Annotated in this window: 93 protein-coding genes, 1 other RNA gene and 1 CRISPR repeat array; of the genes, 50 read left to right on the forward strand and 44 right to left on the reverse strand. The window is 52.7% G+C overall.

The features are described from left to right. From V2P20_RS19795 to hypF, 19 genes are all read left to right on the forward strand, one after another. The coding region (locus tag V2P20_RS19795; protein ID WP_331821428.1) for a hypothetical protein at positions 1 to 241 on the forward strand (241 nt) is incomplete at its 5' end. Positions 242 to 367: 126 nt separating this feature from the next. Then, positions 368 to 676 carry a hypothetical protein gene (locus V2P20_RS19800; RefSeq protein ID WP_331821430.1) on the forward strand — a complete coding sequence of 103 codons (309 nt, stop codon included), beginning with the start codon at positions 368 to 370 and terminating at the stop codon, positions 674 to 676. 420 nt (positions 677 to 1,096) lie between these two features. Then, the gene (locus V2P20_RS19805) at positions 1,097 to 2,176 is read left to right on the forward strand and encodes a hydrogenase small subunit (protein WP_331821432.1); all 1,080 of its coding nucleotides are present in this window, start codon (positions 1,097 to 1,099) and stop codon (positions 2,174 to 2,176) included. Continuing rightward, complete coding sequence (locus tag V2P20_RS19810) at positions 2,173 to 3,969, forward strand: nickel-dependent hydrogenase large subunit (RefSeq protein WP_331821434.1); 1,797 nt, start codon at positions 2,173 to 2,175, stop codon at positions 3,967 to 3,969. The genes V2P20_RS19805 and V2P20_RS19810 overlap by 4 nt, the downstream gene beginning before the upstream one ends. Before the next feature lie 9 nt (positions 3,970 to 3,978). After that, positions 3,979 to 4,707 (forward strand): HupE/UreJ family protein, encoded by a 729-nt coding sequence (locus V2P20_RS19815; protein WP_331821436.1) that lies wholly within the window; start codon positions 3,979 to 3,981, stop codon positions 4,705 to 4,707. Positions 4,708 to 4,716: 9 nt separating this feature from the next. Further along, complete coding sequence (gene cybH, locus V2P20_RS19820) at positions 4,717 to 5,421, forward strand: Ni/Fe-hydrogenase, b-type cytochrome subunit (protein ID WP_331821438.1); 705 nt, start codon at positions 4,717 to 4,719, stop codon at positions 5,419 to 5,421. A 2-nt stretch (positions 5,422 to 5,423) separates the two neighbouring features. Further along, complete coding sequence (locus V2P20_RS19825; protein WP_331821439.1) at positions 5,424 to 6,095, forward strand: HyaD/HybD family hydrogenase maturation endopeptidase; 672 nt, start codon at positions 5,424 to 5,426, stop codon at positions 6,093 to 6,095. Then, positions 6,095 to 6,391, forward strand: coding sequence for a HypC/HybG/HupF family hydrogenase formation chaperone (locus V2P20_RS19830; protein ID WP_331821441.1), 297 nt, complete (start codon positions 6,095 to 6,097; stop codon positions 6,389 to 6,391). The genes V2P20_RS19825 and V2P20_RS19830 overlap by 1 nt, the downstream gene beginning before the upstream one ends. Further along, entirely contained in the window at positions 6,388 to 6,810 is a 423-nt protein-coding gene (locus V2P20_RS19835) for a hydrogenase (protein WP_331821443.1), read from the forward strand. The genes V2P20_RS19830 and V2P20_RS19835 overlap by 4 nt, the downstream gene beginning before the upstream one ends. 96 nt (positions 6,811 to 6,906) lie before the next feature. Further along, positions 6,907 to 7,755, forward strand: a complete 849-nt coding sequence (locus V2P20_RS19840) for a hydrogenase expression/formation protein (RefSeq protein WP_331821445.1) — start codon at positions 6,907 to 6,909, stop codon at positions 7,753 to 7,755. Continuing rightward, a complete protein-coding gene (locus V2P20_RS19845; RefSeq protein WP_194969986.1) occupies positions 7,752 to 7,973 on the forward strand; it encodes a rubredoxin in 222 nt (73 codons plus the stop codon). Before V2P20_RS19840 ends, V2P20_RS19845 begins: the two co-directional genes overlap by 4 nt. 2 nt (positions 7,974 to 7,975) lie before the next feature. Next, entirely contained in the window at positions 7,976 to 8,440 is a 465-nt protein-coding gene (hybE, locus tag V2P20_RS19850) for a [NiFe]-hydrogenase assembly chaperone HybE (RefSeq protein WP_331821448.1), read from the forward strand. Continuing rightward, positions 8,437 to 9,630, forward strand: coding sequence for a Ni,Fe-hydrogenase I large subunit (locus V2P20_RS19855; RefSeq protein ID WP_331821450.1), 1,194 nt, complete (start codon positions 8,437 to 8,439; stop codon positions 9,628 to 9,630). Before hybE ends, V2P20_RS19855 begins: the two co-directional genes overlap by 4 nt. 119 nt (positions 9,631 to 9,749) lie before the next feature. After that, complete coding sequence (hypA, locus tag V2P20_RS19860) at positions 9,750 to 10,091, forward strand: hydrogenase maturation nickel metallochaperone HypA (protein ID WP_331821595.1); 342 nt, start codon at positions 9,750 to 9,752, stop codon at positions 10,089 to 10,091. After that, positions 10,091 to 10,891 carry a hydrogenase nickel incorporation protein HypB gene (hypB, locus tag V2P20_RS19865; RefSeq protein WP_331821452.1) on the forward strand — a complete coding sequence of 267 codons (801 nt, stop codon included), beginning with the start codon at positions 10,091 to 10,093 and terminating at the stop codon, positions 10,889 to 10,891. The genes hypA and hypB overlap by 1 nt, the downstream gene beginning before the upstream one ends. Positions 10,892 to 11,015: 124 nt before the next feature. Continuing rightward, on the forward strand, positions 11,016 to 11,246 hold the full coding sequence (locus V2P20_RS19870; protein ID WP_194969981.1) for a HypC/HybG/HupF family hydrogenase formation chaperone: 231 nt from the start codon (positions 11,016 to 11,018) through the stop codon (positions 11,244 to 11,246). Next, complete coding sequence (gene hypD, locus V2P20_RS19875) at positions 11,243 to 12,358, forward strand: hydrogenase formation protein HypD (protein WP_331821455.1); 1,116 nt, start codon at positions 11,243 to 11,245, stop codon at positions 12,356 to 12,358. Before V2P20_RS19870 ends, hypD begins: the two co-directional genes overlap by 4 nt. Before the next feature lie 131 nt (positions 12,359 to 12,489). Next, positions 12,490 to 13,533 carry a hydrogenase expression/formation protein HypE gene (hypE, locus tag V2P20_RS19880; protein WP_331821457.1) on the forward strand — a complete coding sequence of 348 codons (1,044 nt, stop codon included), beginning with the start codon at positions 12,490 to 12,492 and terminating at the stop codon, positions 13,531 to 13,533. After that, on the forward strand, positions 13,533 to 15,857 hold the full coding sequence (hypF, locus tag V2P20_RS19885) for a carbamoyltransferase HypF (RefSeq protein ID WP_331821459.1): 2,325 nt from the start codon (positions 13,533 to 13,535) through the stop codon (positions 15,855 to 15,857). The genes hypE and hypF overlap by 1 nt, the downstream gene beginning before the upstream one ends. 214 nt (positions 15,858 to 16,071) lie before the next feature. Here the strand turns inward: hypF and V2P20_RS19890 are convergent, their stop codons facing one another. After that, positions 16,072 to 16,938 (reverse strand): helix-hairpin-helix domain-containing protein, encoded by an 867-nt coding sequence (locus V2P20_RS19890; RefSeq protein ID WP_331821461.1) that lies wholly within the window; start codon positions 16,936 to 16,938, stop codon positions 16,072 to 16,074. A 208-nt stretch (positions 16,939 to 17,146) separates the two neighbouring features. Between V2P20_RS19890 and V2P20_RS19895 the strand changes: the two genes are divergently transcribed. Beyond that, positions 17,147 to 17,836, forward strand: a complete 690-nt coding sequence (locus tag V2P20_RS19895) for an O-methyltransferase (protein WP_331821463.1) — start codon at positions 17,147 to 17,149, stop codon at positions 17,834 to 17,836. A 25-nt stretch (positions 17,837 to 17,861) separates the two neighbouring features. Here V2P20_RS19895 and V2P20_RS19900 read toward each other — a convergent pair whose 3' ends face one another. Continuing rightward, entirely contained in the window at positions 17,862 to 18,092 is a 231-nt protein-coding gene (locus tag V2P20_RS19900; protein WP_331821465.1) for a hypothetical protein, read from the reverse strand. 172 nt (positions 18,093 to 18,264) lie between these two features. Between V2P20_RS19900 and V2P20_RS19905 the strand changes: the two genes are divergently transcribed. Beyond that, positions 18,265 to 19,179: a DMT family transporter gene (locus V2P20_RS19905; RefSeq protein WP_331821467.1), complete on the forward strand. Its 915-nt coding sequence runs from the start codon at positions 18,265 to 18,267 to the stop codon at positions 19,177 to 19,179. Between the two features lie 92 nt (positions 19,180 to 19,271). Then, positions 19,272 to 19,784, forward strand: coding sequence for a formaldehyde-activating enzyme (gene fae / locus V2P20_RS19910; protein WP_331821597.1), 513 nt, complete (start codon positions 19,272 to 19,274; stop codon positions 19,782 to 19,784). A gap of 119 nt (positions 19,785 to 19,903) precedes the next feature. Here the strand turns inward: fae (V2P20_RS19910) and V2P20_RS19915 are convergent, their stop codons facing one another. Both V2P20_RS19915 and rnd read right to left on the reverse strand, forming a co-directional pair. After that, a complete protein-coding gene (locus V2P20_RS19915; protein WP_331821469.1) occupies positions 19,904 to 21,292 on the reverse strand; it encodes an OFA family MFS transporter in 1,389 nt (462 codons plus the stop codon). A 377-nt stretch (positions 21,293 to 21,669) separates the two neighbouring features. After that, complete coding sequence (gene rnd / locus V2P20_RS19920; RefSeq protein WP_331821471.1) at positions 21,670 to 22,848, reverse strand: ribonuclease D; 1,179 nt, start codon at positions 22,846 to 22,848, stop codon at positions 21,670 to 21,672. Positions 22,849 to 22,964: 116 nt separating this feature from the next. On the opposite strand from rnd, the gene V2P20_RS19925 reads away from it, so the two are divergent. After that, positions 22,965 to 23,597, forward strand: coding sequence for an MBL fold metallo-hydrolase (locus tag V2P20_RS19925; RefSeq protein ID WP_194969972.1), 633 nt, complete (start codon positions 22,965 to 22,967; stop codon positions 23,595 to 23,597). On the opposite strand, the gene V2P20_RS19930 is transcribed toward V2P20_RS19925, so the two are convergent. Genes V2P20_RS19930 through lptD form a run of 3 tightly spaced genes read right to left on the reverse strand, consistent with a single transcriptional unit; the run spans position 23,594 to position 28,489 of the window. Then, on the reverse strand, positions 23,594 to 24,202 hold the full coding sequence (locus V2P20_RS19930) for a DbpA RNA binding domain-containing protein (protein ID WP_331821473.1): 609 nt from the start codon (positions 24,200 to 24,202) through the stop codon (positions 23,594 to 23,596). The genes V2P20_RS19925 and V2P20_RS19930 overlap by 4 nt on opposite strands. Positions 24,203 to 24,238: 36 nt before the next feature. Next, entirely contained in the window at positions 24,239 to 25,528 is a 1,290-nt protein-coding gene (locus tag V2P20_RS19935) for a peptidylprolyl isomerase (RefSeq protein WP_331821475.1), read from the reverse strand. Positions 25,529 to 25,540: 12 nt separating this feature from the next. Beyond that, on the reverse strand, positions 25,541 to 28,489 hold the full coding sequence (gene lptD, locus V2P20_RS19940) for an LPS assembly protein LptD (RefSeq protein ID WP_331821477.1): 2,949 nt from the start codon (positions 28,487 to 28,489) through the stop codon (positions 25,541 to 25,543). A 138-nt stretch (positions 28,490 to 28,627) separates the two neighbouring features. Here lptD and V2P20_RS19945 point away from each other — a divergent pair, with 138 nt between their 5' ends. The 17 genes from V2P20_RS19945 (at position 28,628) to V2P20_RS20025 (ending at position 51,022) form a co-directional block, all read left to right on the forward strand. After that, a complete protein-coding gene (locus V2P20_RS19945; RefSeq protein ID WP_331821479.1) occupies positions 28,628 to 29,581 on the forward strand; it encodes a phosphotransferase in 954 nt (317 codons plus the stop codon). Next, positions 29,578 to 30,261: an N-acetylmuramate alpha-1-phosphate uridylyltransferase MurU gene (gene murU, locus V2P20_RS19950; RefSeq protein ID WP_331821481.1), complete on the forward strand. Its 684-nt coding sequence runs from the start codon at positions 29,578 to 29,580 to the stop codon at positions 30,259 to 30,261. The genes V2P20_RS19945 and murU overlap by 4 nt, the downstream gene beginning before the upstream one ends. Then, positions 30,254 to 30,463: a dodecin gene (locus V2P20_RS19955; RefSeq protein WP_331821483.1), complete on the forward strand. Its 210-nt coding sequence runs from the start codon at positions 30,254 to 30,256 to the stop codon at positions 30,461 to 30,463. Before murU ends, V2P20_RS19955 begins: the two co-directional genes overlap by 8 nt. Before the next feature lie 1,081 nt (positions 30,464 to 31,544). After that, positions 31,545 to 32,183 carry a DUF4255 domain-containing protein gene (locus V2P20_RS19960; protein ID WP_331821485.1) on the forward strand — a complete coding sequence of 213 codons (639 nt, stop codon included), beginning with the start codon at positions 31,545 to 31,547 and terminating at the stop codon, positions 32,181 to 32,183. After that, positions 32,180 to 32,422: a hypothetical protein gene (locus tag V2P20_RS19965; RefSeq protein WP_331821487.1), complete on the forward strand. Its 243-nt coding sequence runs from the start codon at positions 32,180 to 32,182 to the stop codon at positions 32,420 to 32,422. Before V2P20_RS19960 ends, V2P20_RS19965 begins: the two co-directional genes overlap by 4 nt. 23 nt (positions 32,423 to 32,445) lie before the next feature. Then, positions 32,446 to 34,407 (forward strand): phage tail sheath C-terminal domain-containing protein, encoded by a 1,962-nt coding sequence (locus tag V2P20_RS19970; RefSeq protein ID WP_331821489.1) that lies wholly within the window; start codon positions 32,446 to 32,448, stop codon positions 34,405 to 34,407. Between the two features lie 52 nt (positions 34,408 to 34,459). Continuing rightward, the gene (locus V2P20_RS19975) at positions 34,460 to 34,897 is read left to right on the forward strand and encodes a phage tail protein (protein ID WP_331821491.1); all 438 of its coding nucleotides are present in this window, start codon (positions 34,460 to 34,462) and stop codon (positions 34,895 to 34,897) included. 12 nt (positions 34,898 to 34,909) lie between these two features. Beyond that, entirely contained in the window at positions 34,910 to 35,347 is a 438-nt protein-coding gene (locus tag V2P20_RS19980) for a phage tail protein (RefSeq protein WP_331821493.1), read from the forward strand. A gap of 20 nt (positions 35,348 to 35,367) precedes the next feature. Then, positions 35,368 to 35,553, forward strand: a complete 186-nt coding sequence (locus tag V2P20_RS19985; RefSeq protein WP_331821495.1) for a DUF5908 family protein — start codon at positions 35,368 to 35,370, stop codon at positions 35,551 to 35,553. Further along, a complete protein-coding gene (locus V2P20_RS19990; RefSeq protein ID WP_331821497.1) occupies positions 35,553 to 36,248 on the forward strand; it encodes a LysM peptidoglycan-binding domain-containing protein in 696 nt (231 codons plus the stop codon). Before V2P20_RS19985 ends, V2P20_RS19990 begins: the two co-directional genes overlap by 1 nt. Continuing rightward, positions 36,245 to 38,011 carry a type VI secretion system tip protein VgrG gene (gene vgrG / locus V2P20_RS19995; protein ID WP_331821499.1) on the forward strand — a complete coding sequence of 589 codons (1,767 nt, stop codon included), beginning with the start codon at positions 36,245 to 36,247 and terminating at the stop codon, positions 38,009 to 38,011. The genes V2P20_RS19990 and vgrG overlap by 4 nt, the downstream gene beginning before the upstream one ends. 9 nt (positions 38,012 to 38,020) lie before the next feature. Next, positions 38,021 to 38,290, forward strand: coding sequence for a PAAR domain-containing protein (locus tag V2P20_RS20000; protein ID WP_331821501.1), 270 nt, complete (start codon positions 38,021 to 38,023; stop codon positions 38,288 to 38,290). A gap of 4 nt (positions 38,291 to 38,294) precedes the next feature. Further along, a complete protein-coding gene (locus tag V2P20_RS20005) occupies positions 38,295 to 38,738 on the forward strand; it encodes a GPW/gp25 family protein (RefSeq protein WP_331821503.1) in 444 nt (147 codons plus the stop codon). Continuing rightward, a complete protein-coding gene (locus V2P20_RS20010) occupies positions 38,738 to 42,556 on the forward strand; it encodes a baseplate J/gp47 family protein (RefSeq protein WP_331821505.1) in 3,819 nt (1,272 codons plus the stop codon). The genes V2P20_RS20005 and V2P20_RS20010 overlap by 1 nt, the downstream gene beginning before the upstream one ends. Continuing rightward, the gene (locus tag V2P20_RS20015; protein ID WP_331821507.1) at positions 42,553 to 46,251 is read left to right on the forward strand and encodes a hypothetical protein; all 3,699 of its coding nucleotides are present in this window, start codon (positions 42,553 to 42,555) and stop codon (positions 46,249 to 46,251) included. The genes V2P20_RS20010 and V2P20_RS20015 overlap by 4 nt, the downstream gene beginning before the upstream one ends. 40 nt (positions 46,252 to 46,291) lie before the next feature. Next, positions 46,292 to 48,826, forward strand: a complete 2,535-nt coding sequence (locus tag V2P20_RS20020) for a hypothetical protein (protein WP_331821509.1) — start codon at positions 46,292 to 46,294, stop codon at positions 48,824 to 48,826. Positions 48,827 to 48,961: 135 nt separating this feature from the next. Further along, positions 48,962 to 51,022: a contractile injection system tape measure protein gene (locus V2P20_RS20025; RefSeq protein ID WP_331821511.1), complete on the forward strand. Its 2,061-nt coding sequence runs from the start codon at positions 48,962 to 48,964 to the stop codon at positions 51,020 to 51,022. Between the two features lie 2 nt (positions 51,023 to 51,024). On the opposite strand, the gene V2P20_RS20030 is transcribed toward V2P20_RS20025, so the two are convergent. Continuing rightward, on the reverse strand, positions 51,025 to 51,255 hold the full coding sequence (locus tag V2P20_RS20030; RefSeq protein WP_331821513.1) for a hypothetical protein: 231 nt from the start codon (positions 51,253 to 51,255) through the stop codon (positions 51,025 to 51,027). Between V2P20_RS20030 and V2P20_RS20035 the strand changes: the two genes are divergently transcribed. From V2P20_RS20035 to V2P20_RS20045, 3 genes are all read left to right on the forward strand, one after another. After that, positions 51,239 to 54,466, forward strand: a complete 3,228-nt coding sequence (locus V2P20_RS20035) for a DUF4157 domain-containing protein (RefSeq protein WP_331821515.1) — start codon at positions 51,239 to 51,241, stop codon at positions 54,464 to 54,466. The genes V2P20_RS20030 and V2P20_RS20035 overlap by 17 nt on opposite strands. Before the next feature lies 1 nt (position 54,467). After that, positions 54,468 to 55,076 carry a hypothetical protein gene (locus V2P20_RS20040; protein WP_331821518.1) on the forward strand — a complete coding sequence of 203 codons (609 nt, stop codon included), beginning with the start codon at positions 54,468 to 54,470 and terminating at the stop codon, positions 55,074 to 55,076. A 464-nt stretch (positions 55,077 to 55,540) separates the two neighbouring features. After that, a complete protein-coding gene (locus V2P20_RS20045) occupies positions 55,541 to 56,866 on the forward strand; it encodes an ATP-binding protein (protein WP_331821520.1) in 1,326 nt (441 codons plus the stop codon). Between the two features lie 432 nt (positions 56,867 to 57,298). Here V2P20_RS20045 and ssrA read toward each other — a convergent pair. The 3 genes from ssrA to V2P20_RS20060 all read right to left on the reverse strand — a co-directional run bounded on the left by ssrA (position 57,299) and on the right by V2P20_RS20060 (position 61,118). Beyond that, positions 57,299 to 57,675: a transfer-messenger RNA gene (gene ssrA / locus V2P20_RS20050) on the reverse strand. Positions 57,676 to 57,775: 100 nt separating this feature from the next. Further along, positions 57,776 to 59,398 (reverse strand): GTPase, encoded by a 1,623-nt coding sequence (locus tag V2P20_RS20055; RefSeq protein ID WP_331821522.1) that lies wholly within the window; start codon positions 59,396 to 59,398, stop codon positions 57,776 to 57,778. Next, positions 59,379 to 61,118: a GTPase gene (locus tag V2P20_RS20060; RefSeq protein ID WP_331821523.1), complete on the reverse strand. Its 1,740-nt coding sequence runs from the start codon at positions 61,116 to 61,118 to the stop codon at positions 59,379 to 59,381. The genes V2P20_RS20055 and V2P20_RS20060 overlap by 20 nt, the downstream gene beginning before the upstream one ends. A gap of 116 nt (positions 61,119 to 61,234) precedes the next feature. Between V2P20_RS20060 and V2P20_RS20065 the strand changes: the two genes are divergently transcribed. Continuing rightward, the gene (locus V2P20_RS20065) at positions 61,235 to 61,657 is read left to right on the forward strand and encodes a hypothetical protein (protein ID WP_331821525.1); all 423 of its coding nucleotides are present in this window, start codon (positions 61,235 to 61,237) and stop codon (positions 61,655 to 61,657) included. 30 nt (positions 61,658 to 61,687) lie between these two features. On the opposite strand, the gene V2P20_RS20070 is transcribed toward V2P20_RS20065, so the two are convergent. The 5 genes from V2P20_RS20070 to V2P20_RS20090 form a co-directional block, all read right to left on the reverse strand. Then, on the reverse strand, positions 61,688 to 62,380 hold the full coding sequence (locus V2P20_RS20070; RefSeq protein WP_331821527.1) for a DUF2959 domain-containing protein: 693 nt from the start codon (positions 62,378 to 62,380) through the stop codon (positions 61,688 to 61,690). Next, complete coding sequence (locus tag V2P20_RS20075; RefSeq protein WP_331821529.1) at positions 62,341 to 62,931, reverse strand: uridylate kinase; 591 nt, start codon at positions 62,929 to 62,931, stop codon at positions 62,341 to 62,343. The genes V2P20_RS20070 and V2P20_RS20075 overlap by 40 nt, the downstream gene beginning before the upstream one ends. After that, entirely contained in the window at positions 62,928 to 64,304 is a 1,377-nt protein-coding gene (gene pabB, locus V2P20_RS20080; RefSeq protein WP_331821531.1) for an aminodeoxychorismate synthase component I, read from the reverse strand. The genes V2P20_RS20075 and pabB overlap by 4 nt, the downstream gene beginning before the upstream one ends. Before the next feature lie 131 nt (positions 64,305 to 64,435). Next, a complete protein-coding gene (locus V2P20_RS20085) occupies positions 64,436 to 65,482 on the reverse strand; it encodes a hydantoinase/oxoprolinase family protein (protein ID WP_331821533.1) in 1,047 nt (348 codons plus the stop codon). Next, positions 65,472 to 66,467, reverse strand: a complete 996-nt coding sequence (locus V2P20_RS20090) for an ATP-grasp domain-containing protein (protein WP_331821535.1) — start codon at positions 66,465 to 66,467, stop codon at positions 65,472 to 65,474. The genes V2P20_RS20085 and V2P20_RS20090 overlap by 11 nt, the downstream gene beginning before the upstream one ends. Positions 66,468 to 66,569: 102 nt before the next feature. Between V2P20_RS20090 and V2P20_RS20095 the strand changes: the two genes are divergently transcribed. Then, the gene (locus V2P20_RS20095; protein WP_331821537.1) at positions 66,570 to 67,292 is read left to right on the forward strand and encodes a HisA/HisF-related TIM barrel protein; all 723 of its coding nucleotides are present in this window, start codon (positions 66,570 to 66,572) and stop codon (positions 67,290 to 67,292) included. Between the two features lie 23 nt (positions 67,293 to 67,315). Here V2P20_RS20095 and fae (V2P20_RS20100) read toward each other — a convergent pair whose 3' ends face one another. The 8 genes from fae (V2P20_RS20100) to V2P20_RS20135 form a co-directional block, all read right to left on the reverse strand. Further along, complete coding sequence (gene fae, locus V2P20_RS20100) at positions 67,316 to 67,825, reverse strand: formaldehyde-activating enzyme (RefSeq protein ID WP_027157908.1); 510 nt, start codon at positions 67,823 to 67,825, stop codon at positions 67,316 to 67,318. Positions 67,826 to 67,944: 119 nt separating this feature from the next. Continuing rightward, entirely contained in the window at positions 67,945 to 68,799 is an 855-nt protein-coding gene (locus V2P20_RS20105) for a triphosphoribosyl-dephospho-CoA synthase (RefSeq protein ID WP_331821539.1), read from the reverse strand. Next, entirely contained in the window at positions 68,796 to 69,716 is a 921-nt protein-coding gene (locus V2P20_RS20110) for a RimK family alpha-L-glutamate ligase (protein ID WP_331821541.1), read from the reverse strand. The genes V2P20_RS20105 and V2P20_RS20110 overlap by 4 nt, the downstream gene beginning before the upstream one ends. 89 nt (positions 69,717 to 69,805) lie before the next feature. Beyond that, positions 69,806 to 70,789 carry a methenyltetrahydromethanopterin cyclohydrolase gene (gene mch / locus V2P20_RS20115; RefSeq protein WP_331821543.1) on the reverse strand — a complete coding sequence of 328 codons (984 nt, stop codon included), beginning with the start codon at positions 70,787 to 70,789 and terminating at the stop codon, positions 69,806 to 69,808. 13 nt (positions 70,790 to 70,802) lie between these two features. Beyond that, positions 70,803 to 71,903, reverse strand: a complete 1,101-nt coding sequence (locus tag V2P20_RS20120; protein WP_331821545.1) for an ATP-grasp domain-containing protein — start codon at positions 71,901 to 71,903, stop codon at positions 70,803 to 70,805. A gap of 17 nt (positions 71,904 to 71,920) precedes the next feature. Further along, positions 71,921 to 72,856, reverse strand: a complete 936-nt coding sequence (locus V2P20_RS20125; protein WP_331821601.1) for a beta-ribofuranosylaminobenzene 5'-phosphate synthase family protein — start codon at positions 72,854 to 72,856, stop codon at positions 71,921 to 71,923. 106 nt (positions 72,857 to 72,962) lie between these two features. Further along, on the reverse strand, positions 72,963 to 73,664 hold the full coding sequence (locus V2P20_RS20130) for an HAD family phosphatase (RefSeq protein WP_331821547.1): 702 nt from the start codon (positions 73,662 to 73,664) through the stop codon (positions 72,963 to 72,965). Next, entirely contained in the window at positions 73,657 to 74,595 is a 939-nt protein-coding gene (locus V2P20_RS20135; RefSeq protein WP_331821548.1) for a nucleotidyltransferase domain-containing protein, read from the reverse strand. The genes V2P20_RS20130 and V2P20_RS20135 overlap by 8 nt, the downstream gene beginning before the upstream one ends. Positions 74,596 to 75,359: 764 nt before the next feature. Here V2P20_RS20135 and V2P20_RS20140 point away from each other — a divergent pair. Both V2P20_RS20140 and V2P20_RS20145 read left to right on the forward strand, forming a co-directional pair. Then, on the forward strand, positions 75,360 to 75,617 hold the full coding sequence (locus V2P20_RS20140) for an AbrB/MazE/SpoVT family DNA-binding domain-containing protein (RefSeq protein WP_331821550.1): 258 nt from the start codon (positions 75,360 to 75,362) through the stop codon (positions 75,615 to 75,617). Next, positions 75,617 to 75,949 carry a type II toxin-antitoxin system PemK/MazF family toxin gene (locus V2P20_RS20145; protein ID WP_331821552.1) on the forward strand — a complete coding sequence of 111 codons (333 nt, stop codon included), beginning with the start codon at positions 75,617 to 75,619 and terminating at the stop codon, positions 75,947 to 75,949. The genes V2P20_RS20140 and V2P20_RS20145 overlap by 1 nt, the downstream gene beginning before the upstream one ends. Before the next feature lie 143 nt (positions 75,950 to 76,092). Beyond that, positions 76,093 to 78,196: a CRISPR direct-repeat array (repeat unit 29 nt; unit sequence CGGTTCATCCCCGCGCTCGCGGGGAACAG). Positions 78,197 to 78,281: 85 nt separating this feature from the next. On the opposite strand, the gene cas2e is transcribed toward V2P20_RS20145, so the two are convergent. The 8 genes from cas2e to cas3 form a co-directional block, all read right to left on the reverse strand. Further along, positions 78,282 to 78,587 (reverse strand): type I-E CRISPR-associated endoribonuclease Cas2e, encoded by a 306-nt coding sequence (cas2e, locus tag V2P20_RS20150; protein WP_331821554.1) that lies wholly within the window; start codon positions 78,585 to 78,587, stop codon positions 78,282 to 78,284. Next, complete coding sequence (cas1e, locus tag V2P20_RS20155) at positions 78,568 to 79,479, reverse strand: type I-E CRISPR-associated endonuclease Cas1e (RefSeq protein ID WP_331821556.1); 912 nt, start codon at positions 79,477 to 79,479, stop codon at positions 78,568 to 78,570. The genes cas2e and cas1e overlap by 20 nt, the downstream gene beginning before the upstream one ends. Positions 79,480 to 79,743: 264 nt before the next feature. Beyond that, complete coding sequence (gene cas6e / locus V2P20_RS20160) at positions 79,744 to 80,610, reverse strand: type I-E CRISPR-associated protein Cas6/Cse3/CasE (protein WP_331821557.1); 867 nt, start codon at positions 80,608 to 80,610, stop codon at positions 79,744 to 79,746. After that, positions 80,610 to 81,413 carry a type I-E CRISPR-associated protein Cas5/CasD gene (cas5e, locus tag V2P20_RS20165; RefSeq protein ID WP_331821559.1) on the reverse strand — a complete coding sequence of 268 codons (804 nt, stop codon included), beginning with the start codon at positions 81,411 to 81,413 and terminating at the stop codon, positions 80,610 to 80,612. Before cas5e ends, cas6e begins: the two co-directional genes overlap by 1 nt. Positions 81,414 to 81,427: 14 nt before the next feature. Next, complete coding sequence (gene cas7e / locus V2P20_RS20170) at positions 81,428 to 82,615, reverse strand: type I-E CRISPR-associated protein Cas7/Cse4/CasC (RefSeq protein ID WP_331821561.1); 1,188 nt, start codon at positions 82,613 to 82,615, stop codon at positions 81,428 to 81,430. Between the two features lie 12 nt (positions 82,616 to 82,627). Continuing rightward, the gene (gene casB, locus V2P20_RS20175; protein WP_331821563.1) at positions 82,628 to 83,194 is read right to left on the reverse strand and encodes a type I-E CRISPR-associated protein Cse2/CasB; all 567 of its coding nucleotides are present in this window, start codon (positions 83,192 to 83,194) and stop codon (positions 82,628 to 82,630) included. Beyond that, positions 83,184 to 84,872 carry a type I-E CRISPR-associated protein Cse1/CasA gene (gene casA, locus V2P20_RS20180; RefSeq protein ID WP_331821565.1) on the reverse strand — a complete coding sequence of 563 codons (1,689 nt, stop codon included), beginning with the start codon at positions 84,870 to 84,872 and terminating at the stop codon, positions 83,184 to 83,186. The genes casB and casA overlap by 11 nt, the downstream gene beginning before the upstream one ends. Further along, positions 84,869 to 87,574: a CRISPR-associated helicase Cas3' gene (gene cas3, locus V2P20_RS20185; RefSeq protein ID WP_331821567.1), complete on the reverse strand. Its 2,706-nt coding sequence runs from the start codon at positions 87,572 to 87,574 to the stop codon at positions 84,869 to 84,871. Before cas3 ends, casA begins: the two co-directional genes overlap by 4 nt. A gap of 338 nt (positions 87,575 to 87,912) precedes the next feature. Here cas3 and V2P20_RS20190 point away from each other — a divergent pair, with 338 nt between their 5' ends. Further along, positions 87,913 to 88,218 carry a hypothetical protein gene (locus V2P20_RS20190; protein ID WP_331821569.1) on the forward strand — a complete coding sequence of 102 codons (306 nt, stop codon included), beginning with the start codon at positions 87,913 to 87,915 and terminating at the stop codon, positions 88,216 to 88,218. A gap of 296 nt (positions 88,219 to 88,514) precedes the next feature. On the opposite strand, the gene V2P20_RS20195 is transcribed toward V2P20_RS20190, so the two are convergent. From V2P20_RS20195 to V2P20_RS20250, 12 genes are all read right to left on the reverse strand, one after another. After that, positions 88,515 to 89,330: an SDR family oxidoreductase gene (locus V2P20_RS20195; protein ID WP_331821571.1), complete on the reverse strand. Its 816-nt coding sequence runs from the start codon at positions 89,328 to 89,330 to the stop codon at positions 88,515 to 88,517. Between the two features lie 43 nt (positions 89,331 to 89,373). Beyond that, the gene (locus tag V2P20_RS20200; RefSeq protein WP_331821572.1) at positions 89,374 to 90,219 is read right to left on the reverse strand and encodes an SMP-30/gluconolactonase/LRE family protein; all 846 of its coding nucleotides are present in this window, start codon (positions 90,217 to 90,219) and stop codon (positions 89,374 to 89,376) included. Between the two features lie 128 nt (positions 90,220 to 90,347). Beyond that, positions 90,348 to 90,893 carry a gluconokinase, GntK/IdnK-type gene (locus V2P20_RS20205; protein ID WP_331821574.1) on the reverse strand — a complete coding sequence of 182 codons (546 nt, stop codon included), beginning with the start codon at positions 90,891 to 90,893 and terminating at the stop codon, positions 90,348 to 90,350. Between the two features lie 83 nt (positions 90,894 to 90,976). Continuing rightward, positions 90,977 to 91,270, reverse strand: coding sequence for an ATP synthase subunit I (locus V2P20_RS20210; RefSeq protein WP_331821576.1), 294 nt, complete (start codon positions 91,268 to 91,270; stop codon positions 90,977 to 90,979). Positions 91,271 to 91,343: 73 nt separating this feature from the next. After that, a complete protein-coding gene (locus V2P20_RS20215; RefSeq protein WP_331821578.1) occupies positions 91,344 to 91,526 on the reverse strand; it encodes a hypothetical protein in 183 nt (60 codons plus the stop codon). A gap of 272 nt (positions 91,527 to 91,798) precedes the next feature. Further along, positions 91,799 to 92,239, reverse strand: coding sequence for a BON domain-containing protein (locus V2P20_RS20220; RefSeq protein WP_331821580.1), 441 nt, complete (start codon positions 92,237 to 92,239; stop codon positions 91,799 to 91,801). 103 nt (positions 92,240 to 92,342) lie between these two features. Further along, positions 92,343 to 92,501, reverse strand: coding sequence for a DUF3309 family protein (locus V2P20_RS20225; protein WP_331821582.1), 159 nt, complete (start codon positions 92,499 to 92,501; stop codon positions 92,343 to 92,345). 68 nt (positions 92,502 to 92,569) lie between these two features. Continuing rightward, on the reverse strand, positions 92,570 to 92,695 hold the full coding sequence (locus V2P20_RS20230) for a DUF3096 domain-containing protein (protein ID WP_268120802.1): 126 nt from the start codon (positions 92,693 to 92,695) through the stop codon (positions 92,570 to 92,572). 636 nt (positions 92,696 to 93,331) lie between these two features. Then, positions 93,332 to 93,781 carry a hypothetical protein gene (locus tag V2P20_RS20235; RefSeq protein WP_331821584.1) on the reverse strand — a complete coding sequence of 150 codons (450 nt, stop codon included), beginning with the start codon at positions 93,779 to 93,781 and terminating at the stop codon, positions 93,332 to 93,334. 390 nt (positions 93,782 to 94,171) lie between these two features. Further along, positions 94,172 to 94,438, reverse strand: a complete 267-nt coding sequence (locus V2P20_RS20240) for a four-helix bundle copper-binding protein (RefSeq protein ID WP_331821586.1) — start codon at positions 94,436 to 94,438, stop codon at positions 94,172 to 94,174. Between the two features lie 438 nt (positions 94,439 to 94,876). Beyond that, complete coding sequence (locus V2P20_RS20245; protein WP_331821588.1) at positions 94,877 to 95,425, reverse strand: hemerythrin domain-containing protein; 549 nt, start codon at positions 95,423 to 95,425, stop codon at positions 94,877 to 94,879. A gap of 76 nt (positions 95,426 to 95,501) precedes the next feature. Continuing rightward, positions 95,502 to 96,371 carry a hypothetical protein gene (locus V2P20_RS20250; RefSeq protein ID WP_331821589.1) on the reverse strand — a complete coding sequence of 290 codons (870 nt, stop codon included), beginning with the start codon at positions 96,369 to 96,371 and terminating at the stop codon, positions 95,502 to 95,504. 341 nt (positions 96,372 to 96,712) lie between these two features. On the opposite strand from V2P20_RS20250, the gene V2P20_RS20255 reads away from it, so the two are divergent. Both V2P20_RS20255 and smbP read left to right on the forward strand, forming a co-directional pair. After that, positions 96,713 to 97,198: a PRC-barrel domain-containing protein gene (locus V2P20_RS20255; RefSeq protein ID WP_331821591.1), complete on the forward strand. Its 486-nt coding sequence runs from the start codon at positions 96,713 to 96,715 to the stop codon at positions 97,196 to 97,198. A gap of 95 nt (positions 97,199 to 97,293) precedes the next feature. Then, positions 97,294 to 97,602: a small metal-binding protein SmbP gene (gene smbP / locus V2P20_RS20260; RefSeq protein WP_331821593.1), complete on the forward strand. Its 309-nt coding sequence runs from the start codon at positions 97,294 to 97,296 to the stop codon at positions 97,600 to 97,602. Positions 97,603 to 98,243: the final 641 nt, after the last annotated feature.

Here is a 98,243-nt window from a genome sequence, read left to right on the forward strand (position 1 = left end):
TTCGACCCGTGGGTCTTCCAGCGTTGAAAAAACTTCCTGTAAACTCAAGGCCACTGTTTGCTCTCCAAAATGCTCAGTATCTCTGATTTTTATGACAATTTATATGCGCTTGCCCTGTATATCCGGCCTGCAATTGGATTTTTCGGACGCCGCAGCCCGTTCCAGTTGCCGTGTTGATGGATTGCTGACAAATTGTTCAAAAACCCACCAGACCTTGCCCATCGCAGCCCTAAATTCATAATAAAAAATCAGTATTAACGATAAAAAACAGCATGGCATCTTAATTGCTAAATAGAGAATTGCCGGGTTGCCGATCTCCATCCGATATGTGTGCCCGGACCATTTCCAACAGTAGCGAGGTATTGATATGTTCGAAGTCATTCTGCTTGTTATCGTCATGTTTGTAATGGCGACATGCGCTTTTTTTCCATTAGGTTACAGCATGGCGTATTTTTCGAAATCCTCCCAACAATCCACAGCCGCCAATCAAGTGGAATCGACGGCCGATTATGAGTTGAGAATCCTCGAGGAATCAAATCGTCTTCTGACTCATCTGATAAGTGAAATCGAGGCTTCCTTCGGGCCGCGCCCTAGCGATTCTGTCTTGCGGCGCCATTACGATACCCTGGTTGCTGCCGAACTGGAGAATCGTCTGGCAGCAACAATGGCCGAGTAAATTAAAAGCATCTTTGTCGGGTTATACCACACTTTTATGCACTAACCCGACCTGCGGCTTCGTGAGCTTTACGCCATCCCAATTTATTCCTCTACCGCTGATTCAAATTGCATGGAACCCAGGCTTATATATGCTCTCTTCTTCCGATGTGTGTCCCATTCCCTACAATTGTCCGGTTTCTTTGTCGCATTTGTCGCATAACCGACATTGACTAATTTTTTTCAAAGCATCTTGACATTATTTACCTTAATATTTATAAGGTTTTTTAGGCTGACATCAATCCGGTACGGATGTTGCAAAGGCCATGCGGAGCAGTGTCGCCGATCACTGCGTTGATAAAAAAAGGCGCTGAAGAACGCTCGGGAGCATCTGGGCCTTGCGTTCATCAAGTAGCCGGATAATAACGCCAGGAGTTCCTGAATGAATGAAACCTTTTACGATGTCATGCGCAGGCAGGGCATCACGCGCCGCAGTTTTCTCAAGTTCTGCAGCTTAACCGCTGCCTCATTAGGTCTTTCTCCCGCTTTCGCCCCCAAAATCGCGCATGCGATGGAGACCAAACCGCGCATTCCGGTGCTATGGCTGCATGGTCTGGAGTGTACCTGTTGTTCGGAATCCTTCATCCGTTCCGGGCATCCTTTGGCCAAGGATGTCATTTTGTCGATGCTGTCGCTGGATTACGACGATACCATTATGGCGGCGGCCGGGCATAACGCCGAAGCCATCATCGACGAGATCGTCGAAAAATACAAAGGCAACTACATCCTGGCCGTGGAAGGCAATCCGCCGCTGGCCGAGGACGGCATGTACTGCATCATCGGCGGCAAGCCCTTCGTCGAACAGCTCAAATACGCGGCGGAAAGCTGCAAAGCCATCATCTCCTGGGGCTCCTGCGCATCATGGGGCTGCGTCCAGGCCGCCAAGCCCAATCCGACCCGGGCGACGCCGGTGCATAAGGTACCGGGTCTGGCCGACAAACCTATCATCAAAGTCCCCGGCTGCCCGCCGATTGCCGAAGTCATGACTGCCGTGGTCGCCTATCTGCTGACCTTCGACAGACTGCCGACACTGGACAAGCAAGGCCGTCCGCAGATGTTCTACAGTCAGCGCATTCACGACAAATGCTACAGAAGGCCGCATTTCGACGCCGGCCAGTTCGTCGAGCACTGGGACGACGAAGCCGCCCGCCAGGGCCACTGCCTGTACAAAATGGGCTGCAAGGGGCCGACCACCTATAACGCCTGCTCGACGGTACGCTGGAACGAAGGCGTATCGTTTCCGATTCAGGCCGGCCACGGCTGCATCGGCTGTTCTGAAGACGGTTTCTGGGATAAAGGCAGCTTCTACGAGCGCCTCACCGATATTAATCAATTCGGCATCGAAGCCAACGCCGACGCCGTCGGCGGCACCGCGGCGGCCGTGGTCGGCGCCGGCATTGCCGCCCATGCCGGCCTTACGGCACTGAAACGGGCTAAACAATCAGGAGCAGAAAAACAATGACAGTCAGCAACACTCCCAACGGCTTCCATCTGAACGATGCCGGCCGCCGCGTCGTGGTCGATCCGGTCACGCGCATCGAAGGCCACATGCGCTGCGAAGTCAATATCGACGACGACAACATCATCCGCAACGCCGTCTCCAGCGGCACCATGTGGCGCGGCCTGGAAGTGATCCTGAAAGGCCGCGACCCGCGCGATGCATGGGCTTTCGTGCAGCGCATCTGCGGCGTCTGCACCGGCACCCATGCCTTGACCTCGGTGCGCGCGGTCGAAGATGCCCTGAAGATCAAAATTCCGGAAAACGCCAACTCGATCCGCAACCTGATGCAATTAAGCCTGCAGACGCAGGATCACCTAGTCCATTTTTATCATCTGCATGCGCTGGACTGGGTCAATCCGGTCAATGCGCTGAAAGCCGATCCGGCCGCAACCTCGGCGCTGCAGCAATCGATTTCGCCGCACAATCCCAAATCCTCGCCGGGCTATTTCCGCGACACGCAAAACCGCCTGAAGAAGTTCGTCGAATCCGGCCAGTTGGGTCCGTTCAAAAACGGCTATTGGACCAATCCCGCCTATCTGCTGCCGCCGGAAGCCGATCTGATGGCGGTGACGCATTATCTGGAAGCCCTGGACTTTCAAAAAGACATCATGAAAATCCGCACTATCTTCGGCGGCAAGGACCCGCATCCGAACTGGCTGGTCGGCGGCGTGCCGTGCGCGATCAACATCGACGGCGTCGGCGCCAGCGGAGCGATCAACATGGAGCGGCTGAATCTGGTGTCATCGATCATCGATCGCACCATCGCTTTTATCGATCAGGTCTATATCCCCGATTTGCTGTCCATCGCCCAGTTTTACAAAAGCTGGCTGTACGGCGGCGGCATTTCCGGGCAAAGCCTGCTGTCCTACGGCGACATCCCCGACAACGCCAACGACTACTCGGCGGCCAACCTGCTGATGCCGCGCGGCGCGATCATCAACGGCGATCTGTCGAAAGTCCATGAAGTGGATCTGACCGATCCCGAGCAGATCAAGGAATTCGTGCCGCACTCCTGGTACAAATATCCGGACGAATCGCTGGGCCTGCATCCGTGGGACGGCGTTACCGAACCCAACTACCGCATAGGACCGAAAACCAAAGGCAACCGCACCCACATCGAGGAACTGGACGAGTCCGCCAAATACTCCTGGATCAAGGCCCCGCGCTGGCGCGGCCATGCGATGGAAGTCGGTCCCCTGGCGCGCTATGTGATCGGCTATGCGCAAGGCAACAAGGAAATCACCGAGCAGATCGATTTCGTCCTGAAAACCCTGGACGTGCCGGTCACGGCCCTGTTCTCGACCCTGGGCAGAACCGCGGCCCGCGGCCTGGAAGCGCAATGGGCGGCCGGCAAGATGCGCTATTTCATGGACAAAATGATCGCCAACATCAAGGCCGGCGACCTGGCCACCGCCAACGTCGAGCGCTGGGACCCGGAAACCTGGCCAAGCAGCGTCAAAGGCGTCGGGTTTACCGAAGCGCCGCGCGGCGCGCTGGGGCATTGGCTGCATATCGAAAATACCAAAATCGCCAACTACCAATGCGTGGTGCCGACCACCTGGAACGGTTCGCCGCGCGACGAACAAGGCAATATCGGCGCGTTCGAAGCGGCCTTGCTGAATACCAAAGTGGAACGTCCCGAAGAACCCGTGGAAATCCTGCGCACCCTGCACAGCTTCGATCCCTGCCTGGCCTGTTCCACGCATATCATCAGCCCGGACGGTGCCGAATTAACCCAAGTCAAAGTACGCTGAGGAAAATGTATGAACAGTTTGAACAGAATTAAATTGCAATGCTTATCGTTAGCCGGTCTGGCCGCATTTTCCCATGCTGCATCAGCGCATACCGGCCTGTTGCCTACAGACGGTTTCAGCGACGGTTTCCAGCATCCGTTTTTGGGCCTGGACCATTTTCTGGTGATGTTGGGTTTGGGATTATGGGCGAGCAGCCAAAGCCGTTTGCTTAGCAAGCAAGCAATAGGATTGTTTTTATTATTCATGGCGATAGGGGCGCTACTGGGTTTAAGCGGGATTGGTTTCGCTTATGTCGAAACGGCTATTTTGGTCTCGCTATTGCCGGTCGGCATAGCGCTGAGTTTTCCAATAGTTCCCACGCTCCGGCGTGAAAATTCAGTCTGCAACGCTCCCGCGTTGCGGGTGCGGGACGCTGGAGCGTCTGTCACAGCGTTCCCACGCCGGAGCGTGGGAACGATAAAACATGGCTCACAGAAACCAGGAAGATTCAGTCAGGCAATCATCTTAACGTCGATTGCAATCTTTGCCGCCATGCACGGACTGGCGCACGGCAGCGAAATGCCGGCTGCCGCATCGGCCTATTCCTATATCGCCGGGATTGTCTCAGGCACGGCGGTTTTACATTTTTCCGGATCAGCTTTGGGCTTGCTCTTCAGGCGCATCAATGCGGCCGGCTTGATCCGCGTCTATGGCACCCTGACCGGCCTGACCGGCGTCTGGCTGCTGTTCGCAGCCTAAGGAACGACCATGACTGAGCCGACTTCAACATCTCAACCCGTTTATGTCTACGAAAAACCGGTACGGCTATGGCACGGCCTGAACGCCCTGCTCATTGTCGCCTTGATCATCACCGGCTACCTGATCGCTGATCCACTCGCGTCAGTGGGCGGCGAAGCGTCCGATCACTTTCTGATGGGCTACCTCAGGTTCGTGCATTTCGCCGCCGGTTACCTGTTGGCAATCGGCCTGCTGTTCCGGCTGTACTGGGCCTATGCCGGCAATGAGCATGCACGGGAAATCTTCCTGCCGCCGCTCTTGTCTCGCGATTTCTGGCAAGGCGTCGGCCATGAAATCTTGTGGTACGCCTTCCTGGTCAAGACGCCGCACAAGTATGTCGGCCATAATCCCCTGGCTGTGCTGTCCATGCATTTCATCTTTGTTTGGGGCACGCTGTTCATGATCGTGACCGGCTTTGCACTATACGGCGAAAGCACTGGACAAGACAGCTGGCAATACGTGCTGTTCAGCAGTTGGGTGCTGCCGGTTTTCGGCGACAGCCAAAGCCTGCACAGCTGGCATCATCTGGTCATGTGGCTGATCATATGCTTCGTGCTGATCCATATTTACGTCGCCGTGCGCGAGGATAAACTGTCCCGGCAGAGCATTTTGTCGACAATGGTCACCGGTTGGCGCACTTTCAAGGATGATAAACCGCTGGACGGCAGCCATTGACCATGAACATTCTGCTATTAGGCATAGGCAATGTGCTGTGGGCCGACGAAGGCTTCGGCGTTCGCGTGATCGAGCACCTGCAAAAACGCTACCGCTTTCCCGACCAGGTCAAAGTCATGGACGGCGGTACGCAAGGCGTTTATCTGGTCGAACATGTGCAAGCCGCCGATGTCCTGGTCGTATTCGACGCGATCGATTACGGTTTGCCGCCCGGCACGCTGAAACGGATCGAAAATGATGACGTGCCGCATTTTCTCGGCGCCAAGAAAATGAGTCTGCATCAAACCGGCTTTCAGGAAGTGCTGGCGATGGCGCAAATGCTGGGCAGTTATCCCCGGCACTTGCTGCTGGTCGGCGTACAGCCTGAGGAACTCGACGACTACGGCGGCAGCTTGCGGCCATCGGTCAAGGCGCAAATCCAGCCGGCGATCGACATGGCGCTTGGCTTTCTGAAGGCTTTTGGCATTACGGCTGAAACCGCCGGCACGGAAAACGATCTGGCCGACCCGGTGCTGAACATGCAGCGCTACGAACAGGAACGCCCTACGGCTGACCAGGCCTGCCGCATCGGCGACGAGCGCATCCTGCTGTCCGACGCGTTTGAAGTGCGCTCGCCGCAGCCTACGGACGAAAACACTTTGCAGGTCGATATCGATTACCGGGGCAAATACTGATGTGCATCGGCATCCCCATGCAAATTATCGAGCCTCGCGGCGAATCGGCGCTTTGTATCTACCGCGGCCAGGAAAGCTTGATCGACATGATGCTGGTCGGCCCGCAGCCGGTAGGCACCTGGCTGCTGGTTTTTCTCGACACTGCCCGGGAAGTGCTCAGCGAACAAAAAGCCCAACAGATCGCCGATGCGCTGGAAGCCCTGCATCTGGCGATGCAGGGCGACAACCAAATAAATCATTTATTTGCCGACCTGGTCGACAGAGAACCCCAATTGCCGGAGTTTTTAAAACCATGACATCGCCACTGATTGCCCAATTGCAAACCCGACACGGCTATCCTCTTCTGGATGCGGACAGTTACGATCATTTCGTTTATGGTCACGAAACTGTCGTGCTGTTTTTCTGCAACGACCCGCTGCATTTTCCGGAAAGCAATGATGTCGCGGTAATTTTGCCGGAATTGATCAAAGCCTTCAGCGGCCGACTGCAGGCTGCAGTCATCGCCAGCCCCATAGAGCGGGAACTGCAGGCGCGCTTTCGGTTTACCGGTTGGCCATCGCTGGTGTTTTTGCGCAATGGCGAGTATTTAGGCGCTATCAGCGGCATCAAGGACTGGCAGGAATACAGGCAGGAAACCGCGCGGATTCTGGCCGCCACACCCGGCGAGCCGCCGGTTTTCGATCTGGACAAAGTCTGCAGCAAGATAACTTTGTAGGGTACTCATCGCGTACCTTCCAAGCTAATAAAATTTGAAAAGGTACGCAGTGCGTACCCTACGTTTAGAAGCAACCGAATATCGGCAAACATTAAAATGACTTCACTATCTCTCCCAATTTTCGGCCCACGCAGCCAGCCTGCGGAAGAAGACGGCATCGAGCTGGACTACCTGCAAATGCCGCAGGAAATGGCGACCTACAGCATGCCCAGTCTCTCAATGGATTTAAACCCGGCGGATCTGGCGCAGGCAAAAAACATATTGCAGCAACTGGAACAGGATCTGGCTGCGTTCCCTTCGGTGTCCGAGCCTATTGACCTGACAACGCTGGATCAGCCCAACCGGCAATTCATCAACGAACTGCTAGGCGAAGGCGAAGTCAGCCTGATTTGCACCGGCGAACGAAACAGCCGCATTCAGGAGTCGGCGCTGGCAGGCGTCTGGCGCTTGCAGCAACTGGATACCCGGCAGCAGATCATCGCCGATACGGTGGAAGTCGGCATTATTCCGCGCCCAATAATTCAATCGGCTTTCAATGGCGCGGCCAGCCGAATCGACACCGGCTGGACAGCGTTGCCGCCGGGCGTGATGAACGCGCCGCCGCTGCTGGCCGAACTCAACGCCAAAATCGCCGAATACCGGCCGGGCGACGAGGCGCATATCATCAATTTGAGCCTGCTGCCGCAAACCGAGCAGGATTTGGCGTTTCTGGAACAGCGCCTGGGCCGGGGCTCAGTGACGATACTGTCCCGAGGCTACGGCAATTGCCGGATTACCGCAACCGGCACCCGCTTCGTCTGGTGGGTGCAATATTTCAATTCACAGGACACCCTGATCCTCAATACCCTGGAAGTCAGCGACGTGCCCAGCGTCGCCTGCGCCTCGCCGGAAGACATAGAAGACAGCCGTGAGCGGCTGCAGGAAATACTGAAGGTGTATTTATGAGCACCGCCTTTTTCGCCGGCCCCTTTGGCGGCGATGCCTCGGGATTGCCGACAGAAACGCGGTTGGAATGCAAAATCTGCTGGCATGTCTACGATCCGGCAGACGGCGATGAGGTCTGGCAAATACAGCCCGGCACGGCTTTTTCACAGTTGCCCGTACACTGGAGCTGCCCGCAGTGCGGCGCTCCGAAGCAGGATTTTCTGGTGCTGGACGACTGAGCATGCAGTGGCAGGATAGCGAACAAATCAGCCGCACGCTGGAAACGGTATTCAACGGTATTCTGGCAACGCGCCTGCGCGAGGTGCCTATTGTTAACCCCGCGCTCTCTGTGCAGGCCGTCGGCTTTACTCGCTTTAACGAAGACTGGCTGGGCGTGTTGATCACGCCCTGGTTCATGAATCTGCTGTTGTTGCCGGGACCGGACAGCGACTGGCGCAAGCAGCTTCCCGGCAGCAAACTCGTGCGGCGCTATCCCTACGGCGCCTTCGAATTCACTTTGGCCAGCGAAGCGCAGCTGGGCCCATACGCACAGTGTTCCTTGTTCTCGCCAATGTTTCAATTCGAGGATCAGGGTATGGCGCTCACGGCGGCACAAGCCGCCTTGCAGGGCTTGCTGACTACTCCTAGTCCGCGCACTGTCAGCCGCCGGGATCTGCTGCGCGGCGCTCTCGGAGGCCATAAATGACGCCGGACGGAACTGTCCACATCGAATTGTATCACCGCGCCGGCCAGGCTAGCGGAGCGCGAATCGCATCCACCCGGCCTGACATAGCGCCCCTGGTATTGCTCGGCAAAACGCCGGAACAGATCCTCGACATCGTACCGCTGCTGTTTACGCTGTGCGGCAATGCCCAAGCCTGTGTCGCCCTGCTGACCTGCCGCGCCGCGCTGGGCATGACAGCCGAGCCTGAGTCCGATGCGGCCCGCGACCTGCTGGTGCAACTGGAGACTCTGCGCGAACACGCCTGGCGGATTCTGCTGGATTGGCCGGGCCTAATCGGACTGCCCCCGGATAAAAAAGCCCTGGCGGCATTGCTTAAATTCGATGCGCTTTTCAAGCGGCATTTGTTCCGGCACGGCGAGGCATACAAGCTCGACAGTTGCCTCGACATCGATGCCGTGCAATTGACGCAACTGACAGCCGAATTGGAAGCGCTCATTGATGCCGCGATTTTTAACGGCCGGCTTGCCGATTTTCGGACGCTGGCTTGCGAAACGCAGCTCTGCGACTGGCTGAGCCAAAACGAGGCGCTGCCGGCCTGCCTGCTGAACGATTTGTATAACCGGAACTGGACGGCAATCGGACAAAACGAGGTCGACTGTCTGCCCGAGCTCGAGGCGGATGCCTTGAACCGGCAGATGCAGCAGGAAGATTTGGCGGCGTTCTGCCGGGCGCCGCACTGGCAAGGCCGCTGCTTTGAAACGACGCCATTGACGCGGCAACGTTCGCATCCGCTCATCGCCGGCTTGCAACACCATTACGGCAACGGCCTGATGGTGCGCTTCGTGGCCCGTTTGCTGGAAGTGGCGGCGATACCGCTGCGGTTAAGCCGTGGGATAGAGCAAAAGCCTGCCCCTGCAATCGTCTCGAGCACCGGCGGCATTGGTCTGGCCCAGCTTCAGGCGGCGCGCGGCCTATTGATTCATCGTCTGGAACTGCGGCATGGGCGGGTGTATGATTACCGAATCGCCGCGCCTACCGAATGGAATTTCCATCCCGAAGGCGTCGTCGCCCAAGGCTTGAAACACTTGAAGGCCGAAGGCCCGAACGACCTGCGGCGGCAGGCGGAACTTCTGATCAACTCAGTAGACCCCTGCGTACTTTACAATTTAAAGCTGACGGACAGCGATAATAAGGCAGAAGCCCATGCATAACAAATCTGTTTGGAACAAGTTTGCACCAGCCCAAAGTGAAATAGCAAGGATTGCCATGCATGACAAATCCGCCGGGAGCGGATTTGCATTTACCCGAAGGGTGCATGGCAGGGATTGCCATGCATGAATTGTCGCTTTGCGAAAGCGTTTTACAAATACTGGAGCAACAGGCGGAAGCCCAGCAATACCGGAAAGTCAAGACGGTCTGGCTGGAAATTGGAGCGCTTGCCGGCGTCGAGATCGAGGCGTTGCGTTTCAGTTTCGATATTGTCGTACAAGGTTCGCTGGCCGACCAGGCCTGCCTTGAAATTATCGAAGTGCCGGGCCAGGCCTGGTGTTTGCCGTGCGGGCGCAATGTGGCCGTGCAGCAGTTATACGATCAATGCCCGCACTGCGGCAGTCATCAATTGCAGGTCAATGGCGGCGATCAAATGCGAATCAAAGAACTGGAGGTAGAATAATGTGCGGCGTATGCGGCTGCGGCGAGGGCCATTCCCACTCGCACGATCATGGCCATTCCCATGATCACCATCATCACGACCATGACCACGAACACGGTGCGACACATGCCCATGCGCCGGGTTTGAGCCGGCTGCGCATGGTGCAGATCGAACAGGATATTCTGGCCAAGAATAACCGTTATGCCGCCGAAAACCGCCGCTACTTCAATGAACGCGGCATGCTGGCGTTGAATCTGGTCTCCAGCCCCGGCTCCGGCAAGACCACGCTGTTGACCGAAACCATTGCCCGGCTGCAGGGCGACGCCGACATCGCCGTGATCGAAGGGGACCAACAAACCGCCCGCGACGCCGAGCGCATCCGCGCCACCGGCGTGCAGGCGGTGCAAATCAATACCGGCAAAGGCTGCCATCTCGATGCGCACCGCGTCGGGCATGCGCTAGCAAGCCTGCAGCCGAGCGACCATAGCCTGCTGTTCATCGAAAACGTCGGCAATCTGGTCTGCCCTTCGTCGTTCGATCTGGGCGAAGCGCACAAAGTGGTGATCCTGTCGGTCACCGAGGGCGAGGACAAGCCGATCAAATACCCCGACATGTTCCATGCCGCCGACCTGATGATTTTGAACAAGACCGACCTGCTGCCGTACCTGGATTTCGACAGCGAGCAATGCATACAGTATGCGAAACAGGTCAATCCTCGCATCAAGGTCCTGTCATTGTCGGCCAAGACCGGCGAAGGCATGGACAACTGGCTGCGCTGGCTCAAGGCCGAATTGGAATTGCAGCGCATTGGATATGCTTAATGCTCGCTACCGTAGGGTACGCATCGCGTACCTTTTGGCTTTGCCTTGGCATCGCGGAAACTTTTAATGGGCAATTTGAAAATGGTACGCAATGCGTACCCTACATTTTAGGAAACCGAAATTCATGTGTCTGGCTTTACCCGCCCAAATCATCGCCCTCGACCCCGTCACTAACATAGCGACCGCATCGGTCGACAATGTCAGGGTGGAAGTGTCGCTGGCCCTCGTCGATGATGTTGCTGTCGGCGACTACGTACTGGTGCACGTCGGTTACGCGTTGAATAAAATCGACGAGGACGAAGCCCTGAAAACCCTGGCCTTGTTCGCCGAAGCCGGATTGACGCTCAACCCATGAAATACATCAGCGAGTTCCGACAGCAAGACCTGGCCCGGCAACTGGCCCGGGCCATCGCGCAAACTGTCGATCCCGACCGGCACTACCGATTGATGGAATTCTGCGGCGGCCATACCCATGCCATTTTCCGTTACGGCGTGCAGGACCTGATGCCGGCCAATGTCGAATTCATCCACGGCCCCGGTTGCCCGGTCTGCGTATTGCCGACCGGCCGCATCGACAATGCGATCCAGCTGGCCGAACGGCATGACGTGATACTCTGCACCTATGCCGACCTGATGCGGGTGCCGGCCACTGGGCGCAATAGCCTGTTGAAAGCCAAGGCCGGCGGCTGCGACATCCGCATGGTTTATTCCACGCAGGACGTCCTGAAAATCGCCCGCGAAAATCCGGGTCGGCCCGTGGTGTTTTTCGCCATCGGTTTTGAAACCACGACGCCGCCGACTGCCGTCGCGATACAGCAGGCGCAGGCTGAACGCTTGACCAATTTCTCGGTGTTCTGCAACCACGTGCTGACGCCCGCTGCCATGCGGGCAATCCTGGACGCGCCGCAGCCGGTCGCGATTGATGCCTTTCTCGGGCCTTCCCACGTCAGCACGGTCATCGGCAGCCAGGCCTATGAGCCGTTTGCCGAACGCTATGCCAAACCCGTCGTCATTGCCGGTTTCGAACCTCTGGACGTCATGCAGTCGGCGCTGATGCTGATACGCCAGCTCAACGAAGGCCGGCATGAGGTCGAAAACGAGTACAGCCGCGCCGTCACCCGGCAAGGCAACCTGAAAGCGCAAGCGCTGATGCGGGAAATATTCAAGTTGCGGCCGCAATTCGAATGGCGCGGACTGGGCCTGATCGCCGACAGCGCATTGAGACTGAAAACCGACTACGCCGACTTCGACGCCGAGCAGCGCTTCAGCCTGCCCGCGATCCAGGCCGCCGACGTCAAAGGCTGCGAATGCCCAGCCATCCTGCGCGGCGCGAAAAAGCCGCAGGATTGCAAGTTGCTGGGCACGGTTTGCACGCCGGAAAATCCGATGGGCTCTTGTATGGTGTCGTCGGAAGGGGCTTGTGCGGCATATTGGTCATATGGGCGGTTGAGCCGTAGGTCGGGTTAGCGTAGCGTAACCCGACATTTGCCGCTCCGATGTGTCGGGTTACGCTACGCTAACCCGACCTACGTGTCTCCAAATTCGGGGAATTTTAATCCGTCGCGATAGCGGCTTTTGTAATATGGGAATCTATTCCAGTGCCTAAACCCTACACCTCCCCCCTAAACCTGACAACCGGCAAAGTCGACCTAAGCCACGGCGGTGGCGGGCGGGCGATGGCTCAGCTGATCGACGAGCTGTTCGTCAGGCATTTCGACAACGACCTGCTGCGGCAGCGCAACGATCAGGCGCTATTTAACGTACCGGCGGGACGGCTGGTGATCAGCACTGATGGCCATGTGATATCGCCGCTGTTTTTTCCGGGCGGCGATATCGGCTCGCTGGCGGTGCACGGCACCGTCAATGATGTGGCAATGTCCGGCGCTCGGCCGCTGTATCTGGCGGCCGGATTCATCCTGGAAGAAGGCTTGCCGCTGGCTGATCTGGAAAAAATCGTCGTCAGCATGGCCGCCGCGGCGCAACGGGCCGGCACGCCTGTCGTCACCGGCGATACCAAAGTCGTGGAGCGCGGCAAGGGCGACGGCGTGTTCATTACCACGACCGGCGTCGGCATCGTGCCGGAAGGCGTTACTATTTCCGGCGACCGCGCACGGCCGGGCTGCGCGATTCTGGTCAGCGGCTCAATCGGCGATCACGGCGTCGCCATTATGGCCGGACGGGAAAACCTGCAATTCGGCACCAGCATCGTCTCCGACTCCGCCGCGCTGAACGGTCTGGTCGCCGAGATGGTGTCGGCCGCGCCGGACGCTATTCATTGCCTGCGCGACCCGACCCGCGGAGGCCTGGCAACGGCCTTGAACGAACTGGCCCAGCAATCCGGAGTCGGCATGGTCATCGACGAGACGCGAATTCCTGTAAAGGCGGAAGTCAAAGCCGCCTGCGAAATCCTCGGCCTGGACCCGCTCTATGTCGCCAACGAAGGCAAGCTGGTCTGCATCTGCGCCCCCGATGCCGCCGAGCGCCTGCTGGCGGTAATGCAACGGCACCCGCTGGGCCGCGAAGCCGCGATCATCGGCGAAGTGATCGCCGACGAGCACGGCTTCGTACAGATGGCCACGGCCTTCGGCGGGCGGCGCATCGTCGACTGGCCGGTCGGCGAGCAATTGCCGCGCATCTGCTGATGCCCGGCAAGGCAATCCGGGCGCGCGGCGTGGTGCAGGGCGTAGGCTTTCGGCCGGCGATCTGGCATCTGGCCCGGCTATGCGGGCTGACCGGCTCGGTGTGGAACGACGCCGAGGGCGTGATGATCCACGCCTTCGGCAGTGAGGCGGATCTGCACGACTTCGTCCGCCGGATTCCGCTGCAACTGCCGCCGCTGGCCCGGCTCGACAGCCTCGAAGTGCAGGATTTAAATGGAATGGCGGATGACGAGTTCCGTATCGTTGCCAGCCGCGAAGACTACCGCGCCCAAACGCCGATCGCCGCCGATGCCGCCACCTGTCCCGACTGTCTGGCAGAAATCGCCGACCCCGCCAATCGCCGCTACCGCTATCCGTTTACCAATTGCACGCATTGCGGCCCGCGGCTGTCTATCATCCGGGGTGTGCCTTATGACCGCTGCCGCACCAGCATGGCGGAGTTTGTGATGTGCCCGCGCTGCCGGCAGGAATATGACGACCCCAACGACCGCCGCTTCCACGCCCAGGCTAACTGCTGCCCCGACTGCGGCCCCAGGCTGTGGCTGGAGGATCGCAGCCGGCAAACGCTGGATGGCATCGACCCGTTGATGCGCACGGCCGAACTGATCCGCCAGGGGTTCATCGTCGCGATCAAGGGCCTGGGCGGTTTTCATCTGGCCTGCAATGCTGCCGATCCGAAAGCCGTTGCGCGGCTGCGGCAACGCAAGCGGCGCTATGCCAAACCGTTTGCATTAATGGCCCGCGATGCGGAAACGATAGCCTGCCATGCCCGGCTGAACGAACAGGCAATGCGGGCTCTGCATGACAAAGCCGCGCCGATCGTATTGCTGGCCGCACATGGCATGGCGCTGGCGCCCGGCATCGCGCCGGATGACGATAAGCGGGGCTTCATGCTGCCTTACACGCCTTTGCATAGTCTGCTGATGCAGGAACTGGACATGCCCATCGTACTGACCTCCGGCAATATCAGCGACGAGCCGCAATGCACGGATAACGACGAAGCGCGGGCAGAGCTGGCCGGCATCGCCGATTATTGGCTGCTGCACGACCGGGCCATCGTCAACCGGCTGGACGATTCGGTGGTTCGGATCATGGACGGCGACATCCGGTTGCTGCGGCGGGCGCGAGGGTACAGCCCGGAAGCGCTGGCCTTGCCGGCCGGTTTCGAAGCGGCCGATAACATTCTGGCCATGGGCGCAGAATTGAAAAACAGTTTCTGTCTGCTGAAGAACGGTCAGGCGGTTGTTTCCCAGCATATCGGAGATCTCGAAAACGCTGCCGTGCAGCACGATTACCGTCATGCCGTCGCGCTGTACCGGCAGTTATTCGGTTTTAACCCCAAGCGCATCGCTGTCGATCTGCATCCTGATTATCTATCCACGCAATACGGACGATCCTTGGCGGCAACCGAGCAGGCGCAGTTGGTCGCCGTGCAGCATCATCATGCCCATCTGGCCGCCTGTCTGGCCGAGCATGGCGTGCCCCTGGACACGCGCCCGGTGTTGGGCGCGATCTTCGATGGCTTAGGTCTGGGCGATGACGGTACGTTATGGGGCGGCGAATTTTTGCTGGCCGATTACCGGAACTGCACCCGTCTCGGCCATTTCCAGCCCATTGCCCTGCCCGGCGGCGTCCAGGCCATGCGCGAACCTTGGCGCAACGCTTATGCGCAACTGCGGCATTATTTCGACTGGCCGTTGCTGCGCCAGGAATTCGCCGAACTGAATATCATCAAATTGCTGGCCGGCAAACCGCTAGGCACGCTGGCGACGATGATTGCCAGAAATCTCAACTCGCCGCCCAGCAGTTCCTGCGGCCGCTGGTTCGACGCCTTTGCCGCCGCGCTGGATCTGCACGGCGAACAGGTTCATTACGAAGGCCAGGCCGCGATTGCGCTGGAAACACTGGCAGCGCCGCTGTTTGCCGACGAACAGCCCTACCCGCAAGCCTGGGCTACCGATAACGGCGGCGGCCTGTTGGTGTTAAGCTGGCAAGGCTTGTGGCAAGCCGTTCTGACCGATCTCGACTGCGGCACGGATAAAGCCCGCATCGCCGCCCGCATTCATCATAGCCTGATCGCTGCGACCGTCGAACTGCTGAACCGGCTCTGCCGCCAGGCTGGCACGGACCGTATTGTGCTCAGCGGCGGCGTATTCCAGAACCGGCTGCTGCTGGAAGCGGTATCTCAGCAATTACGGCAGAACGGCAAAACCGTCCTGTCGCCGCAACGCTATCCGCTGAACGATGGCGGCCTGGCATTGGGGCAAGCCGTGATTGCCGCTGCGCGAAGCATTGCGGGGAGGTGAAGAACTGATGTTACGCATGGGCTGTTTTTTATCCTGTTTGCCGTTCTGGCGACAGATTCTTCATTCAACTCGCAGCACCTTGTCCTGAATAGTGATGCGCACGCGTAGGTGCGAATTCCTTCGCACTTAACCAAATAGCTGTGCTTCGGGTCGAATGAATTCGACCCTACAGTTGCTCATCAGTGAAAAATTACGGTTTGATCCGGTTCAGCAATCAGCCCGCATTCAAAGCGGACGACCTCTGGGCATAATATTCGCGGCATTCGCGCTCCCGGCCCCGGACGACGCGCTTGCCTTGCAGCGGGCCTTTGGTTTCGGTAACGACGGTATATTGCCCTTCATGATGCTGGTCGTCATAAAAGTAAATGACGACCCAGTCCTTGACCTGGTTGAGCTGATGGGCGCGCGGCGTGTTCGAGTACAGGGCCGTAAAATGCCAGCCGCTGCGGGTTTTGTGCATGATCGGCAGCCAGGCTTCGCCGGACGGATTGAAGCGCCTGGGCGCGATTTTCGGCAGTTCTTCCTCGTCGGCTTTGGTCAGGTAGAGAAAATCGATTTCCAGCAGCAATTCAATCGGCACCTCGACGGCAGGCGCTTGCAGTCTTTTGCGTGGACGGCGATAGCCCAGGATGCGGTCCAGCCAAGCCTGGATCATCTCGGTTTTGTTCCTGCTAAAGCCCGGCACGGCCGCCAGCCGCCCGTCATGCGCGGCTATTTCCAGTTCCTCCAGCGTATCGACATGCAGCGTTTCTATCAGCCGGTGCGCCAGGGTCGGGCCGATGCCCGGAATCTGTTCAAACAGCTCGATGGGATCATGGCCGGTTCTCAGGCTGTCCAGCCGGCTCATACGGCCTGTGGTCACGTATTCGCAGATCGAGCGGGCAATGCCCGCGCCGATGCCGGGCAGTGCGTCCAGGCCATCGATGCCCTCCTTTTCGACGAAATCGGACACCGGCCGGTCGAGTTCGTCAATCGTGATCGCGGCCCGCAGGTAGGCGGTCGAACGAAACGGATTGGCCCTCTGCTCTTCAAGCAGTCTGGCAATCTCTCTCAATCTATCGGAAACTTCTTTATTTACCATAAAGCAACCCTCCGGCCATTATGGCCTGTGACTTTGAATCGCTGCTTTAAGTTCTGATCGTAGCGAGAACGGCATTAATTTTTACGGACTGCAAAACGAACCGGGGCCTTACAGTGTCAGATTGAAGCTTTGATGAGCAAATTTACCGCATAGCATCAGAAATAATAAAATACGATTAAACCCATCATTTCACAGCGAGGCACAGATAATGGCCAACAGGCAATCACCCACTATATCCAATCCCTCCGTTATCGTTCCGGTTAATCCGGCCATCGAGAACTATATGCGCAGCCTGACCGGCCCTACCGATCATCCGGTGTTGGCCGAGATGGAAGAGTACGCGAGGCTGAATAATTTCCCTATCGTCGACCGTCTGGTGGGGATTTTTCTGGAAACGCTGGCGAAAAGCATCGGCGCCCGGCGCGTATTCGAATTCGGCAGCGGTTACGGCTATTCGGCTTACTGGTTTGCGCGCGCGACAGGCCTTGAAGGCAGGGTGATCTGCAGCGACGGCGATGCCGTCAACCGTCAGAAAGCGCAGGGCTATCTCAGCGCCGCTGGTTTATGGGACAGGATTGATTTCCGTACCGGCTTCGCGCAGGATATCTTCGCGCAAACCGAAGGGTTGTTCGATATCTGCTATAACGACGTCGACAAGGGCGATTATCCGGAAGTCTGGAGAATGGCCAGAGACCGCATCCGCCCCGGCGGCCTGTATATCGCCGATAATGTGCTCTGGCATGGGCGCGTGGCCGCGGAAAACTTTGTCGACATCGTACCGGGCTGGACCGAGGCCATACAGGAGCACAATCTGTTAATCTTCAACGATCCCGATTTTGACAGTTTTATCAACCCGACACGGGACGGCGTGCTCGTCGCGCGTAAAAAGACGGCTTGAAAGCAAGACAAAGATGGCTGACTGTTCAATCATGGTTCTGCATGGCCTTGGACAGCTGCCGCATCTGTCCGGAATCAAGCCATTTTTTGCACCAGACATTAAGCGCGCGCGGATCGCCTTGCATCAGTTTGAACTCTTGCCGGGCCAGCCCGGGCTGCTCCGTGGGCCACCAGGAATGGACTTCCAGTTGTCGTTGCAAATACTCGCGAGCGGCTTCATAACTGGACTCGGTTATTTTCGTGTTGCGTATCGCCATCTTGATCACCTACTTTATGCAGATTGTGGTCTGGATAAATTTTATGGTTATTGGAAACTCAAAAAAACATCAAGTTCCTGATTAAAGAGAGTTTATTTAAACCCTTCCTATCAATCTTTTCCACCTTGAATAGAATGTCTGACAACCTGTTTACCATCAACAATTTAATCTGATGCGCATCCTTCTAGCCTACATCAGTATCATTTTAATCTGGGCCACTACGCCGCTGGCTATCAAATGGAGCGGAGAAGGTCCGGGCTTTTTGCTCGGTGCGACAGGCCGCATGAGCATCGGCATCGTCTGCGTGGCCATGCTGCTGTTGCTCAGGCGGCAGCGCCTGGCCTGGCATAGCAAGGCCAGGCGGACTTATCTGGCTGTGGCCCTGCAAATCTATTGCTCCATGCTGGCGGTTTACTGGGCCGCACAGTTCATTCCTTCCGGCTGGGTTTCGGTGATATTCGGCTTGTCGCCGTTGATCACGGCGTTGCTGTCCGCGATATGGCTAAAGGAACGCAGTCTGACGCCAGGAAAATTGATGTCTTACGGTTTCGGTGTCGGCGGCCTGGCTGTCATGTTCGGTTCAGCCTTGCAACTCGGACAGGAGGCAGCGCTGGGCATTGCCGGCGTGCTGGTTGCCGCCCTTCTGCAATCGGCCAGCGCCGTCTGGGTGCAGCGCATTCAGGCGAAACTGCCGGCATTGTCGCAGGTGGCCGGCGGCCTGCTGCTGGCCGTGCCGGCTTATTGGCTGACCTGGTGGCTGGCGGACGGGCAATGGCCGGCGTCATTGCCGCTTGCCAGTCTGGCTTCAACCATCTATCTGGGCGTCATTGCGACGACCATCGGCTTCGTGCTTTATTACTATGTGCTGGCTCACTTGGCCGCAACGCGCGTCGCCCTGATTACGCTGCTCTCGCCGGTGCTCGCGCTCATGCTGGGCCATACGGTCAACCATGAGCCGCTGACCATAAAAATCGCAGCCGGCACGGTGCTGATCTTATCCGCGCTGTTCATGCATGAGTATTTCGACAGAATAGTGGGTTATCTGGTCAGAAAAACGACGACAAAGCGCCTGCGTTCTTCGGCATGACAGCTTGCCCGTCCGAAACTAATCCGGCCGGCTATCTGTCTTTAATAATTGAAGCTCAATTCATGAACTTAACAGGAGAAGCTGAAATGAAAATGTCAAAAATAGACAAAGTACTGGTAGGTGAAGCTCTTGTAGGTGAAGGTGATGAAGTGGCGCATGTCGATTTGGTCATGGGGCCGCGAGGCAGTGCTGCGGAAACGGCGTTCTGTATCGCGCTGACCAATCAAAAACGCGGGGATAACGCTTTATTGGCGCTGGTGGCCCCGAACCTCATGGCCAAGCCCAATACGATCTTGTTCAATAAAGTGGAAATCAAAGACGCGAAACAGGCCACGCAAATGTTCGGCCCGGCCCAGCGCGGCGTCGCCAAAGCCGTTACCGACAGTGTAAAAGCCGGCATCATACCGTTGGAAGAAGCCGGCGATATCTTTATTAGTGTCGGCGTTTTTATTCACTGGGACGCCAAGGACGACGATAAAATTCAGGACTGGAATTACGAAGCCACAATGCTGGCAATCAAGCGCGCGGTTGAATGCCAGCCGTCGCCGGAAGAAGTGATCGCTCAGGAAAATGTCGTGCACCATCCGCTGGCGGCTCATGACTGATCGGCCTTGCGGCCGCGTTTTTAGGCGCTGAATAGACCCTAGTGTCATAACCACGAAGAACACAGAGCGAGCGAAGCCCAGCCTTGTTTTTCTTCGTGGTTCGCTATTCAATTTATTGGCTACAGACTATCGTATTCATCATTGACTTCATCGTGCTTGATATGATGCTTTTCATCAACGGCCCTGATAGCCAAGTTGCACAAAAAGCCCACCACCAATATCCCGGCCATGATATGCATGGTCATATTGTAGGCATCGGCCTTTGCGACGCCCTGCGCAATCTGGCTTTCGCGCAGATAATTGACCAGCACGGGACCTGCGACGCCGGCCGTCGACCAGGCCGTCAGCAATCTGCCGTGAATCGCGCCGACGTACTTGGTGCCGAAAATATCGGCCAGATAAGCCGGTATGGTTGAGAATCCGCCGCCATACATGCTCATGATGACCGCATAACAGGCGACGAACAGCGCGACATTGTGCATCTGACCGGTATAAGGCACGCTGGAATACAGCGCGCAGCCCAGCACAAAGAATATGAAATAGGTATTTTTCCTGCCCAGATAATCGGACAGCGTGGACCAGACAAAGCGCCCGCCCATATTGAACAAACTCAGGAGGCTGACAAACGCCGCGGCCTTTTCGGGCGTGAACTGGTCTTTGAACATCTCCTGACTCATGGCCGAAGCCTGACCCAGCACGCCGATGCCTGCCGTCACATTCAGGCATAATACCAGCCATAACAGGTAAAACTGCGGTGTTTTCAGCGCCTGATCAACATGCACGTGATTGTTCGTGATCAGCTTGCTTTTTTTGACTGATGGTTGAAAACCTTCGGGCATCCAGCCTTCAGTCGGCAGCCGGATCGAAAATGCGCCCAGCATCATGATAACCAGATAAAGCGCGCCCATCGTCATGAAGGTCTCTGCAACGCCGACAGATGTTTCTGAAGCGAAATGCTTCATCAGAAACACGCCCAGAGGCGCACCGATCATTGCGCCGCCGCCGAACCCCATGATCGCCAGTCCGGTCGCCATGCCGCGTCGATCGGGAAACCATTTGATCAGCGTCGAAACCGGAGAGACATACCCCAGCCCCAACCCGATGCCGCCCAGGACACCATAGCCCACATAGAGCATCCAGATCGCATGCAGCCAGACGCCAGTCGCGGAAATAAAGAAGCCGCAGCTAAAGCACAGCGCGGCGCAGAACATCGTGACACGCGGCCCGACTTTTTCCAGCCATTTGCCGGCAAAAGCCGCCGACAGCCCCAGAAACACGATGGCGAGGCTGAAAATCCAGCCCAGTTCTGTCAATTTCCAGTCCTCGGGCAAGGATTCGGTTACGCCCAGTACTTTGGTCAATGGCAAATTGAATACGCTGAACGCATAAACCTGCCCTATGCAGAGATGTACAGCCAGGGCCGCAGGGGCAACCAGCCAACGATTAAAATCCGATTTTGCAATCGTCCTGTCTCTTGACAAAAAAGACGTCGCCCCCGTTGTGTTCATAAATTTTCTTCCTGTTTTTTATTTGCTTTTATATGAAGGCCGGCATGAATCCAGCAGACAATAGACCTCCAACGCTAACGCGACGGAGAATTTGGGACGGCTATTTTACTGCACGCGGCTATATTTTTAAATTTATGCCGAAAGGAGGCGTTACATTTTGAAGGGTTTCGGAAATATTGGCGGCAAGGTAAGGCTTGAAAAGCTTTGTAGGGTACGCACCGCGTACCTTTCCGGACTTGTGGTGTGCCGAAAAACCCTGAACAGGTACGCGATGCGTACCCTACAGTGGATTTCGCTTTGATTTTGGCAGGGCAGCGGGACAGTCCAGGCTGCTAAACCCGGCATTTCGAATGCCGCCCATGCTACGTATACTTTGGTTATTGAGCGGCATCTGAAAAAGATGTCTTGTTGACTATATTGAGCTTGTCGGATTCGATTCCGATCAAAAGATCGCCCTTCAGCAATCCGACCAGCTCTTTGCCGGCCATGCTAAAACGCCAGCCATGCAGCAACGGACAGTCGTCATCCTCATTGAACAGCAGCACTTCCAGATCTTTGCGCGTGGCAAGGATGGCCGGATTCAACGAATTTTCATCGGCCCGTATTCTGACCAATGCCGTTAAAATATCCAGTATGGCTTCCTGCTGTTGCGTCTTTCTGGCAGGCCTGCCTTTCTCGTTCAGAGGGATAGGCGGACGCTGCCTGGCCTCATTGATCAACTGGCACAGCACTTTTCCGTAACGGTTGACAGTGCGCTCATTGATGCCCCGCACCTTGGCCAGAGCATTGACGCTGTCGGGCTGAAGCTTGGCCAGCTCAAGCAACAGATCATCGCGCATGAGCCAGCTTCTGGGTCTGTCTTCAATCTGCGCGGTACGTTCGCGCCACTCGCATAATGTCTGAACGATCGACAGCTGTCTGCCTGTCAGTTTGTTTTTACCTTTGACTTTCAGCCAGGCCTTTTCCGGCGAGACCAGGTAAAGTTCGGAATCTTTCAATAACTCAAAATCGCTTTTCAGCCAGTCCAGACGTCCAAGCTCCTGAAGCTTTTCGCACATGATCATGTAAACCTGACAGAGATAAATCACATCATCGGCGGCATAGCGCAACTGTTCTTCGCTTAAAGGGCGCACGGTCCAGTCGGTGCGCGTATGGGCTTTACTGAGATTGATATTCAGGAAGCTCGAAACCAGCATGGCATAACCGGGATTATCCTGAAACCCAAGCAAAGGCGCGGCTATTTGCGTATCGAAAATCGGCTCGGGAATACAGCCTCTTAACTGATAGAAAATCTCCAGGTCCTGCCGGCTGGAATGAAAAACTTTGACGATGGAAGGATTGTACAAGACATCGAACAGCTCGCTCAAATCAGGCAATGCGATAGGATCGACGCAAGCCACCCACTCGGGTGTAGCGATCTGCAGCAGGCAGAACTTTGGAAAATAGGTTTTTTCTCTTAAAAACTCGGTATCCAGTGCCAGCCAGGGCTCTTTTAAAATTTGCTGACACAAGGCGCTCAGCTTTTCCGGGGTATCAATATATTGAATAGTAGTCATAGTAATTACAATAACAGCTTTTTGTTCTTTAACCTACTCTTGGCGCCGAATTTGATCTAATACGCTGCATATTTGCAGGTTGATGGTAAAATTTTTTTATTTAATAGTCTGCCGATATGAAATACCGCATTATTCCCGTCACGGCCTTTCAGCAAAACTGTTCTTTACTGATTTGCGAGCGAACCGGCAAGGCCGCTGTCGTCGACCCGGGCGGCGATGTCGATTTGATTCTGGACGCCGTCAAGCAAGAAAAAGCGGTGCTGGAATCTGTCTTGCTGACCCATGGCCATCTCGATCACATCGGAGGCACTTATGAACTGGCCTCTTTATTCGATATTCCTATTATCGGTCCTCACCGCGATGACCAGTTCTGGATTGATGCAATTGCGGCTCAATGTCAGACTTTCGGTTTTCCTGTCTGTCATGAATTTACGCCGACACGCTGGCTGGCGCATGGCGATAAGGTCTCATTCGGCGAAGAAATGCTGGAGGTCTTGCATTGTCCGGGACATACGCCCGGCCATGTGGTTTTTTATCACCGTCAATCCCAACTGGCGATTGTGGGCGACGTGTTGTTTAGAGGATCAATCGGCCGAACCGATTTTCCTAAAGGCGATTTTCATACATTGATCAGTTCCATAAAAAACAATTTGTGGCCTTTGGGTGAACAGGTCGCGTTTATTCCCGGCCATGGCCCGATGTCTACGTTTGGCGAGGAAATGCGCCATAATCCTTATGTCGGTATTTAGCAGCCTACGCCGGATAGATCCGTATTTTGGCTATCCGACTGAGGATTACGCTGGCGTCCCCCCCGCCGAAAATTGCTTTTTCCGCGCTTTTTACCGCTGCGCGCTTTTATCCGCGCTATGTTCAATTTTTGTTGGTTGATTTCCACCGTTTTCAGGTGCTGGAATATATCCGGCGGCATACCGGCCGGTAATTCAATAATAGTATATAAACCGTGTATATCCACCCTGTTGATATTATTTTTATCAACACCGGATTCTTCAACCAGCACCTTTTTGATCTCTTCCGCTGTAACCTGATGGATTCGCCCTACATCCAGACGATAACGCACCATCTTGATGGGCGGCAGATTAAGCGGCGGCAACACCCTTATCGCTGCCTTTTGCTCTTCCCGTGAAGCGGCAGGAAGTCTGGCTGCCTCCGGCTGATTTAAATACACCAGCGCCGCAGCGCAATCCAAGATATCCGCATCCAGTTCAGCGGCTATAACGCTGAGCAGGGCGCGATAGGGCTCCAGATTCTCGCTGTTTAGAATCTGCTGCAAGCGATTTTTCAACGGTTCGGTTTGGCTGACCGGCTCCGCCGTTATACTATTCCTGTCATTCATCCTGTTTTACAATCGATCACTGTTAATCGCGATACTTTAGAGCCTATCCTGATAAATTTCCACAAATGCTTCATCACGCAGCCTGCGCACCCAAAGCTCGGTTTCTTCTTCAATTTTCCGTTTGCGTATGGCATCCCTGACCAGATTCTTTTTGAACTCGGCACTATTGTCTTTGTTTTCCCGATCCAGCACTTGAATCAAATGCCAGCCGAACTGTGTTTGCACTGGCTCGCTGACTTCATTGACGGACAGTTTTGTCATGGCTTCCTCGAACGGCTTCACCAGATCGCCTGGTCCCACCCAATCGAGGCCGCCGCCTTTTATTGCCGAGCCTTTATCATCAGAATGAGCGCGCGCCAGCGCTGCGAAATCCTCGCCGTTGGCCAGCCGCTCTTTTAGTGCGAGCAGGCGTTTTCTTGCTTCGGCATCGTCAATTAATTCATTGGTTTTTATCAAAATATGGCGGACCTTGGTTTTGGTTACCATATGGTGATCCAAAGCACCTTTTTGCTCCAGTAACTTGACGATATGAAAACCGCTGGGGCTGCGGATAGGATCGGCTATATCGCCCGGCTTCATTTTACCGACCTCCTCGGCAAACATGGTCGGTATATCGCCCATGGACCGCCAACCTAAATCGCCGCCTTTCAGGGCATTGTCGCCATCTGAATACGTCATTGCGGCTTCGGTGAAGTCCTCGCCCGCGCGCAGTTTTTCAACCAGACCGTCGGCCTTGGCCCTGGCCTTTTGTATCTCCTTCGCGGATGCAGCTTCCTGAACGGCGATCAGTATATGGCCGAGATGATATTGGGTAGCCTCTTCGCCAATCTTGTCCTGCGTTTCCATGTAGTGCTCGACCTCTTTGTCGGTCACTTTAATGCGTCCGCCTATCTCCCTGCCGCGCAATTGGCTGATGATAATTTCATTGCGTATATTGTCCAGAAAGCTTTGATAGCTGATGCCCTGCCTTTCCAGTTCAGACCGAAACTCAGGCAGGTCCATATTATTTCTTTGGGCGATCTCGGCTGCCTGGCTGTTCAGCATTTCCTCACCGACCGTAATGCCGGCTCTCTCGGCCAATTGACGCTGCAACTTATCGACAATCATTCTTTCCAGCACTTGCTTGCGCAGGATAAAACTCGGCGGCATAGCGGCGTTGGATGCCTCGATTCGCTGCCTTACAGCGGCCGCCTCCCGCTCCAGTTCACGGTCAAGAATGACATCATCCTCAACGACGGCGATAATTTTATCCAGCACTTCAGCGTGCGCGGCATAACTGCTGAAAAATGAACTACACAACAGTACAGGTACAATCAATCTTTTCATATTTTCTGAAAATTATTTTTCCGGTTTCCGATAACCATAAATATTCTGCTGGAAGAACTCATCCAGTTTTTCTCCAACGCCGGTCAAGCCTTTAAGCTCTACTTGGAAGAACACGCCAGTCTGGCTTTCACCTTCTACATCGAGCGCGCTTAACTCAAGATCACTGACAGCCGTATCGCCAAACGCATTAACGATGGCACTGTTAACCCAACGACGACCGATCAGGCGGAAACGCCAGCAACAGTTTTCTTTTTCGACGCCAATGAAACTCTCCCGCGTGGCATTATTAAGCAAGGAGTATTGCCAGCGGCCCACCGCATACCAGTCATTATATACAGGCCAATGGAATGAAATGTCGCTCTGGATAATATCATTGCGCCGGTCGGAAAAAGTCACTACCGTGTTTTTTCTATACCGATAACCTAAATTGATAATCTCATCAGGTTGATTGATATAGTGAAGCGCGACGTCGCCTCTGACGACGTCGTTTATATCGGGATTCCATTGAAGGCCGCTGTCAACCGATAAATGATCCGTAAACTGGACATTTAGTTCACTCACCAGGTTCGAAAAGTTGCCGGTTTCAATCGGTCTGTCAACCCTGCATAATGGCGAGTAATAATTACCGCCGCACAAACCGACTTCTCTATCCCGGAAATAGAAAATCTCGCCGATATCGAATCTTAGCCTTTGTTTGCCGGTTTCAGGATCAATCAGACGTGAAGTAACGGCGGCCGTAACCTGGTTGGCATCCTGTACCCTGTCGCTACCGCTGAAGCGGTTCTCTCTGAACAAGCTGCTGAAATTGAAATCGTAGAGCGAAGTATCGAACAATGGAATATTGTCCTGATTTTTCTTAGGAATATAAAGATAGAATAACCTTGGCTCTATCGTATGTGTAAAAGCGCTTCCGCCGAAATCGAAATCGCGCTCAAAGAACAGGCCGCTGTCGACAGAAGCTATAGGCAGCGCTCTGGAAATGGAATCCGGCTGGCCTATATTTACAGGTTGCTGCTCGCTTAACTCATATTGCGTGTACTGAAAGGAAAGCTTGGGCTTTAAAAAAGCACCGGCGGTTTCCATCGGAAAACTGACTGACGGCTTAACGTTAAATCGCTGACCATTGACCAGTTTTTCATGCTGAAAATAAACAAATTCGGCGTTCATACCCGTATCGAGCGGCATGAAATCGAAGCTGCGACTCAGGTTCAATATACTCTGAGGCAATCGCCGATAAGGTCGATTCTGCGGCGCTATGGCTTTATCAATATTTTGATAATTATCCACGCGATTGATGAAAGAGACGCCTTCATTAATGTATTTGATATCTGCCTGGCTATATAAATAACTTAAGTTGGTCAAGCTTACCGCATTGCCTAATTCATTGAAGTAATCCTTATCAGATACATAATTGAGATCCATATGTGAACTGATATGCCTAGTAAACTGGGCATCGTTCAAAAGTCTTGCAAAGTACCGGGATTCATCGCGCAAGGAATCATCAGGCATAAATTCGAGACTTGCCTTACCCCTTGTCATATGAGTCAGATAACGGAAATCGCCTGCCAGTAAAATGCCTCTTTTTGTCAGATAACGAGGCCTTAACGTCGCATCATAATTAGGTGCGATATTCCAGTAATAAGGCACTGAAATATTGAATCCGGCGTCCTGCGTACTACCAAAAGAAGGCGCCAGAAAGCCCGATATCCTTCTGTCATCGATAGGAAACGAAAGATAGGGCGAATAAAATACCGGCACGCCTTTAAATTCCAGCCAGGCATCGTTGGCCGAGCCTTTACCGGTTACATCGCTCATTTTAAGTTCGGACGCATGGACCACCCAATCCTGATTGCCGGGGCGACAACTGGTGTAGGCAACATCTTTATAGCGCGACAACTCCTTGCTGTCGCGGTAAACGGCTTTCGCCCGCCCTCTGATCGGCGCGGCCGGCGATATAAACACCGTATCCCTTAGTTTGGCCTGATCGGTAGCTAAATTGAGCATGGCCGTATCGCTGTATAAAGCCAATTCATCTTCGCTGTAATAAACATCGCCTTGCAGGTCAACTGTTTCCGAAACCGTATCATAAGTCGCCGTATCCGCCAGGATATGCTGATCGGCTCGGTGTATCTGGACATTGCCCCAATAACTGCTGATTTCAGTATCGAAAAGCTCCGAATAGTCCGACCGGACCTCCAACGGTGACGTTTCGCGCAAGTGTTTTTCCGGCACAAACTGCGGCGATACCGGCGTATCGACCGAACAGTTTGCCCACGGATCATATTTCAGCTGCGTCTGCAAGGTGTTAAAGACCCGCTCCTGCTGCGAATCGAAGGCCGGTTCCAGCAGACGATTCTGACTCTCATCGTTTTGGACAACCTGCGCCTGGCCTTTTGGATCAGTGCCGACCAGATTACAGCTCCAGTTCTGATTCTCCTCGCCGGGCGCACAACTCCATCCCGGTTGCAGCTGCTTTTCAGTAACTCTGGCGGTTTTGTTTTCAGTACCTTTTATCTCAACCGGAACAGGCTCGTTGGCATCAGTGATGACCGGGCGCTTGACTATAACCTGCCGCTTATCCTGTTCGTGTATCACCGACTGTTCATTTTCCACGGATTCGGTCTCAGCCGGCTTGACATCTTCATCGGGCTTCGCCAAGGCCGGCTCAGCATCCTGGACAGGCTCAGGCGTAACGGGTCGGGTTGCTTGAGCGGGCTCGGGGGCAGCCGGCTGCTGCACACTCTGAATTGGCTCGGGAATTGCCGAAGGCTGCGCTTCCTTAACTGGCGCAGTCTGAGCCGGTGCCTGCGCCTCGCTTGCTTTCTCGGCTGGTTTTGCTTCGCCCACGCAAACCCATCCCTTGCCGTCTTTGCTTTGTTCGCAATTCCAGGCTGCTTCGTTGGCAGAACCGGCAGATGTGTAGAGAGAGGGTAAAAAGACCAGGAATAAGCGGCGACGCATAGAGGATAGAAGTTTAGTAGCTTAGTGAATCACAAATCGAATAAAATGCTGAATTAGACATTTTACCTTAATTTGCCGCAGCATTATAACTAAACTCCACTATTCCACATGATGCCTGAAGACTTAAGAGCACTATCCATGCTCGACTGGCTCGAAAATGATCTGCTATTGGATATCCATTCTTGTGAACCCGCCTCCAGTGACGCCAGCTTCCGGCGCTACTTCAGAATTAAAGCGCCACAAGGACAATTCATTGTCATGGATGCCCCGCCGCCCCAGGAAAAGGTCGAGCCCTTCGTCAGAATCGCTGACCTGCTGGCGCGTTCCCAGGTCAATGTGCCCACGATATTCCGGCAGAATCTCAGTGACGGTTTTCTGTTGCTTGAAGATTTCGGTTCGCAGTGCTTTCTCGATCAATTGAATGAAAATACAGCTGCCGGTTTATATCAAAGCGCTTTCGACAGCCTGTTCAAACTGCAAACCAATACGCCGCAGCTCGACAGCGGCCTGCCAGCCTATGACGAGCCGCTGCTGAAGAGAGAGCTGGCCATTTTCGACGACTGGTTCTTGGAACAGTCACTGGACATCGCCATGCCTGAGCCGCTACGAAGCAACGTGCATGACATACTGATCGCATCGGCACTGGAACAACCGACAACGTGCGTCCACCGCGATTATCATTCGCGCAATTTGATGGTGCTGGACGCCGACTCGCCCGGCGTGATCGATTTTCAGGATGCCGTTATCGGGCCTGTTACCTATGACCTGGTGTCGTTGCTGCGCGACTGTTATATAGCCTGGCCCACACCACAGGTTGAGCAATGGATGACGCACTATTACCAGCGACTCCTGCAGGCAGGCCTTATCGATTGCGATCTGCCTCGCTTTAAACGCTGGTTCGACCTGATGGGCATGCAGCGGCACCTGAAAGCCATCGGCATTTTTTCGCGCCTGCACATCCGTGATAACAAATCCGGTTATCTGAAAGACATACCGCGCACGCTGAATTACGTCACCGCCGTTTGCGCAGCTTATCCTGAGCTGGCCGATTTTGGACGGTTTCTTCACGGACAGGTCTTGCCCAAACTATGAAAGCCATGATTTTAGCGGCCGGGCGCGGCGAAAGAATGCGCCCTTTGACCGACCATACGCCCAAACCCCTGCTGGCCGCGGCCGGCAAGCCGCTTATCGAACATACGATCGCGCAGCTCGTAGCGGCCGGCTTCCATGAAATCATCATCAACCACGCCCACCTGGGCCGGCAAATTGAAGAGCGTCTCGGCAACGGCGATCGGTTCGGCGCCGCCATCAGATATTCGCCCGAAGGCGAAGAAGGCCTGGAAACAGCCGGCGGCATCATCAACGCCCTGCCCTTATTGGGCGATGATGCCTTTTTAGTCGTCAACGGCGATATCGCCACAGACTTTCCGTTCAATGAACTGAACAGCCTGAATATTGATCTGGCTCATCTGATTTTAGTCGGCAATCCTGAGCACAACAGGCAGGGAGATTTTGGCCTTGACAGTGCCGGCAATGTCGTTGAAAACGGCGCCGAGAAATTCACCTTTAGCGGTATCGGTCTCTATCGGCCTGAACTATTCAGCAATATGCCGGTCGGAAAAAGCAAACTGGCGCCATTGCTGCGAGCAGCCATGTCGGAACGCAGGGTATCGGGACAAAAATTCGACGGCTTCTGGATGGATATAGGTACGCCGCAGCGCCTTAAAGAACTGGACCTTTATTACACGCAAAGAGAGAGCAATCATGACTGATCATATTTATAAAAAAATAGAACTGACAGGCTCCTCAACCGTCAGCATGCAGGATGCCATCGAAAACGCTATCAGCAAGGCCTCCAAAACCATCCATGACATGCGCTGGTTTGAAGTCGTCGAGACGCGCGGCAATATAGAGAATGGCAAGGTTGCCCATTGGCAGGTTACCATAAAAATCGGATTTGCACTGACCGAATAACGATATTAACTATCGCGCTTTCGTGCTAATTTGGGAAAGACAGTAAACTGTTCGCTTATTGTGATTGATAGGCTTATGCCATAACGCATTGCAGTGCAAGAACTGGCCTCGTCGTTCGATGCAGAACAGAAAACTGGCTAATCCCCAAAGCGTCAGGCCGAGCATTTGCCGAAACGTTTAGTCATACGAAATAAGGCAAACTTTCCGACGGCACCACGTTGCTCGCATAGAGACAGAGGCTCCGCAGATTTGAGTGATCGCGACGTTTGCCGCCAACCTGGACTAGGAGCACATAAATGAAACAAGCTTTAAAAAAATAACGTCTCCTGCCTCAAGCCAGTCTTTACCTTTCGGACCAGCTTCAATCACTTTTTATGCCTTGTTGGCGACTGAAGTCGCTCCTACAGGCATTAAATAGTTTCTCTCCTTTTTAGATTTCCTGCCTCGCCTTCTCGCCAATCTCTCCAGCGAGGCTCTAATTCCTTCATACCTGCAGTCTGGCAACCGCTACTGTAGGCATCCTGGTTGTAAAATGGATATTTACGATAGAACCTCAGTAATCCCACTCCTATCGAATATCATTACTTACTCTTAAATTTATTCAGTAATTACAATTAATTAAATATTGCCAGTTTTCAAAAATTGAAAATAATTGACTATTATCAATTTTAAGAGTAAAAAAATAGCGACGAAAAAATTTATTAAATATTGGTATTTTATATCCCAGTTTTCTTGATTCAACCCGCTCTTGCGGACATGGCATATACAGCAATTCGAAAATACCAATAACGATGACATAGTATTTTTAATAATAAAACATATACTTATCATTATTTTCAAAATAGTGGGGCTATTTTTAACGTAAGTGTGAATCCGGCTGCTGACAGGATTAAAATTAATAAAATAAAAACTTACGATCAATTTAAATCTCTGATATTCGTTAGCTTAGCAGGCAGGATATCGGGAGTTATGGAATGCGGAATATAATTGCCGCGTTCTTAGTATGGATTTTAGTATTTGTTATTAATACATATACTGTTTATATATCCACAAATAAGGTTTTATAAGACGGATTTTTTAGATGATCTCGCATGCATTAACTATTGTAATCAACGAGATGAACCGGCACCTTGATGATGTTTTTCAAATGGCTATGCCCGCTGTCGGCGTAGGTAATCTAGCGGAAGGGTTTGTCAGCGGTTCTGGAAATAACGGGGTTGCGAGAGACATGCTCATCTTATCCATAATTAATATCAGGGAAGAAAAAGCACTAAAAAATCTGCCCAATTATGTGCGCGATAAAGATTTGCTAAAAGTCAGATATGAGAACGCACCTGTTTTTCTCAATCTCCAGATACTGGTTTCAGCCACTCACGCCAATTACAGTGATGCGTTATTGGCATTGTCCAGAGCCATTTGTTTTTTTCAATATAAGAACGTATTCACGCAAGACAACGTATCCCCCAACTCAATAACAGCCAATGCGCCCAATAACCCTCTCGATCAATTGCAATCGTTTAAATTGATCTTTGATTTATACTCCCCTTCAATGGAGGAGGTAAATCATTTATGGGGAACGCTGGGAGGAAAACAGTACCCGTTTGTTATATATATGCTGCGCATGCTGGATATGAAGTTCGCTGCGGTGCAAAGCGAAGCCAAGCTTGTCACTGAAGTGGCCAGGAAACTCTCCCACAAAGAACCGGCAGCAGAATCATGAACGCACGTTTAAGCCGCTGCCAGCCATTATTTCAGGCGCATATTCTCCATCATTGCGGGTTGAATGATGCCAGTGTGCCGTTTGATACCGTTGAGCCCGAGCCACTGCCGCTGAATTTTTTGACCATGCCGGTTCAAATCAGCGCAAAAACAAGGCCGTCTCAAGGCTTAGGAATATCCCAACCCGATGTAATTGGTCCGCCCGAAGCGTCAGGACTTAGCTCCGCAATCTTTGAATAATTTAAAACTAAACGGTGAAAAACATGGCAACAGCTTATAAAACCCCCGGAGTCTATATCGAAGAAATTTCCAAGTTTCCCCCTTCAATCGCAGGGGTGGAAACGGCGATCCCTGCCTTTATCGGTTATACCCAAAAAGCGGACAAGCTGACTCCGGGCGATTTACTCAATAAGCCGACCAAGATCAGTTCGATTGCCGAATACGAAACCTATTTCGGCGCCGGCGCCACCCCGAGCGTTGCCGATGTCCGCCTCGACGACAACAGGAATTTCAAATCGGCCAATCTCCAGTCGGTGTTTTATCTCTACGACAGTCTGAGGCTGTTTTATGCCAACGGCGGCGGCGATTGCTACATCGTGTCCGTGGCCACCTATGATTCGGCCGCCAAAACCGCCGGCGAATTCACCGCTGCCGGCAAAGGGATCGCCGCGCTGGAAGCGGTCGACGAACCGACCATTCTGGTTTTGCCCGACAATTCACTGCTCACCACTGGCACCGACTTCTACACGGTTTATAGCGCCGTGCTTGCGCAATGCAACAGTTTAATGGACCGCATAGGCCTGTTTCACCTCAAGGAAAATGACCCCAAAGGCAGCGAATTCCGCTCGAATCTCAGCAACGAAAACCTGAAATACGGCGCGTCCTACTCGCCTTGGCTCACGGTCAATTTTCCTAAAAATCTGCAATACCGTCACTTCAAGGATGTATTGTATGTCGGTTCGACAAAATTCAAGCTGGCTGACCTGATCAGCGATAATGCCACCAAAACCCTGATCGGCGAGTACGATCAGATCATCGCCGACGGCAACACCATTGCCACTGCCAGCCAGGCCCTGGCGACGCCCTCCAAAACGTTGCGCGATCAGTTCACGGCCCTGGAAGGCGCTTACCAGGCCAACAAAACCCCGCCAAACCTGGGGGCGCTGGTCAACTTCATCTTTGAAGTGGCGCGGAAACTGGATATCCTGGTTGGCGCGGCGGCCGGCTCGGCCAGCAACACCAGCTTTAAGAACGATCTCAAGACTTTGATCAGCTCAACGCTGAAAGCCACTTACAGCAGTCTGATCGGTTACGACAAGGAACTGGCGGCGAAAATCACCAGCAATGGCTACGCTGTCCGTTTCAGTACAGGCACCGTGCCCACAGCGGCGGAATGGGGAGGCATTTTTGCGGATAATCCGGCAGTGCCTGCCAGCAACATCATCCCGCTTTCAGCCGGCAACAACGTCGAGCGCATGGAAGCTGTGATTCCATCACTGCGCAGCGTTTTCGAGCAAGTCAATAATGCCTGGCTCGTTAACGTGGCCGCCGGCGCGCAGGTTCTGGAAAAGCAAAAACACGACGCCTTGCAGTCGGTATCACCGTTGTACAAGTCGATCCTGGCCGGACTGCAAAACAGTAACACCAACATTCCGCCTTCAGGAGCCGTAGCGGGCATTTACGCCTATGTCGACCGTACCCGCGGGGTCTGGAAGGCGCCGGCCAATGTCGGCATCTCGGCCATCATCGGTCCCAAGGATACGTTTACCGCATCGGAACTGGACGCCCTCAACGTCGACGTCAACAGCGGCAAGTCGATCAATGCCATCCGCAGCTTCACCGGCAAGGGCACCCTGGTTTACGGCGCGCGCACCCTGGCCGGCAATGACAATGAATGGCGGTACGTCAATGTCCGGCGCTTTTTCAACTTTGCCGAGGAATCGATCAAAAAAGCGACCGAGCAATTTGTGTTTGAACCCAACAATGCCAACACCTGGGTACGCTTGCAGGCCATGATCGAGAATTTCCTGACAGTGCTCTGGCGCCAGGGCGCATTGCAGGGCATCAAGCCGGAGCACGCGTTTTATGTGGCCGTGGGGCTGGGTAAAACCATGACGCCGCTGGACATTCTTGAAGGGCGCATGATCATCGAAATCGGCATGGCCGTCGTTCGCCCCGCTGAATTCATCATTCTCCAGTTTTCGCACAAAATGGCTGAATCTTAAGCAACTGTACTAGAACGATTTATTATTTATCAAGCGCATAAGGATAAACATCATGGCACAAGAATATCCAATTCCCCGATTTCATTTCCAGGTCGACTGGGGCGGTGCAAAAATGAGCTTCACTGAAGTGACCGGCCTTGTCATGGAAAGGGAAAAAATCGAATACCGGCACAGCGACAGTAAAGACTTCAACAAAATCAGCATGCCGGGCATGGTCAAGAACAACAATATCACCTTGAAGCGCGGTAAATTCGAAGGCGATTTTGACTACAACACCTGGCTGGAAGAGATCGCCAACGAGCGCGTCAACGGCCGGCGCGATCTGGTGATCCGGCTGCTGAACGAGAAGCACGAACCCGTCGCAGCCTGGGCCGCTACCCGCTGTTTTCCGGTCAAGGTCACGGCGCCCGATCTGAAATCCGATGCCAACGAAATCGCGGTGGAAACCCTGGAAATCGCCCACGAAGGACTGAAGCTGATGAAGGTGTAACCGGTAAACGCCATGGTCGATTACTACCCTCCGCTGGGCTTTTATTACAAAGTCGAATTCGGTATCAGCCAGGACAAGAACGACGCCCGCTTTCAGTCGGTGTCGGGTTTGTCGGTCGAATACGATTACGAGACGTATAAGGAAGGCGGCGAAAACCGTTTCGAGCACAAATTGCCGGTACGCAGCAAATATGCCGATCTGGTGCTGAAGCGCGGCATGTTGACCGATTCCAGCGTGTTGCAGTGGTTTCTCGACGCCTTCAATCAGCGCAGCTTCAAAGCCTCTGACGTCAACGTCATCTTGATGAACGAAAAAAGCGAACCGCTGCGCACCTGGAAAATCGCGCATGCCATCCCTAAGAAATGGCTGGTCAGCGACTTGAACGCCAACGAAAGCGCGGTGGTAATCGAAACCCTGGAACTGACCTACCGCTATTTCACCATTCAATAGTAAACAGGCTGCGCTAAGTTATGCCCATCGAGATCAAAGAGCTGCATATTAACGTCACGATAGACGCTACGGCCCAAACTCCGAATGCCGCTGGCCCGGCCGGCGGCGGTGCGGCCGGAGGTAATGCTCCTGTCGACAAGGACGCCATCATCGCCGAGTGCGTCGATCAGGTTCTGCAGATCCTGCAAAACAAAAAGGAACGCTGATGGCCCTGGAAAAGATGCTGATCCTGGCTTTCGAAACCGCGCAGGACGCCGAAAGCGGCGGCCGCGCCGAAGCCAAGGCCGAATTCGAAGCCCTGATCAACCCGGAAAGCTACACCCTGGACTACAAGGTCAAGACGGCCGACAGTCAGGGCCAGGGCTCCAGCGCCGCGCAATCGCGTTTCGAATACACGCTGCCGGAAGAACTCAGCTTCGAATTCCTGTTCGATAATACCGGCATCATCGACGATAAACCAAAGCCCGACGGCATCTTCGACGACGTCAACCGCTTCCGGCAAATGCTGACCGCTTATCAGGGCGATTCGCACGAGCCTTACCACCTGAAACTGGTATGGGGCAACCTGTTGTTCAAAGGCCGGGCCGTGGAACTGGGCATCAGCTACAAGCTCTTCAATCCCGACGGCCAACCGATCCGCGCCATCGCCAAAGCCAAATTCAAGGGCAGCATCGAAGAAAAAAAGCGGGCTTTGAAAGAAAACAAAAGCTCGCCCGATCTTAGCCATATCCGCAAGGTCAAGGCCGGCGACAACCTGCCGCTGATGTGTCAGCGCATCTACGGCGATCCCAAGTATTATCTGCAGATCGCCCAGATCAACGGCCTGCATAACTTCCGCCATCTCGTGCCCGGCACAGATCTGATCTTTCCGCCGCTGGCCAAAACCGATAAAGCCTCGTGACTAACCAATCGACCATTCCAACCCCGGCCTCGCCCGATGTCTGCACGGCGGCGATTCTGATCGACGGCACAGAAATTTCCGGCGAATTCCATGTGCTGTCGATCTATGTCAGCCGAGAGCTCAACCGCATCCCTTCCGCCACGATACTGTTGCAGGACGGCGAGGCGGCAAAAAGCACCTTTACCGCCAGCAACACCGAACATTTCATCCCCGGCAAGGCCATAGAGATCCAGCTCGGTTACCGCGCGCAGAACGAGACTGTGTTCAAAGGCATCATCGTCAAACACAGCATTAAAATCCGCAAAAACGGCAGCCAGTTGAGCATCGACTGCCGCGATGAGGCGGTGAAAATGACCGGAGGCGCAAAAAGCCGCTATTACCTGGACAAAAAGGACAGCGACATCATGGAGGAAGTCATCGATGGCTATGGCCTGCAAAAAGAGGTCAGCGCCACTCAGGTCGAGCTGAAGCAAGTCGTGCAATACGATGCCAGCGATTGGGATTTCCTGCTCTGCCGCGCCGAAGCCAACGGCATGGTCATCAAAATCGAGGACGGCAAAATCGGCATCGCGCCGCCCGCCGCCAGCGCCGCCTCTGTACTGAGCGTGCAATACGGCGCCAGCCTGCTGGAGCTGGATGCCGAAATCGACGCCCGCTGGCAAAGCCCCGGCATCAGCGCGCAAAGCTGGAACGCCGCCGATCAGGAAGTCCTCAGCACCGACGCCAGCGAACCGGCCACCACCGACAACGGCAATCTCAGTCCCGGCGCCCTTGCCGAGGTCATCGGCGGCGACCCCCATGCGTTGATACACGGCGGAAAACTCAGCCAGCCGGAATTACAGGCCTGGGCCGATGGCCGTCTGCTCAAGGAACGGCTGGCCAAAGTGCGCGGCCGGGCGAAATTTACAGGCTTTGCCGGCGTCATGCCAGACAAGGTGATCGAAATCACCGGCATCGGCGAGCGCTTTGAAGGCAAATTGTACGTTTCAGGAGTACGCCACGGCTTTGCCAAAGGCAACTGGGAAACCGATGTGCAACTGGGCCTGAATCCGGAAATCTGCGCCGAAACCTTCAATCTGCGTCCGTTGCCGGCCGCCGGATTACTGCCGGCCATCAGCGGCCTGCAAATCGGCATTGTCACGGTACTGGAAAATGACCCGGACGGCGAAGACCGCATCAAACTGCGCGTGCCGACGATCAGCATGTCGGAAGAAGGCATCTGGGCCCGTATCGCCACCCTAGATGCAGGCAAGGAACGCGGCACCTTTTTCCGCCCCGAAATCGGCGATGAAGTCGTCGTGGGTTTTCTTGACGACGACCCGCGCCACCCGGTAGTGCTGGGCATGTGCCATAGCAGCGCCAAGCCCGCTCCGGAACCGGCCAAGGACGATAACCACCGCAAGGGTTATGTCAGCCGCGAAAAAATGAAGCTCACGTTTGACGACGAGAAAAAGGTTATTACCCTGGAAACCCCGGGCGGCAACAAGATCCTGCTCTCGGAGGAAGACAAAGGCATACGTTTCGAAGACCAGAACGGCAACAAAATCACGCTGGACGATAACGGCATCGTCATTGAAAGCAGCAAAGACCTGATCCTGAAAGCCAGCCAGGACATCAAGCAAGAAGGCATGAACATGGAATTGAAAGCGCAAACCGCACTTAAAGCCACCGGCACCAGCAGCGCCGAAGTCTCCGGCGCCAGCACCAGCATCAAAGGCAGCGCCACCACGGTGATTCAGGGCGGCCTGGTCCAGATCAATTAGGAGACAGCCATGCTTCCCACCGCACGCGTCAGCGACATGATCGTCAGCCCGGCTACCCAGGGCGCCCCTACCCCGATTATTCCGCCCGGTGCGGCCACGGTGATGATCGCCGGCCTGCCGGCGGCGCGCATGGGCGACAGCTGCGGCGCCGATGCCATTATCAAAGGTTCGGCAACCGTAATGATCGCCGGTCTGCCGGCTGCAAGAATCGGCGACTCAACAGCCGCCGGCGGCGCCATTCTGCCGCCTGGGGCCACGACTGTATTAATCGGCGGCTGACATCATGGCAAACTCTTTTCTCGGCCGCGGCTGGTCTTTCCCGCCCACCTTTAATCGCAGCAATGCCGGCGTCGAGATGCTGGCCGAGGAAGCCGATATTGCGTCCAGCCTGGAAATCCTGCTCAGCACCCGCCCAGGCGAACGGCTGATGCTGCCGCAGTACGGCTGTAATCTGGATGAGCTGTTGTTCGAAAACCTGGACACGCGCATGAAGACATTGATGGCCGACAAAATCGAATCCGCCATTCTCTATTTCGAGCCGCGCATTCTGCTTGACGGTGTAAGATTGCGCGAAGATCAACAGTTGGAGGGCGTGGTGTTGATCGAGATCGATTACCGGGTCAAAACCACCAACTCCCGGTTCAACTTCGTCTATCCCTACTACAAAACAGAGGGCACCGACATTAACCTCACTACAACCGTCAATTTGCTACCTGATGGGGCCTGATGATGGCGAACGATTGCAATCAGAACACCAACCCGTTGAAGCTGATCCATGAGGGCACACGCCAGGATCAACGCTTCCTCGCCGAACTGGACCCGGCTTACGCGCCTGTCGATGCTCACAAACTGCAACATGCGCTGGTGTTTGCCAAAGCCTATGCCCGGCATCTGCAATTTTACGATGCCGGCCATAACGTCAGCGGCACTTGGGAGGATTTTTTCGGCGGCAATGACGCGGTGTTGCTGGCGATTGCCGCAACCCAGGATATTGGCCATTACCAGAACACCCTCAAAACCAGTTTCGATTTTTTAAATCACCGCAGCAACGCTGCCTCCGGCGCAGACAGCAGCGCCGAGAAAAGCCGCAAAGACAACGCCCTGAAGCAGCACTTAGGCTGCCTGTTCAGCGCCATCGCCAGCCTGGCTGCGCAGCTGGATCAGCTAAAATCGCAGTTAAGTGAGCAAAACCCGCTCAAACCGGTGCTGGGCAATCTGATTCGCAGCCAATTGGCAACGAGTTTCCGGAACCTGATCGCTTATCACAAAGCCTTTCCCGGAACCGATCCGGTGTTTGCCGATGCGCGTCCGGAACTGATGATTTTAGGCGCCAGCGCCGGTGTTTTCAGAGCCATCGAGCAGGCCAGTTTCTCCAGCGACTGGATGGCCGGCGACCACGCCAACTGGAGCGATTATGTCGCAGCCATTGTGCCGGATGCTTCGTTATACGGGAGCAGTGGCGATGTGTTCGAGCGCCTCAACCATATCGCCACCCACAATCTGTTTACCGCCATTTTCGATCAGTTTCTGAAAGCCTACGCCCGCAGCGTCGGCGATGCGCAGCAGGCGTTGCAAGACAACCTGAGCCAGCGCAGCGATCATGAGCCTCACTACGCGTTGTTTCTGGCATTTCTGCAACTGTTCGAACATGCGCGGGCCGAAGTCAACACGCTGACCAGACGCCATCTGGATTTTTATTATCGGGAAGTGCTTAAACTCAAGGAAAAACCCGCCGAGCCGGGCCAGGTTCATCTGCTGGTGGAACTGGCCAAACAGGCCGACACCCGCCTGATTAATCGCGATACGCTGTTCAAAGCCGGCAAAGATGCGTCAGGGAAGGAAGTGGTTTATGCCGCTGACCGCGATTTTGTCGCCAACCGGGCTAAAGTCACGGCCCTGAAAACCGTTTATCACCATAGCGACGTCGGCGAAACCGGCCTGAAAAACCAGCACAACGGCCGCTTGTTCGCCTCGTCCGTCGCCGATTCTGATGACGGCCTGGGTGCCAAGCTGACCTCGGCGGATCACTCCTGGCATCCGTTCTTCAACAAAGTTTACAGCCTAGGGGCGCTGAGCGAGATCAGAATGCCCAAGGCCGAAATCGGCTTTGCGCTGGCCTCACATTATTTGTTGCTGTCGGAAGGCCATCGCACGATCACGCTGATCTTTCCGGCCCCGTTGCCCGACCGCATCGGCAGTACGGATCTGCTCTGCTTTGTCAGCGGTAAAAAGGACTGGATTCCGGTAACGGCAAGCCTGCCCCATAAACAGCAAATCGTGTTGACGCTGGACGGCTCGGCCCCTGCCATCACCCCTTATCTGGCTAAAGTCCATGGTTACAGTCTGGATACCGATTTGCCGGTATTATTGGTAAAGCTGGCCCACGATTCAGGCCGCGATTTTGCCTATGACAAGCTGAAAACGTTGCGCCTGAACCAGATTCTCCTGACCGTTACGGTAAATGATCTGAAAACGCTGACGGTCAGCAACGATTTCGGCCCGGTCGACACCGGCAAGCCGTTTCAACCTTTTGGCGCTTTGCCTGTGTCCAACAGCAGCCTGATTATCGGTTGCAAGGAAGCCTTCCAGAAGCGGCTTGCCGAATGCACGCTCAAGCTGAAATGGCAGAATCCTCCTGCACCCTACCCCGACGCCAAAGACGTAGAAATAGGTGTAGAGTTTCTGAAAGCCGGTACCTGGGAGGAGATCAAGGACCTGCAATTCCCTGTCACCGGCAGCCAGTTGAAGCTGACGGATGATCTGAGCCGCGCGTTTGCCGATATCCCCGGCTTTTCAACATCGACTGCCATTGACGATGCCTGTTCAAGCCGCCCGTCTGCCAATGACCCGAATTCTCAGGCTAAGACAATTACTCACACAGCCGATCTGAGCCAGCTGTTTGTCGATGCCCCCGATCTTTCAGCGCCGACACCTTTCGACACGGCATCCCGGCACGGCTATTTACGGTTAAAACTGCTGCAGGACTTTGGGCAGAGCCAATATGAACAAGCCTTGATCGATTACATCACCGGCTCTGCCACCAAGACTGCCAGAGTTACTGGAGACGCTGCCAAATCAAAGCCAGTCCCGCCCGTAGGCCCTTTCATCAGTGAGCTGACGCTGGACTATACCGCTGCGCAACTTCTGGCGTTTAAAAGCGTAGATCAAGCCGACTTCGAAATCCGCCAGGCGCGCTTTTTCCATCTGGCGCCGTTCGGGCAGGCCGAACAGCATCCGTTTCTGAAAATCGCCGCGCCCGATCCGGCTATTTATTTGCTGCCGCAGTTCAAGCACTTTACTGATCCCGCCGGTCAGGCGGCCGAATTCTACATCGGCGTCAGTGATCTCAATCCGGGGCAAAATCTGGCGCTATTATTTCAGGTAGCTGAGGGTACCGCCGATCCGTTATCCGTCAAACCGAAACCGCAGCATATCCACTGGAGTTATCTGCGCGACAACGAATGGATAGACTTTGCCGCCAACGCTATCCAGGACGGCAGTCATGAACTGCTGCATTCCGGAATCATTACTTTGCAGATACCCGCCGATGCTTCCGCGGCCAATAGCCTGCTGCCTGCCGGGCAGTACTGGATCAAGGCCGCCGTCGCCAGCGAGAGCGATGCCGTCTGCCGTCTGCAACAGGTTGCCGCCCAGGGCTTAACCGCCACCTTCAGCAACCGGGATAACGACCCGGCGTTTCCGGCCACTGCCCTGGCAGCCGGCTCCATCCGCAAACTTGCCATCCCGGACGCCGCTGTCAAAAGCATACACCAGCCGTTTCCCGGTTTCGGCGGCAAGGGCGCCGAGCAAGCCGATGCCTTTTACACCCGCGTCAGCGAACGCCTGCGGCATAAAGACCGGGCCATCGCGCTCTGGGACTATGAACACCTGATTCTGGAAGCGTTTCCGCAAATTTATCAGGCCAAATGCCTGAATCATACCTATTATGACCAGGACAACGGCAGGAACATCTATCGCGAACTAGCCCCCGGCCATGTCACGGTCATTACCGTTCCGAACCAGCAATTTCACAACGAGCGCGATCCGCTGCGACCTTACACCAGCCTGGGGCTTCTGGAAGAGATCAAAACGTTTTTGCAAAAACGGCTGCCGGGGACGGTCCAGCTGCATGTCAAAAACCCTCAGTTCGAAGAAGTCGAGGCGCGTTTTAAAGTCTGTTTCAACTCAGGCCTGGACAAAGACTTTTACACCAGCCGGTTAAATCAGGCCATCACCCGTTTTCTCTCGCCCTGGGCATTCACTGAAGACGGCAGCCCCAACATTGGCGGCAAAGTTTATCGTTCGGTATTGCTCAATTTCGTTGAGGAACTGCCTTACGTCGATTATGTGACCGATTTTCAATTGGCCCATCGCTATCCGATCCAGAGCGGCGACGGCACTGAAACCAGCATTGCCGACAATGCCGTGATTACCGGCTCCAAAGCGATTTCCATACTGGTTTCCGCCCGGCGGCACACCATCACCCCTATTGATCCGGTTCAGCAATCAAGCACCGGCGCCGCCTGTCCGTGTGAATCTGTATGAGCAAGATACCTGACACCCTAGAAAAACATGCCGAGCTTTCGCCCGCTGCCGACTACTACCGTCTGCGCCGGGAGGGCATCGGCTTTATCGCACAATTGGCCAGTGACACGTGGACCGATTACAACGCCCATGATCCAGGCATTACCCTACTGGAAAGCCTGTGCTATGCCATTACAGATGTCGCTTACCGCAGCCAGTGGCCGATAGCCGATCTGCTGACATCTGCCGCGCCGCCGGCAAACGCAGCTCACCCCTACCCCGATCAGGCCTTTTTTACTGCCCGCGAAATCCTGACCGTCAACCCGGTAACTCCTGATGACTTTCGCAGGCTCCTGATCGATCTGGACGTGGTGCGCAATGCCTGGGTATTCAGCCAATCTTGCAGCTGCGATTTTGATTATTACGCCTGGTGCGACAAAAAACACCAATTGCGGCTTGGCTATAACGCGCCGCAAACCGAGCAGCAGACGCCGGTGAAAGTGGCCGGTCTGTACGACGTTCTGCTGGAGCTCGAAGCCGATCCGGAACTCGGCGATCTCAACGATCACAAGATTACCGCCAGCTATCAGGTCTTTGACAGCGAAGGCCGCCCCCATGCCACGCTCGTAGAACTGCGCTTTCCGCATTGGCAGACGTTGCAGCCCGAGCAGCAAGCGCCGTTTTTCAGCGACGCGCCGCTCTCCGCACTGACCGTCACCCGGCTGGGGGCCAACAAAAGTTACGATGTTCTCAGCGATGATACTAAAGAAACGGATTCAGAAAAGGACAACTACCTGCGCGATCACTGGCGCCAGGTCTTCTATGTCAGTTTCACGATCGATTTCAGCGACAATCAGCAATCAGTCATCGAACATGCCGCGTTGCGCATGTTCGGCGATGCCGCCAGCCGAAACCTGACCACGCTGGCGCAGCTGACAAACATACTGGAGGATGCCGGCGCCTCGGGCTTGCTGCAGCGCTACCGCCACAAACTCAAAGTCGCCCGCCAAGCGGTAAATAGCGCCAAACAGGCATTGCAGCAGCATCGCAATCTGGATGAAGACTACTGTCATGTCAAGGTGGTGGATATCGAAGATGTGGCAGTCTGTGCAGACGTAGACGTCAGGCCGGATGCCGATATCGAACGGGTGCAGGCCCGGATCTGGCTTGCCATCGAACAGTATTGCAATCCGCCGCTGGAGTTCTACAGTTTACAGGAACGGCTAGCCGACAATGCGCCGGTGGAAGACATATTCAACGGCCCCGCCTTAAGTAACGGCTTTATCGGCGATGAGACGCTGGCCGCCTCCCAGTTAAGAACGGTGCTGCGCACCTCGGACATCATGAACCGCTTGATGGATATCGACGGCATCGTCTCGGTCAACAACCTGCTGCTGACCAAATACGACGCAGAAGGCAACCCGGCCACAGGCGCCTCCGATCCCGGTTACGGCACAGACAACAGCAACAAAGTCAGCGCCAACTGGCAACTGTTGATCACGCCGCAGCACCAGCCTCGCTTCCATCGGCACTTGTCGAGCTTTGTGTTTTTCAAAGACGGCCTGCCGCTTCGGCCCAGAGCCGACGAAGCCTTGTCAACCTTGATACAGTTGCGCGGCGAACAGAACCGTCCCAAAGTGCGCTCCCAAACGGCAGATGGTGAAGATCTGACCGCGCCTGCCGGCGTATTTCGCGACCCGCTCGACTACTATCCGCTGCAATACGGCCTGCCCCCGGCTTACGGAGTAGGCGCTGAAGGCTTGCCCACCCACGCCTCAGAGCAGCGCCAGGCCCAGGCCAAGCAGCTTAAGGCCTATCTGCTGGTATTCGAACAAATCATTGCCAATGCGCTGGCGCAAATAGGCCAATGCGCGGAATTGTTCTCGCTCGACCCGGCGGTACAGCGCAGTTACTTCGTCAATTGCCTGAACGAAGAGATCATCAAAGGCTATAACGATGTGACCGATGGCCTGAACCTCGACGCCTTGGAAAAAATGACCGAAACCGAAGAGGAGTTTCAGCAGCGCCGCAACCGCTTTCTCGACCATTTAATGGCCCGCTTCGGTGAACAATTCAGCGAATATGCGTTGCTTTTAACGCGCCGGCAGGGATTGCCCTTCGCGCAACGCCGTCTGATCGAGGACAAACTGACATTTCTGAAAGCCTATCCTGCCGTCAGTTCTAACCGCTACCGGGCCTTCGACTATAAAACGCCCGGCATGCAAGGCAATGCGGCGGGGCTTAAAAAACGCGTCGCGCTGCTGTTGGGCTTTCCTGACCTGGACTTTGCCTGGACCCAAACCGAGCCTGACGAGGCAGGCTACGCAATCGCCTACCAACTGAAAGATACGTACCGCATCTGGTTTGAAGGCGACGTTAAACTCGAGACCGATACGCCAGAGGCAGCGCGACAGCTTGCCTACGCCAGACTGATTGCCGCATTCAGCAAAGCGGACGCATATCTGATCGAACCGGCAGGCGCTGACAGCCTTGAATACCATCTCTTGCTGCAAGATGCGGACGGCCAGCCGCTCGGGCAATCCGCCGACCTATTCGCCAGCAAAAGTCAGGCCGAGGCATTTAAAGACGAATTGTTAAGCTGGAGCGCCGATCAACGCGCCGTCATCGTCGAGCATCTATTGCTGCGCCCCAAATTTCCAGGCGATGCGCTCTATCCTGCCTGCTCCAGCGGCGACTGCGCGGTCTGCGGCGACGAAGATCCCTATTCATTCCGTTTAACCTGGGTGATGCCCGGCTGGACAGCGCCTTACAACAATGACCTGGAAATGCGCGGCTTTGCCGAACGCACCATCCGCAAAGAAATGCCGGCGCATCTTCTGGCCAAAATCTGCTGGGTGGCGAACGACGGTTTCAGCCGGGACGAGGCGCTGATCCAGAGCCTGTCTGCGTGGTTAATCGCCAAAACCGCCGCTCCCGATGCTAAAGCTTTGACGAGGCAACAGGCCGACAACTGCACCCTGGCCATCTATACCTTGTTCGACCAGACATTTACCGACTGGCATCAAAACAACGCCGCCACGTTTTTCCAGCCGGATGTGCTGAACAACCAATTGCAGACCTTATTTTCACCGCTGACAACCGACGGGCTTGACTGCGCCGCCCAGCTCGACAGTGCGCAGTGGGCCGAGATTAAAGCGTCGATGACCAAGTATTTTCAGCAACGGGTTATCGGCGGCTGGCAATTCGAGCGTTTCCAACAAGCCTGGCAGCAATGGCTGGATGTCAATCGGCGCTTCGATTGGAGCGAGGAACGGCTTTCCGAGCAGGTGCGCGTCATCCTCAAAGCCGGCCGGCTTGACGGTCCTGTGGCCGATTTATGCTCATGCAGCGCCAGCATTCTCGGCAGCTACGGTGAACATTTCCATCAATGGCTGAACGGCAAAATGCTCAACCGCGTTATTCCTCAGCCGTGGAATGCGCAGGATTTCGCCGATTTCACGCCTTTGACCCTCTATTTGCCGGCGCTTTGCAGCGGGCTGACCTTCAAGCCGGGCACCGCGGAAAAGCTCCAGCAGTTGCTTGATAGCCGCTACGCCGGCTACCGGGAAGTCTCTTACGCCTTGCACCAAGTCGTCACCTTATTGGCCGCATTGAACAATACCTATCCGCAAGCCACTTTACATGATTACGATGACGGTAGTGATCAGAACCCGGTACGGCTAGGCAGTACCGCTCTTGGTTCGCAGCACACCTGAACTCGGCCCTATTCAACCATCTGATAACGGTAACATCGCCATGCAACCACAACAAACCAGCTATCCGGTCTTCGAAGCCAATCAGGTATTGACTAACGCGCATCTCAACCAGCTGTTCGGCTATCTGGACGATCAGCAGCGGCTGACGCGGGCCAATCTGACCGGCATCGGCATCGTTTGCGGCCTGGACATCGCGCTGGACAATCCTGCCGCACCCACCAGGATTTTTCTGTCCAAAGGCTGCGGGATTACCTCCGAAGGCTATTTGCTGGCAGAGCCGCAGGAAAAACTGGAGCTGGTCGCCTATCGCCAGTTAGACGCTGACGAAGACCTGCATTATCTGCCGTTCAAAGACAACAATACTCAGTTTGCACTCTGGGAATTGTTGACTGCCGAGTCGCTGGGCGATGCCAATGTCAACCAGTTGACTGAAGCACCGGCTGGTTTTCTGGATGATAAAGCGCTGGTGCTGATGCTGGAACTCAAACAAGCTTCATTGCGTAATTGCAGCCCCAATAACTGCGATGACAAGGGCTCCGAGGTTGAAGTCAAAGTCCGGCGCCTGCTGGTAGAGCTGAACAAGCTGACTGCCTATACTCCGCTGCAACTGCCGGAAATCCCGCTGGCGCGCGTTCATTTTGCTGCACCGGCAGACTTACAGAATTACCAGCAGGTTTATAAGAATTTTTTTGCTAAACAGACGGATGCAAAAACCGCCGTCAGCCGCCTGCTGGATGCCATCAACCAAAGCTACGGCCATCTGAAACTCCTGATCCCGGACCTGGACAATGCAGCACTGGCCCAGCTGGATCAGCAGTTCGATTTTCCGGCCGACAAGCCGGCGATCCAGTATTACTACGACTGGCTGCGCGACTTGACCGCCGCCTATCATGAGCTTCGGGCCGCGCTGATGCAGGCCGTGCCGGAATGCCTGCCGGATGCAAGCCTGTTTCCGCGCCATCTGGTATTAGGCGCCCTAAAAAATTCCGTCAATCAGCAATACCGCAGCCGGTTTTTGCCTTCGCCGGCACTGGTCCTTGCCGAAAACAGACGCGGCGAGCTGCGCTTTTTGTTCGAGCGGCTCCTGCGGATGGTGCAAGACTTCAATATTTTACCGGACGAGTACAATGCAACTCCTCCAAAAATCACCCCCAGCCAGTCTGGTTATCGCCATCTGTCCGGCAAGGCGCTGCCGTTCTATTACCGGCCGGAACTGCGCCCTTACTGGGACGCCAGCCGCAAAGACTGGCAGGCCCGGAACATTCTCTCCTGGCATGAATATGCCGATAGCCCCGCGCATGTTCGCCAGCCGCTGGATTATGATCTGGAAGCGTACAACTTTTTAAGGGTAGAAGGCCATGTCGGCAAAAATCTGCTGACTGTCACCACCACTCTCGGCGAGCTGATCAAAAACCACCGTTTGCCGATTTCCATTCTCTATCTCAGCACTGATACCATAGGAAATTTTCTGGAAAGACACCCTGGCCTGGAGCATCAGGCAGGTGCTCTGCGCGATGGTACTTTTGTGGTGTTATATGGCGGAAGCGGAATCAACGCCAATATCGTACTCGCCGATTTCGCGCTGCCTTACCGCATAGAACGCGTTGAAGCTTCGGCTGACCTGTGCAAGGTGACGGTAAATGAGTGCTCATACCCATGGTTCGACAGCAGAAGGCACTTGGGCAACTTGGCCCGCCGTGATTATTCCGGGTCCAAGGAAGCCGATAAAGACCTCCTGGCCGATAACTATGTCATCGTCGTCTACCGCTACGAAATTCAGGGACAGCCCCTTATTCCCAAACAAATCAGCGTGCCTATTCAGGAACTCATTAACGGACAGATTGCCGCTATAGCCCGGAGATTGAATCAGGCCTTCCCCAACGGAGTGGTGTTCGATTATGACCGCGCTAGCGATAAGTTGATTATTCGCTATTTTGCCGACCAGACGTTCCGTATCGAATGGGGCGGGCTGCAAGGCAACCAGATCCGCTACGCCTACACTCCCGACGGTGTGTATCGCTGGCAAAAAGGCGCATGGGAACCTCTCGGCCATTTACCGCAGTATAAAGTCACATGCCGCTTGCGTGATGAATACCACGCCGGTGAATACCAATGGCTGCAGGAAAACGCTCACCATCAGGCCAAGTATCCATCTCCGAGCGCAACCATGCCGACGGAACAGGATCTGATTGACTGGGAAGGCATGATCAAGCTCAGAGCATCCAAGCCTTTGCCGGCATCGGTGCAGAATCTGCTGGGAAGCATCGGAAAGGCTATAGACGAAGCTTATAATGTAGGAGGTCTGACTGTCGAAGCCGTGTTAATAGGCCCGTGGGCCAACGGCAGTTGGGTATCCCGGACAGCATCGGAAAACAGTTTTCCTACAGGCTTTTCCGGCTTGCGCGAGAAAATCACCGGCAAAAAAATCAATCAGCATAGTGATATAGATTTACTGATCCACACAGAAGATAAATCGATTAAACGAGAAGACATTATGGCTATCCTAAGCGATTACTCGGTAAGCGGCTATGCCATCAATATTATTTTCGGCAAGAAGGATGCCCAGAAATGGTAATAGCTGCTGTGATTGATTGGAGAGAAGGGAAGTAGGCGCTTTCGGGTGTTACCTTATGCGCCCCTGAGGATATGCCTATCCGACTTCCAGTGTCTGAACGATAGCATAATAATAGAAATCGGTACAAGAATTTTTATGAGCGGCAACCATCATATCATCGAGCGGCAAAGTCTCCACGTCACCCTGAAAGGAGACGAGAGCAAAGCCTGGGAATTACATAACCAGCTGCTGAATCTTTGCAACACATGGCTGACGCCCAAATTGGCTGGCCTGCTGGACGCTTATGCCCCGCAAGACGCTCACTTGGTTGTTGAACGCATGGAAATCGATGTCGGCACTCTGGCTGCCGACCGGCTGGAAGACAATTTACCCGCCGCGATAATCCAGGCGATCGAACACTGGCTGCAGGATTCCCCGCACCGGATTCACCCGTTGCCGCAGAACGATCCCGATCAGGAACAGACAGGTGCAATCCAATATAAAACTGAGCCGCAGGCGGCCCTGGAAGCATTGGTTTACTTCGCCAGAACCGGCAGGCTCCCCTGGTCTTTTCGTCTGCCGGAAGGACAAAATCTGGAGCAATTTCTGCTCAATAGCTGGAAGCAAGCGACACCGCTGGCTGATGCCGATTTGCTTGCCGCTTTGACCACGGCGGATGCAGCCAAACGTTTTTCGCTACAGTTCTCAACAACGTTTTTAGACACCTTGCTAACATACCTGGCGCCTGCTGTTAACGAAATCGCCCATAAGCTTTTACAGACTCTGGCCAGCCAGCCATTGCCAGCGGACATCGCCAGAGCGCTGCAGTCTCAAATCTGGCAAACGGCGTTTATGCATGCAAAGCAACCTTCAGCCCTCACTGACATACAGATGATCCGCGACATCTGGCAAGCGCTGCCTGCAGATTGCAAACATCAGCCAGCGTTGATTGGCTGGCTGAGGCGACACTGGCCTGAAGCTTTAAGCGATGAACAGCAGCAACCGGGAGAATCCAGGCGAAGTCCATTAACTGTTACAGTCGCGTCAGAATTCGACATTGCGCATGCAATAGAAACCAGCGACACCCCAAAGTCAGCGGTGACTTCGGCAGCAACTGACGCGCCACATGAGACTGCCGGTTCCTTTGTTCAAACCCAGCTCACTGGTCCATCCGGCAATGCCAATGCGAAACAGTCGTCCTCTACCCCGCAAACAAAACCAGACGCATCGGTTGAGATTTCAACGTCAGCTATGACATCGGCAGCAGCCGACGCACCACCTGACGAGACTGCCGTTTCTCTTGCTCAAGCCCAATTTTCCAGCCTATTCAGTAATGCCGATGCAGAACAATCAGCCTCTGCCCTGCCAATAAAGCCAGTCGCATCGGTTGAGATTTCAACGCCAGCCGCGACATCGACAGCAGCCGTTGCGGCACCTGACGAGGCCGGCCCATTTGCCCAAGCTCCATTTTCCAACCTATCTGGTAATGCTGCAGGACAGCTCGCCTCTGCCCCGCCAATAAAACCAGGCGCACCGACTGAGACTTCAACGTCAGCTATGGCATCGATAGCCGCTGGCGCAGCACCTGATGAGATTGTCGGCTCCCTTGCCAAAAACCAATCTCTCAACCTCTTCGGTAATACCGATGCACAACAGTCGGCCTCTGCTCCGTCAATAAAGCCAGGCGCACCGGCAGGGACTTCAAATGTTATGGCTAGCGAAAATATTTACATCAACAACGCAGGTTTGGTTCTGTTGCACCCGTTTCTCCCGCAATTTTTCAGAGCATTAAACATTGTTGTTGGCGACCAGCTCATTGCCCCGGATCGGGCATTGTCTCTGCTGCATTTTTTAGGCACGGGCCAGCTGGTCGCGCCCGAATATGAGCTGGTTTTACCTAAAGTGCTATTAAATTTGGCGTTGGAAACGCCTGTGGATACCAATTCCCCTTTAACGGCAGAAGAAACCGAAGAAGCTACTGCGCTGCTTGAAGCTGTGATCCGTCATTGGGCTGCCTTGAAAGGCACCAGCGACGACGGTTTGCGGGGAACGTTCCTGATCCGCCCCGGCAAAATCAGCTTGCGTGATGACGGCGACTGGCGCTTACAGGTGGAAAACAAAGCCTACGATATTTTGCTGGACCAGCTGCCCTGGGGTATCGGCATGATAAAACTGCCCTGGATGCATCGGATGCTTTGGGTGGAGTGGCGCTATTGACCTCATGTTGACGGGTAGAAGAAGATGAAATCGAGCTCAGAAAAATCGACCGGCACTGCCTCAAAGACGGCAACCCAAACGCCGAGCCAGCCTTTTTTCGCCAAAGCAGGCGGCGGTGACTTTTTCGCGCCGGCCAGCCAGTCTTTCACCGCCTCCGTGCAGATGAAAATGGCGGTGAACAAACCCGGCGACAAGTTCGAGCAGGAAGCCGATAAGATGGCCGACAAAGTCATGCGCATGCCAGCCCCGGCGCCGACAAAAGAAGAAAAACTTCAGCGCCAACCGGAAGAAAAATTACAGAAAAAGGAAGAAGAAAAAATACAGAAAGCAGTCATGCCTGAGGAGAAGCTTCAGAAAAAAGAGGACGAAAAGATACAGAAAGCCCCGGCTGCCGAAGAAAAGCTCCAACGTAAAGATAGCGCCGGCGCTCCTACTGTAAATTCAGGCATACAATCGGCGATTCAAAACAAAACCACAGGCGGGCAACCGCTCCCCAGCGATATCCGCGACTACATGGAGCCAAGGTTCAATGCCGATTTTAGCAACGTGCGCGTCCACAGCGACCCCGAATCCGCAAGCCTTAGCAGCCAATTGAGCGCGCGGGCATTCACCCATAAAAACCACATCTTTTTCTCCCGGGGCCAGTACCAGCCCGGCGGCAGCGACGGCAAACAACTCCTGGCCCACGAATTGACCCATACCATCCAGCAAGGCCATGCCATACAGCGCAGCCCGCAGGTCAGCACTACGGCTACGCCTCCGCCTGTGCAGCGAGGCCTCCTGGATAGTCTGAACCCGCTCGAATACCTGATCGATAAGGCTCTAGGCTTTATCGCTGATAACGCCGCTGCGATTCCCGGTTTCACGATGCTCACTGTGGTCATCGGCTACAACCCGATTACCCGGGCCGCCGTCGACCGCAGCGCCGGCAACATTCTCAAAGGCGCCATCGAAATGATGCCGGGCGGCGCCTACATCACCCAGGCGCTGGCCAACCACGGCGTATTCGACAAGGTCAGCGTGTTCGCCGCGCAGCAGTTCGCCGCGCTGAGCGACATCGGCAGCAATATTTGGCAGGACATCAAACAGTTCGTCAAAAAATTCTCAGTCACTGACCTCGCCGACCCCGGTGCAGTATGGGAGCGCGGCAAAAAAATCGTCACTGCGCCTATTGGACAGATCAAGGCATTCGCCGTTGGACTTAAAGATGGCATGATCACTTTGGTCAAGGACGCCATTCTCAAACCCATCGCTGCGTTCGCCAAGGCCAATGCCCCCAATGGTTACGATCTGTTGTGCGCCGTCCTGGGCAAGGACCCGATAAGTGGCGAGCCGGTACCGCAGACGGCCGAAAACCTGATCGGTCCGTTCATGAAATTGATCGGCCAGGAAGAAGTCTGGCAAAACATGCAGAAAGCCAATGCCATTGCGCGCGCATGGGCCTGGTTCCAGAATGCCTTGGGTACGGTAAAAGGCTTTGTACAACAGGTTCCGGCGCTGTTCATCGCCGCCTTCCAGGCATTGGAGTTTATCGATATCGTGCTGTTGCCGAACGCTTTTAACAAGCTCAAATCGGTATTCGGCGGTTTCGCCGGCAAGTTCATCAGTTGGGCGGGCAACGCCGTCTGGAATCTGCTGGAAATTATCTTCGACTCCGTCAAGCCGGGCGCGATGGCCTATGTCAAACGCGCAGGCGCCGCTCTCAAGAGCATACTGAAAAACCCATTGCCTTTTGTCGGCAATCTGGCAAAAGCAGCCAAAGCCGGCTTTGAAACGTTTGCCGGCAATATCGGCACTCACCTTAAAGCCGGACTGATCGATTGGCTGACCGGTTCTCTCAATGGCGTATATATTCCCAAAGCGCTTTCACTGCCGGAATTGGGCAAGTTTGTGCTCAGCGTGCTGGGCATTACCTGGCCCAATATCCGCGCAAAAATTGTCAAGGCAATGGGGCCTAAGGGCGAAGCGATTATGTCAGGGATCGAAAACGGGGTTGAAAAAGGCTATGAAATTATTGTCAAACTGAAAAATGGCGGGCCGGTTGCGATCTGGGAGATGATCCAGGAGAAACTTGCCGACCTCAAGGATACGGTCGTCAGTGGGATCATCGGTTTTGTAACCAATGCCATCATTACAAAAGCCGTTCCCAAACTCGTCGCCATGTTTATTCCCGGCGCCGGTTTTATCTCGGCAATTGTCTCGATTTATGACATCGTCATGGTGATAGTGGCAAAGATGTCAAAAATTGCGGCGGTGGTAGCGGGATTTGTCAACTCCATCATGCAAATCGCCGCGGGCAATATCCGATCAGCCGCCATTATGGTATCCAACGCGCTGGCAGGGATGTTGTCTCTCGCCATCAGCCTGCTCGCCGGGCTTGTCGGTCTGGGAAAAGTCACCGACAAGATCAATGGAGTCGTCTCAAAAGCCCGCGGCGGCGTCAATAAGGCCATCGATGCGGCTCTCGCCTGGGTTGTGAAGAAGGCGAAGGACTTGTTCGGGAAGTTGTTTGGGAAAAAGGATAAGAAGGATGAGCGGACAGAAGAGCAAAAACAAAAAGCGGTAGATGATGCTTCTAAAGAAGTTGTAGCTTACACCAAAAGCACCAAAGTTAATTTTATTAAGCTGCGCTTGAAGTTAAGTTCAGTGAAATCAAAATATCAACTTACTGCTATCAAGGCAGAAAAAGTCTCAAAAGGAAAATACCAAGTAGAAGCTGTAATCAACCCTAAGAAAGGAACAGAAGTTGAAATCGATGACGATCCGAACGGATTACCTCCTGGTGCAAAAGAACCAGTAGTTAAATATACTGCAGAATCGCATAGTGGAAACAAGAGAACCTATTGTAAAGATGCCGACGTGAAAGTTTGGTTCTGGAATGAGGGAAAAGGCTCCTGGCAGGTAACAAGTGATGACAAAAAGCTGATGGAGGCAGAGAAAGCTGCAACTAGATGGCTTGCAGATAATAACAGTACATTTATTTCTCTAGTTAAAGATGACAAGCTTTTAAGTAACAGTGGTTTTGACCAGCTAGGAATTCAAGTAAATCCAACGAACAATCAAGATGAAGTGGTTATAGGTGACACAAAAGGTGCATTTGGTAAGTCACCTATTTATTTTACATATAAAGGCGTTAAAGCGGGTCGGGACAATCCTTTTTCTGCGACCACAACCAATCTTCCTGCGAATATCCTGGCGCAACGGAAAGACAATCCAGCGGCTCTTGTCAAACGCCTTGATGCCGCATTGAAAGCCGGCAATGTAACGGTTATATATTTTGTCGCTGGAAAAGCAAAAATTAGTGAAGCCACTCTCACAAAAGTGAAAGGAATGATTACCAAGAACCTGATCAAGTTGCTCACAGGATTACCATATAGTTTAACCCTGGAAGACGCCCGAAATATTGTGAAAGACATTCCCAAACCCATAGTGCAAAATATTTGACATGACTTATTCTGAACTAAAAAGTAAAGCAGATTATTACCTGAAAGAATGGGGAGATGAGAAAGAAACTTGCCCAGCTTCAGAGATTCCTTTATTGATTGCTCTGACATTTGATCCTCTTTATATTGACAATGCAATACAAATGTCTGCTTATTGGCTTCAAAAATGCCTCAAAGCGAAAACAATTGATTACAAAAATTATGGAACATTTAGTTTTATTATGAACTTTGCCAGTACATTGCATCTGTTTGGCAATAGTCAATACGACCTATTCAAAACTATTTCAAAATCGTCTCCCCCACCTGATGCCGCTTCTAAAGCGCATCACAAGCTATTGAATTACTATTTAAATGGAAATTACCCATCCAATTCAGTAAAAAAGAAAAAAAAAGAAGATATTTCATTTGAAAATTTGCCCAACAGAATTAGTCAAGTTCCCATTGATTCCTTGTATCGTTTTATACTAAACACAAACACTCCAGGATGGCACGATCGTATTCAACCCTATTTCCAACTTATTTCGCTACTGCATTTCCAAAGCAACGGCATATCAGAACAAAATCTAATTCTTAAAAAACTTAAAGAAGATTTTTTAAAGCAATTTTCTTAGGCTGATAAAAAATTAAAAATATTTCCAATGCCCCCCAATATATGACAATGAAACATTTTTACCTACTATGGACGTAGCGGATGAATTGTAGGGTGGATTTGCCTTGGCAATCCACCAACAAACGGAGCCTTAAACCGTAATGTCCCACAATGTTACTGGCCTGCTTGAAATGGCGGCTTGCCGGCGCGAAACCGCCCTACGAATTATCTTCGGATTGATTTGATGACAGGAGTTTTTACGCCGGATTATCGGCGTATTTTTGTGCCGGGCGGTTGTTATTTTTCACGATCAATTTGCTGAAACGCAAACGTATCCTGTTGATTGGACGACAATTTGGTATTCTTAAGTGTTTTTTGTCCATCCTCCGAAAACGAAAAATCGACTTGTAACTATGGCCATGCAATAGCGTCGGCATATTGCGCCACATAAGTCATATAATCATCACTATGTAAAAAGACAACACAATGGACTTAAACGCTTCCAACCTGCAACTTGCCTTTGAGTGGCTCAAAAATATCCTGGAAGGACGCTTGCGAGTGCATTTTGGGCAAACTGAAAGTTTCGAACTGCAACCACTGAATTTCTATACAGGAAACTCTTGGCTGACCCAATTCATAGCCAGCCACAATCCCGGTCTTGAAGAGTTTGCGGTGCTGATGCTGGCTATCGTGCCGCAACTGCAGCCCGGATTTTTCAGTAAAATTATCGCCGAACATTTCCCTGAAGGCGGTGATTTCCCCGAATTCGGTGGTGTCAAGGCGGCCAACCACCGGGGCATTCTCCCTACCGGAGAAACTGCGCAGTTTATTCTCGCAGGCGACAATCTTATACAACGCCTGGAGGTTCAGCGAATCCTGAGCAGCGAACATTGGTTTGCGCAAAAACGCATTCTCTGGCTTGAACCGGTGCGCGAAGGAGAACCGATAATGAGCGGCCGCTTAATCCTCGAGCCTGAAATTATTGAACAGCTTACCATCGGCGCCATCAGCAAGCCTCGTTTCAGCCTGGATTTTCCGGCAGAATACATCGATACCGAAATGGACTGGGATGATCTGGTGCTGCACCCCAATACTTTGCGGCAAATCCATGAAGTCGAAAATTGGATCAATCATAACGACACGCTACTGCATGACTGGGGCATGAAGAAAAAAATCAAACCCGGCTACCGTGCGCTGTTTTACGGACCGCCGGGCACGGGCAAAACCCTGACCGCCACGCTGCTGGGGAAGCATACCGGCAGAGACGTATTCCGTATCGACTTGTCGCGCGTGGTATCCAAATATATCGGCGAAACCGAGAAAAACCTGTCGCGGCTGTTTGATAAAGCCGAAAACAAAAACTGGATTTTGTTCTTCGACGAAGCGGATGCACTGTTCGGCAAAAGAACTGACATCCGCGATGCGCACGACAAATATGCCAATCAGGAAGTAGCCTACCTGTTGCAACGAATCGAAAACCACAACGGCTTAGTCATTTTAGCGTCTAACAAACGCGCCAATATCGACGATGCATTTATTCGACGCTTTCAATCCATTATTCATTTTCCTATGCCCCGTCTCGAAGAGCGTCATAAAATTTGGGCCCAGACTTTTCCATCCCAAATCAAGATTGCGGATGATATCGACTGGCAGCATGTTGCAGCCCGTTATGAACTGACAGGCGCTGGCATATTGAATGTTGTTCACTACTGCGCCGTCGAGCTCTTGGCATCCCAGTCAAGTACGCTAGATTTAAAGCGATTGGAATTTGCCATTCAGCGAGAGTTCGTTAAAGAAGGAAAAATCATATAACCACTATATTATATGCTGACACACCATTATTAGTCCGGCATGGCATGGGCCGTAAAGGCAACCGCTGGGATAACAGTGTTTTAAAAACCTCTTCCATACCTTGAAAACCGAGCTGGGGCTAGACAGGCGATATTCGAGTATATTGAGGTCTTTTACAACCGCGAGCGATTCACTCGGCCAATGGCTATAGGTCGCTCACAGGTTACTAATTGCTGCATAAAGCGGCTTCCGTATGTCCGGAAAAGTGTTGACGCATCGATACCGCGATTGTTTTTCCATAAATTAAGCGGGGTGATTCACATTTAACTTGCCGGACTATGTGGCCCCGTTTGTGGCCTTATTGATGGATAAATGAATCCAGCCAGAAAATTACTGTTTTAAAGGCATAAAAAAACCGGCCACCCTTTCAGGCTCAGCCGGCTTTCTTGGAATTGGTGGAGGCGGCGGGAATTGAACCCGCGTCCGCAAGCACTCCGCCGTAAGGTCTACATGCTTATCCCGCGCTTTTAATTTAACTGTTGACTACCCGTCGGGCCAAGAGGATCAACAGCGATTTCGATTGGATTTAGCGCTTCGGACTCCGAACTAAGCCCTAACGCGATCTTATGTAATATGATCCCTGAATGTTCCGAAGAACTCTGCTCGCATAAGCACAAACAGTCAGAGAAGTGGTGCAGGTTTTAAGCTGCTAAAGCCACTGAGTAGTTTTCGTCGTTTGCGAATACTTTTTTTCTGTAGGATTTACGAGGTGTACAGTCCTCGGCATGCACTTAAGGTTTCGCTACCCACGTCGAAGCCAGGTCGCCCCCTTAACTTGCGTATTGTAATTGATAAGAGTCAATTTTGCTAAAAAGATTCCATTCATTTTAAAAAAATTTTCAGCTCTCTGAAAAATCCTTTATCTAACTCTTATTCAATTAGCATTCGTGTCAAAAGACCCTTGTCATCCCTGGATAGTTCCCGATGCTTACCATCAATTTTACAATGTTCAATAATGTCGGCGACCTGATTTACCTGCTCGGCATGTTGATGACTGAAAGTCTCTATAATTTCCGATACTTCATATTCAATCATGCTGAGCCCGTTAATCAGGCCTTTTTGAAGGCCCCGCAAGGCCGTTTTTTCCAGCGAAGGTTTCATTTTTTTCAAAATAAAAAACGGCGTCAGCCAGGTAATGGCGATCAGCAAGGTACTATGAATGGCGAAATTGACGCCTAAATATTCCTCATTGCCCGCGTTGCTGGTGTAATACACGGTGAACAGCTTGTAACCGACCCAGATGATGGCCGCGAGCGGCAGCACAATCTCGCACAAGCGCATGAATTTTAAAAAAGCGCGGTGCATGACATTGCCGGGATTGGCTAACGCCTGCCGCACAGCCAGTTCGCTCTGGCCCTGAATGATTTTCGATGCCTTTTCGCGAACCGGAGCCAACCGCTTTTTAAGCGGTGCAACCGGAATGCCTTGCTGATCAACATTCAAAACGAATTCGTCCAGACCGTCATCGAATCGCGCACTCGCCCACTCATCCCACAATCGTACATCCGAGCGGGTTGGCGAGTATTTGCCTGTGGCCGGATTGGTAATTAAATCAGCTGCGTGTTCGGCATAATAATTGGCCAGTTGCTGTATCGGCCAGACCATGCCTTGCTGCAGGATATCGGAGGTGCGTTGCCACTGTTCCTGCCACAGTTTCGGCGTCTGCTGCACAGCTTGGCTGGAGCCAAGCAATGGCATCTGGCTTTGCAGTCTTTGCCTTAAGTCGTCCTTGCGGACCTGTAAGCCTCTTTGTTCAAGTTGCTCGATGACATGTTCGGTCGCCAGCGATTCAATCGTGGCTTTTAACGATTCAAATTCATCGGCTTGCAGTTCTTCCGCGCAAACCGTCTTGAATATGATCGGCTCGTCAAATCCGGCCTTGTGCAGTTGCTGCTTGAAATCTTCATATTGGGCGGTCTGTCCCCTGTCCCACTGATTCAAAACAAACAGCCAGGCATGGCGGCCGCCTTCTGCGAGCAGCAGACGCCAGGCCTTTTCATCCCTGTAGCGTTCGGGGCTGACCACATAGACGAGCACGTCGATGTGCGGCAACCATTCCAGAACCAGCTGTTTGTTGCTCTGCTCAGTGCTGTCAAAATCCGGCATATCGATCCAGATGATATTTTTTTTCGATTCCTCATCATGCTGGGCTATTTTAATACGGTCAATCGGCAGTTTTTCGGGCAGATGCTGTATGGCGACGCTGCGGTGATGGTACAGCGTGACCTCGCGCGATGTCGGCCGCTCTATGCCGGTCCGGGCAATCGCTTGGCCGGCCAGGCGGTTCAGCAATGAGCTTTTGCCTACGCCGGTGCCGCCCATGAAAGCCACAATCAGAGGCCGGGAGCCACTATGCGCGAACAGGGTATCGGGCGTTCTTGCGTCGAACTCGCATAACTGTCTGGCAGACTCCTGGCTGATCCAGCCCGAAGCGGCAGCCTGCCCGGCCCAGCGTTTTGTTTGTTCTACTAAGTCAGAGTAATCGTAAGCCATGTCGCTTTTCTTTCAGTTGGTGTTCGGCCGCCTGCAACTGCTCGGGTGCAATATTAAACTGTGTAAGATGGGTTAACTGTTTGGGCAGCGCGGAAAGTTTCCTGCCCATGCCATCGATGAATAAGGACTGTTTGACGGTATTGAGCTGATGCTGTTTCAATTCCGCCTCGACTCTGTGCACATAACTGCCGATGGCGCTTTCGGCCAACAATGACGTGATTGTCAGCATCGCCGGCGCAATAATCAGATCGTGCATGCCTATGCCGCCGGTATTTAATGCCAGCGCAATGGCGGCCGCATCGGTAGTGACGCGCGTGGCACGCAGGCTGTTCAGGAGCACAGGTTTTTCCTGCAATTTGTGATACAGCTGTTGCGCCGTGTTTTCCACATCCTGTTGAAAAGCGATATGGTAGTTTCTCGCAGCCTCGCTGAAATCCTGCAAGATCTCCGGACGCTGACTGCGCAACAAGCTGCTGGCTTCTTTCCACCATGGGTTCTGCCTGTTCTGTTCGGCTCTATCCAAGAGCCGGTCCGCCATCTGAATCAACATATGCTCGGCGATTTGCTTTAACAGCGCGACTTCGTGGCTGCTGTCGGCGATGTGCTGCCGTTTGCGTCCCAGCTTCATGATTTGCCTGATCGGCCAGGTCAAAACTCTGCGCGTGCCGGACAAGACACCGGCCAGGCCCGGTATCTCCAGTAAATTCAGCAGCTGCGCCAGGGCATATTTAAAAGTCTCGTAATGATGCGGGTGATTCAGGTAATCACGCTGATAACTCTCCAGCGCCTGTTTGATCAGTTGATCGACCAGCTCCTGCCAGTCTTTTAAAGCCTGGTGCTCGGCGACGACCGGCTCGACCCAGTATTGCCAGTTCTTCTGAAGCAATTCCTGCTCATAGCGCGCCTGCTTCTTATGATTGATCTTGCTGGCCATTTGAATAAGCAGGTTCTGCCGGGATTCCGGCCAGACCGGCATGCCCGTCTGTTTTTGGTAATACAAGGGCACGACTTCGGGGAATTCATCGTTTCTGGCGTGGCGCCATTTTTCTTTCAGTGAATGGATCAGCAATGATTCCGAGCCTTCAACGAGCTTATTAAGACAGATAACCGTCGGCTGATGCAGGTCTTCGAGTACGGCCATGATATCCCAGACCGACTGATCGGCATATTTTTCCTTGCTGACGGCCAGAATAATCATGTCGGCCAGTGCGATCGTCCTGATCAGGCCCTCACGGTAATTCGCGGCATCTATCGAATCAAAATCAGGCGTATCCCAAAGGACGCTGGGCGGCAGATACTTTGACACCGTGGTGTTTTCGGTCAATAAATAACAATCATAACGGTCTGCCCGGGCATGCGCCTGCTGCAGTTGCTGGAATCGGCCGAAATAACGCTGCAAGTCGCTGCAATCCTTCGGGCTGATGCCGTTGCAAAAGCCTTCGGGATGCACGGTATAGCCTGCCAAGGGACTCACGCCGGCCACATTGCTGTTTAATAACAGGTTAACCAGTGAACTCTTTCCTGCCTGAGTCGGACCAATAACAGTAATCTGCAAAGGGTATTCAGGGGTAGATGCGATAAGCTGGCCTTTACGCATAAAGGCTTCCGCCAGAATAAGCTGATCTATCCGCTGTTGATAACTTATTTTGGCAGATTCATTGCCGGGTTGACTCAAAACGGCCTGGTAACGCTGTTTTAATAATTGGATAAATTCCAGCATAGAAAGTTAGCTTGGGTTTATAATAACCCACCATTTTACTTTGTTTGGTGACAGGGTGTAATGCAATAATTATAACTAACGCAACTTGGACCTGAACTTAACTTCGAGGTTATCTTATGAAGAAACTATATGCTCTGCTGATTATTCTTTCCTGCACAACCTTAATTGCCTGCAGCAACGGCATGAAAATAAACGGCCACAATGCCCGTACGGCTTATAAATCCGTCAAAGTAATCAAAAATCGCTTGCCTGCCGAGCAACGCATTGAATTTGAAGTCTCTTTCTGGACTATCCGCGATTCTTTCAAAGATGACGATGAATTCCTTGCAAAGGTTGACGGCAAAGAACCCCAGGAAGTCATCAATTTAGGCCGGGAACTTTATCAAGAACGTAAAAATGCCGGCTTTGAAGCCTATAAGCAATATTCAAGCTGGGACGAAATGATTGCCAAATTTGGACAGGAACGAATAGACCAGGAAAAGAGCCACAAGGAAGATCCTCGTGACAAAGCAAACAATGTCCTCTATAAATTGAAATAAGGCTATCAATATCCTTTACAAATCATAATCTCACCGGCTAGGCAGCGCTTTTTGTTCAACCAGCGTTGAAACAAACTGATTCGCCTCGGCAATGGTTTGCTCCATGGCATGAATCAGTTGCGATATGTCTATGCCGATTTCAATAAACTCATGCCTCAATGCCGCAATTGCCTGGGCATTGAGGTTATGTTTCAAGTACAGCACCTGATCCTTGAATGCCAGCAGCACCGGCTGGATTTTAGCTTCGGCCCTGCGCATGGATTTGATCAGCCGGGCATAATTTTGTCTGGCCGCCTTCAGCTGTTGCCTGCTCAGATTGCGCAAGGAGCGGTTCGTATATTCATCCAGCTCCCTTTCCCACTCGATAAACAGCGCTTCACTGACATCTTCTATTGCTCTGATTCTGTCGCTGACGGCCTCGGATTTGGCGCGGCAGAACTGATATTGTCTGTTCAGCAGATTGTATTTATGGTCCAGCGTGGTCTCGCTGACGGTGACCAGCGACTTAAAACGCTCCAGCGCATCCTGAAACTCATCCCGAGTATCCTGCAAACTGACGCAGGCCTGCTCGACCTGGGAAACGACGATGGTGCGCTTGTGATCGCCTATCGATTCCCTGGCGCTGTAATAAACGTTGCGGAATTTTTTTGAAAAAAAACGGCTGAGCGAATCGAATGATTTTTTTACCAGAAAGCTCGTAAACGATTTGTTGTATTCAGACATTGGAAACTTCGATGATTAATGATTTTAACTGTAAACGGCGCCTGCGCTATAAAACCGCAAAACGCCTTATCGACAATGCCTTGCTCGGCAAGTTTATCAATGTCGAGGCCGGCGTCAATTACCGCTGACTTTACCAGAATCAGCTCATCCGCCGAAAGCATCGCGGCCAGCCAGGCGGCCAGGCTATCCGATGTAATGTCCCAACTGGCTTGGATTCCCGCCTTATCAAGCTCGGCAATATCGGGCGACCAGATCACCGTCTTCTGCCGCGCCGACTGCGCCTGGATGCCGGCAATTGAACCTGCGATTGAAAAAGCAGGCTTGAGCCCTTTAAACAGCAAAGCCATCTGCTGCATGGCCAGCAGCGCCATCGCATGCGCCGCGCCATCATCAAACCGCCAGTGCTGCTGGGCCAGTCTGACCTGGTCGGCAAAAGCACCGCCGCCGGGCACAATCACCACGCCATCCGCATATTTCCGCTCGATCGCGTCCAGGCACGCAACCAACACGCCCGATTCGGCCAGACTGCCGCCCAGCTTGACAACGATCATTCTTGCCTGAACCGCCGCAGCAATTTGATCATCGCCGCCGCCTTGTCAAAGCATTCCTGATATTCATCTTCCATGACCGAATCATTGACGATGCCGCCGCCCGCCCAAAAGCGGATCGTGTTTTCCGAATGCACCAGCGTTCTGATCGCGATATTGGTATCCATATTGCCGTCAAAGCCCAGGTAGCCTATGGAGCCGCAATAAACGCCGCGCCGATTGGGCTCGAGTTCTTCGATGATTTCCATGGCGCGGATCTTGGGCGCGCCGGTAATCGACCCTCCCGGGAAACAGCTTCTCAGCAAATCCAGCGCATGCTGATCGTCAGCCAGCTCGCCCGTAACGGTACTGACCAAATGATGCACGGTGGCGTAACTTTCCACATCGAACAGAACCGGCACCTTAACCGAGCCCTTTTTGCAAGTCTTGCTGAGATCATTGCGCAGCAGATCGACAATCATGACATTTTCAGCCCGGTCTTTCTTGCTGTTTTTAAGCGCCTGTATCTGCTGCTGATTTTCCACGTCATCCTGTTTGCGCGGACGCGTGCCCTTGATCGGCTTAGTCTCCACGACACCGTTCGTTACTTTCAAAAACCGCTCCGGCGATGAACTGAGAATCTGCGCTTCCGGCAGGTTCAGATAGCCGCTGAACGGCGCGGCGTTCAATTCGCGCAATGCCAGATAGGCTGTCCAGGGATCGCCTTCGCAGTCGGCAGCGAAACGCTGGGTCAGGTTGACCTGATAGCAATCGCCTTCTTTCAGGTAATGCTTGATGCGGTAAAAAGCCTCGGCATAGGCCTCCTTGTCCATATTGGCTTTAATAGCGCTGAGCACATTGAACGGCTGATCCTGACGCTCTGCCGGCAACACGCGGAACTGCTCAATTAAATCCTGCCACTTTTGATCGTCATCGACATGCCCGACCAGCGCGCTTTTTTGCTGATCATGGTCGACGATGACCGCCCATTCATAAATGCCGACCGCCATTTCGGCGATATGCTCGGCATCTTCGGCGATTACAGGCAATTTCTCCAGGCGTCGGGCCAGATCATAAGAGAAATAGCCGATGGCGCCGCCGTTGAAAGGCAAGCCATCGATAGCAGGAAAATCCGCGGTTAACTGCTGCTTGACCAATACAAACGGATCCTCAGAAGACTGCACGGATACGCCGTTACGCGTAATCTCGGTCGTATCGCCATGCGTAACCAGCGTGCATAAGGGATCAGCCGCAATAATATCGTAACGGCCCTGTTGGCTGTAAGGATAACCGCTATCGAGAAAAACCGACCAGGGACGGCCGGCAAGCGGCGCAAACAAATCTGCGCTGTTTTTGAAATAAGGAAGCGGGAAATGAAGTTGTTTCGATGACGACATTTAGGTTGTGTCTTATTGGCTAAACGGATCAGCAAGCGGCGCACTCGCAGCGCAACCGGTTGAATGGATTTTTGAAGGGCATCGACAAATGGATATTCTGATTGGATGAAATTTTATAACAGTCGTTCTATTTAACAAAGCTCTCCGGCCAGACGGGCAACGGCAACAGCCGGCGCGCAGTCGGCTGGGGACAAGCCTGTCCGGGCGGCCGATACCTGAAACAAATCGCTGAAATCAACGTAAGAGCAGCCCAGATTCAATGCGAGCTGCCTGACCAGAAAACGCCCTACTCCGGCGCCTATAAACGGGCTGCTTTGAGCAAGATCATGACGGGATAATTGTCTTTCGCAACTCCGCTGGATTTTTTGCAGCTGTTGCGAGCGGATATGGCCGGCGAATTGCTGCCAGCGCGGCAGCTCGTCTTTATTAAAATCGCAGCCTATCATGCGCGACAGCCGTCTGGCGCTGGCCATGACGGTCTTTTCTCCGCCGTCGGCCGTTTCGGTTTGGTCATGCAGTTCATCAAGTTCGCCTGTGACGCGATAGACATCGGCCATTGTGGCGAAATATTCGGCCATCAAGCCGACTTCGCGCCCCTTATCAAACACCGTCTGCGCGACCGCCATCACAGCCGTTCTGACGATGCCGGTGTAAACCAGTTCCCCGGAGATCAGGCGCTGGTAGTCGGTATAACCTGCCGCTTGCACCTGGCCGTCCTGCAGCAGCAGAATATCGGTCGTGGTGCTGCCTATGTCGACAAACAGGCCGCTTTCAAGTTTTCGAGCGGCAAATGCAGCACTGGCCAGCCAGTTGGCGGATGCAATCGCTTCATAGTGCCTGTCATCAACAGCTTGAAGATCGAGCATGCCCTCTTTACCGGCGAAAATCCGGATTTTGCCTTCAGGGAGCAGTTCTTTCATGACCTTGATGATTTGCCTGACGCCATCATCCCTGCTCGCGAATAAATCGACCAATTCGCCGGTCATGGTAACGGCGTGCAGATACTGGGCCACAGGTAATTGCGACAAGATCGCGCCGACAGCCTGATGCAATTGTTCCATCCCCTTCCATAACGGACAGGCTTGCTGAAACACATCGATAATGTCGCCAGCCTCATTGACGACGGCCGCCTTGACATGGGCCCCGCCGATATCCCAGCCGATTATATTAAGCTGCATCTGTCTCCCTTACCTTTACTACAATTGATTGACTGCGCACCGGATGTATCCGCGGCTCGCCGTTCAGCATCTGCAAGACCTGCTCGGCGACATTAACGCCCAGGCCATTGTAAATGCCCGTGAATGACGTGGTCAGGCGCGGGTTTATTTCCAGCACATAGATCTGCTCTGCGGTTTCTATCAGATCGATTCCCGCATATCCCCACAATTCAGGAAAAGCTTGGGCTATAGCCTGCACTAACTCCCGGTATGGAGTAAAGTCAGTCCTATAATTAACTACGCATTCGGTTAACTGATATTGCTTATTGATGATCTCGAAGCGCTGCAGATTAACGCATAACAGCCAGCCTTGGCCCTGACTGAACAGACAGGACAAGCTGGTCTTTTCGCCCTGAATATGAGGCTGGAAAATAAACCGGGCTTTATCCGGCAGCTGTGACGAAATCGCCGCGAAGTCCTGCCGGTCTTCAATCAGATAACTTTCGGCACAGCCTACGCCATCAATGGATTTGACGATCCATTCTCCGGGTTGGTATTCGGCGGTATCGAACAAGCGCGTCGCAACGGTCGCGATATCGTGCTGCTGGAGCCGTTCATAAGTCCTGAGTTTATTGCCGGTCATGGCCACGGCATTGGCCGGCGATGTCAATAAAATCCTGCCCGACTGCTCAACCCTTTGGCACAATACCTGTAAAATCCCGTCGAATTCCGGCGCAACCGGCCATACCGCATCGCACTGTTCGACTAGGCGCGAAAATTCTTCCGTAACGTCGTTCTCCGGCTTGATAGTAGCTATAGCGCCGCCGGTACTGACTGACCCAACCAACCGTTCATCGAGCATCACAACCAGCTCGATGCCGTCTATCGCTGCCAGATTATCGAGCAAAGCCTGCAGCATGAGACGGCCTTCTCGCGCCAGCGAGCCAGGCAACGCCTGCTTATTAAAGCCGCCGCCCGTGATATACTCAAATACCAGAATTTTCACAATTTAAACGATCAACAAGAGATTAGCCGTTCAAGGCCATGAATTAATTTGCCTATTGTACCATTTACCGCACCCTCCTGTTTTACGGTATAACAGTTATCCATGAAAACTATCCCGGTCATCGATTTGAAAGACGGCGTCGTCGTGCATGCCAGACAAGGCAGGCGCGACCAATATCAGCCCATTAATACCCGCTTATGCAGCTCACCGGATATTGATAGTGTTATCCAGGCATTTTTAAATCTTCATGATTTCTCTACTTTTTATATTGCCGACCTGAATGCGATTACGCATCGAGGCAATCATGAACAATTAATTGATAAGGTGCTGGCTCGTTTCCCGAAGCTGACGTTCTGGGTGGATAGCGGCTATCAGAACCATAGCCAACGCAGAGGCCGGCCCGGCAATTATATGCCGGTGCTGGGCAGTGAATCTTTTCAGGATGAAACAATTGATGAAATCAAGGCTTTCGGCAACAACTTTATTCTATCTCTGGATTATTCGTCATCTAGTGCGCTAGGGGCAAGATCCTTGTTCAGCAGCCCAAGCCTGTGGCCCGATCACATTATCATCATGACTCTGGCGCGCGTGGGCAGTCATAGCGGCCCTGATCTGCACAAATTGGCTCAGTTTTGCAGGCAATACCCGGACAAAAACTTTATTGCCGCAGGCGGCGTCAGGAATAAGCAGGATTTAATGGATTTAAACGAAATAGGCGTGAAACAGGCGCTGGTCGCAAGCGCGCTGCATTCAGGGCACCTGAGCGCCGACGATATCAAAAACCTTCAGGCAAAAAAATACCCCGACGAATCGGGGTATTTTTAACATTCTCAGTAACTAAGTAAATCTTAGTTAGCAGCGAATGGATGAACAGCAGTAGCTTTGCCTTCAACAACTTCTTTAGCTGTAGGCAGGCCAGCAACAGCGCGAGCGATAGCTTCTTTAGTAGCTTCGTAGTTGTACTGTTGGATTTTAGCGTCGTCTTCAGCAGCCCAGTGGATGAATACGCCAACAGAGATAAACAGATCGTCAGCTTCGTTAGCTGGGATTGTGCCGTTTTCTACACTGTCAGCAACAGCCATAGCAACACCACGTTGTGCTGGACCAAACATTTGAACTGCTTGCTTAGAACCTTTGATTGTTACTTTGTTGAACATAACAGTAGAAGGTTTAACCATCAGGTTAGGAGCAACAACAGCCAGCAAGCTAGAGAAACCGTCTTTGTTGTTTGTTAAAGTGTTAGCAAACGCAGTTTCTGCAGCTGAGCCTCTTGGGCCGATGATCAGGTCGATGTGTGCAACTTCGTTGCCTTCGCCAACTAATGATTCACCAACGCGTAAGTTATTAATTTTAGCCATGCTTGATTTTCCCCTGTGTAGAAAAAAATGATAAGGATTTTTTAGATTAAATCTAAGGACATCAAATGTCAGATTATTTGCTTTTAAACAAATTCGTTGCTGAAGATTGATCAAAGCAATTAATGCTTTTTAATCAAATCTTCCAAAAATATTGTCAGTACTGTCGCCACAGTCAAATCGGCCGTTGTACCCGGGTTAATCCCATTGAGTTTGAACTCCTGATCGATACGATAAAGCAACGGTTTAAGCTGCTCCGGGTCATCAGTTTTGGATAATTTTTCACTAATCAGAGCCATCCTGGTCGCAACCATTTCAGAGTATCGGTTGCCGTATTTTCTTTCGATGTGGCTGTCAGGGAATTGACTGAGCAAATCGGCATATACTGCTACCGCGGCCCAATTTCGGTCTCCCCACCGATCAAAAACGACATTATACCTCAAAACTGAAAAATCGAAAATATCTTTATAATCCGTCACGTATTGCAGCGCGATGCGATCTTTGGCGCTGGCTATTTTCATGGCCTCCGCCAAAGTCACGGAGGGTTTCTCATGGACATCCTGCTCCTCGGACTCGCCCAATCCGCCCGGCGATGCCAACGCGATGGCTTTGAACACCCAATCGGCATCCTCCACCGTTGTATTGGCAACGACACGGTGCACAGCCTGCCTGAGCGTCACGTCCGGGCCGCAATAATTGACCGCCTGAACCAGCGGCGCGCAAAGCAGAAGAATGCCCAGATTGGTATTGCAGCCTACCGCCGTCCGCGTCGCCTTGACGGCATAATAGATTTTCTCGCCCAACGAATAATCGGGATCGCAGAGAGGGCCGGCACTGACTTCGGCGCTGGCTATGAAGTCTGCCACGGTCATGTCATGACCATCGGCATAAATACTGACATTGCCGGGCTTGAAGGCCTCCAGTTCCACCTCGCAGGCCAATCGGTACAGATCACTGAGTTGCTTTGCAGAAATCATGAAACAGCCGCAATAACTTCAGGCTTGTTTTTATTGATGCGCCGGGTTATCAAATCGTCTGCCAGCAATTCGGCGATATTGACATCGCAAACGCTTTGCAGCCCTTTCCAGGCCGGAATGCTGTTCATTTCGATCACGGTGTAATTGCCTTCCCTGTCGCGGATAATATCCACGCCGGCATAATCCATGGACAATGCATGGGTCGCCTTGACGGCCAGATCGGCCATTTTGGGGTCCAGATCGATCACTTCGCATTCAGCGCCGCGCGCGACGTTGTTCAGCCAGGACTTGCCGCGCCTGCGCATGGCTGCAACCGCGCGGCCGTTAATGACAAAAACGCGATGATCCGAATAGCCTACACCATCGCAATGCACAAAACGCTGCAAATAATAAACGCCGTGACTGCTTGTCAACCAGAACAGGTCTGTCGTTTTTTCTATGCGCCGGATGCCTTCGCCTTGCGAGCCGAACAGCGGCTTGCTGATCAGCAAATTGCCTTTTTTCAATTCGTCTTCGGCAATACTTAAAGCCAATTCCCTGTCCCGCAGTATCCAGGTCATCGGCGTAGGCAGCCCCGCATTGTGCAGCAGGAAACTGGTCATGCCCTTGTCGACGCTGCGCTCAACGGCCTTTCCGTCATTGTAGACAGGGATATTCATTTCCTTCAAGGCATGCAGGACGTCCAGATACATCACGACTTCTTCCAGTGAGCCGCCCGGTACGCCGCGGACAAAAACCGCATCGGGCAGCGCCTGCTCGAAACCGGGAATCAAAACCGGAATCCGGCCGGGCTCGATGGCGAACTTGCATTCGGTTAACGAAACATATTCGCAACTGTAACCCCGACTGGTGAAAGCAAGACGCAACTGCTTGCCGTGCCAGCCCGGATCATCGGTAAAAATTGCTATGCGACCCACACACATACTCTCAAAAAAGGAAAGCCGGATTAAATAATCCGATAGAGGCCGCGAAGCGCCTTGACGCTTCGCGGCAGGATGATCTGGCGTTAGGCGCCGAATGACTGATCCAGCAAGGCATTGTCGAGCTTGCCGGCGCGGAAGCTTTTGCCGGACTCGACCGCCGTCACGATCACGCTGGCCGGACTGAACAGCATGGCGTCGATTTTAAAGAAATCGTATTCATACTGCTTGAAGATATCGGCGAAAGGTTTGCCGTAATCCTTGGATGTCGAGCTGGGCAGTTCCTGCGCCAGTTTTTCGGCGGCCTCGTCGCTGCCTTTAACGAAAATATGCACCTGACCCGCGAACAGGATGGCATCGTTCGTACGGCCCATGGCTTTGACAAAGTTCGGATGCGGAGGGCAAATCGGCGCGCTGCCGCTGCCGTCAACGATGTTTTCCAATGGAAAGTGCAAAGCGTGGGCTTTGTGCATAGCCACTTCCAGCACACGCGCAACGACCTGAACGCCGCCGGCCAGACTGCTGGTGGGCGTCACGATGATCGTCAGTTTGGACGGATCGACCTTGCAGGCGGCCGCGACTTTTTCAACCAGTTCGACGGGCGGAATCGCGTCGTTCTCGATGACCAGCACCGTTGAATCGGCCTCATCGCGATAATCCAGCTCCTTGTAAAGCTCTTCAACAGATTCTTCCTTGCCGTCTTTGACTTTGGTCGCCATGGCGCGGGCAGGACCTGAACCCAGCGCGTAATATTTTTCATGCGACAGGCTCCAGCCCGCGTATTGGCTGCCCAGACAGCCCAGCACCGGATTGCCTGTGTGCACGTTGACGGTCAACGGCCAGTTAGCCGTGTAAGGGCTGTGGCTGATGGTGACAGTACCCATGCCGCCGAGGCAGATTTCAGCAATCAGGCGGCCGGCTTCGATGCCGCCCGGTACTTTGATTCCGGCATCAACGATAGTACAGCCATTTGCCAGTTTTTCTACATGCACTCTTAATTTGTCGGCGTTATCAATCAGTTGCTTGACTAATGGCTGGGTCAATTTATTAACGCTTGCTGTATATTCCATATCGGTCGATACCTTAATGTAATTTATTAACTATAATCTGATGTCTAATCGACAGCGCTTCCAAAACTTGCTGCGATTTTTCTGCGTGCGCAATAATACTGCAAATCGGCTGTTTTGCGCCAATTAATGCACCTGATTCCGGCAGATCCATGCACCAGGACGGCCATTCGAATACTTTGGGAATGCGCAAATCCGCCAACGCGTAAACAATCTGATATCCCGTACAGCCGGTTTGTACAGCGGGATAATCGATCAATTCGCCTTGGCTGGCCCTGACATGCCTTAGCAGCAAGTCCTGACCGTACAATTGCATGCTGGCCGGCGGCCGTGCATTGATTTCCAGCACATAGATTTGTCCCTCGGCCTGTATGAAATCGAGAGAATTCAAACCCTTCAGTGCAAAAGCCGGCACGAGCTTTTTCAGCCAGTCCGCCACGAGAACTTTATGCTCATCCGGCAATCGGCTATCGCTGATGATCCCCGAGAAAACGAAAGCCTGTCCGTCATCCAAGGCCACAGACCATTGCCTGTTAAAACCGATGACCTGAACATTGCAGCCGTCCGCCAGAAACAGCGCGGAGCTTGACTCGCCTTCAATATAGCGCTGCCAGTAAACCGCCGCTGAAAGCCCACCTTCAGCATGCCAGCGGTGAATGCCTATGCCGCCCGCCCCTTGCAGCGGCTTTATCAGCCAACCTTTTTCCGATGCCGGGGCGGTAAAGGAAACATCCGGACAGGAAACATTCAGCTCATTCAGGCATGAAAAAAACGTTTGTTTATGCTGAATTTTTGTAAAGGCATCGGCTCCATTACCGAGAATTTCCAACCGATCCTCCAGATAGCCCAGACTGTCCGGGCAATATTCAAAGCCACTGCCATAAACGGCATGAGCGACACCATAGCGCTCGATAAAATACTCCACAGCGGCCGTTATATCGGCTCTGGACAATGAATCGACCCGCCGATAAGCTTCGGCGCAGGCCTGCGTATCCTGATCGGCAAAACGGTCAATGACCAGGGGCTTCAGACCCGCCGCTCTGGCGGCCTTCGTCAACATGCGCGCCGAACTGGCGATAATGAGGATATATTCGGGGATAACAGGATCGACCGTCACCGGAGCGAGGACGGCGTCTACATGACGAAAATATCGCCGCCGCTATTGCGGGCGCTGGCGACAATGAAGCTCAAATTTTCAAAATGCGCAAATTCCTGTCTGGCATGCCTGACCAGAGACTCTGCAAAGTGCCCGCCATCCACGGCGCAAAATCCGGTAGGCCCCCAGGAGGTCTGGCCGATAGCGACAGCGCCTTGCCGGTCAAGCCATTCCATCGCTTCAGCCACTTCCGGGCTGGTGAAGATGCCGCCCTGAGCCGGGGCAAAATACTCGCCGACCGATTTTTGCAATTGCGTGATGACATCGCCGAACTTGACTATGTCCTTCTCGGCCACGGCCGGCAAACCCTGCATCAGCAGCAGGTAACACAAACGCGCGGCTTCCTGCACAGGAAACGAAGGCAACGACTCAAAAGCCTGGATTTCCTGCTGGCCGTGCAGTCCCTGCCCGCGCTGATCGAAAACCAGAATAAATCGCCAGTCTTCCGGCACATCCATATGCGCCAGAACCGGCGGCGTGATCGTTTTTTCCCCTCTGCCGCCGTCGACGACCAGCCCGCCCTGCTCGAAGACGCCGATGCCGATGCCGGAACGCATGCCTCTGTCGGTCAGTTGCGCAATTTCCCTGACAGTCAGCCCCAAGCCGTAAAATTCATTCAGCGCGGCGCCTATCGCCAAAGACATCTGCGTGCCCGAGCCCAGCCCGACATGTTCGGGGATAGCCGCTTCAATCGTGATATTGAGCCTGTTGGATACCTGCAGCATACGGCACAGCATGGCCGCGCATTTGGCGGCGCGCTGTGCGGCCGGGCCCGTAACGGTGAATTGCTCGGCGGAAGTCATTGACAAGCGCGTGCTGATTTCATTAAGCGCAATGCCGATGCTGCCGAAATGGCGGCCCAATGATCCGCTTAAATCGATAAACCCCATATGCAGTCTCGCAGGGGCAATCACTGATACTTTAGAATGTTGTACTTTCAAAAGTTAAAATCGCTTGTGGCTGATAAGTGACGAAAATTATACATGATCAACCCATCCCCATGTGAATTCAAAAGCGGTTTTAATTCGGATCGACCGAAGCCGTCTCCAAGGCCCATTTTCCGGCGCCGATCAGATCGGCCAATTGCGCCAGGTCCTCCATCATGACATCACACAACCCGGCCGTGAGCGGGTCGACAGGCAAGACCGACGGAATCAACACCGAAAACGCGCCGGCCCTGGACGCGGCCTCGATGCCGGCATGAGAATCCTCGACAACCAGGCAGCGGCGGATATCCACATCCAGCAATTCCGCCGCTTTCAGGAAAATCTCGGGCTCAGGCTTGCCCTGCCGAACGTGGTCGCGCGTGACAACCGTCGAAAAGACATCCTCGATGCCGGCAGATTCAAGGCATTGGTAAGCATTGACCTTCGGGCTGTTGGTAGCCAGACAGTAAGGTATTTCAAGTTCGGCAATCAAGGCGATCAGCTGATCAAAACCTTTTTTGGTATTGATGCCATGAGCATTGATATGTCGGCGCCAAAAATCGGCGCTTAAGCGAAAAAATGTGTCCAGATTGAAACCGGCCCCGCAAAAATCCAGCAACCTTTGCTCGACAACATTGGAATGCAGTCCCGACATGGACAGGCAAAACGCTTCCGGAAACTCGTACCCCATGACGCGAGCCGCCTGCTGCCACGCAGCCACATACGTAGTCTCGGTATCCAGCACCAGGCCGTCCATATCGAAAATGATCGCGCTGAAATCGGGTAACCTATGCATTATGGTTCTGAATGACCTTAATATATTCGCCATGCGCCTCGCGGCTGGAACCGACGACTATTCGTTTTGAGCCCTGCTCGACCTGCTCCAGCAAACCGGACACTTCCACCGTTTCCCCGCCTAAAGCCTGGCCTGTGTATGTAGCGGTAAAACTGACGATGGTATCGACATGCTCATGGTCAACCTTGAACTCGGCCGGATAATCAAAAGCGCGCGTCGCATCGGTTACCTTGCATTGCAGCGTGGCCGTTCCGCATTTCTGATAATTGATGGATTCCAGCCTCGTTTCATTGTCGATAAAATTCAAATCAAATTTCCGCCCATTAATAATGGCTTTATTGTATTTTCGCCGCTCATGCCAGACATATTCGCCATAACTCAGCGCGCATGAGCGGCGCTGGTAGGACTGATCCCAATCGCTGTCATCGAGTTCCTGCAAATGCCCTTGACGGATCAGCTCGCAGGTAATTGCCCTGGCTTCATGAAAAACATCCCTTCCGTAAAAGACCAGGTCAATATCGGAATTTTGATTTTGCGCGCCGATCAGCAGCGAACCGGTCACGCCGACCTTTATTAAATCCAGACCCTGTTGCTGAAACAAATGGCACAACTGAAGCAAATCCTGCTCAACTGCATCCAATTCTTTTGCCAGCATGACATGCTGCAATCTCCGCCGGGGCTGATGGTGCCTGGTTATGCGCGTTACCGCCACCGCATGCAAATGCGCATCCAGAACACTGGAATAGTGCAGATAATCGGGATGCCGCTGCTTCAACAAGTCATTCGCTTCGGCAGTATCATATTTTTTCCAGCCCGTGTCTTCCTTTACGTAACGCAAAAAGCACAGCACTTTACCCTGCTCCAGTTCTTGCGCCACTACGGCAAAAATCAGCCCTTCGGCCGTTTCAATAAAATCTTTGGGATAAATCATCGGTTACAATTCTGCGAACTTACACACATTGTCGCTTTATGCTTAATAAAATTTTAAGTATTGTACAGGAGGTAATGTAATGATTCAGCAACTCTTGAAAAGTTCGAATATCTTAGCCTGAATATTTCGCCACGAAATACACCGAATATATGAAAGGCTGTAAATTCAATTGCTTGAACACACTCCTTCATGAATTCCGGGATTTCATGACTATCCAGGCTAAGCTTCAGAGAACGGCTTATTGCTACAAGTGAGGAAAATGCATTTCCAAGTCTGCAGCCAGGCCTTTTTATTCGATTTATCCCCACGGGCGTGGGGAACAGATTCCGCTCACCTGGCGTTTCAGGTGTTTCTACGGTTCATCCCCAAGTGATGGGGAACGATGTCCACGGGAAATCAAGCCATCAAAATGCACCGATTCAATCTCATGGACTAGCTGAGCATTTTAATCAAGTGTGATTAAAGAACAATTAAACCGGCGGTTTATCTTTACTGATGCAAGAAGCAGGCACGGGATAATGGCCAGTTTATTCACCTCATTGGTCATCCCCACGCTCGTGTACGGACTAGTCCAGGCGAAATCTGTGCTGTGGCAAGAACACCCTGATTCCGGCCGGCTCGCCTCGCGGTCGACAGCTAATATCTCAGCGTTAAACAATTACGTGCCTGGAACCCGCTTAGACTTTGTGCCTTTGCGGTTTTTATAATTTAATTCCCAGGTGCTATATGTTATATTTTCATATAACTTAAACAGGAGTCCTATCATGTATACTACCCACCTGCGCAAAGTCGGCGGATCGGTCATGCTGGCCGTGCCGCCAGCGATTCTCGAGCTTTTGCATCTGCATCCTGGCTCTACAGTCGGCGTGGATGTCGAAGGCGGCCGGTTAATAGTCGAGCCGCAAGCACGGCCCCGCTACAGTCTGGATGAACTGCTAGCGCAGTGCGACGCTGCGGCGGAAATTAACGCCGAGGATCAAGCATGGCTCGATGCTAAACCAGTCGGCAACGAGTTACTATAATGGAACGCGGCGATATTTATCTGGTTTCGCTCGATCCGACATCCGGCCACGAACAGCAAGGGACGCGGCCGGTTTTAATCGTGTCGCCGGCGGCATTCAACCATTTAACGAAAACGCCGGTTGTACTGCCGATCACCAGCGGCAGCAACATTGCTCGCACCGCCGGTTTTGCCGTGTCGTTGATGGGTGCAGGAACCCAGACAACCGGAGTTATCCGTTGCGACCAACCTCGCGCACTTGATCTTGGTGCTCGACATGCGCGTAAACTGGAAACGGTTCCGGTATCGATTATGGATGAAGTGCTGGCGAAATTGACGGCGATTTTGGAATAACATATCAGTTTTCACAGAAAACCTCGGCATTCAGACCGGAGATGTAGAATGAAGGAATCAGACAGCTCGATGCCGGACTGAATACTCAATGTGGGCTCTTTTGATCACTGCAATACTGCAGTTTGCACCTGTCATGACCATATCGGTACATCGCCACGCTCATGGGGAACAGGTTTTTGATGTGCGTCTGCGTCGTCATGCTGACGGTTCATCCCCGCGCTCGCGGGGAACAGCATTAAGCTCGCCGATCAGTTCAATGATGACGCGGTTCATCCCCGCGCTCGCGGGGAACAGGCGAGAAACGCGATGAAATTAAGATTGAATACCGGTTCATCCCCGCGCTCGCGGGGAACAGGGATTCATTGGGCTTGTTTCGTTCTTGCCATACGGTTCATCCCCGCGCTCGCGGGGAACAGATTCATTCCTCAACGATTATTTGAATCTGCGGCGGTTCATCCCCGCGCTCGCGGGGAACAGGCCGCCAATAATGCCGTGATGAAACAATTTTTTGGTTCATCCCCGCGCTCGCGGGGAACAGCGCGAAATTGCAAACACATCGCGCACGGTGTACGGTTCATCCCCGCGCTCGCGGGGAACAGTAAAGGCGATATGGAAGTGCAAGTGCTTGGTACGGTTCATCCCCGCGCTCGCGGGGAACAGATGATATCGCTTTTGTATGCAGATCTCTTGGCCGGTTCATCCCCGCGCTCGCGGGGAACAGTATGTAATTGCCAATAACATTATCAAATCGTTCGGTTCATCCCCGCGCTCGCGGGGAACAGTTCGAACCTTTGACGGAAAGCCATGGCGAGGACGGTTCATCCCCGCGCTCGCGGGGAACAGGGTTTCTTCTATGTCGTCATGAATCCCGACTGCGGTTCATCCCCGCGCTCGCGGGGAACAGATGCAGATAGATTATCAATGATAAACGGTTTACGGTTCATCCCCGCGCTCGCGGGGAACAGGTATGGTTATGAAATGTAATTTATATGAGCAACGGTTCATCCCCGCGCTCGCGGGGAACAGTAACCTACGTTATTTCGTGTCAATGATCAGCGCGGTTCATCCCCGCGCTCGCGGGGAACAGCCTACAGCGTCACCGTTAGCTTGTGGCCATACCGGTTCATCCCCGCGCTCGCGGGGAACAGTTCGAACCTTTGACGGAAAGCCATGGCGAGGACGGTTCATCCCCGCGCTCGCGGGGAACAGGCATAGTCTGCGAAATAGCCAACATGCCTTAGCGGTTCATCCCCGCGCTCGCGGGGAACAGTTAATGATCTTTTCGCGGATTTCTGTCAGTTGCGGTTCATCCCCGCGCTCGCGGGGAACAGTTCTTACATCGTTAATGAGAGCCATATTCTTTCGGTTCATCCCCGCGCTCGCGGGGAACAGTTCAATGTCTAATCTAATCGCACAATCTTTTCCGGTTCATCCCCGCGCTCGCGGGGAACAGATTAATGTTAGATATATGTTTAATGGAGACAGACGGTTCATCCCCGCGCTCGCGGGGAACAGTCTTATAAAACATCGGGTTCTGTGGCTGATGACGGTTCATCCCCGCGCTCGCGGGGAACAGGCCGAGGATTCAGGAAAAAATAACAATGACTTCGGTTCATCCCCGCGCTCGCGGGGAACAGTTTCAAACGGTTTAAAAAACCTGTGCCGGATTCGGTTCATCCCCGCGCTCGCGGGGAACAGGTAGAAGAGGGCAGGGAAAAGCTGTCTCGTTTCGGTTCATCCCCGCGCTCGCGGGGAACAGTTTATCCGCTCCTGTGGATAGTAAGAAAGCTCCGGTTCATCCCCGCGCTCGCGGGGAACAGTTTTCTTAATACGGCCATTTATGATGTTTTTACGGTTCATCCCCGCGCTCGCGGGGAACAGTTGGTCTTTTAACGCCTTCCATAGCCAACTGACGGTTCATCCCCGCGCTCGCGGGGAACAGAGATGATCCGTATCAATGACAAACGCTCATTGCGGTTCATCCCCGCGCTCGCGGGGAACAGCGTTGATGAGGCAGAGCCGGTTAGTGATTTAGCGGTTCATCCCCGCGCTCGCGGGGAACAGACGATTTTGATACGGGTTTTATGATTGTATGGCGGTTCATCCCCGCGCTCGCGGGGAACAGTTCTACGGTTCTTTTGGCCGGTATTGAGAATGCGGTTCATCCCCGCGCTCGCGGGGAACAGTGACTCTTTAGCCAAATGCTGCTGCAATTCCGCGGTTCATCCCCGCGCTCGCGGGGAACAGACTTATCTTAACATATTGTTAATAAAGAGAAATAATCCCTTCCAATTTTCCACCAATGAAAAGATGATATTTTATCGTTAAATTGTTAAAGAGCATTTTCATCCTCTTGACCTTCAACAGGATAAAAAGAGACCAGTTTGAGGCCGTCGAACTCGACCGGCAGGCGGCGGTTTTTGCCCAGGGTCATGAAGTCGAAGCCGGATTCGGTATTGGTGCTCCAGACCATGACGGCATTGCCTTCTTCGATGCCTTCCTCAATCTGCGACCAGATCATCTCCCTGACTTTAACCGATAAATCGCCGACATAAACGCCGGCGCGAATTTCAATCAGCCACACGGCCAATCGGCCCCGCAGTCGAGGCGGCACGTTTTCAACTACGATGACCAACATCGCCGATACTCTCAGGATTGGGAATGGCAGGCGCAATCGATTCCTCGGCCGGTTTCGGCAGTTCCAGCTCGCCGGCCGCCAGCACCTCTTCTATGGTGGGAATAATTTTCCGGAGGATTTTGGTTTGCCGAAAAATATCGCGGCACATCAAACGAACCTCGCGCTCGGGGTCGCGATAATTCTTGGCGGCGATTTTGAAGGCATGCGGAATGATATCGTCGAACTTGAACAAATCGGCTATATCGTAAACGAACGACAACGGCTTGCCGGTATGGATGAAGCCGATGGCGGGCGCATAACCGGCGGCCAGCACCGCCGCTTCGCAGATGCCGTACAGGCAGGCCGTCGCCGAACTGACGCAGCGATTGGGCATGTCGCTCATGTCCCACTGGGACGGGTCGTAATTACGCCCTTTCCATTCCACGCCGGCCTGTTTGGCCAGCATTTGATAAATCTTTTTGACGCGGGCGCCCTCTATGCCGCGCAATTGTTCGACGCTGCGCCGTTCCGGCGGCTTTTCGCCGAAACGGATCTCGTACATTTTGCGCACGACTTTCAGGCGCGCCGCATCGTCCAGCGCCAGTTTGGCCTGGTAAAGCAGGCGGTCGGAACGCGCCCCGCCCGGCTGTCCCGCCGCATACAGCCGCACGCCGGCCTCACCCACCCACACCAGCAGCGTCCCTGCCCTGGCGGCCAGAGCGGCGGCATGATGGGAAACCCGCGTGCCGGGCTCCAGCATGATGCAGGCGATGCTGCCGACCGGAATATGCGTGCGGATGCCGGTCTCGTCGATCACGACGAACGCGCCGTCCTTGACGTCGATCTGGCCTTTTTCGATGAAGACCATGGAAACGCGTTCTTTCATGGCGATGGGTTTGAGGGGTGGGAGCATGATAAATACCCGTTTCAATTGTTGTGGCGTGTTACCGCATCAGTATTATTTGCCAATAATTAGCACATGAGCGATAACGCCCACAGGACTTACACAAGCCTGTAGGGGCGACTTCGCCTAAAGCGCCTACTGTTGGCAGTCGCCCATGGATTAAAAGGCGACTGAAGTCGCCCCTACAAGTTTTAAAAACACTTGTTCGATGGTTGAACAGGCAGACTGCGTAAGTCCTGACCCATAAGATTTGCCCGGGAACTTACCATTCAATCATACCCGCCGGATCATGAGCAAACCGCAGCCGAAGGCCTTTGATCGGCCTATGCCGTGAAACAGTGCCTGCTCGAACTTTTCTGTATCGGTGACTCGCAATTGACCGGTAAAATCAACGGAACTGAAACCGGCCTTTTTGCCTTTGCTGTTCAAACTGTGCCAGGCATAAGCGCTGTTTTGCAGTTTGCGCAGCCCATCGCCGCCTGTCACCAGCTCGAATCCCAATCGCTCGCCCTGGGCTTTCAGCCAGTTTTCCAGCACGGTATCAATATGGGCTTTGATGGCCCATTCCAGTTTGCCGGACAAGTTCGAAACTTGCTGCAAACGCTCGGCATAACGCGGATCATTCGCCAACATTTCCGTCAGCCGGCTGTTCAATGCCTCACAGTCGCCAGTAAACAGCATTTTTTTGTAAGCGCTTTTGTTCGGTTTAGCGGGCAGCGCCGGTTCCAGCTGACTGATTTTGATCTGCTCCGCCAAAAACTGTAACTGGGCATCCATGACCACATCATGCTTTTTGCCTTGCCGGCAGACCACCGGATTGACGCGGCAATCGAAGCCGAAACGGTCGCCATTCAGTATTCTCGGCCGATAAGGTTTGCTTTCGACGCTGAATAACGAGTCGGTCTCGGCGACAGGTTCGGATTGCGAAACCAGATAATACACCGGCTCGCCTCGCGCCGTCGGCGCCGGACCGAGCTGTTCGCGGGCGATTTCCTCCCGGAACAGGAACTGCCGTTTCTCTTGCCCCGGAAACAAGGTCCATAGCAACCGGTGAGCGCCGTAACTGTCGTTTTTGAGAATGTCGGCCAGGGTCGACAGCGATTTGCTGCCGGCGCGTATCCGTACTCGGGAAAAATACATCACTCACCTGCCTGATAAAAATAATGTTCCTGACGCGGCACAAACTGCCAGCGCTTGCGCGACAAAGGCTGGTCATGCCGAATTCGGGTTTGCCGGCGCGTCAAATCCGGGCTGTCGGAGAAATCTTCGGGTGCACCTTCCCAGAAATAATGCCGTTCGCCGCTAATTCCCAGCCAATAGCAATCGCGTTCCGACGGTTGTCCGCCACTTCGCTGGCTCGTCGGCAGCAACGATTGATGGCGGTAAGCCTTGAACGCGGCCAGGAAGTTGGCCTGATCGATCAACAGTTGCGGATGCAGCGGCGCGGCCAGTGGACAGGATTTACGGCCCAGATAGAGATGGAATACCGGCTTGAGCAATTTTTCCCTGATCTGGCTCAGGCTGAACGGCGCATCGGGCAGCGCGCGCACCGCAACCAGGGCCAGGGCATCGCCGCGGTATTCGCGGCTGGATAGAATAGCGTTTGGCCTATTGCTTTTTGAAGGGGATTTATCTTGATCTTTATATGCGTTCAATTCATCCCTGCGTGTATATAAGTATCTTAACTGATCTCCCATTGGCGCTTGTGCAGTATGATAATCACGCAGCAACTGGCCGGTACTCAAAACTTCCACTGCCTGCACATAACCTTGTTGTAGGCGGGATTGCATAACTTCATCGTGGCGCTCTATGCCCAAGGCAGCACCGATAAGTCCGAGTATCGCCGATTTGCTCGGATAATTGGCGGTATGCCGACTTTCGCCGACGGCGATTTCTCCCCAACTTGCCATCGGCCCATATAAACGGAATAGCAGAATATCCATGACAGGCTCCGTGATTAACTGACGAAATCGAGCAAACCGGCCATTGTACCTTGTCGCTTTAGAACGTTCAGCTCAAAACGTCTGTCCGCGCAGGTATCGTAAACCTCGTCGAAGCTGTCTTTTTGCTGGATCAGCGCCTTGATTGCATCGCTGATGAAGTCTTCGTTGTCGCGGTGGTTGATCGGTTTCAGATAAGCAACCGACAACGAACGCGGTTGCTGATCACCTTTCTCCGCCAACACATAAGAGGCATAGGCTCGGGAAGCGAAGCTGTTTTGTTTGCCTTCCGGCGCGACTTTTACTGCCGCCTCTGTCAAAGCTCGGATAGCTCGCGCAGCCAATTGCAAATCACCATCCAAATTTTTAATTAATAGTTCGCGGTTAATGCAGACATAGGTATAGAACAAACCTGCGGCAAAACGAGTTTCGCCAATATGAGCTGCACCCATGTCTTCCAGACCGCTATTCAGATCGTCAATGGCGGTAAAATAGTCATCTTCGATAATCACTGGATGAACACTGATCGCATGAGCGACCTGGCAGGCGGCTTCGATATTTTTATGAGGTGAATCGGCCAACATACGTCCCCAGAGAGCAACATCAACCGATTGGGTTTTGTCGCGCAAAACATCCAGCTCAATTTGTGTCGGCGCTCTACCGCACTCAACAAGCAATTGCAGCAGTTTCCTAATAGCCTCTTGTTCTTCCTGAGTAATAAAAGCCAATTGTTCAATTTCGACACCTTCCATTTTATTCAGATCTTCAACACTGAGACTATTAAAGTCAAAACCTTCACAACTTCTTGAGGCCCATCTTTTTCTAAGCTTACTTTCAAATTCTTGTCGCTTCTTTTCGTCAGTTAATATTTTTCTTAACTCGCTATCAGGCAAAACTTTCCTATTCTTCCCAAAAATACTTGCAATCGCTGTTGCCCATTCCACAGCGTTTTCATGCACTTCCCCTTTACGAATAATTGTCTTATAAACCTCTAAACCAAAAAGCTTAGTCCGTTGCCCTTTCGTACCTATTAAGACATCACTAAACATATCAGATGTACGCCAAGCTCTCTTTAAACACTGCGATGAAACCCGCAAGCGGTCATAACCGCCCATTTTTGCTGTCTTGGGACTACCTTGGTCGTCGCGGTTCAGATTAGCCGGCGGATAAGCGGTCAGCATGTGCAATTGGATAAAACGGCTCATGTAAATCTCTCCTTAATCTATATTTTTGGGTAGAGCGGTGAAATAATCGGTTGCCCAGCGGACGGCCAGACGATTAGAAGGATAACGATCAGATTCTTTTTGTTCATGCTCCCAAAACCATTGAATGACATCGTTTGCCAATGAAATAACATTGACGCTTCCATTTAATAAACGGATGGCTCTAATCATGCGCCTGTAAAAATCAGTATGATTCGGGCTTTTAAGTAATTGTTGAAAACGCAACTCACTCATTGGAGCCCTATCCTTACCCGTACCGGCTAACTGCTTAGCAAAACTTGATATTTCGTTATTTTGTTTAACGTGAGAAAGTAATCCTGCTATTGAGGCAATAACATAAAATCGCTGTTTTTCCGAAAATTGCCATTTGTTTTCCATCAACTCTTTTGGAAACATTTCAGGCATGAAGTTTAAAAAGTGAAAAAATGCATCAGTTAATAAAATATCTTCCGGGTCCTCTGCACGGCGTAAACGAGCGCGGACAGCACGATTATGATCCAATGAATCATACCAATCTTTAAGAGCACTCTGCTCCGAGCTATTTAAAAAATCATGCTTCACGAGCTTTCTCCTGTTTTTTATTAAATTCATTAATATCTCTAATGAGACCTTTTTTATTTGGATATAAAGCATTCGTTAAGTAATTTTTTGCATCTATTAACCGCCTCATATCTGTTTCTTCGATAGTCTCAGTCAATGCATATTTATCAAAATATCTAAGACAATATGTTTGAATCTGTTTTAACCAAGAACTATAAATATGAAGGGGTTTACCTGAAGATTGTCCATAACTAATTAACTCACTAACAATCAGAGGAAATACAGACTCAAGTTGGCTCCAATAATCTTTATCAATGCTTTTATATGCACTTAAATGCCCAGCTTTATTAATACTGTTCTTAATATGATTCCATGATTGTTTGCCGTTACTATCAATTTGCGGTCTAAACCAAGCTCTAATAAGAACATAAATTAGTTCATCAAGCAGTTGATAAGCTATTTGCAGAATTTCAGAAACGTGACTTTTTAGGGCATCCGTATCACTAGCAGGCAAATCAAAGGTAGGCATTAACGATTCATACCAGCACCGGACGTTAGCGTTTGTTGCATCGTAGCCAAAACACCAAAGCTTAGTATTAACATTTATATTGAATTTTTTATCGTAAAAATGCTTCACATTTAAGGCGCGCCCCCAACGCATTTTCTTATTTTCTTCGTCCGAATATTCATCATAATTGAGAGAAATCCATTGCCTGAATCCTTCTCCGATTACGCTACCATCGACAGGTTTTGGAAATTGATCCTTTGTCGCTCTTGTATATGGGGTTAATGGGTGTAACCAACCATTCGTATAATAAACTCCATCATGCACCCTCTGGTAAAAGTAAACTCCTTTATCAATTTTTTCTCCTGTTAAGTCACATATACCGTCAACGGTTTCTATTTTTAATTTTATGCGGCGAGGAATTGGCCAGTAGTGTTGTAACGGGTTTGCATCAGATGGAGATGTGGGTTCTTTATTTGGACTAATCCTTGTTTTTGCAAGCCATGGAAATATATCCGACGGCTTATTTTTTCCCAAATCCCCAGGTATTAAATCAATATCTTCAGCGGTAATAATATTTAGCCATAGTTTTTTCCATAATAAACTTTGAGCAGTTTGATCCGGTAATATCAAGGTTGTTAATGGCGCATTACCCCGCAAACCAACTCGATGCTGCCCCCAAGCCAACACACCTGTAATTTGCATATTAAATAATCCAATGGCTGCCCAATAAGGTGAAATAACTGTTATTTCACCTGACTTGACAAATAAATCTTTATTGCCTTTTCTGGTATTGTCACTTAAAGCACCGCCAATTAAATCTTCAATTGGCAACCATTCAGCCTTTTCAAAGGCCTCTTGGTGATTCTTAGTATCTGGATGTTCCTGCATAAAAGCTGGACCACCTGAATTTTCCAATTCAAATACAAACGCTACTTTGCCAAAACATTCCTTCAATTCTTCCGCATCAGGCATTTGCCGCCAGTAATCCAGCCACTGATCTTCATCCTCCGGTGCAAAACTGGTCTGCAACAGGCCGATCAGGAACTGGTACAGAGCGCCCTGAAAATCCGGTCTCGGTGCATTGATTTCCATTACCGGATTGTCGGCTTCGGCGATTTGCCAGGGCGCGACAATATCCGCTTGCCCGTTTTGTCGAATAACCGGTATCCACCGGTCGGTTATCAGGTTCATGCATTCCCCCCTGTGTCGGTTTGCCAACCGTTTTCGGCGCTGTAGTAATGCCGGGTTTCCACAGTTAATGGAAAAACTTCAGTCCAGCGCAGCGCTTTTTGTTCTGCTTTTAAGTCTTCTATTTTTTGTCTGAGGTCCGCCGGTATTTGCTGGGCAGCCTTCTTCCATTCGCGTTCCGGCAGCTTGACCGTGCTCATGGCCCAGGCATAGCGCTCAACGTCGGCATAGGGTTTAAGTATGCCGTCTTCAAACACAGCCAGCGCAACCGAAACGGTTTCCTCTTCGGTGAGGCGTGTAGGGATTTTGGTTTCCTCGTCCCACTCGCCACTTCCCCAAGTATACCCTTTGTTGAGTTTGAGTACGTTAAGATCAGCCATGCTTTTTTGCACCATGGCTTTGCCCTCGGCATCCAACGAAGCGTCTTGCAGCGCCTCAGGTATTTGATCCTGCGCTTCCGCCGAGTAGACGCCTTCGATCAATGCCCGGGCATCGGTCGGCATAGTGAACTGTCCGCATTCCAGTAAACGCGCCGTCAGCCAGAGTTGGCCGAGATGCGGATACACCGCCTGAGTACCGGCATGATCCGGTTTTAGCCAGCCGGCATCAGCCGCTTCGTTAGGCTCCGGCGAATACAGATAAAAAATCGGCGCTCCGCGGCGATCTTCGGCGTCGCTTTCTCTGATGCGATTGCCTTGCGCATCGCGAATATGCCGCCGCAAGCGGCCGGCGCGCTGGATCAGCAAATCAATCGGCGCCAGATCGCTGATCACGACATCGAAATCCAGATCCAGCGATTGTTCGACCACTTGCGTGGCAATCAGAATCTGGCCTTTTCTATGCGCATGCGCCGAACTGTCCCCGAATATTTCCAGAGTGCGGTTTTCTATGGCCTGCCGGTCCATCATCGCAAAACGGCTGTGAAACAGACTCAAGCGATCAGTAGGCATGCCGCTGTCCAATAGATTCTGATAAGACTGCCGGGCGGCTTTGACGGTATTGCGTATCCAGCAAGCGCACTGCCCTTCGTCAGCGACCTGATGAATTTTGGCGATGACTTCATCCTCGCTGCTCAGGCGCTGAATTTTGACGGTCCGTTTGACTTCCGTGCGCGTATCGATAGCCTGTTCGACGGTTTCCGCCGGCGTATGCGTCGCCAGCGGATAGGCTGCCGGATTGTTCAGACTTGTCGACTGCTGCTCAAGTCCACGGTGAAATGCCGTGACCAAGGTTTCGCGCATGCTTTGCGGCAGGGTCGCCGACAACAAAATCACACTGCCGCCCTGTCTGGCATGCGCCTCCAGCAATGCCGCCAGCAGTTTTTGCATATAGCTGTCGTAGGCGTGAACTTCGTCAATCAGCAGGACCTTGCGTCCCAGGCCCAGCAATCGTAATGATTGGTGCCGCGCCGGCAATACCGCCAGCAAAGCCTGATCGAGCGTACCGACGCCGACATCGGCCAGCAGCGCTTTTTTGCGACTGTCCGCCAGCCAGGCGTTGCAGTAAGCGGTCGCGCTCAGTTCCTGGTCGTCTTCGATGGCGCCGGTCAAGTAGTCGCTGTCCAGTTGCGCTTGTTGAGCCAGAACCACCGAATCCTGAAATTCCTGCGATAGCTCGCGCGCGCCATGCGCCAATACTAACGATGGCTGGTCGTCTGCCTTGTAAAACTTGCGGTAGACATTGCGCAATCTTCGATACATGGCGTTGGCTGTCGCCATGGTCGGCAGGGCGACATACAGGCCGTCCGCCAAACCTTGCGCCATCAAACGTTGAGTCAAAATCAAAGCCGCTTCGGTTTTGCCGGCGCCGGTAACATCTTCCAAGATAAACAGTTGCGGCTGATTGCCGAGCCGTTCATTAATGGCATATTGTTGTAATGGTGTGGGCTGGGTAATGAATGGAAACAACGAATCGATAGTCTCAAATGCACTGACTGCCGGCGTTTTCGGCAAAGCGCCAATCGCTCTGCCGGCATTTATCAAGGCTGTTTCCCGCCAATAGGCCATCAAATCTTTGGGTTTGTCACAATAGCCAAAGTGATCCTGATTCGAACCCAGCCAGTCTGCCAACACAGCAATTCCAGCCAGTTGCCATGAAACCGGTTTTAGCTTTTTGGTCAGGGCTCTGCCGGATAAAGGCTGGAAATCAAAATCGCTCAAGAATAGCTTTATAACTTCTTGCACGAAGCTGAACGTCGCTTGCTCATCTTCTGCTTCAAAAAAGTTCTGTACTCGTAATGCTTTTTTGGGCGGCATGCCATGATGACCGGTGACTATTTCCAGCCACGGTTCCAAGCGTGCGGTTTCTAAAGCTTTCGCGTCTTTACCCGGCAACGAATCTGCCCATTTAGCTTGCAACACGTCAAGCCAAAGGCAAAAACCCAAAGAGTCGTGCCGCTCCGAATATGTCATTCTTGGGTTGGCTTTTACCAGTTCATCCGACAAATCCTGTCTTTGGGCTTGAAAAGCCCTGGCAAATTTGCCCAGGTCGTGCAAAGCCAGACAGAAAGCAAACCAGGTTCGCAGCCATTCCGGCTCGACCTGCAATTGTGCTGCCAATTGATCAGCCATAGGCTTACCGGGAGACATCAACTGCCAACCGACCGCCGCCACATCCAGACAATGATACGGCAACAAATGATAAGCCGGCCCGATTTCCTTGTCCGATTTTGCCTTGCCCCAATACCTGTAAAACGCTTTCGACATTTCCTGCCCCCTCTTGTGATTTATCTGAATTCCATTATCCATGCCTACCGAGTCATTCCGTGGCGCTGTTCTTTTAATTATTTACTGATGTACGCACGAATCGATCTATGTTCCGTTTTAGTAGCGCTTCAGGAAGATGGATCTGCCGTGTAGGTGGAAATTATTTTTGAAAAACCGCCTGACAATGATCGGCTTGAGTCGGACGCTCAATAAAAAACAGGCCTCTGCCGCAAGATTATTGCCGAGCCGCCCAAGCAGAGGCTGATGAAAAAATTATTGCAATTTATCCAAGGTGATGCAAAATTGCCGGTTTTTTTTACCGGATGGGGAACAGACTCATGCAGAAAAATACCGGCATCCGCCGCAGTTTAGCTATCGCCAGTTTACCTTTACTCCTGATCGGTTGCGCCTCCGATCAAGCGCCGCCACCCTCGCCGATCCTTTCCGGCGACCAGATGATGCGCGAAAGCCAGGGCATGGCGCAATTAGGCAGCCGCTGGCAACAAGGCAAGCAACTGGTCGAACAAGGCCAGAATCTGCAGGCCGAAGGTCAGGCAAAAATTAATGAAGGGCGACGGATGGTTGATGAAGGCGAAAAAATCATGCGCGAAAGCGAGGAAGGCTACCAAAACATCAAAAAATAACAGCCATGCCGAAAACATTTTTTCGGCATACGTCAATTCATTCTTATCGCATTAAGGCCTAAGCGTTGATCGCCTAGCTAAATTCGAGAGCTGCCGCCAGAAGTAAAGTACTTGGGGCAGCTCCCCATCACTTTAAATTTGCCGCTTTTAAGCGCTGGCCCAACTTATAGCTCACCGCCCAAAGCATCAACCCCGGACACGACATCAAGCAGTTCATCAATGATCCGGTTCTGGCGCTGCCGGGCGTTTTTCTCGGCTACCTGCATCGATGTCGGGCGACAGAAAGGCTTTCATGTTCAGCCGCCCTCCCGGAACCCCGGATACAGCGTCATGCCGCCGTCAACGTACAGCGTGGTGCCGATCACATAATCGGAAGCGTCAGAGGCCAGCCAGACCGCGGCATGGCCGATATCCATCGGCTCGCCTATGCGCTCATACGGAATCAGTTTAAGCAGTTCCCGCTCCGCTTCGGACGTCTCCCAGGCCGAGCGGTTGATCGGCGTACGGATCGCCCCCGGCGAAATGGCGTTGACCCGGATTCTCTGATGGGCGACTTCCTGCGCCAGGCTTTTCATGAACATGAGCACCGCGCCTTTTGAGGCGGCATAATTGACATGCCCGGCCCATGGAATAATATCGTGCACCGAAGACATGCAGATGATTTTGCCCATAGCGCTGGATAGCTCGGGAATCAGGCCGCGCCGCAAAAATTCCTTGACCGCTTCGCGCGCGCAGAGAAACTGGCCGGTCAGATTGACGGCCAGTACCTTGTCCCATTGAGCCAGCGTCATCTCGGTAAAAGCCGAGTCGAGCTGAATGCCGGCATTGGCGATCAAAATATCGAGGCTGCCCCAGCGTTTGATCGCGAGCTCAAACATCAGCTTAACCTCTTCTTCACGGCTTACGTCGGCCTGCACGGCAAAAGCCTCACCGCCGCCGGCCTGAATCTCGTCGACCAGTTTCTGCGCGTCTTCGGCATCGGACAGGTAATTGATCGCTACGCGCGCGCCCGCTTCGGCCAGCGCGCGGGCGACAGCCGCACCGATGCCGGAGCTGCCGCCGGTGACCAAGGCGCGTTGCCCTTTCAGTGTCTTTTCGATGATTAAAGGCATGTTCAGCTCCTGTTTCGGTTGATGAAGGAGTGATGCGGAAAATCTACGGCAAGCCCGCGCCCGGTATGGCTACCTCGGCAACTTCTATGCGCCCTGATTTCATGACCACGGCCTGATACGGATCATCCGTTTCGGCGGTGGTCACGAACAGGGTTCGCCGATCCGGCCCGCCAAGCATGCAGGCATAAGGGATTCCTACCGGGCGGATAAGGGATAAAACGTCGCCGCCCTGGCTGACCCGGATCACCGAACGCGTTCCGGGACTGGCGACCCATAGCGCGCCTTCGCTGTCGAGGCAGATGCCGTCCGGCGTCGCATCTCCCAGACTTGCCCAAAGATGGGGCGAATGCAATAAGCCGTCATCGCCGATCAAAAAGGCGGTCAGGCGGGAGGCAAAGGTTTCCGCCACGATAAGCGTGGTGCCGTCCGGGGTGATGACGCTGCCGTTCGGAAACACCAGCCCTTCCGCCGTTATCCGGCATTGGCCGTCGGGATCAATGGCAATAAGGTGGGTTTCAACCGGCGGCGCGCCGCCATGCAGGTCGTAACCGAAATTGCCGACATAAGCCCGGCCGTCGGCCGCAACGATCATGTCATTGCAATGGAACGGGGCCAGATCGGACAAATCGGCATGCAGGACCAGCCCATGGTCGATTATGCGATAAACCGCCCGCTCGGTCATGGCAACTACCAGCGGCGTTCCGTCAGGCAGCCAGCCCAGGCCGCCCGGCAAGTCATCCATTTCGAGCCGGCATTCTGAACGTCCGTCCGGCGTGACGGTCATGATGCGTCTGGCGTGCTGGTCGGCAAACCATAGCCGATCCTTTCTCCAGCGCGGCGATTCGGGAAAGACAAGGCCTGTTACAAGTACTTCGGTATCATCCGTCATAAATACTCCTGGCTTTTGACCAATTCTTCGCATTTTTGACAAGAATTATGTTTTTTAATTACAACTTAACATATAAGCCGTGCATGGGGCTGGGCTGGAACTTTAGCGGAAACCCGGCACGGGTTTCTCTACATCTTACGGGAGATCAAACGATCCATTATTAAATCTACGATGGCGGCCACGGGTTGATCGATGTCAACCACCCATTCATCATCAGGCAGCTCCAGCGTATCCAGTTGGCTAGCCAGCAGATCCGGTCCCATGAAATGATTATGCCGTTGCGTTATGCGCTTGCGCAGGGTTTCATAATTTCCTGTAAGAAATACAAAATGCACCCGCTCCGGATCCAGGCGCAGCCTCGCGCGGTAGCTTTCCTTCAATGCCGAACAGGTCAAAATGGCCTTCTCCCCTTTTGCCAGGCAAGTTTTGATTTCATCTCGCAGACGAAGCAGCCAGGGCAACCTGTCGGCATCATTTAACGGTTCGCCTCGCTGCATCTTTGCGACATTCGCAGCAGGATGAAAACCATCGCCTTCAATGAAAAGCCAATTCAAACGCTCGGCCAATGCTTTACCCACAGTCGTCTTGCCGGCACCGGAAACGCCGGCGATGATGAGCACATAACCTCGGGAATCGGCTAGAGGAGGTTTTCCGGCATCAAATTGGTTCTTCATTTTGCTCCTGCTTCATCGGTTCTGTAAGGAGCTTTAGCCATCTTTTTCCGAAACAGGCGCTAAAGTCTCTCAGATATTTTCTCTCACCCAACCGGCCCCTTTTCAAGAGACTTGTTAATGCGCCGGGTCATTGCCAACCTCACGCCGAGAAGCCCTGCCAGGCACAACAGCACAGACTGCCAACCCAATCGGATAACGGCGTAAAAACCGGCTGCGACCAGTATATTGCGCAGAATAAAACTGCTCAGCATCCATAACGCCTGACGTTTCACCTTAGGCAAACGGCTCACCGTGATCCAGAGCCCGCCAAAATAAACAAGCCCCAGCACGATGCCCCAGAGCATGATGCCGATACCCGGATAAATGCTTTCATTCATTGTCGATCTCCCTGGCGATCCAGCGCCAAGCATTCATGTGGTCCAAAGCAATGCCGGCCGCGATCGGAACAGCCTAACCCGAACATATCCAGATCAAACCGGATGTTGTGGCGCCTATTGCGGCGCACATCTGTGCAGCAATGAAATCGGTATGGCGCAGATCCTGGCTGAATGGGCCGCTCTCGGCTTCGGCAAGGATTTTCCGGGTCGGCCGGCCGATAAGCATAGGGCTGGGCGCCAGCAGTTTCAGTCTCATGTTTTAACCTCGTCAATCGTGCATATCATATATAACGCCCGCTCATTGGTCTGGGCAAATTCATCGGCCAGGATGCGCTCACGGCCGGCCCTCGGTTGACCGTAGCGAGGCCGTCTTCGCCCAGCGCCTCCAGATTCAGCATGCTAATGATATCCTATAACTCATCGTATTCGGCCAGCACCCGTCGCGCTCCAACGGCGCCAGCCAGTAGAACTTTCGGCTGAATTGCACATCGGCAGATTTTCATGCGGCGCCTAAGCTATAAACGACATTTAAATTCTGCTTGGCGCCTTAATGAGCAGTTTGTTCTCGACCGATTCCACATCAGGATGCCGGCGCGCTATTTCCACGGCCCTGTCCATCGCCTGCTGTGAGTTCACAATACCGCTGAGCATAACCGCGCCGGCGGTTGTCGTGACATTGATATTGGATAAGGCAAGCAACGGATCGTTAAGAAGGTCATTCTTGATGCGATTGGAGATGGCCGCGTCATTGATGTGTGCCCCGGCTTTTTCGGTTTGCTCATCTAGCGGTCTTTGAGGTTCTTGCACGGTTTCACCCGCTTTTGAAGCCGTCTGGTCGATCTGCCTGTCCGTCCTTTCTGCGCGCCCGAACCCGTCCTGGGCGCAGCCAGCCAATCCGTTGGCTATTGACAATATGACAAGAACCCTCTCCGACAGACTAATTCTTTTATGTGTATTTTTCGTTTTCATGGCCTAGCCCTCCTGGTCCTCTGGTCATGTAAAACCTCGTCCATTTCCCCCCGCAGTAATCCCATGATCAGGATTACTGCTTATGCCAATCTTTATCCGATGCCTAGATCGCCCCTAACAGGAGCAGAATCAAGAAAACGACCAGTACCAGCCCGAGTATGCTGCTGGGCCCATAACCCCAGCCTCGACTATAAGGCCAAATGGGAACCGCGCCCAAAAGAATCAAGACCAAGATGATCAATAATATAGTGCTAGTTGCCATAGCAGTTCTCCTTTAAAACGTGAACGTCACTCCGAAGGCTGGGCCTCGGTTTGGAAATCTACATAATGCTACCGATGCATCAGTCCCAGGACGCCAACGACAATTAAATATATAGCTACGAAATAATTTAAAAACCTGGGCACAATCAATATCAATATGCCTATTATCAGTGCCAGGACAGGTTCAATATTCATGGCAGTCATGAGAGCCTCCTTGTTGAATCAAGCGTTTCAGATCCAGCGCATGCATTTCCATCATAAAAAAATCAAAATCAGTCTCGCCTGTGGGCAAATTGCATGACATTATTTTTTACTTCTGGCTATCGCACAGGAACCATGCTTGAGAGCAGTGTAGCGTCATGAAAGAATGGCGTCTGTACAATACCGCACATAGTCGTTATTAAAGAATTGAAATTTTACAGATCGGTTATTTATTTCGGGTTTGGCAGATGCAAGCTGATTACGCGGTTTGCCTGTTCAACGACCGAAACAAGTGGTTTTAAAACCTGTAATGGCGGCTTCGCCTAGAGCGCCTACTGTCGGTGGGCTAAGTCATCCCCACGGCTGCAAGTCCTGGTTGAGATGGGTTTAAAAAGTATCGCCGGCGCGACGGTTGTTTGAGTTCAGCTTTAGGGTCGAATTCACTTGTGCCCATGGGTATTCGACCCGAAACGCTGCTATTTTTAAAAAGATAGTTAAGTGCGAATCCCCTATAGGCCCAAGTGAATTCGCACCTGAACATTACTATTTAGGCGCCAAAGTCCGCTGCAAGTTGAATGAAGAACCTGTCGCCAACGCGGCTGGCAGGACGCTCGTCTGTTGTCATCAATATCATTCTCTCTTGGTGCCACTGCCGCCTGGGATGGCGTCTCTCATCATATTGTCGCCGCCAGGGCCAGTGGTATCTCTGTTGATATTTTCACTGTCAGGGGCGGGATTTCTGTTCATTTCTTCGGTACTTGGGCTAGTGCCTTCGCCTGTCCGATCGCTGCCGGGACGTTTCACACCTTGCTCCATCCTCCTGCTGCCCCGTTCCAGCGTATTGCTGCCTTGACCTCGTACTCTATCGTCCGTATAGCCTGGCGCCGGCTTGGTGCCTCTGCCCGAACCTTGGCTTTCAGTGCCTTGACTTTCAGCTGCATGCGGAGGATTGCCCATATAGATCAGGCTGGCGCCGAAAAGCAAAAGCAGCCAGAGTTTTTTTGCGGGAAATTCAACCTTATTGATGCTGGGCACTGATTTTGCAACTACTGTATTCGATACTTTTTCTACAGATTTCATGACAGGCTCCTCTATGGAAAATATTGAAAGCTTTCAATGTGAATTAAAAACAGTGTTTTATGCAGCATTGCTGAGCGACTTTTGTTTAGCCTCTGTAAAAATCCCTTGATTGAAGAAGGTTTATGATGGTTCTCGCCTTTAACTGTCAAGACGGCTGTTCTTATCGGGATTCGGATGAATGGGCATCCTGGTAAAAACGCAGGATGTGTTTACCAGGATGCGTTTAAAAATAAAGATGAGTAAAGAACCTGCTGAAGCCGGTGAACGCTAGGAAATTTCTGCCAATTAGCTCATCCGATGCACAGGATTTTTCATGTTCCGTTTGTGCGCGACAGATCCATCGCTGAACTTATTCAAGCAAGCCGGAACCATATGCCATGCAATTTAGAATCAGTGCATTGACATGCCGACCATTTGTTTGCAGCTGTCAGCGCATTCCCGGCAGGTAGATGCGCATTCCTCCATATCTCCGACGCTGTCGCACTCCATAGCGCAAGCCTCGCAGATTTCGGCACAGACTTCGCAGGTGCGATTGGAGAAACGGGAACTGCTGAGCATGAATTTGGCCGACATTTCACAGATTTGGGCACAGTCCATCATCACGCGGAAATGCTCAGGTGCGACGTGCTTACCGCCCATTTCCAGACAATCGTTCATCGCGGTTTCCCAACAAACCTCGGCGCAACGATTACAGCTATCTATACATGACTTCATGGATTGGTGAGAGGGGGTTGAAACTGTTCTTTGTCCAGGCTGAATAGAAGACATAGTAGGGATTCTCCAAAATTTGGTTAGAAAAACAAACGCAGCCTGAAAAGGCGCGCTACTTTTTATAGAAAACCAGGCTTCGTTATATGCACTCAGTCTAAAACCTGAAAGATAATTTAATCAGATCACCAATCACAGTCAGTGCGTTGCCGTACATAAAACACTTTTTGCGATAAGCAAAACGAATTTTTCGATAAGTTTTTGGTGCGTCTTGCGCGGCCGCGCTCCACTAATCCGTTAGTTCTTTACACAGACTGAAAACCCGCCATGCTGCTTTGGACAAGGCCCGATATTGAAACAGGGCCTTGCCATTTCCCGGAACAGAAACTAAGGCATTGGACCGCGCTGTGTCCGCTCCCTGCCCTGGCCCTTGGACATCGATGCGCCAATCATGCCCATATCCATCTGGAGTTCCTGCTTGCGCTGGCCGAGCCGTTGCCCCAGCGCAGCCAGATCGATCGAGGCTTTCTGGAGCAATGGGAACATCTTGCCTTCTTCTTCCCTGATGTGGTGTTCGACCATTTCTTTCAGAACCGTGACTTTAGCATCGTAGTACTCTTCCTCGGGAGCCATCAGTACCAATTGTTCGATCTGCTCCCTGGTTCCTTTATGCTCGACAACGGCTTCATCCATGATGTCCAATTGACCAATCGCCTCAATAGTGGCCGGATAGAAGATTTCCTCCTCGATCTTTGCATGAATTGTCAGCTCCACGCATATCTCCTGCACGATATCCAGCTTCTCATCCTCGGCATCCTCAGCTGTTTTGAGCTTTTCGAATTCCTCGAACAGCATTTTCACTTTATTGTGATCCTGAGTGAGCAGCGCAATGGCGTCCTGTCCACTGCCAGGTGATTGCCTCTCTGTCTGATTCATAATATTTGCCTCTTAATAAGAACGAAAAGCGAGTCGCGCATTCCGTCACAGGATTTTCAGGTTGGCCACTTGATGATTAAAGCTCTTCACGAACCTCTGCATCAGGGATCGGTGTTCCGACGATACCGCCCAAGGCGCCCGCTATGGCGCTCAACAGGATCACGATGAAACCCCATAAGGCCGACCATGATACCGCTCTGGCGGTGCTGTCAGCCGCTTCCCGAGCTTCTTGTGCGGATTGCTGATAGGTCCTGTCCCATCTGTTTACCCGATTTGCCGCTTCATCCATGCTCATGCCCGTGCGTTCTACTAACAGATTGATTAACGCCGTGCGGTTGGTTTCCTTGGCGCCAGTATTGTCAGCTGTCAAAAAGCGTTCCAGCGTCAGATTGAACTCCGAATCCATTACCCGAGTGCTACCTGCCCGAGGAGAGAGCACCAATCTTGCGTCTTCTTTGATATCGTTCCATGGCGCGACAGTGGACGCGGTCTCCGCCATCACACGAGAGCCTGAACTGAGTACGGTGCCGGCGCCGCTCACTACCGAGCTGATGGCGCTGCCCAACAAATAAATGGTAATCAGTGTAGTCAGCGCCCAGACCAGCAGGCCATGCAGCAGACCGTCAAGGTGACGCAGATAGCCAGAGAATTGGGCTGCAACCCAACCGCCGATAACCAGCGAAATAAAGCTAGAGACAACCCACCATAAACCGGCGCCGATACTGAATGCGCTCGCGCTCGGCGTGCCTCCTACCCGTAACGGATCGATCGTGCTCATGCCGATGCCGGTGCCCAACATGCTCAACAGCACCTGAACGCCCAGCGCGACAGCGACGCCGGCAAATACCGACGCCCAGGACACGTGTTTTATCCATCGGGTCCGCCCTGGCCTGCGAGGTGATATGCCGGATCTTACATGCGTTTCTTCATAAGGTACATTACTCATAACCATGTCCTCCAAAACCAATTAATTGAAACCGATGAGCATCTATTCTGGCTATAGCCAATTACGCAATGCCCAATAGCTGCTCGGTTCATATCGTGTTCGGTCTATATCAGATCCATATCAATAGAAGCTCAAATATTACTCAAAAAATAGCGGTTCTGTCGGTACGCTGACGTACATAAAATGACTAATAACTATGGCTGATGGCTTGTTTTGCCTTATTTATTTTTATGTGCGAAAGCGTACCGATTATTTTTAGTTTTGCGGGTATCTTTTTACATCAAGATACTGGAGAGACTGCTCCAGTTATATTGAATCTGATTATTATTGAGGAGATTGACATGAGTTATTTAGATCGTGATCCTTATGGCATGTATACGAAATATAGAGATGTGAATGAAGGCCCTGGCCCACGGCTCATGGGTGCAGATACGCTGCTTGGCAACGACGTCTACAACAGCAAGGGTGAAGATTTGGGCGATATCAAGGAAATCATGCTGGATATGGCATCAGGCAGAGTAGCATACGCTGTGCTGTCTTTCGGCGGCGTCTTGGGAATTGGCGATAAGCTGTTCGCAGTCCCTTGGGATGCATTAAAACTGGATACGAAAAATAAACGTTTCACAATGGATGTCGACAAGGAACGCCTGGAAATGGCGCCAGGATTCGATAAGGACCACTGGCCCGACATGGCCGATGAAACCTGGTCAAAAGAAGTCCACTCATTTTATGGAACAAAACCGTATACGACTGAGTCTATACAGCAACCGTATTCAACTGGAACGGGATCTGCGCATCCAGGCGAATCCGGGTCTACACGCCACTAGCAGTTCCATACCGCGCTGCTTTGGCAGCGCGGTTCTTATCTCGGTCATCCGAGGATATTTTCTTTAAAATAAAAACAACAGGAAGGATATCTATTATGAACATGAAATTAACTACTTTGTTGGCAGGTGCCATTCTGTGTTTAGGCTCTTTGGGCGCCTACGCAGCGGAAAATCACATTAAGGAAGCGCTCAAGCATGCCGAGGCTGCGGCTAAGGCCTCCGATGCAAAGACTGCCGCCCAACATGCCGAGCAATCTAAAACTCATGCGAAGACTGCCGATGAACATCTCGACGCAGGCATAAAAAGTCTGGAAAGCGTCATAGAACACGGCAAGATGGGCCATGACGATATGGCCAAAAAAGCCGCTGAAGAAGCGGTTACACATCTTAAAGCCGCTCAATAAAACCATTTTGGTTAGAACAGAACAGCGGCAGAAATTAGATTATTGTTGTTCTTAAGAAATTTCAGGAGTGTGGTCAACCATTAATTCTTGGGGTGCCTCCTACCACCTATCACGCAGTTAATCCTTAGCGTGAATACGGCCTCGGTTTTTGTCCCGAGGTTTTTTTTGTCCGTTATTATTTATGCGTTTGGCTATTTTTAATGCCAATGCCCCTAACAGCATTCGTTAGCCTGATTTCTTAATGATCTGATGTTACGCACGGATCGGTCTCTGTTTTAGTTTTACTGCGAACACGCCCCGAAGCTTGAATCTCGGGGCGAACCCAATGGTAAGCGCTCCAGGAGCATTCGGGCCTGCCCGCAGGGTCGGATTCACTTGTGCCCTTGGGTATTCGCACTACCTAAGCCGGTGCACCGTCGTTTGCCCCGGCCGAATACCCAAGGGCACAAGTGAATCCGACCCTGCAACGGCGTAACATCAGTTAAAGATTTATAATGGAGAGATAAAACAAGGTTACTTCAAACAATAGTTCGGACACTTTTATGCGGCAATCGTCCCGTAGTCACTGAATTCGTCAAATAGTTGGGCTATTTTTTCGCAATCTCTGCTCAGGCCTAACTTGTCGAAAAGTCGTAACAGCA

It is taken from the genome of Methylobacter sp. Wu1 (assembly GCF_036553575.1).
GTDB lineage: Bacteria > Pseudomonadota > Gammaproteobacteria > Methylococcales > Methylomonadaceae > Methylobacter.

What these genes read in the sequence shown, in the direction of transcription:
- murU (WP_331821481.1), top strand. Translation starts at nt 29,578, where the DNA reads ATGAAAGCCATGATTTTAGCGGCCGGGCGCGGCGAAAGAATGCGCCCT.
- V2P20_RS20055 (WP_331821522.1), bottom strand. Translation starts at nt 59,398, where the DNA reads ATGGCTTACGATTACTCTGACTTAGTAGAACAAACAAAACGCTGGGCC.
- V2P20_RS20135 (WP_331821548.1), bottom strand. Translation starts at nt 74,595, where the DNA reads ATGATTTATCCCAAAGATTTTATTGAAACGGCCGAAGGGCTGATTTTT.
- V2P20_RS19985 (WP_331821495.1), top strand. Translation starts at nt 35,368, where the DNA reads ATGCCCATCGAGATCAAAGAGCTGCATATTAACGTCACGATAGACGCT.
- cas5e (WP_331821559.1), bottom strand. Translation starts at nt 81,413, where the DNA reads ATGGATATTCTGCTATTCCGTTTATATGGGCCGATGGCAAGTTGGGGA.
- V2P20_RS19890 (WP_331821461.1), bottom strand. Translation starts at nt 16,938, where the DNA reads ATGGTAAATAAAGAAGTTTCCGATAGATTGAGAGAGATTGCCAGACTG.
- V2P20_RS20040 (WP_331821518.1), top strand. Translation starts at nt 54,468, where the DNA reads ATGACTTATTCTGAACTAAAAAGTAAAGCAGATTATTACCTGAAAGAA.
- V2P20_RS19830 (WP_331821441.1), top strand. Translation starts at nt 6,095, where the DNA reads ATGTGCATCGGCATCCCCATGCAAATTATCGAGCCTCGCGGCGAATCG.
- V2P20_RS20225 (WP_331821582.1), bottom strand. Translation starts at nt 92,501, where the DNA reads ATGGCAACTAGCACTATATTATTGATCATCTTGGTCTTGATTCTTTTG.
- V2P20_RS19925 (WP_194969972.1), top strand. Translation starts at nt 22,965, where the DNA reads ATGAAATACCGCATTATTCCCGTCACGGCCTTTCAGCAAAACTGTTCT.
- V2P20_RS20190 (WP_331821569.1), top strand. Translation starts at nt 87,913, where the DNA reads ATGCAGAAAAATACCGGCATCCGCCGCAGTTTAGCTATCGCCAGTTTA.
- V2P20_RS19825 (WP_331821439.1), top strand. Translation starts at nt 5,424, where the DNA reads ATGAACATTCTGCTATTAGGCATAGGCAATGTGCTGTGGGCCGACGAA.
- cybH (WP_331821438.1), top strand. Translation starts at nt 4,717, where the DNA reads ATGACTGAGCCGACTTCAACATCTCAACCCGTTTATGTCTACGAAAAA.
- V2P20_RS19800 (WP_331821430.1), top strand. Translation starts at nt 368, where the DNA reads ATGTTCGAAGTCATTCTGCTTGTTATCGTCATGTTTGTAATGGCGACA.
- V2P20_RS20035 (WP_331821515.1), top strand. Translation starts at nt 51,239, where the DNA reads ATGGCCGACAAAGTCATGCGCATGCCAGCCCCGGCGCCGACAAAAGAA.
- smbP (WP_331821593.1), top strand. Translation starts at nt 97,294, where the DNA reads ATGAACATGAAATTAACTACTTTGTTGGCAGGTGCCATTCTGTGTTTA.
- V2P20_RS20130 (WP_331821547.1), bottom strand. Translation starts at nt 73,664, where the DNA reads ATGCATAGGTTACCCGATTTCAGCGCGATCATTTTCGATATGGACGGC.
- hypB (WP_331821452.1), top strand. Translation starts at nt 10,091, where the DNA reads ATGTGCGGCGTATGCGGCTGCGGCGAGGGCCATTCCCACTCGCACGAT.
- V2P20_RS19845 (WP_194969986.1), top strand. Translation starts at nt 7,752, where the DNA reads ATGAGCACCGCCTTTTTCGCCGGCCCCTTTGGCGGCGATGCCTCGGGA.
- V2P20_RS20095 (WP_331821537.1), top strand. Translation starts at nt 66,570, where the DNA reads ATGAAAACTATCCCGGTCATCGATTTGAAAGACGGCGTCGTCGTGCAT.
- V2P20_RS19810 (WP_331821434.1), top strand. Translation starts at nt 2,173, where the DNA reads ATGACAGTCAGCAACACTCCCAACGGCTTCCATCTGAACGATGCCGGC.
- V2P20_RS20205 (WP_331821574.1), bottom strand. Translation starts at nt 90,893, where the DNA reads ATGAAGAACCAATTTGATGCCGGAAAACCTCCTCTAGCCGATTCCCGA.
- V2P20_RS19900 (WP_331821465.1), bottom strand. Translation starts at nt 18,092, where the DNA reads ATGGCGATACGCAACACGAAAATAACCGAGTCCAGTTATGAAGCCGCT.
- mch (WP_331821543.1), bottom strand. Translation starts at nt 70,789, where the DNA reads ATGGAATATACAGCAAGCGTTAATAAATTGACCCAGCCATTAGTCAAG.
- V2P20_RS20105 (WP_331821539.1), bottom strand. Translation starts at nt 68,799, where the DNA reads ATGATTTCTGCAAAGCAACTCAGTGATCTGTACCGATTGGCCTGCGAG.
- hybE (WP_331821448.1), top strand. Translation starts at nt 7,976, where the DNA reads ATGCAGTGGCAGGATAGCGAACAAATCAGCCGCACGCTGGAAACGGTA.
- V2P20_RS19855 (WP_331821450.1), top strand. Translation starts at nt 8,437, where the DNA reads ATGACGCCGGACGGAACTGTCCACATCGAATTGTATCACCGCGCCGGC.
- V2P20_RS20220 (WP_331821580.1), bottom strand. Translation starts at nt 92,239, where the DNA reads ATGAAAACGAAAAATACACATAAAAGAATTAGTCTGTCGGAGAGGGTT.
- V2P20_RS19870 (WP_194969981.1), top strand. Translation starts at nt 11,016, where the DNA reads ATGTGTCTGGCTTTACCCGCCCAAATCATCGCCCTCGACCCCGTCACT.
- V2P20_RS19835 (WP_331821443.1), top strand. Translation starts at nt 6,388, where the DNA reads ATGACATCGCCACTGATTGCCCAATTGCAAACCCGACACGGCTATCCT.
- V2P20_RS20235 (WP_331821584.1), bottom strand. Translation starts at nt 93,781, where the DNA reads ATGAAATCTGTAGAAAAAGTATCGAATACAGTAGTTGCAAAATCAGTG.
- cas6e (WP_331821557.1), bottom strand. Translation starts at nt 80,610, where the DNA reads ATGTATTTTTCCCGAGTACGGATACGCGCCGGCAGCAAATCGCTGTCG.
- V2P20_RS20075 (WP_331821529.1), bottom strand. Translation starts at nt 62,931, where the DNA reads ATGATCGTTGTCAAGCTGGGCGGCAGTCTGGCCGAATCGGGCGTGTTG.
- V2P20_RS19965 (WP_331821487.1), top strand. Translation starts at nt 32,180, where the DNA reads ATGAACGCACGTTTAAGCCGCTGCCAGCCATTATTTCAGGCGCATATT.
- V2P20_RS20065 (WP_331821525.1), top strand. Translation starts at nt 61,235, where the DNA reads ATGAAGAAACTATATGCTCTGCTGATTATTCTTTCCTGCACAACCTTA.
- V2P20_RS20015 (WP_331821507.1), top strand. Translation starts at nt 42,553, where the DNA reads ATGAGCAAGATACCTGACACCCTAGAAAAACATGCCGAGCTTTCGCCC.
- V2P20_RS20200 (WP_331821572.1), bottom strand. Translation starts at nt 90,219, where the DNA reads ATGACGGATGATACCGAAGTACTTGTAACAGGCCTTGTCTTTCCCGAA.
- fae (WP_331821597.1), top strand. Translation starts at nt 19,272, where the DNA reads ATGTCAAAAATAGACAAAGTACTGGTAGGTGAAGCTCTTGTAGGTGAA.
- V2P20_RS20255 (WP_331821591.1), top strand. Translation starts at nt 96,713, where the DNA reads ATGAGTTATTTAGATCGTGATCCTTATGGCATGTATACGAAATATAGA.
- V2P20_RS19990 (WP_331821497.1), top strand. Translation starts at nt 35,553, where the DNA reads ATGGCCCTGGAAAAGATGCTGATCCTGGCTTTCGAAACCGCGCAGGAC.
- V2P20_RS20215 (WP_331821578.1), bottom strand. Translation starts at nt 91,526, where the DNA reads ATGAGACTGAAACTGCTGGCGCCCAGCCCTATGCTTATCGGCCGGCCG.
- V2P20_RS20245 (WP_331821588.1), bottom strand. Translation starts at nt 95,425, where the DNA reads ATGAATCAGACAGAGAGGCAATCACCTGGCAGTGGACAGGACGCCATT.
- V2P20_RS19975 (WP_331821491.1), top strand. Translation starts at nt 34,460, where the DNA reads ATGGCACAAGAATATCCAATTCCCCGATTTCATTTCCAGGTCGACTGG.
- V2P20_RS20085 (WP_331821533.1), bottom strand. Translation starts at nt 65,482, where the DNA reads ATGCAGCTTAATATAATCGGCTGGGATATCGGCGGGGCCCATGTCAAG.
- rnd (WP_331821471.1), bottom strand. Translation starts at nt 22,848, where the DNA reads ATGACTACTATTCAATATATTGATACCCCGGAAAAGCTGAGCGCCTTG.
- casA (WP_331821565.1), bottom strand. Translation starts at nt 84,872, where the DNA reads ATGAACCTGATAACCGACCGGTGGATACCGGTTATTCGACAAAACGGG.
- V2P20_RS20140 (WP_331821550.1), top strand. Translation starts at nt 75,360, where the DNA reads ATGTATACTACCCACCTGCGCAAAGTCGGCGGATCGGTCATGCTGGCC.
- V2P20_RS19980 (WP_331821493.1), top strand. Translation starts at nt 34,910, where the DNA reads ATGGTCGATTACTACCCTCCGCTGGGCTTTTATTACAAAGTCGAATTC.
- fae (WP_027157908.1), bottom strand. Translation starts at nt 67,825, where the DNA reads ATGGCTAAAATTAATAACTTACGCGTTGGTGAATCATTAGTTGGCGAA.
- V2P20_RS19895 (WP_331821463.1), top strand. Translation starts at nt 17,147, where the DNA reads ATGGCCAACAGGCAATCACCCACTATATCCAATCCCTCCGTTATCGTT.
- V2P20_RS19905 (WP_331821467.1), top strand. Translation starts at nt 18,265, where the DNA reads ATGCGCATCCTTCTAGCCTACATCAGTATCATTTTAATCTGGGCCACT.
- cas2e (WP_331821554.1), bottom strand. Translation starts at nt 78,587, where the DNA reads ATGTTGGTCATCGTAGTTGAAAACGTGCCGCCTCGACTGCGGGGCCGA.
- V2P20_RS19955 (WP_331821483.1), top strand. Translation starts at nt 30,254, where the DNA reads ATGACTGATCATATTTATAAAAAAATAGAACTGACAGGCTCCTCAACC.
- V2P20_RS20030 (WP_331821513.1), bottom strand. Translation starts at nt 51,255, where the DNA reads ATGACTTTGTCGGCCATCTTATCGGCTTCCTGCTCGAACTTGTCGCCG.
- V2P20_RS20240 (WP_331821586.1), bottom strand. Translation starts at nt 94,438, where the DNA reads ATGAACGATTGTCTGGAAATGGGCGGTAAGCACGTCGCACCTGAGCAT.
- V2P20_RS20230 (WP_268120802.1), bottom strand. Translation starts at nt 92,695, where the DNA reads ATGAATATTGAACCTGTCCTGGCACTGATAATAGGCATATTGATATTG.
- V2P20_RS20195 (WP_331821571.1), bottom strand. Translation starts at nt 89,330, where the DNA reads ATGCCTTTAATCATCGAAAAGACACTGAAAGGGCAACGCGCCTTGGTC.
- V2P20_RS20045 (WP_331821520.1), top strand. Translation starts at nt 55,541, where the DNA reads ATGGACTTAAACGCTTCCAACCTGCAACTTGCCTTTGAGTGGCTCAAA.
- hypD (WP_331821455.1), top strand. Translation starts at nt 11,243, where the DNA reads ATGAAATACATCAGCGAGTTCCGACAGCAAGACCTGGCCCGGCAACTG.
- V2P20_RS19915 (WP_331821469.1), bottom strand. Translation starts at nt 21,292, where the DNA reads ATGAACACAACGGGGGCGACGTCTTTTTTGTCAAGAGACAGGACGATT.
- V2P20_RS20070 (WP_331821527.1), bottom strand. Translation starts at nt 62,380, where the DNA reads ATGTCTGAATACAACAAATCGTTTACGAGCTTTCTGGTAAAAAAATCA.
- V2P20_RS20025 (WP_331821511.1), top strand. Translation starts at nt 48,962, where the DNA reads ATGAGCGGCAACCATCATATCATCGAGCGGCAAAGTCTCCACGTCACC.
- V2P20_RS19815 (WP_331821436.1), top strand. Translation starts at nt 3,979, where the DNA reads ATGAACAGTTTGAACAGAATTAAATTGCAATGCTTATCGTTAGCCGGT.
- V2P20_RS19945 (WP_331821479.1), top strand. Translation starts at nt 28,628, where the DNA reads ATGCTCGACTGGCTCGAAAATGATCTGCTATTGGATATCCATTCTTGT.
- V2P20_RS20020 (WP_331821509.1), top strand. Translation starts at nt 46,292, where the DNA reads ATGCAACCACAACAAACCAGCTATCCGGTCTTCGAAGCCAATCAGGTA.
- V2P20_RS19960 (WP_331821485.1), top strand. Translation starts at nt 31,545, where the DNA reads ATGATCTCGCATGCATTAACTATTGTAATCAACGAGATGAACCGGCAC.
- V2P20_RS19805 (WP_331821432.1), top strand. Translation starts at nt 1,097, where the DNA reads ATGAATGAAACCTTTTACGATGTCATGCGCAGGCAGGGCATCACGCGC.
- lptD (WP_331821477.1), bottom strand. Translation starts at nt 28,489, where the DNA reads ATGCGTCGCCGCTTATTCCTGGTCTTTTTACCCTCTCTCTACACATCT.
- V2P20_RS20010 (WP_331821505.1), top strand. Translation starts at nt 38,738, where the DNA reads ATGATGGCGAACGATTGCAATCAGAACACCAACCCGTTGAAGCTGATC.
- V2P20_RS19970 (WP_331821489.1), top strand. Translation starts at nt 32,446, where the DNA reads ATGGCAACAGCTTATAAAACCCCCGGAGTCTATATCGAAGAAATTTCC.
- V2P20_RS19935 (WP_331821475.1), bottom strand. Translation starts at nt 25,528, where the DNA reads ATGAAAAGATTGATTGTACCTGTACTGTTGTGTAGTTCATTTTTCAGC.
- hypA (WP_331821595.1), top strand. Translation starts at nt 9,750, where the DNA reads ATGCATGAATTGTCGCTTTGCGAAAGCGTTTTACAAATACTGGAGCAA.
- hypF (WP_331821459.1), top strand. Translation starts at nt 13,533, where the DNA reads ATGCCCGGCAAGGCAATCCGGGCGCGCGGCGTGGTGCAGGGCGTAGGC.
- pabB (WP_331821531.1), bottom strand. Translation starts at nt 64,304, where the DNA reads ATGTCGTCATCGAAACAACTTCATTTCCCGCTTCCTTATTTCAAAAAC.
- cas7e (WP_331821561.1), bottom strand. Translation starts at nt 82,615, where the DNA reads ATGAGCCGTTTTATCCAATTGCACATGCTGACCGCTTATCCGCCGGCT.
- V2P20_RS20210 (WP_331821576.1), bottom strand. Translation starts at nt 91,270, where the DNA reads ATGAATGAAAGCATTTATCCGGGTATCGGCATCATGCTCTGGGGCATC.
- V2P20_RS19930 (WP_331821473.1), bottom strand. Translation starts at nt 24,202, where the DNA reads ATGAATGACAGGAATAGTATAACGGCGGAGCCGGTCAGCCAAACCGAA.
- V2P20_RS20005 (WP_331821503.1), top strand. Translation starts at nt 38,295, where the DNA reads ATGGCAAACTCTTTTCTCGGCCGCGGCTGGTCTTTCCCGCCCACCTTT.
- V2P20_RS20060 (WP_331821523.1), bottom strand. Translation starts at nt 61,118, where the DNA reads ATGCTGGAATTTATCCAATTATTAAAACAGCGTTACCAGGCCGTTTTG.
- cas3 (WP_331821567.1), bottom strand. Translation starts at nt 87,574, where the DNA reads ATGTCGAAAGCGTTTTACAGGTATTGGGGCAAGGCAAAATCGGACAAG.
- cas1e (WP_331821556.1), bottom strand. Translation starts at nt 79,479, where the DNA reads ATGCTCCCACCCCTCAAACCCATCGCCATGAAAGAACGCGTTTCCATG.
- V2P20_RS19840 (WP_331821445.1), top strand. Translation starts at nt 6,907, where the DNA reads ATGACTTCACTATCTCTCCCAATTTTCGGCCCACGCAGCCAGCCTGCG.
- V2P20_RS20250 (WP_331821589.1), bottom strand. Translation starts at nt 96,371, where the DNA reads ATGAGTAATGTACCTTATGAAGAAACGCATGTAAGATCCGGCATATCA.
- V2P20_RS20000 (WP_331821501.1), top strand. Translation starts at nt 38,021, where the DNA reads ATGCTTCCCACCGCACGCGTCAGCGACATGATCGTCAGCCCGGCTACC.
- V2P20_RS20145 (WP_331821552.1), top strand. Translation starts at nt 75,617, where the DNA reads ATGGAACGCGGCGATATTTATCTGGTTTCGCTCGATCCGACATCCGGC.